Origin of the sequence: Vibrio kanaloae, assembly GCF_024347535.1 — a bacterium.
GTDB classification, from domain to species: domain Bacteria; phylum Pseudomonadota; class Gammaproteobacteria; order Enterobacterales; family Vibrionaceae; genus Vibrio; species Vibrio kanaloae.
This window is the reverse complement of record NZ_AP025497.1, coordinates 458,511-573,853: the sequence shown is the minus strand read 5'-3', so window position 1 is coordinate 573,853 and position 115,343 is coordinate 458,511. Positions and strand designations below refer to the sequence as shown.

100 protein-coding genes, 10 tRNA genes, 1 other RNA gene and 1 pseudogene (2 of these 112 cut by a window edge) are annotated in these 115,343 nt (G+C 44.7%); 32 read left to right on the top strand and 80 right to left on the bottom strand.

Annotated elements, in window-relative coordinates; all coding sequences use genetic code 11:
* The 4 genes from acnB to hrpB form a co-directional block, all read right to left on the bottom strand.
* Nucleotides 1-878: the start of a bifunctional aconitate hydratase 2/2-methylisocitrate dehydratase gene (acnB, locus tag OCV24_RS02840; protein ID WP_146449361.1), read on the bottom strand. The gene continues 1,711 nt to the left of window position 1, outside the view; 878 of the gene's 2,589 nt are visible here — the first part of the coding sequence; the start codon lies at nucleotides 876-878; its stop codon lies beyond the left edge, outside the window.
* Between the two features lie 271 nt (nucleotides 879-1,149).
* Nucleotides 1,150-3,483, bottom strand: coding sequence for a patatin-like phospholipase family protein (locus tag OCV24_RS02835; protein WP_136978856.1), 2,334 nt, complete (start codon nucleotides 3,481-3,483; stop codon nucleotides 1,150-1,152).
* 38 nt (nucleotides 3,484-3,521) lie between these two features.
* Nucleotides 3,522-5,921, bottom strand: a complete 2,400-nt coding sequence (gene mrcB / locus OCV24_RS02830; protein WP_150878366.1) for a penicillin-binding protein 1B — start codon at nucleotides 5,919-5,921, stop codon at nucleotides 3,522-3,524.
* Nucleotides 5,918-8,356 carry an ATP-dependent helicase HrpB gene (hrpB, locus tag OCV24_RS02825; RefSeq protein WP_244291729.1) on the bottom strand — a complete coding sequence of 813 codons (2,439 nt, stop codon included), beginning with the start codon at nucleotides 8,354-8,356 and terminating at the stop codon, nucleotides 5,918-5,920. The genes mrcB and hrpB overlap by 4 nt, the downstream gene beginning before the upstream one ends.
* A 94-nt stretch (nucleotides 8,357-8,450) precedes the next feature.
* Between hrpB and sfsA the strand changes: the two genes are divergently transcribed.
* The 7 genes from sfsA (at nucleotide 8,451) to panC (ending at nucleotide 14,612) form a co-directional block, all read left to right on the top strand.
* Nucleotides 8,451-9,194: a DNA/RNA nuclease SfsA gene (gene sfsA, locus OCV24_RS02820; RefSeq protein ID WP_077680834.1), complete on the top strand. Its 744-nt coding sequence runs from the start codon at nucleotides 8,451-8,453 to the stop codon at nucleotides 9,192-9,194.
* Between the two features lie 135 nt (nucleotides 9,195-9,329).
* A complete protein-coding gene (gene dksA / locus OCV24_RS02815; RefSeq protein WP_004738189.1) occupies nucleotides 9,330-9,776 on the top strand; it encodes an RNA polymerase-binding protein DksA in 447 nt (148 codons plus the stop codon).
* A gap of 223 nt (nucleotides 9,777-9,999) precedes the next feature.
* Nucleotides 10,000-10,875: a tRNA glutamyl-Q(34) synthetase GluQRS gene (gene gluQRS, locus OCV24_RS02810; protein WP_077680835.1), complete on the top strand. Its 876-nt coding sequence runs from the start codon at nucleotides 10,000-10,002 to the stop codon at nucleotides 10,873-10,875.
* Between the two features lie 183 nt (nucleotides 10,876-11,058).
* The gene (gene pcnB / locus OCV24_RS02805) at nucleotides 11,059-12,414 is read left to right on the top strand and encodes a polynucleotide adenylyltransferase PcnB (RefSeq protein WP_017056628.1); all 1,356 of its coding nucleotides are present in this window, start codon (nucleotides 11,059-11,061) and stop codon (nucleotides 12,412-12,414) included.
* The gene (folK, locus tag OCV24_RS02800; protein ID WP_017056627.1) at nucleotides 12,411-12,896 is read left to right on the top strand and encodes a 2-amino-4-hydroxy-6-hydroxymethyldihydropteridine diphosphokinase; all 486 of its coding nucleotides are present in this window, start codon (nucleotides 12,411-12,413) and stop codon (nucleotides 12,894-12,896) included. The genes pcnB and folK overlap by 4 nt, the downstream gene beginning before the upstream one ends.
* A 22-nt stretch (nucleotides 12,897-12,918) precedes the next feature.
* Complete coding sequence (gene panB, locus OCV24_RS02795; RefSeq protein WP_017056626.1) at nucleotides 12,919-13,713, top strand: 3-methyl-2-oxobutanoate hydroxymethyltransferase; 795 nt, start codon at nucleotides 12,919-12,921, stop codon at nucleotides 13,711-13,713.
* Nucleotides 13,714-13,721: 8 nt separating this feature from the next.
* Nucleotides 13,722-14,612, top strand: a complete 891-nt coding sequence (panC, locus tag OCV24_RS02790) for a pantoate--beta-alanine ligase (protein ID WP_017056625.1) — start codon at nucleotides 13,722-13,724, stop codon at nucleotides 14,610-14,612.
* Nucleotides 14,613-14,770: 158 nt separating this feature from the next.
* On the opposite strand, the gene OCV24_RS02785 is transcribed toward panC, so the two are convergent.
* The 3 genes from OCV24_RS02785 to OCV24_RS02775 form a co-directional block, all read right to left on the bottom strand.
* Nucleotides 14,771-15,541, bottom strand: a complete 771-nt coding sequence (locus OCV24_RS02785) for an ABC transporter permease (RefSeq protein WP_017056624.1) — start codon at nucleotides 15,539-15,541, stop codon at nucleotides 14,771-14,773.
* A gap of 1 nt (nucleotide 15,542) precedes the next feature.
* A complete protein-coding gene (locus OCV24_RS02780) occupies nucleotides 15,543-16,460 on the bottom strand; it encodes an ABC transporter ATP-binding protein (protein WP_017056623.1) in 918 nt (305 codons plus the stop codon).
* 305 nt (nucleotides 16,461-16,765) lie between these two features.
* Nucleotides 16,766-18,397 carry a SulP family inorganic anion transporter gene (locus OCV24_RS02775; protein ID WP_017056622.1) on the bottom strand — a complete coding sequence of 544 codons (1,632 nt, stop codon included), beginning with the start codon at nucleotides 18,395-18,397 and terminating at the stop codon, nucleotides 16,766-16,768.
* Nucleotides 18,398-18,683: 286 nt separating this feature from the next.
* Between OCV24_RS02775 and can the strand changes: the two genes are divergently transcribed.
* Complete coding sequence (gene can, locus OCV24_RS02770; protein ID WP_017056621.1) at nucleotides 18,684-19,343, top strand: carbonate dehydratase; 660 nt, start codon at nucleotides 18,684-18,686, stop codon at nucleotides 19,341-19,343.
* A 104-nt stretch (nucleotides 19,344-19,447) separates the two neighbouring features.
* Here the strand turns inward: can and hpt are convergent, their stop codons facing one another.
* Nucleotides 19,448-19,978: a hypoxanthine phosphoribosyltransferase gene (hpt, locus tag OCV24_RS02765; protein WP_017056620.1), complete on the bottom strand. Its 531-nt coding sequence runs from the start codon at nucleotides 19,976-19,978 to the stop codon at nucleotides 19,448-19,450.
* Nucleotides 19,979-20,311: 333 nt separating this feature from the next.
* Here hpt and OCV24_RS02760 point away from each other — a divergent pair, with 333 nt between their 5' ends.
* On the top strand, nucleotides 20,312-20,917 hold the full coding sequence (locus OCV24_RS02760) for a LuxR/HapR/OpaR family quorum-sensing transcriptional regulator (protein WP_032547912.1): 606 nt from the start codon (nucleotides 20,312-20,314) through the stop codon (nucleotides 20,915-20,917).
* A gap of 201 nt (nucleotides 20,918-21,118) precedes the next feature.
* Here OCV24_RS02760 and lpdA read toward each other — a convergent pair whose 3' ends face one another.
* The 5 genes and pseudogenes from lpdA to ampD form a co-directional block, all read right to left on the bottom strand.
* A complete protein-coding gene (gene lpdA / locus OCV24_RS02755) occupies nucleotides 21,119-22,549 on the bottom strand; it encodes a dihydrolipoyl dehydrogenase (RefSeq protein WP_017056618.1) in 1,431 nt (476 codons plus the stop codon).
* Nucleotides 22,550-22,791: 242 nt separating this feature from the next.
* Nucleotides 22,792-24,669: a pyruvate dehydrogenase complex dihydrolipoyllysine-residue acetyltransferase gene (gene aceF / locus OCV24_RS02750; protein ID WP_102507348.1), complete on the bottom strand. Its 1,878-nt coding sequence runs from the start codon at nucleotides 24,667-24,669 to the stop codon at nucleotides 22,792-22,794.
* A 26-nt stretch (nucleotides 24,670-24,695) separates the two neighbouring features.
* A complete protein-coding gene (gene aceE / locus OCV24_RS02745; RefSeq protein WP_017056616.1) occupies nucleotides 24,696-27,374 on the bottom strand; it encodes a pyruvate dehydrogenase (acetyl-transferring), homodimeric type in 2,679 nt (892 codons plus the stop codon).
* Nucleotides 27,375-27,436: 62 nt separating this feature from the next.
* Nucleotides 27,437-28,198 carry a pyruvate dehydrogenase complex transcriptional repressor PdhR gene (gene pdhR, locus OCV24_RS02740; protein ID WP_017056615.1) on the bottom strand — a complete coding sequence of 254 codons (762 nt, stop codon included), beginning with the start codon at nucleotides 28,196-28,198 and terminating at the stop codon, nucleotides 27,437-27,439.
* 481 nt (nucleotides 28,199-28,679) lie between these two features.
* Nucleotides 28,680-29,281 (bottom strand): annotated as a pseudogene (gene ampD / locus OCV24_RS02735) (1,6-anhydro-N-acetylmuramyl-L-alanine amidase AmpD).
* Nucleotides 29,282-29,364: 83 nt separating this feature from the next.
* Here ampD and nadC point away from each other — a divergent pair.
* The 8 genes from nadC to yacG all read left to right on the top strand — a co-directional run bounded on the left by nadC (nucleotide 29,365) and on the right by yacG (nucleotide 36,496).
* A complete protein-coding gene (gene nadC / locus OCV24_RS02730) occupies nucleotides 29,365-30,255 on the top strand; it encodes a carboxylating nicotinate-nucleotide diphosphorylase (RefSeq protein ID WP_136978841.1) in 891 nt (296 codons plus the stop codon).
* 256 nt (nucleotides 30,256-30,511) lie between these two features.
* Entirely contained in the window at nucleotides 30,512-30,967 is a 456-nt protein-coding gene (locus tag OCV24_RS02725) for a pilin (protein WP_137032382.1), read from the top strand.
* Nucleotides 30,967-32,652 carry a type IV-A pilus assembly ATPase PilB gene (gene pilB, locus OCV24_RS02720; protein WP_137032384.1) on the top strand — a complete coding sequence of 562 codons (1,686 nt, stop codon included), beginning with the start codon at nucleotides 30,967-30,969 and terminating at the stop codon, nucleotides 32,650-32,652. Before OCV24_RS02725 ends, pilB begins: the two co-directional genes overlap by 1 nt.
* 15 nt (nucleotides 32,653-32,667) lie before the next feature.
* A complete protein-coding gene (locus OCV24_RS02715) occupies nucleotides 32,668-33,897 on the top strand; it encodes a type II secretion system F family protein (protein WP_150878372.1) in 1,230 nt (409 codons plus the stop codon).
* 67 nt (nucleotides 33,898-33,964) lie between these two features.
* Nucleotides 33,965-34,834: a prepilin peptidase gene (locus tag OCV24_RS02710; RefSeq protein WP_150878374.1), complete on the top strand. Its 870-nt coding sequence runs from the start codon at nucleotides 33,965-33,967 to the stop codon at nucleotides 34,832-34,834.
* 2 nt (nucleotides 34,835-34,836) lie between these two features.
* Nucleotides 34,837-35,451, top strand: coding sequence for a dephospho-CoA kinase (gene coaE / locus OCV24_RS02705; RefSeq protein ID WP_150878377.1), 615 nt, complete (start codon nucleotides 34,837-34,839; stop codon nucleotides 35,449-35,451).
* A gap of 26 nt (nucleotides 35,452-35,477) precedes the next feature.
* A complete protein-coding gene (gene zapD / locus OCV24_RS02700) occupies nucleotides 35,478-36,218 on the top strand; it encodes a cell division protein ZapD (protein WP_029627015.1) in 741 nt (246 codons plus the stop codon).
* A gap of 80 nt (nucleotides 36,219-36,298) precedes the next feature.
* A complete protein-coding gene (yacG, locus tag OCV24_RS02695; protein WP_017056605.1) occupies nucleotides 36,299-36,496 on the top strand; it encodes a DNA gyrase inhibitor YacG in 198 nt (65 codons plus the stop codon).
* A gap of 210 nt (nucleotides 36,497-36,706) precedes the next feature.
* Here the strand turns inward: yacG and rplS are convergent, their stop codons facing one another.
* From rplS to ffh, 5 genes are all read right to left on the bottom strand, one after another.
* Entirely contained in the window at nucleotides 36,707-37,060 is a 354-nt protein-coding gene (gene rplS, locus OCV24_RS02690) for a 50S ribosomal protein L19 (RefSeq protein ID WP_017056604.1), read from the bottom strand.
* A gap of 59 nt (nucleotides 37,061-37,119) precedes the next feature.
* Nucleotides 37,120-37,860: a tRNA (guanosine(37)-N1)-methyltransferase TrmD gene (gene trmD / locus OCV24_RS02685; RefSeq protein ID WP_102507342.1), complete on the bottom strand. Its 741-nt coding sequence runs from the start codon at nucleotides 37,858-37,860 to the stop codon at nucleotides 37,120-37,122.
* A gap of 26 nt (nucleotides 37,861-37,886) precedes the next feature.
* Nucleotides 37,887-38,441 (bottom strand): ribosome maturation factor RimM, encoded by a 555-nt coding sequence (gene rimM, locus OCV24_RS02680; protein ID WP_017056602.1) that lies wholly within the window; start codon nucleotides 38,439-38,441, stop codon nucleotides 37,887-37,889.
* 24 nt (nucleotides 38,442-38,465) lie between these two features.
* Complete coding sequence (gene rpsP / locus OCV24_RS02675; protein WP_004735508.1) at nucleotides 38,466-38,714, bottom strand: 30S ribosomal protein S16; 249 nt, start codon at nucleotides 38,712-38,714, stop codon at nucleotides 38,466-38,468.
* 211 nt (nucleotides 38,715-38,925) lie between these two features.
* Nucleotides 38,926-40,311, bottom strand: coding sequence for a signal recognition particle protein (ffh, locus tag OCV24_RS02670; RefSeq protein ID WP_102507341.1), 1,386 nt, complete (start codon nucleotides 40,309-40,311; stop codon nucleotides 38,926-38,928).
* A gap of 200 nt (nucleotides 40,312-40,511) precedes the next feature.
* On the opposite strand from ffh, the gene OCV24_RS02665 reads away from it, so the two are divergent.
* Nucleotides 40,512-41,306 (top strand): cytochrome C assembly family protein, encoded by a 795-nt coding sequence (locus tag OCV24_RS02665; RefSeq protein ID WP_017056599.1) that lies wholly within the window; start codon nucleotides 40,512-40,514, stop codon nucleotides 41,304-41,306.
* Nucleotides 41,307-41,434: 128 nt separating this feature from the next.
* Nucleotides 41,435-42,706, top strand: a complete 1,272-nt coding sequence (locus OCV24_RS02660; protein WP_017056598.1) for an HlyC/CorC family transporter — start codon at nucleotides 41,435-41,437, stop codon at nucleotides 42,704-42,706.
* Between the two features lie 127 nt (nucleotides 42,707-42,833).
* Here OCV24_RS02660 and luxS read toward each other — a convergent pair whose 3' ends face one another.
* The 24 genes from luxS to pncC all read right to left on the bottom strand — a co-directional run bounded on the left by luxS (nucleotide 42,834) and on the right by pncC (nucleotide 61,879).
* A complete protein-coding gene (gene luxS / locus OCV24_RS02655; RefSeq protein ID WP_017056597.1) occupies nucleotides 42,834-43,352 on the bottom strand; it encodes an S-ribosylhomocysteine lyase in 519 nt (172 codons plus the stop codon).
* Nucleotides 43,353-43,376: 24 nt separating this feature from the next.
* Nucleotides 43,377-44,027, bottom strand: coding sequence for a transglycosylase SLT domain-containing protein (locus tag OCV24_RS02650; RefSeq protein WP_150878379.1), 651 nt, complete (start codon nucleotides 44,025-44,027; stop codon nucleotides 43,377-43,379).
* A 10-nt stretch (nucleotides 44,028-44,037) separates the two neighbouring features.
* Entirely contained in the window at nucleotides 44,038-45,606 is a 1,569-nt protein-coding gene (gene gshA / locus OCV24_RS02645) for a glutamate--cysteine ligase (RefSeq protein ID WP_136997583.1), read from the bottom strand.
* A gap of 99 nt (nucleotides 45,607-45,705) precedes the next feature.
* Nucleotides 45,706-48,564, bottom strand: a complete 2,859-nt coding sequence (locus tag OCV24_RS02640) for a M16 family metallopeptidase (RefSeq protein ID WP_136997585.1) — start codon at nucleotides 48,562-48,564, stop codon at nucleotides 45,706-45,708.
* A gap of 9 nt (nucleotides 48,565-48,573) precedes the next feature.
* Complete coding sequence (locus tag OCV24_RS02635; protein ID WP_017056593.1) at nucleotides 48,574-49,035, bottom strand: YqaA family protein; 462 nt, start codon at nucleotides 49,033-49,035, stop codon at nucleotides 48,574-48,576.
* Between the two features lie 6 nt (nucleotides 49,036-49,041).
* Nucleotides 49,042-49,995 carry an NADP-dependent oxidoreductase gene (locus OCV24_RS02630; RefSeq protein WP_136997587.1) on the bottom strand — a complete coding sequence of 318 codons (954 nt, stop codon included), beginning with the start codon at nucleotides 49,993-49,995 and terminating at the stop codon, nucleotides 49,042-49,044.
* 172 nt (nucleotides 49,996-50,167) lie between these two features.
* The gene (locus tag OCV24_RS02625) at nucleotides 50,168-51,298 is read right to left on the bottom strand and encodes a sodium ion-translocating decarboxylase subunit beta (protein WP_029627012.1); all 1,131 of its coding nucleotides are present in this window, start codon (nucleotides 51,296-51,298) and stop codon (nucleotides 50,168-50,170) included.
* Nucleotides 51,299-51,307: 9 nt separating this feature from the next.
* Entirely contained in the window at nucleotides 51,308-53,092 is a 1,785-nt protein-coding gene (oadA, locus tag OCV24_RS02620) for a sodium-extruding oxaloacetate decarboxylase subunit alpha (protein ID WP_017056590.1), read from the bottom strand.
* A 31-nt stretch (nucleotides 53,093-53,123) separates the two neighbouring features.
* Nucleotides 53,124-53,381: an oxaloacetate decarboxylase subunit gamma gene (locus OCV24_RS02615; protein ID WP_017056589.1), complete on the bottom strand. Its 258-nt coding sequence runs from the start codon at nucleotides 53,379-53,381 to the stop codon at nucleotides 53,124-53,126.
* 374 nt (nucleotides 53,382-53,755) lie between these two features.
* A tRNA-Arg gene (locus OCV24_RS02610) sits at nucleotides 53,756-53,832 on the bottom strand.
* An 81-nt stretch (nucleotides 53,833-53,913) separates the two neighbouring features.
* A tRNA-Arg gene (locus tag OCV24_RS02605) sits at nucleotides 53,914-53,990 on the bottom strand.
* A gap of 57 nt (nucleotides 53,991-54,047) precedes the next feature.
* Nucleotides 54,048-54,124, bottom strand: a tRNA-Arg gene (locus OCV24_RS02600).
* Between the two features lie 58 nt (nucleotides 54,125-54,182).
* Nucleotides 54,183-54,259 (bottom strand) — tRNA-Arg (locus tag OCV24_RS02595).
* Between the two features lie 57 nt (nucleotides 54,260-54,316).
* Nucleotides 54,317-54,393, bottom strand: a tRNA-Arg gene (locus OCV24_RS02590).
* A gap of 80 nt (nucleotides 54,394-54,473) precedes the next feature.
* Nucleotides 54,474-54,550, bottom strand: a tRNA-Arg gene (locus tag OCV24_RS02585).
* 80 nt (nucleotides 54,551-54,630) lie between these two features.
* Nucleotides 54,631-54,707, bottom strand: a tRNA-Arg gene (locus tag OCV24_RS02580).
* Between the two features lie 89 nt (nucleotides 54,708-54,796).
* A tRNA-Ser gene (locus OCV24_RS02575) sits at nucleotides 54,797-54,889 on the bottom strand.
* Between the two features lie 44 nt (nucleotides 54,890-54,933).
* Nucleotides 54,934-55,010 (bottom strand) — tRNA-Arg (locus OCV24_RS02570).
* Between the two features lie 43 nt (nucleotides 55,011-55,053).
* Nucleotides 55,054-55,146 (bottom strand) — tRNA-Ser (locus tag OCV24_RS02565).
* 472 nt (nucleotides 55,147-55,618) lie between these two features.
* On the bottom strand, nucleotides 55,619-55,816 hold the full coding sequence (gene csrA / locus OCV24_RS02560) for a carbon storage regulator CsrA (protein ID WP_009847619.1): 198 nt from the start codon (nucleotides 55,814-55,816) through the stop codon (nucleotides 55,619-55,621).
* Nucleotides 55,817-55,908: 92 nt separating this feature from the next.
* Nucleotides 55,909-57,090, bottom strand: a complete 1,182-nt coding sequence (locus tag OCV24_RS02555; RefSeq protein ID WP_077680854.1) for an aspartate kinase — start codon at nucleotides 57,088-57,090, stop codon at nucleotides 55,909-55,911.
* Nucleotides 57,091-57,305: 215 nt separating this feature from the next.
* On the bottom strand, nucleotides 57,306-59,888 hold the full coding sequence (gene alaS, locus OCV24_RS02550) for an alanine--tRNA ligase (protein WP_102507471.1): 2,583 nt from the start codon (nucleotides 59,886-59,888) through the stop codon (nucleotides 57,306-57,308).
* Nucleotides 59,889-60,204: 316 nt separating this feature from the next.
* Nucleotides 60,205-61,245, bottom strand: a complete 1,041-nt coding sequence (gene recA / locus OCV24_RS02545) for a recombinase RecA (RefSeq protein ID WP_017056586.1) — start codon at nucleotides 61,243-61,245, stop codon at nucleotides 60,205-60,207.
* A 139-nt stretch (nucleotides 61,246-61,384) separates the two neighbouring features.
* Nucleotides 61,385-61,879, bottom strand: a complete 495-nt coding sequence (gene pncC / locus OCV24_RS02540) for a nicotinamide-nucleotide amidase (RefSeq protein WP_060468640.1) — start codon at nucleotides 61,877-61,879, stop codon at nucleotides 61,385-61,387.
* Between the two features lie 124 nt (nucleotides 61,880-62,003).
* Here pncC and mutS point away from each other — a divergent pair, with 124 nt between their 5' ends.
* Nucleotides 62,004-64,565: a DNA mismatch repair protein MutS gene (gene mutS, locus OCV24_RS02535; RefSeq protein ID WP_150878381.1), complete on the top strand. Its 2,562-nt coding sequence runs from the start codon at nucleotides 62,004-62,006 to the stop codon at nucleotides 64,563-64,565.
* A 114-nt stretch (nucleotides 64,566-64,679) separates the two neighbouring features.
* On the opposite strand, the gene rpoS is transcribed toward mutS, so the two are convergent.
* The 13 genes from rpoS to rlmD form a co-directional block, all read right to left on the bottom strand.
* On the bottom strand, nucleotides 64,680-65,660 hold the full coding sequence (rpoS, locus tag OCV24_RS02530; RefSeq protein ID WP_102508255.1) for an RNA polymerase sigma factor RpoS: 981 nt from the start codon (nucleotides 65,658-65,660) through the stop codon (nucleotides 64,680-64,682).
* A 98-nt stretch (nucleotides 65,661-65,758) separates the two neighbouring features.
* The gene (gene nlpD, locus OCV24_RS02525) at nucleotides 65,759-66,673 is read right to left on the bottom strand and encodes a murein hydrolase activator NlpD (protein WP_136997592.1); all 915 of its coding nucleotides are present in this window, start codon (nucleotides 66,671-66,673) and stop codon (nucleotides 65,759-65,761) included.
* Nucleotides 66,674-66,708: 35 nt separating this feature from the next.
* Nucleotides 66,709-67,335 (bottom strand): protein-L-isoaspartate(D-aspartate) O-methyltransferase, encoded by a 627-nt coding sequence (locus OCV24_RS02520; RefSeq protein WP_017056581.1) that lies wholly within the window; start codon nucleotides 67,333-67,335, stop codon nucleotides 66,709-66,711.
* A complete protein-coding gene (gene surE / locus OCV24_RS02515; RefSeq protein ID WP_136979137.1) occupies nucleotides 67,336-68,079 on the bottom strand; it encodes a 5'/3'-nucleotidase SurE in 744 nt (247 codons plus the stop codon).
* A 75-nt stretch (nucleotides 68,080-68,154) separates the two neighbouring features.
* The gene (gene truD, locus OCV24_RS02510) at nucleotides 68,155-69,201 is read right to left on the bottom strand and encodes a tRNA pseudouridine(13) synthase TruD (protein WP_150878383.1); all 1,047 of its coding nucleotides are present in this window, start codon (nucleotides 69,199-69,201) and stop codon (nucleotides 68,155-68,157) included.
* A 22-nt stretch (nucleotides 69,202-69,223) separates the two neighbouring features.
* Nucleotides 69,224-69,703, bottom strand: coding sequence for a 2-C-methyl-D-erythritol 2,4-cyclodiphosphate synthase (gene ispF, locus OCV24_RS02505; RefSeq protein WP_017056578.1), 480 nt, complete (start codon nucleotides 69,701-69,703; stop codon nucleotides 69,224-69,226).
* A 2-nt stretch (nucleotides 69,704-69,705) separates the two neighbouring features.
* Nucleotides 69,706-70,407 (bottom strand): 2-C-methyl-D-erythritol 4-phosphate cytidylyltransferase, encoded by a 702-nt coding sequence (gene ispD / locus OCV24_RS02500; protein WP_150878385.1) that lies wholly within the window; start codon nucleotides 70,405-70,407, stop codon nucleotides 69,706-69,708.
* On the bottom strand, nucleotides 70,407-70,688 hold the full coding sequence (gene ftsB / locus OCV24_RS02495; RefSeq protein WP_017056576.1) for a cell division protein FtsB: 282 nt from the start codon (nucleotides 70,686-70,688) through the stop codon (nucleotides 70,407-70,409). The genes ispD and ftsB overlap by 1 nt, the downstream gene beginning before the upstream one ends.
* A gap of 242 nt (nucleotides 70,689-70,930) precedes the next feature.
* Nucleotides 70,931-72,229 carry a phosphopyruvate hydratase gene (gene eno / locus OCV24_RS02490; RefSeq protein WP_017056575.1) on the bottom strand — a complete coding sequence of 433 codons (1,299 nt, stop codon included), beginning with the start codon at nucleotides 72,227-72,229 and terminating at the stop codon, nucleotides 70,931-70,933.
* 80 nt (nucleotides 72,230-72,309) lie between these two features.
* The gene (locus OCV24_RS02485; RefSeq protein ID WP_017056574.1) at nucleotides 72,310-73,950 is read right to left on the bottom strand and encodes a CTP synthase; all 1,641 of its coding nucleotides are present in this window, start codon (nucleotides 73,948-73,950) and stop codon (nucleotides 72,310-72,312) included.
* A 150-nt stretch (nucleotides 73,951-74,100) separates the two neighbouring features.
* Complete coding sequence (mazG, locus tag OCV24_RS02480; protein ID WP_017056573.1) at nucleotides 74,101-74,898, bottom strand: nucleoside triphosphate pyrophosphohydrolase; 798 nt, start codon at nucleotides 74,896-74,898, stop codon at nucleotides 74,101-74,103.
* Between the two features lie 292 nt (nucleotides 74,899-75,190).
* Entirely contained in the window at nucleotides 75,191-77,413 is a 2,223-nt protein-coding gene (gene relA / locus OCV24_RS02475) for a GTP diphosphokinase (RefSeq protein WP_150878407.1), read from the bottom strand.
* A 136-nt stretch (nucleotides 77,414-77,549) separates the two neighbouring features.
* The gene (gene rlmD, locus OCV24_RS02470; RefSeq protein WP_017056571.1) at nucleotides 77,550-78,869 is read right to left on the bottom strand and encodes a 23S rRNA (uracil(1939)-C(5))-methyltransferase RlmD; all 1,320 of its coding nucleotides are present in this window, start codon (nucleotides 78,867-78,869) and stop codon (nucleotides 77,550-77,552) included.
* A gap of 165 nt (nucleotides 78,870-79,034) precedes the next feature.
* On the opposite strand from rlmD, the gene barA reads away from it, so the two are divergent.
* Nucleotides 79,035-81,848 (top strand): two-component sensor histidine kinase BarA, encoded by a 2,814-nt coding sequence (gene barA / locus OCV24_RS02465; protein WP_146441157.1) that lies wholly within the window; start codon nucleotides 79,035-79,037, stop codon nucleotides 81,846-81,848.
* Nucleotides 81,849-81,989: 141 nt separating this feature from the next.
* On the opposite strand, the gene acpS is transcribed toward barA, so the two are convergent.
* From acpS to rpoE, 11 genes are all read right to left on the bottom strand, one after another.
* The gene (gene acpS / locus OCV24_RS02460; RefSeq protein WP_017056569.1) at nucleotides 81,990-82,370 is read right to left on the bottom strand and encodes a holo-ACP synthase; all 381 of its coding nucleotides are present in this window, start codon (nucleotides 82,368-82,370) and stop codon (nucleotides 81,990-81,992) included.
* 95 nt (nucleotides 82,371-82,465) lie between these two features.
* A complete protein-coding gene (pdxJ, locus tag OCV24_RS02455; RefSeq protein ID WP_102508279.1) occupies nucleotides 82,466-83,203 on the bottom strand; it encodes a pyridoxine 5'-phosphate synthase in 738 nt (245 codons plus the stop codon).
* Nucleotides 83,200-83,928, bottom strand: a complete 729-nt coding sequence (gene recO, locus OCV24_RS02450; protein ID WP_077680882.1) for a DNA repair protein RecO — start codon at nucleotides 83,926-83,928, stop codon at nucleotides 83,200-83,202. Before recO ends, pdxJ begins: the two co-directional genes overlap by 4 nt.
* A 102-nt stretch (nucleotides 83,929-84,030) precedes the next feature.
* A complete protein-coding gene (gene era / locus OCV24_RS02445) occupies nucleotides 84,031-85,002 on the bottom strand; it encodes a GTPase Era (protein WP_017056566.1) in 972 nt (323 codons plus the stop codon).
* Entirely contained in the window at nucleotides 84,995-85,672 is a 678-nt protein-coding gene (rnc, locus tag OCV24_RS02440; RefSeq protein ID WP_017059043.1) for a ribonuclease III, read from the bottom strand. The genes era and rnc overlap by 8 nt, the downstream gene beginning before the upstream one ends.
* 26 nt (nucleotides 85,673-85,698) lie before the next feature.
* Nucleotides 85,699-86,595, bottom strand: a complete 897-nt coding sequence (gene lepB / locus OCV24_RS02435; protein WP_046223285.1) for a signal peptidase I — start codon at nucleotides 86,593-86,595, stop codon at nucleotides 85,699-85,701.
* Between the two features lie 244 nt (nucleotides 86,596-86,839).
* Nucleotides 86,840-88,633, bottom strand: coding sequence for a translation elongation factor 4 (gene lepA, locus OCV24_RS02430; RefSeq protein ID WP_017056563.1), 1,794 nt, complete (start codon nucleotides 88,631-88,633; stop codon nucleotides 86,840-86,842).
* Nucleotides 88,634-88,770: 137 nt separating this feature from the next.
* Complete coding sequence (locus tag OCV24_RS02425; RefSeq protein ID WP_017056562.1) at nucleotides 88,771-89,241, bottom strand: SoxR reducing system RseC family protein; 471 nt, start codon at nucleotides 89,239-89,241, stop codon at nucleotides 88,771-88,773.
* Complete coding sequence (gene rseB / locus OCV24_RS02420) at nucleotides 89,238-90,200, bottom strand: sigma-E factor regulatory protein RseB (protein ID WP_077680884.1); 963 nt, start codon at nucleotides 90,198-90,200, stop codon at nucleotides 89,238-89,240. Before rseB ends, OCV24_RS02425 begins: the two co-directional genes overlap by 4 nt.
* Nucleotides 90,197-90,820, bottom strand: a complete 624-nt coding sequence (locus OCV24_RS02415; protein ID WP_077680885.1) for an RseA family anti-sigma factor — start codon at nucleotides 90,818-90,820, stop codon at nucleotides 90,197-90,199. Before OCV24_RS02415 ends, rseB begins: the two co-directional genes overlap by 4 nt.
* 26 nt (nucleotides 90,821-90,846) lie before the next feature.
* Nucleotides 90,847-91,425, bottom strand: a complete 579-nt coding sequence (rpoE, locus tag OCV24_RS02410) for an RNA polymerase sigma factor RpoE (RefSeq protein ID WP_004739025.1) — start codon at nucleotides 91,423-91,425, stop codon at nucleotides 90,847-90,849.
* Nucleotides 91,426-91,812: 387 nt separating this feature from the next.
* Between rpoE and nadB the strand changes: the two genes are divergently transcribed.
* Entirely contained in the window at nucleotides 91,813-93,429 is a 1,617-nt protein-coding gene (gene nadB / locus OCV24_RS02405) for an L-aspartate oxidase (RefSeq protein ID WP_017056559.1), read from the top strand.
* Nucleotides 93,430-93,476: 47 nt separating this feature from the next.
* Here nadB and OCV24_RS20770 read toward each other — a convergent pair whose 3' ends face one another.
* Complete coding sequence (locus tag OCV24_RS20770) at nucleotides 93,477-93,875, bottom strand: protein YgfX (protein ID WP_315897552.1); 399 nt, start codon at nucleotides 93,873-93,875, stop codon at nucleotides 93,477-93,479.
* Complete coding sequence (locus OCV24_RS02400; protein WP_004735374.1) at nucleotides 93,844-94,104, bottom strand: FAD assembly factor SdhE; 261 nt, start codon at nucleotides 94,102-94,104, stop codon at nucleotides 93,844-93,846. Before OCV24_RS02400 ends, OCV24_RS20770 begins: the two co-directional genes overlap by 32 nt.
* Nucleotides 94,105-94,271: 167 nt before the next feature.
* Between OCV24_RS02400 and ygfZ the strand changes: the two genes are divergently transcribed.
* From ygfZ to OCV24_RS02385, 3 genes are all read left to right on the top strand, one after another.
* Nucleotides 94,272-95,243: a tRNA-modifying protein YgfZ gene (ygfZ, locus tag OCV24_RS02395; protein ID WP_017056558.1), complete on the top strand. Its 972-nt coding sequence runs from the start codon at nucleotides 94,272-94,274 to the stop codon at nucleotides 95,241-95,243.
* A 4-nt stretch (nucleotides 95,244-95,247) separates the two neighbouring features.
* The gene (locus OCV24_RS02390) at nucleotides 95,248-95,709 is read left to right on the top strand and encodes an aminoacyl-tRNA deacylase (protein WP_046223283.1); all 462 of its coding nucleotides are present in this window, start codon (nucleotides 95,248-95,250) and stop codon (nucleotides 95,707-95,709) included.
* Between the two features lie 561 nt (nucleotides 95,710-96,270).
* A complete protein-coding gene (locus OCV24_RS02385) occupies nucleotides 96,271-96,477 on the top strand; it encodes a DUF1107 domain-containing protein (protein ID WP_009847660.1) in 207 nt (68 codons plus the stop codon).
* A 115-nt stretch (nucleotides 96,478-96,592) separates the two neighbouring features.
* On the opposite strand, the gene OCV24_RS02380 is transcribed toward OCV24_RS02385, so the two are convergent.
* From OCV24_RS02380 to OCV24_RS02370, 3 genes are read right to left on the bottom strand one after another with little or no spacing between them, the layout of a single operon-like run.
* On the bottom strand, nucleotides 96,593-97,816 hold the full coding sequence (locus tag OCV24_RS02380) for an FAD-dependent 2-octaprenylphenol hydroxylase (RefSeq protein WP_017056556.1): 1,224 nt from the start codon (nucleotides 97,814-97,816) through the stop codon (nucleotides 96,593-96,595).
* An 11-nt stretch (nucleotides 97,817-97,827) separates the two neighbouring features.
* Nucleotides 97,828-99,006, bottom strand: a complete 1,179-nt coding sequence (gene ubiH / locus OCV24_RS02375; RefSeq protein WP_046223280.1) for a 2-octaprenyl-6-methoxyphenyl hydroxylase — start codon at nucleotides 99,004-99,006, stop codon at nucleotides 97,828-97,830.
* Between the two features lie 23 nt (nucleotides 99,007-99,029).
* The gene (locus OCV24_RS02370; RefSeq protein ID WP_046223279.1) at nucleotides 99,030-99,605 is read right to left on the bottom strand and encodes a YecA/YgfB family protein; all 576 of its coding nucleotides are present in this window, start codon (nucleotides 99,603-99,605) and stop codon (nucleotides 99,030-99,032) included.
* Between the two features lie 308 nt (nucleotides 99,606-99,913).
* Here OCV24_RS02370 and zapA point away from each other — a divergent pair, with 308 nt between their 5' ends.
* From zapA to serA, 5 genes are all read left to right on the top strand, one after another.
* Nucleotides 99,914-100,222 (top strand): cell division protein ZapA, encoded by a 309-nt coding sequence (gene zapA / locus OCV24_RS02365; protein ID WP_004735366.1) that lies wholly within the window; start codon nucleotides 99,914-99,916, stop codon nucleotides 100,220-100,222.
* Nucleotides 100,223-100,233: 11 nt separating this feature from the next.
* Nucleotides 100,234-100,417, top strand: a non-coding RNA gene (gene ssrS / locus OCV24_RS02360) — 6S RNA.
* Nucleotides 100,418-100,423: 6 nt separating this feature from the next.
* Nucleotides 100,424-101,023 carry a 5-formyltetrahydrofolate cyclo-ligase gene (locus OCV24_RS02355; protein WP_102508293.1) on the top strand — a complete coding sequence of 200 codons (600 nt, stop codon included), beginning with the start codon at nucleotides 100,424-100,426 and terminating at the stop codon, nucleotides 101,021-101,023.
* 102 nt (nucleotides 101,024-101,125) lie between these two features.
* Nucleotides 101,126-101,782: a ribose-5-phosphate isomerase RpiA gene (gene rpiA / locus OCV24_RS02350; RefSeq protein ID WP_046223277.1), complete on the top strand. Its 657-nt coding sequence runs from the start codon at nucleotides 101,126-101,128 to the stop codon at nucleotides 101,780-101,782.
* 260 nt (nucleotides 101,783-102,042) lie between these two features.
* Nucleotides 102,043-103,272, top strand: a complete 1,230-nt coding sequence (gene serA, locus OCV24_RS02345; RefSeq protein WP_017056551.1) for a phosphoglycerate dehydrogenase — start codon at nucleotides 102,043-102,045, stop codon at nucleotides 103,270-103,272.
* Between the two features lie 113 nt (nucleotides 103,273-103,385).
* On the opposite strand, the gene OCV24_RS02340 is transcribed toward serA, so the two are convergent.
* Both OCV24_RS02340 and OCV24_RS02335 read right to left on the bottom strand, forming a co-directional pair.
* Nucleotides 103,386-104,099 (bottom strand): oxidative stress defense protein, encoded by a 714-nt coding sequence (locus tag OCV24_RS02340; RefSeq protein ID WP_017056550.1) that lies wholly within the window; start codon nucleotides 104,097-104,099, stop codon nucleotides 103,386-103,388.
* Nucleotides 104,100-104,209: 110 nt separating this feature from the next.
* Complete coding sequence (locus OCV24_RS02335; RefSeq protein WP_150878387.1) at nucleotides 104,210-105,106, bottom strand: LysR family transcriptional regulator ArgP; 897 nt, start codon at nucleotides 105,104-105,106, stop codon at nucleotides 104,210-104,212.
* 142 nt (nucleotides 105,107-105,248) lie between these two features.
* On the opposite strand from OCV24_RS02335, the gene OCV24_RS02330 reads away from it, so the two are divergent.
* A complete protein-coding gene (locus OCV24_RS02330) occupies nucleotides 105,249-105,887 on the top strand; it encodes a LysE/ArgO family amino acid transporter (protein WP_017056548.1) in 639 nt (212 codons plus the stop codon).
* A 59-nt stretch (nucleotides 105,888-105,946) separates the two neighbouring features.
* On the opposite strand, the gene OCV24_RS02325 is transcribed toward OCV24_RS02330, so the two are convergent.
* From OCV24_RS02325 to OCV24_RS02300, 6 genes are all read right to left on the bottom strand, one after another.
* Nucleotides 105,947-106,468: a TetR/AcrR family transcriptional regulator gene (locus OCV24_RS02325; protein ID WP_150878389.1), complete on the bottom strand. Its 522-nt coding sequence runs from the start codon at nucleotides 106,466-106,468 to the stop codon at nucleotides 105,947-105,949.
* 464 nt (nucleotides 106,469-106,932) lie between these two features.
* On the bottom strand, nucleotides 106,933-107,799 hold the full coding sequence (gene mscS, locus OCV24_RS02320) for a small-conductance mechanosensitive channel MscS (protein WP_017056545.1): 867 nt from the start codon (nucleotides 107,797-107,799) through the stop codon (nucleotides 106,933-106,935).
* Nucleotides 107,800-108,176: 377 nt separating this feature from the next.
* Nucleotides 108,177-109,253, bottom strand: coding sequence for a class II fructose-bisphosphate aldolase (gene fbaA / locus OCV24_RS02315; RefSeq protein WP_017056544.1), 1,077 nt, complete (start codon nucleotides 109,251-109,253; stop codon nucleotides 108,177-108,179).
* A 155-nt stretch (nucleotides 109,254-109,408) separates the two neighbouring features.
* Nucleotides 109,409-110,572 (bottom strand): phosphoglycerate kinase, encoded by a 1,164-nt coding sequence (locus OCV24_RS02310; protein ID WP_150878393.1) that lies wholly within the window; start codon nucleotides 110,570-110,572, stop codon nucleotides 109,409-109,411.
* A 165-nt stretch (nucleotides 110,573-110,737) separates the two neighbouring features.
* The gene (gene epd, locus OCV24_RS02305) at nucleotides 110,738-111,787 is read right to left on the bottom strand and encodes an erythrose-4-phosphate dehydrogenase (RefSeq protein ID WP_029222970.1); all 1,050 of its coding nucleotides are present in this window, start codon (nucleotides 111,785-111,787) and stop codon (nucleotides 110,738-110,740) included.
* Nucleotides 111,788-111,918: 131 nt separating this feature from the next.
* On the bottom strand, nucleotides 111,919-113,877 hold the full coding sequence (locus OCV24_RS02300; protein WP_150878395.1) for a ligand-gated channel protein: 1,959 nt from the start codon (nucleotides 113,875-113,877) through the stop codon (nucleotides 111,919-111,921).
* A gap of 140 nt (nucleotides 113,878-114,017) precedes the next feature.
* On the opposite strand from OCV24_RS02300, the gene OCV24_RS02295 reads away from it, so the two are divergent.
* Entirely contained in the window at nucleotides 114,018-114,911 is an 894-nt protein-coding gene (locus tag OCV24_RS02295; RefSeq protein ID WP_150878397.1) for a LysR family transcriptional regulator, read from the top strand.
* A 92-nt stretch (nucleotides 114,912-115,003) separates the two neighbouring features.
* Here OCV24_RS02295 and tkt read toward each other — a convergent pair whose 3' ends face one another.
* Nucleotides 115,004-115,343 carry the 3' end of a transketolase gene (tkt, locus tag OCV24_RS02290; RefSeq protein ID WP_150878399.1) on the bottom strand. Its footprint extends 1,655 nt past the window's final position, so only the last 340 of its 1,995 coding nucleotides appear in the window; the start codon falls outside the window, past its right edge; the stop codon is at nucleotides 115,004-115,006.

Below are 115,343 nucleotides of genomic sequence, written 5' to 3'. Positions count from 1 at the left end.
GGTAGTGCGCCTGAATCTTCCATTGTGTTATAGAAGATTGGAGCAATTTTACCACCTAGACAAACACCACCAGTGCGCTTGTTTGGTACAAATGGGATATCTTCACCCATGAACCAAAGCACTGAGTTTGTCGCAGATTTACGTGAAGAACCGGTACCAACAACATCACCAACGTAAGCCAGTGGAATGCCATCTTTTTGTAGTTCTTCAATTTGAGTAATTGGACCAACGTTACCCTGTTCGTCAGGAGTAATGCCTTCACGCTCCATCTTCAGCATCGCTTTGGCGTGCACTGGGATATCAGGACGTGACCATGCATCTGGCGCTGGAGATAGGTCATCGGTGTTCGTTTCACCAGTGACTTTAAATACTTTAACAGTGATTTTTTCTGCTACTTTATCTTTCGCTGTAAACCATTCAGCATCAGCCCAAGATTGAAGTACTTGTTGTGCAGCTGCATTGCCAGCTTTCGCTTTCTCTTCTACGTCGTAGAACGCATCAAACATCAGTAGAGTATGAGACAATGCTTTAACAGCGATTGGAGCAAGTTCAGCATCATCAAGTAGAGATACTAGAGACTCGATGTTGTAACCGCCTTGCATAGTTCCAAGCAGCTCAGCCGCTTTTTCTTTACTTACTAGTGGAGAAGCGACTTCGCCTTTTGTGATAGCCGTGAGGAAGCCAGCTTTTACATAAGCAGCTTCATCAACGCCTGGTGGAATGCGATTTTCTAGTAGGTCAAGAATGATTTCTTCTTCACCTTGGGGTGGATTCTTCAGAAGTTCAACTAGGCCAGCTACCTGCTCAGCATCTAGTGGTTTTGGAACAACTCCTTCGGCAGCACGCTCTGCGACGTGTTTACGGTAGGCTTCAAGCACGACTTTTTCCTCTCATTGCGGTTCACTTCTTACCTTCATAATTATTAGTAAAATAAAGAAGTGGACATCCTTGGAAACTTGGCTCTCCATTGCCATTTTTGTCATTCAATTTGTATTGATGAGCGGCGTCATAGAGGCCAAACTGTGGGCGGTAGAATAGCAAATTTAACGTTAAATTAAAATCTTATCATTTTGACCAACATAGCAAGTTAAGACGAAAGTCTTACTATTTTTACCTATTTACGCAGTTAAACACATCTCCCACTCATGTTTATTTGTAAGACGTTCCAATAATTAAGTAGACCGAGTCGTAGTTACCTTCAGTTCGTCCATAAGCCAAAATAACGGGCCCTATTGGGGAGTCTACTCCAGCAAAAACTGAACCAGCCGTGAACATTGGCGCTTCATCAATGCTCAGCTCATTGTTAGACCATACTCCACCATGTTCTATCGATGCACCTATATAGAATGGAGACTCAAACAAACCAAAGTCGTTTTCAAACCACTTGTATCGATAAGTTAAGCTGCTGTACGCTAAGTTCTGGCCTATTAGGCTGTTTCTTGGAATACCGGATAAATTCAGGAATCCACCAAGCTCTTTCGGATCAATGGGAAAAACAGAGTTTTTGCTTTCGACCATACCAAAATCCAGCTTTGCGACTAAAGTATGCTTCTCAATACTTTGTGCAGCCATGAAGTTTGCTGAAAACTCATAAACAGTATCACTATTCGATGTTAAATCAGAATCCCCAAGCGAACTGTCATTTTCAAAGTCATCATGAGAGACAAGGTACTCTAAATCGACAAAGTAACCCTTGGTCGGCAAGCTGAAGTTATCCAAAGTATCCAGTCGGTAACCCATAAATCCACCAAGACGCTTGAAGCCACCGCTGCCCAGTGAAGGTAACGAAGATACCTCAATATCCCCATCAGTATAACGAAGACCAAATTTCAGTTCTTGCCACAAGGTAGGTTGATAGCCTAATGCCAGTTCACCGATATATTCACTATACGTCATTGGGAGATAATCTTTCGTTACGTCCAGTGTCGGTTCTTCAATATCGTCAATATCTGCCGGTAGATTTCGGTTCTCTTTGCTATAAACAACCGATGCTGAAGTGAACAATTTTTGACTCGAAAAGAATGGCGAGAAAAGCTCGGCTTCAATTCTCTTATCAGTCCCCATCTCGACATTGGTTCTCAACTCAGCACCATGTTGATTAATATCGGTAAAGTTGGCAGAGATACCGATCGAGTATTGGCTTTCTGTAGAGAAGTCATCTTCAAGAAAGAATCGAAAATTGAGGTAGTTTGGGCCCCAAGACTTTTCATTAACATCCACTTGTAGCTGCTCTTCGCCATCAACAGTCTCAAATTCATAAGTGACCAACTCAAACCTATCTAATGCATAGAGATCTTGTACTTTAGATTCAATTTCACTGGTTTTCAGAACCTCACCAGAATCGAGATTTAAACGGTTTCCAATCAGCTTATCTGAGTAATGGGTGTTGTTATTGATAACCACTTTGTCGACCACAGTTTTGTCACCGTGTTTAAGCTGTCTACGAGCCTTCTGTTTATCATCAATATAGTGTTGGTAGTCCGCATAGGAGAGCGACAACTTGGAAAGCTGATCGGTATACTGCTTAGCTTCCTCGTATCCGGCATGGTAAGCCGTCGGCATTTTATCGAACTCTGTCGTTTCCATTTGTCCAACATCGGGACGCAAGAACACATCGTCCTCCGTTAACGTAGCGGCTTGATCTTGAGTACTACGGCGAACAAGGTAATTAGAGAGTTGATCGGCGGCCGCTAGAAAATTGGTGTAGTCTTCCATACCTTTATAGTTAGTACTAATATCAACGGCGATAACGATGTCAGCGCCCATCGCTCTTGCAACGTCAACAGGCATATTATTGGTCACGCCGCCATCAACGAGCATTCGCCCCTCGACTTCATAAGGCGGAAGCGCTCCGGGCACCGACATACTGGCCATCATGGCATCAACAAGATAACCATGCTCGATGACCACTTCTTCAAGAGCAATAATGTCCGTTGCGACTGAACGATAAGGGATAGCAAGGTGATCAAAAGAGTCTATCGGGGCTAAGTTACCCGTAGTCTCACGTAGAATACGCAGCATATTCTGACCTTGTACCACACCTTTACTCGCTTTGACTTCTCCCCAACCTAATCCTAGGTCGGTGTTTAGCTGATAGCGGTCTTCATATTCTTTATCACGTACTCGGCGATCACTACGGTTAACACGATCTCGGTAACCACGATTCCAATCCACCGTATAAATAAAACTTTCAATCTCGTCGGCACTCATTCCTGTCGCATACAGCCCACCAACGTAAGAGCCCATGCTAGTACCGGTAATATAATCCACCGGAATTCGCATCTCTTCTAAGGCTTTAAGCACCCCAATATGAGCAGCACCTTTTGCTCCCCCACCAGCAAGCACCACAGCAACCGTTGGCCTTTGACCCACTTGTTCAGCCTGCTGAGACTCATCAACCTTCACTGCTGTATATGCAAATAGCTGAAAACTGATCACAGCACTGGCGATGCTCAAGCCACTCACTAACCAACGAGAAATCATTCTTTAAACTATCCTTGTCATTCTTTTCTGTTACGACTTTACCACTGAAAAAGCTTTTTTAGCCACTGTTTTGGTTGACTTTCACAGCCCTTCTTAATATTTCCGTTCTCATCCCACACCGGCAATTTAACAGCGCCATCACAGTCTAACTCTAAGGCACCATCTGACGTTCGGGTAAAACTAGCTGTCGCGACTCCTGTTGGCCACGGCAGTAACAATTGTTCAGGTGTTCTCTGCTTTAAGTAATCAGCATAAACACGTAACGCACCACTAGAACCGGTTAGCTTTGTTGGTTTATTGTCATCACGCCCTAGCCAAATAGTAGTCACTTCACGGCCATCAACCCCAACAAACCAACTGTCTCGGCTATCGTTACTGGTGCCCGTTTTACCGGCCAAACCTGCCCATGCAAACTGACCTTGTAAGAAGCGACCTGTGCCTTCCGACACCCCTCGCTTCATTGCATAAGTCGTTAGCCAAGCCGCTTGCTGATCAACACTTTGCGATACGCGAGGAATCGATTGATATAAAACCTCACCGTCATTATCAACCACTGAACGAAGTGCCGATAACGGCGCGATACGCCCAGAGTTAGTAATGGTTTGGTACATCTGCGCGACTTGGAACGGAGTCAGTGAGAATGAACCCAAAAACATCGACGGCACTGGGCGTATCTCATTTTTATCGACACCCAGCTTTCCAATCGTATCTGAGACACTATCAATGCCTAGCTGCATCCCCAACCGAACCGTGGGCACGTTATAAGATTTCGAAAGTGCCACATACAAAGGCACCTCACCGCGAAACTTACGATCGAAGTTTCTCGGACTCCATACGCTGCCTTTACTGCCTTTCAAACTGAGTGGAGAATCCATCAAAGTCGTCGCAAGCGTGTACTTTTGTGGCTGTTCCAATGCTGTCAGATAAATTGCAGGTTTCACCAGTGAACCAATAGGGCGGCTCGCATTCAGAGCACGGTTGAAGCCATCGTAGCCAGTACGCTTCCCCCCTACCATCGCACGGATCTCACCGGTATTCCTATCGACAGCAATTGCCGCGGCTTCAAGCTGATTACCTCCGGTTTTGGATAACTCAGGCACCTTACGTGCTATGGACTTTTCTAATTGGTCTTGAGAAACCGGGTCCAGAGAGGTAAAAACTCGTATCCCTTTCTTGACTTCAAATCGCTCACCCACATATTTTTTCAGTTCAATGTTGACCTGTTGAAAATACGCTGGCTGACGGCTCGCAATACGAGGATTATCTTGGATATCCAAATCACGGCTTGCAGCTTCTTCATACTGTTTCGGTGTCAGTATGTCTTGTTGCATTAGCAAACGAAGTACCAAATCACGACGAGCTTTAACACGCTCAGGGTAACGAACGGGGTTATAATACGATGGTCCTTTCACCATTCCGACAAGCAACGCTAATTGGTCAATACGAAGCTCTTGAATAGGTTGACCGAAGTACAAGCGCGAAGCCAAACCGAAGCCATGGATGGCTTGACCGCCATTTTGTCCTAAGTAAACCTCGTTCAAGTAAGCCTCTAAGATTCGGTCTTTGCTATAACGATGATCCAAGATCAGAGCAATATAGGCTTCACGAACTTTACGCCACAATGTGCGCTCACTGGACAAGAACAGGTTTTTTGCCAACTGTTGAGTCAGCGTACTGCCCCCTTGTACCGTTCGCCCCGCTTTAACGTTAACCACCATCGCACGAGCTATCGCTAACGGGGACACTCCATCGTGCTGATAGAAGTTTCGGTCTTCGGTTACCAATAGTGCATCAACCATTACTTCAGGGAACTGATTACGTTTTAAGAACAAACGCTGTTCCTCGTTACTCTTCTCAAGCATGCCAAGCATTTTCGGCTCTACACGCAGGTAACCCATGTCACCTTTCCTCTCTAGCGACTGGATTCGAGTTAATTCGTTGCCATTGAAGTGCAGCATCACATGGCGATCAGCTTCTGGCCCATCGACAAACTCAAACGGACGACGAATCATCTCAATCTTGGTTGAAGAGGAAGAGTACTCACCCGGATGACGAGGAGAGTTCACCTTACGGTAATTCAGTACATCCAGTTCATTCTTTACCTGGACTAAATTCACCGCTGTACCTGGAGACAGATCCAACACACGTGCATAAACCACGGTTGGCAAATCAAACAGTTGGCCTTCAAATCGCTGTTTGACTACAGAGTCTAGGTAAATACCAACAAACAACAACAGCGCAGCCAAGGCTAAACCCGCTTTCCAAGTAATCCCCCACAAGATTTTCAACCAACCTCGGTTGCCCGATTTTTTAGCTCTTGGCTTGGTCTTCTTCGCGGCAGCTCTCGGTTTTCGAGGCTTGGCTTTGGTCGCAGGTGACTTCTTTGCTGGCGCTTTTTTAGGTGGTGCCTTTTTGGGCGTTAACATTTTGGTCATCATCGGTTCAACTGTCGTTTGGTTTTAGTGGTTGCTACATGGTTAGCAGGATCATCAGGCCAAGGATGTTTTGGGTAACGGCCTTTCATCTCTTTTTGTACTTCTTTGTACGCGCCAGCCCAAAAGCCAGCTAAATCTTGAGTGATTTGCAATGGTCGCTGCGCAGGAGAAAGTAACTCAAGCACGACTTTTTTACGACCTTGCGCTATCAAGGGTGAGTCTTGTTCACCAAAGACTTCTTGCATTCGCACCGAGATCACAGGCTCCGATTGATATTGGTATCGAATCGCTTTTTTACTGCCTGTAGGCATCACGTAATGCGTCGGTAGCCATTGGTCGATTTCTTGATTCAATGGCCAACCAAGGTACGCCGACAGTGCTTGTTCAATTGACACATTCGACAACCCTTTTGCTGACTTAATGCCATTCAAATACGGCGACAACCAGGTATCTAGATGTGCAATTAGACTAGTCTCACCCATTGCAGGCCAATCATACTCCGGCATCCAAAGCTGGGCACAACGTACGCGTTCAACTAGCTGCTTCGCGGCGGGCGTCCAATGTAAACGATCAAGACCACACCGAGCGATATAATTGAGTAGCGCTTGGCTTGCCTGATTCGCACTCGGCTCAGGTAAGGCTTTGGTGCTGATAATCAGTTTATCCAAAGACACTCGCTGTTCAGCAACCAAGCGGCCACGCTTCTCATCCCAATCCGCATAATCTGAACAGACGAAGAGTTTGGGAAACGCTTCTTCTAACTGCGCAATATCGACAGCGGTTGCCAAGAAAACCTGACTGGCTCGTCCTGTGCTGCGCATCAAATCAATCACCACGATGTAATCATTGTTCGCCAATGGATCATCATCACGAACTTCAGCGCCGTGACCATTCGCAAGAAGGAAAGCACTGCCAGTCGCGCTTCTCGCCTGAGCTATTCGGTCAGGGAATGCAAAACAAAGCACTAATGGTAACAATGATTCATCAAGTTGTGACAAATCTACGTGATGATTGAGTTTACTGGCGAGACTTTTCGCTCGCTGCATCACTACGCTGTTTTTCGAGTGCTTTCTTTGCTCAAGTCGGTGCAACGAATGTTGAATATCGGTGACGTTGCGTTCAGGCTCTTCAAGTAAAGCTGCGGCGACAATCGCGACATTCAGCAAAGTTTGGCTGCCCTGTTGCGCTTTTATCAGCATGCTGGCGATACGAGGCTCAAGACCTAAACGCTGAGCTTGTTTACCTAGCGCCGTAAATTGGCCATTACTGCCTAATAACTCAAGCCTTTGCAGCAGTTGCTTGGCTTGCTCAATTGAAGCGCGTGGCGGAACGTCTAGCCATTGCAACTCGTCTGCACTTGCAGCGCCCCATTGCGTCAGTTCAGCCACCAGCGAAGAGAGATCCGAATGGAGAATTTCAGGCTCCGGTACAGCGGGTTGCTGCATTAACTGCGTTTCGCTGTACAAGCGAACACACAAACCTTCTTCAATTCGCCCAGCACGGCCTGCTCGCTGTTCAGCAGAAGACTGGGAGATTTTCACTTGCTCAAGCTTGGTGATGCCGGTTTTCAAATCAAACTTGGCGACTCGTTCAAGACCAGAATCCACCACTAACCGAATGCCCTCAATGGTCAGAGAGGTTTCCGCTATATTGGTGGCCAACACCACTTTTCGACGCCCTTTATCAGACGGTGCGATCGCTTTCTGTTGTTGAGGAAAGCTGAGTTGACCGTACAAAGGACACACATCGATATCGTTAGAGAGTTTTTCTAGTTGAGACTCCACCTGCTTAATCGCAGACACCCCAGGTAAGAATGCCAACAACGAACCGGATTCCTTCTCCATCAAAGAGCGAATCACGCTAGCCATTTTAGGGGCTAAGTACTCATTGGTATTAAGAGGCTGATAACGGAACTCAACCGGAAAAGTACGACCTTGGGATTCAACGTATTTGGCATTGGGCAATAAAGACTGCAAAGCTTGTTGGTCTAATGTCGCCGACATCACCACCACTTTTAGATCGTCACGCAACGCCTCTTGGATCTCTAAACTAAAAGCGAGAGCAGTATCCGCATGAATGCTGCGCTCGTGGAACTCATCGAAGATCACCATATCGACCCCGCTCAATTCAGGGTCGGTTTGGATCATTCTTGTCATGATCCCTTCGGTAACGATCTCCAAACGAGTTGCACTGCTGGTTTTAGATTCACCACGAACTCTAAAACCTATGCTCTCCCCTACCTTCTCTCCTAGTTGGCTCGCCAAGTAAGTGGCAATATTCCTAGCCGCCAAACGCCTAGGTTCAAGCATGATTATTTTGCCTGGAACAGCATTGGTTTTAACCAGTTGCAAGGGGAAAAATGTTGACTTACCTGCACCGGGAGCGGCCTTTAGAATAAGTTGAGTGTGTGTTTCTACGCCAGCGAGCAGATCTGGCATCACAGCTTCTATGGGCAGTTGTGGCAATGGGAGAACCTTGTGGTGTAATGTTGGCAGCATTGTACATAAAAACCGACCTCTCTAAATAAGTAATATGCACTTCAATCCGCCATTAGAGCCAGCGACTCTTATTAAACGCTATAAACGTTTTCTTACTGACATCAAACTTCCAGACGGCAGCGAGCGTACGATTCATTGTGCTAACACTGGAGCGATGACGGGATGCGCGACACCTGGCAACACGGTGTGGTACTCAACATCAGATAACGCCAAACGAAAGTACCCAAACAGCTGGGAGATCTCAGAAACAGACAAAGGTCACCGTATTTGTGTAAATACTGCGCGGGCAAACCAGCTAGCAGTGGAAGCAATTGAAAATGGGACTATAGTTGAACTCTTAGGCTACAACGCGTTACGAACTGAAGTGAAATATGGCAGTGAGAATAGTCGAATCGACATTCTGCTTGAAGATAACGAAAAGCCGCCTTGCTATATCGAAGTAAAAAGCGTCACTTTGCTCGACGAACAATTAACGTCAACTAAGCAAGAATCATCAACCAAAGGACAAGGTTTTTTCCCTGACGCTGTGACAACCAGAGGCCAAAAACATCTGCGTGAACTCACAGAAATGGTCGAATCTGGAAATAGAGCCGTACTTTTATTCACTGTTTTACATTCAGGTATTGAAAAAGTGTCTGCGGCACACCATATAGACGCCAAATATTCGTTATTACTAAAACAAGCACAAGACGCTGGAGTTGAAGTGCTTTGCTATAAAGCAGAGCTCAGCAGTACTCAAATACAACTAAAACAAGCTGTTGAATTTATCAATAGTTGAACAAAGATGCAGAACTAATCACATTGATTGCAAGTTTGAATAAGAGTATTTGCCACCATTCGTTCTTTCTGCTATAGATACCCGCCTTAAAATTAGCTGCTTTGCAGTTGACTAGGTGTAAATAGGAGATGCTGTATGCCAGAATCTAAGAAAAAAGCGCTAGGCATCCTAGCCATCGCAGGTGTTGAACCGTACCAAGAAAAGCCCGGTGAAGAGTACATGTCACCTGAGCAAACGGAACATTTTACAAAAATTTTAGCAGCTTGGCGCAACCAGCTCAGGGAAGAAGTTGATCGTACTGTGCACCATATGCAGGATGAAGCGGCGAATTTCCCAGACCCAGTTGACCGCGCTTCTCAAGAAGAAGAATTCAGCCTAGAGTTACGTAACCGTGACCGTGAGCGTCGTCTTATCAAGAAAATTGAAAAGACACTAGACAAGATCGAAGAAGATGATTTCGGCTTCTGTGATTCTTGCGGGATCGAGATCGGCATCCGCCGTCTTGAAGCTCGTCCAACCGCTGACCTTTGTATTGACTGTAAAACGCTTGCAGAGATCAAAGAGAAACAGATGCAAGGTTAATTCTTGCGGATGTAAAAAAAGGGAGCTTTGGCTCCCTTTTTTGTTGGCCATATCCGCTCAAACTTTCATAGACTTGATAGCAAATAGCAACTTTAAAGCTGAGTTCTATGCATTAAACTGCTAATTCAGCGTCTTAAAACGCTAGCCAAACGCATTAAAACAACTAATTAAACCACCTTAAGAACCAGCTACTGCGGTACCATCAGAATTAGGTTATTCACTCATGAATTATATCGGGCGCTTTGCACCATCACCGTCAGGTCCTCTTCATTTTGGCTCGCTTGTTGCTGCTCTTGGTAGCTACTTTCAAGCGAAATCTAACCAAGGGCAATGGTTAGTTCGTATGGAAGACCTTGATCCGCCAAGAGAAATGGCCGGCGCTGCAGACCTCATTCTTAAGACGCTTGAGACTTACCACCTATTTTGGGATGGCGAAGTCGTCTATCAAAGTCAGCGCCACAACATGTATCAAGCTCAAATTGATCAATGGGTCGTTGATAAACAAGCCTACTACTGCCAATGCACTCGTAAACAGATAAAAGCCTTAGGCGGTTTCTATAATGGCCACTGCCGACACGCAGGTTTGATTGACTTAGGTGAGCAAGCGGTGCGCTTGTGCATGGACTTCCCTGTTGAGTCGTTTGATGATGTTCGTCACGGGTCGATTCAGATACCTAAGGCATTAGCGGAAGAAGATTTCATTATCAAACGCCGAGATGGATTGTTTGCCTATAACTTAGCGGTTGTCCTTGATGACATTGAGCAAGGGGTAACAGAAGTCGTAAGAGGGGCGGACTTGATAGAACCAACAGGTCGCCAAATAAGCTTGTACCAAACGCTTAAGCAAAAAACAGTGAGTTACTTGCACTTACCATTGGCAACCGATGGTTTGGGGAATAAACTGTCAAAACAGAACCATGCCACCGCGATAGATCTCGACAACCCAAAACCAACGTTACTCAGCGCTATGCGATTCTTAGGTTTTGATATCCCAGCAGCCCTTTTTGAAGCTTCAATGGATGAGATTTTATTGTGGGGCTGCCAGCAATGGCACGTCAGTCAATTACCTGATAGTTTACAAAAAGAGCATCGTGATTAGCTCGAAAGTAATGGTAAATACTAAAAGCGACACATAAAAATGCCATAACCAACAGCAGCGGTTAAGCCGATGATGTTCTCAAATGGCTCGCGCTAAGCTATTATTAGCCGCAATTAAACTCTGCACTACCACTTTGGACTAAGAGAAAAACAAAGTTGGCGATACCTACTTTGTTCTAAACTAATGAATACAAACGACAATACCCCAAGCGAACAACGCGGATTCCACGAGTTAGCTCTGAATGTTTATACTCGCCAAGAGCACAATATTTCACGCAAGCAGATCAGTGACAACGCACTAAAAGTGTTATATCGCCTGAATGGTGCGGGTTTTGACGCGTTTTTAGTCGGTGGTGGTGTACGCGATATCTTATTAGGCTCTCAGCCAAAAGATTTTGACATCGCGACTAACGCAACCCCAGAGCAAATCAAACACCTATTCAGAAACTGTCGCCTTATCGGTCGCCGTTTTCGATTAGCCCATATCATGTTTGGCCGAGACATCATTGAAGTAGCGACTTTCCGTGGCCACCACCAGGAGCCATCGAAAAACGTGTCTGCCCAATCGGAAGAAGGCATGTTGCTACGCGATAACGTGTATGGCAATGTTGATGAAGATGCAGAGCGTCGTGACTTCACTATTAACGCGATGTATTACAACATTGCTGATTACAGCATCCACGATTACGCAGGTGGTGTAGAAGATTTAGAAGACAAGCTGATCCGCCTAATCGGCGATCCAGAAACTCGCTACCGTGAAGACCCTGTACGTATGTTGCGTGCAATGCGTTTCGCCGCTAAGCTAGACTTCGATATTGAAGAAGACACCGCCGATCCTATTGAAGAACTGGCACATCTTCTCAAAGACATACCAGCAGCACGTCTTTACGAAGAATCTCTTAAATTGCTTCAATCAGGTCATGGCTTAGAAACCTACCACCTAATGCGTGAATACAACCTCTTCCAGCAGATGTTCCCAGCTGTGGCAGAGCACTTCACTGCCAATTATGACTCTCATACTGAGCAGATGCTTGATTTGGTTCTCGATTCAACCGACCTTCGCATTGAAGATGGTAAGCGAGTAAACCCAGCATTCATGTTCGCAGCGATGCTTTGGTACCCAATGAACAAGCTGGCAGACAAACTTGTCGCTGAACAAGGTATGGCACACTACGATGCGATCATGGAAGCGAGCAACATCATTCTTGATCAACAAGTAAAATCTATTGCGATTCCTCGTCGCCATACAGCAACCATTCGTGAAGTTTGGCAACTGCAACTACGATTACCTCGCCGTAATGGAAAACGTGCTGTTCGCCTTATGGAGCTTAATAAGTTCCGTGCAGGCTACGATTTCCTAGAAATGCGTGGCGAGATTGAAGGTGGCGAAACCAAAGAGTTAGCGAAATGGTGGGAGCGTTATCAGACTGCTGGACGCAACATGCGCCAAGCGATGGCCAACGATGTAGCTGCGCCCTCAAAATCAGGTCATCGTCGCCGTAAGACTTATCGTAATAAAAAGAGTAAGCAGTCAGAATGATAACCGCTTACATTGCAGTCGGCAGCAACCTTGCCGACCCAGTTAGCCAAGCAAATTTGGCTATCGAAACGCTAAAAAGCCTACCGCGGTCAACGTTTATTGCGAGCTCTCAGCTATATAGTAGCACTCCAATGGGGCCACAAAATCAACCAGACTACATCAACGCGGTAGTGGCAATCCAAACAGAATTAACGCCAGTTGAACTGCTTAATTACACTCAAAAAATCGAGTTAGAGCAAGGGCGCGTCCGTAAAGACGAGCGTTGGGGGCCAAGAACCTTGGATCTCGACATTGTGCTATACGGCAATGAGGTGATCGATTCAGAGCGTTTAACTGTTCCTCATTACGGAATGAAAGAACGAGAGTTTGTTCTCTACCCGCTTGCTGAAATCGCACCAAGTTTACAGCTCCCAGATGGGACTGAGCTGACAGACTTACTCAAGTTAGTTGATAAGAACGGGCTCAATGTTTGGCAACAATAGTCAAGCGCATTAAGGAAAACCAATGAAAAAAGTAACCATTAACGACCTTATCAAATGCAAACGTGAAGGCCGTAAATTCGCGACTTCGACAGCTTATGATGCGAGTTTCGCTCAATTGTTCGAAAGCCAAGAAATGCCAGTCCTGCTTGTCGGTGACTCACTTGGTATGGTACTACAAGGCCATAACGATACTTTACCTGTAACTGTAGAAGACATTGCTTATCATACGCGCTCTGTGCGTTCTGGTAGCCCAAACTGCCTTCTTATGGCTGATATGCCATTCATGAGCTACTCTACCTCTGAGCAGGCTTGTGAGAACGCAGCAAGCTTAATGCGTGCTGGCGCGAACATGGTAAAAATCGAAGGCGGCAGTTGGTTGGTTGATACTGTTAAGATGCTAACAGAACGTGCTGTACCAGTATGTGCGCACTTAGGTTTAACACCTCAATCTGTGAACATCTTTGGTGGTTACAAAGTACAAGGCCGTGACGACGAGCAGGCCGATAAAATGCTTGCTGATGCGCTAGCATTGCAAAACGCAGGCGCACAAATCGTGCTACTTGAATGTGTACCGGCTTCATTGGCAAAACGAATTACAGAAGCTTGTGACGTACCCGTTATTGGTATTGGGGCAGGTAATGTTACCGATGGGCAGATCCTAGTAATGCATGACATGTTCGGTATCTCTGCGAACTACATGCCGAAATTCTCTAAGAACTTCTTAGCCGAAACGGGTGACATGCGAAAAGCAGTCGCACTGTACAAAGAAGAAGTAGAGAGTGCGCGTTTCCCTGATGACGCTCATACAATCGCTTAGGAATAACTATGCAAACTTTTGCTGAAATAACGGCTCTTCGCGAGCAGATTAAACAGTTTAAGCGTGATGGACGCACAATAGCTTTTGTGCCAACAATGGGGAACCTACATGAAGGCCACCTAACGCTGGTAAAGAAAGCGCGTGAATTAGCTGATATTGTTGTGGTTAGCATTTTTGTTAACCCAATGCAGTTTGACCGTGCCGACGATCTAAACAACTACCCTCGAACGTTAGAAGCTGATCTAAGTAAACTAACAGGGGAAGGCGTTGAGCTTGTATTTACCCCGACTCCAGAAGTAATGTACCCAGAGGGCCTAGATAAACAAACATTTATCGAAGTTCCGGGCCTATCACACATGCTTGAGGGCGCTTCTCGCCCTGGGCATTTTCGCGGTGTATCAACCATTGTCACTAAGCTGTTTAATGTCGTTCAACCAGATTTTGCATGCTTCGGCGAGAAAGACTTCCAGCAACTTGCTGTCATTCGTCAAATGACAACTGACCTAGCGTTAGATATTCAAATCGTGGGTGTTGCTACTGTTCGAGAAATGGATGGTTTGGCAATGAGCTCTCGTAATAGTAATTTAACTTTTGATGAGCGCCAACGAGCCCCAGTTCTTGCACGTACTATGCGTTGGATTAGCAGCGCAATTCGTGGTGGCCGAGATGATTACGCATCTGTTATTGAAGATGCGGCAGACCAGCTACGCGCTGCAGATCTTCAGCCAGATGAGATCTTCATTTGTGATGCTAAGACTCTGCAAGCCATCACTTCAGAATCGACTCAAGCTGTGATTCTAATGTCGGCGTTCCTAGGTAAGACTCGTCTTATCGACAACCAAGTTCTCGACTTGGTAACGGAAACCAAAGAAGAAGTGAAAGAAGAAACGGCTGAGTAATCGCTTTCTTCTCTTTACGTAAACCAGCTCCTAACGCAAAGCAACAGCACAAACGAAAGATACAAAAAAGGTCGATGTAATATCGACCTTTTTCTTTGCCTGCGATTCAGGATAATTAATAGAATCTGGATAACTAATAGATCCGGGATAACTAAAAGTTAACTACGTAGGCCAATACCCTTTGTCACTAGGTAGTGTGCAATACCATACAACAGCAAGATAAACACACCTAGTACGCCAAACGACGTCACGATACCCACATCAGATACACCCAAGAAGCCATATCTGAACGCGTTGACCATGTACACGATAGGGTTCAACTTCGATACACCTTGCCAGAATTCAGGTAATAGGCTGATCGAGTAGAACACACCACCAAGATAGGTCAGCGGCGTTAAGATAAAGGTTGGGATAATAGAGATATCATCAAACGTGCGTGCGAATACGGCGTTAATCAAGCCCCCCAGAGCGAACACTACCGACGTTAAAAATACCGTCGCAATGATCACGCCCCAATGGTCAACTTGTAAGTCGACAAAGAACAAGGATACGAACGTTACGATAGTGCCCACTAACAAGCCACGCACCACACCACCCATGACGAAGCCGGCGATAATCACGTAGTTAGGAACAGGTGCGACAAGCAGCTCTTCAATGTTCTTTTGGAACTTTGCACTAAAGAACGAGGATGCCACATTTGAATATGAGTTAGTGATCACCGACATCATGATCAGGCCAGGAACAATGTATTCCATGTAACTAAAACCGTTCATTTCACCAATACGGGCACCGATAAGGTTGCCAAAAATAATGAAATACAGCGTCATGGTAATCGCAGGCGGTACCAATGTTTGCACCCAGATACGCGTAAAACGGTTGATCTCTTTGGTCAGCAAACTGCAAAAAGCTGTCCAATATAGGCTGTACATATTATTTACTCCCCTCACGGACGATACTCACAAATAACTCTTCTAGACGATTTGCTTTGTTACGCATAGAGAGAACTTTAACCTGTTGCTCGCTCAATTGAGCAAAGATGGTATTCAAACCTAGGTTCTTGTCTATTTCGATTTCTAGCGAGCCATTAAACATCACTTGGCTATTCACACCTTCAAGCTTAGGTTCAGTCGCGCCCTCTTCCAGATCCAGAATAAAGGTCTCAGCACTCAATTTACCCAACAGCGCTTTCATGGTTGTGTTCTCAATCAGCTCACCGCGATTGATAATACCAATGTTGCGACACAGCATTTCCGCTTCTTCTAAGTAGTGCGTGGTCAAGATAATGGTAATACCCTGCTTTTCGTTGATCTCTTTCAGGAACTCCCACATTGAACGACGCAGTTCAATATCAACGCCTGCTGTTGGTTCATCAAGGATCAACAAATGAGGTTCATGCATCAATGCACGCGCGATCATCAAACGACGCTTCATACCACCAGACAAGTTACGCGCACGTTCGCCACGCTTTTCCCACAAATCGAGTTGAGATAGGTACTTTTTCGCTCGCTCTTTCGCCAATGCTTTTGGCACGCCGTAATAACCCGCTTGTTGCAGCACGATCTGTTCAACGGTCTCGAACGGGTTAAAGTTAAACTCTTGAGGCACAAGGCCTAAGTTCTGCTTCGCCAACTCTAGATCGGTATCAATGTCGTAGCCGAACACTTTAACCTTGCCTGACGTTTTATTTACCAGTGAAGAGATAACACCAATAGTGGTTGATTTACCCGCACCATTTGGACCAAGTAGTGCGTAAAAGTCGCCTTTTTCTACTTGTAAACTAACGCCCTTCAGAGCCTCGAAGCCCCCAGCATAAGTTTTTCTTAATTGCTCAATTTCTAATGCATACATAGAGATAGACTGCCATTTGCTATAGATAAGATGTTGATGACCGAGCTTGAGGAAGAGAGTAATGCTTAAAACGAGCTAGCAGAAAACTAACCCAAACTTGTTTACTCGGCCATTTTGCAAACAAGTTTATCGTTGAATTACGATGAATACAAATATCGATTATCCGTTTCTTTTGAAAGCTTGATAGTTTTTGTACTCTGTAAAAATAAAAATGCCGCTAAGTCATTCACTTAACGGCACTCATAACGATGAATCGATGCTGAACAACAGCTTAAAACCAATTGAGTAATGAGGTCGATTTAAGCTTAGACCGATTCAAATTGATGCTCATCCCTATCAACATAGCTTGTTGCCGCCGTCAGTGCTTCGTATCTAAATCGATAAGTATTGGATTCAGGTACCAAATCAAGTACGTGAAACTTCTCTAATTGTTGACGGGTATTCTCATTAGGACACAGCAGGTATACTTCGCACTGTGCATCTAAAGCATCTTTAATAGCATTTTCTAGAGCAAGTCCGACCGTTACATCAATCATAGGCACGTCCGTGAGATCTAAGATCATCACTTCATAATCAGAGATGCTTGAATGCTGACGTGAAATAGCCTTTGAAACACTAAAGATCATTGGGCCAGAAAGATAGAAAAACAACACCTTCCCGTTAGCGCTATCTAGCAGTTGACGTTCGCTATCTGTCAGCGGAATGTCCTCTTCATCATCACCATCACTGATGGCCTTAACTTGCCGAGCTTGCTCTCTGCTTAACCTTTCGATGATCAAGATATTCGAGATAAACACACCAAGTCCAACGGCAATAATCAAGTCAACAAAAACGGTTAGCAGCATCACGCCGTACATCACGCCCATACCTGTGTAACTCACCTTATGTGCCCGCTGAATGAAACTCCAATCGAGGATGTTGAAACCCACATACATGGCGATGCCAGCCAATACCGCCATAGGAATCGGCTCGGTTAAGCCACCCGCGACCAATACCACCAACGCCAACACTAAGGCACGAATAACACCAGATAGCGGAGAACGTGCACCGACCTGAATGTTGGTTACGGTTCCCATGGTGGCACCCGCACCAGGCAATGCTCCGAATAGACCAGAAAGCATATTAGCGATGCCTTGCCCTCTAAGTTCCTTGTCGGAGTCGTGCTCTTTACGTGTCAGTGAGTCTCCGATCACCGCGGTAAGAAGCGTATCAATACAACCAAGAGTACCAAGCACCAAGGCATCAATAACCATAGTGGTAAATTGATCAGGACTAATGGTAGGAATAACTAATGAAGGTAAACCCGCCGGTATTTCACCAATACGGCGGATAGAGTCAGTGTCGAAAATGATAACCGATAAAAGAGTTACAACAACTAACGCAACCAGTTGTGCTGGCACATACTTGCGATACTTTGCAGGGAAGCCAAAGAGAATGCCGAGCGTCAACGTACCTAGAAACAACTCGCTGACTTTTAAATTAGCCAACGTATCAGGAAGCACAGAGAGAGTGCCCATCACTCCACCAGATGGAGCGGCGTGCCCTAATAATGGCGAAAGCTGTAAGATAATCAGAATAACGCCGATGCCCGACATAAATCCGGAAATCACGCTATATGGCATCAAAGTAACGTATTTTCCTAGCTTTAGTGTCCCGAGTAATATCTGAAATGCCCCCGCCATCATAACGACTGTGAAGGTCATTGCCATTCCGGTTTCAGGGTACTTGGCCACCATACTCGTCATCACGGCCGTCATGATTACCGTCATTGGTCCGGTTGGCTCTGATATCAAACTACTCGAACCGCCAAACAGCGCCGCAAACAAACCGACCATGATAGCGCCCCACAGACCAGCTTCAGCCCCCGCACCAGAAGCTACACCAAATGCCAACGCTAAAGGTAGTGAGATGATGGCGGTTGTCACACCACCAAACATATCCCCTTTGAGGTTGATATCCGTAAAACGACTTCCAAACAAAATACACCTTCCCGATGATGAAATGACAAACCTTATAACTTTAGCAAATGAATTACTCGCACAGAAAGTGTTAATTTAATCACATTATTCATGCCTTATAACCAAATCAAAGCTTCTAACCTAAGTTAATAAATTTAACGACTAGAACACGTCAGATGAGCACTATTTGACACAGTTTTTACAAGATTGAATTTGTAACATTGTGTATAGTTGTGATTCTTAATTAAGGGATGTAAGACGCAAAATGCCAGAAATTAAACAGCTTTTTGAAAACAATTCTAAATGGTCAGAGTCAATTCGCTCTGAACGCCCTGAATACTTTACTACGCTTGAAGAAGGGCAAAATCCTGGTTTCCTATGGATCGGCTGCTCTGATAGCCGTGTACCGGCCGAGCGTCTCACCGGTTTGTATTCTGGCGAACTGTTTGTTCACCGAAATGTGGCCAACCAAGTGGTTCATACCGACCTGAACTGCTTATCTGTTGTACAGTACGCTGTGGATGTACTCAAAGTTAAACACATTATTATCTGTGGCCACTACGGTTGTGGCGGTGTTAATGCTGCGATAGATAACCCTAAGCTTGGCTTGATCAATAACTGGTTACTTCACATCCGTGACAACTACCTAAAATATCGTAAGCAAATTGAGTCTTTACCTCGTGAACAATGGGGTGACAAACTATGCGAAATTAACGTCGCAGAACAAGTTTATAACCTAGGCAATTCAACCATCCTACAAACGGCATGGGAACGCGGTCAAGACGTTGAAATCCACGGCGTTGTTTATGGTATAGGCAATGGCAAACTGCAAGACCTTGGCGTACGTTGCTCAAGCAATGACACATTAGAGAGTAGCCACTTAGATGCGCTCAATAAGATCTTGTCGACGCCAATTCTTGGCTAAAATCAGCCTTACTCACTTCTATCCTGACTAGTTTTTGATAGATAAAAAAAAGGCTCGCATAATGCGAGCCTTCTTTATTTTCATTCAACAGAGTCGTAATTACTTTACTCTTGAGGAACCACTTTACCGATGTATGGTAAGTGACGGTATTTTTGTGCGTAGTCGATACCCACACCAACAACGAACTCATCAGGAATTTCAAAACCAATCCATTTAGTATCTACAATCACTTCACGGCGAGAAGGCTTATCCAACAGTGTACAAATTTCGATAGATTTAGGACCGCGTAGGCTCAAAATCTCTTTCACTTTAGTCAGTGTGTTACCAGTATCGATAATGTCTTCGACAAGTAGAACGTCTTTACCTTGGATATCATCATCAAGATCTTTCAAAATACGAACATCACGTGAGCTTTCCGTGCCATTGCCGTAGCTAGATGCGGTCATGAAATCAACTTGGTGAGTTAAATCGATAGCACGAGCAAGATCCGCCATAAAGACAAAAGATCCACGTAATAAGCCAACTAAAACGAGATCTTCACTCCCTTTATAGTGCTCCGTGATCTGTTTGCCTAGTTCGTTCACTCGATCCTGAACTTCTTGCTCAGAGATCATGACTTCAACTGTATGCTTCATACTGCTCTCATTTTATTTGGTGATTGCGACAAGTGTAGACAGCTTTGCCATTGGTGCCGCTCAATTTGTGCGTAAGTCTAGCATTGCTCAAATACCCACACCACCTTATGGTTCAAATTTACTGTGAGATTCTCAATGAGATAGGTACGGATACCTTGCCTCATACTCGCTTACTTTCACATTCATACTGATCACGCTTTATGTATCAAGTTTGATGTAACTGTCTATAAACACGCTCAAAGGATTGACCATTTGCATATGCACTATTACACTCATCCTGGCTTAAATAATAATAAAATCATTAATATAAAAATCGTTGGCAAGGAAAATAAAATGGACTCAATATCTAAGAGGCCTAGAACTAGGCTTTCACCCTTAAAAAGAAAACTTCAATTGATGGAAATCGCACTTGAGGTATTCTCTCGCCGCGGCATTGGCCGAGGTGGCCACGCAGATATCGCAGATATTGCTCAGGTGTCTGTAGCAACTGTATTTAACTATTTCCCTACCCGAGAAGATCTGGTCGATGAAGTACTGAATCATGTCGTACGCCAATTCTCTAACTTCCTTTCAGATAATATCGATCTCGATATTCACGCGAAAAAAAATCTACATAATATTGCCACTGAAATGGTTAACTTAGTGGCTCAAGATAGCCATTGGCTGAATGTTTGGTTCGAGTGGAGCGCATCAACTCGTGATGAAGTATGGCCTTTATTTGTCACAACCAACCGCACTAACCAAATGTTATTACAAAATATGTTTAGTAAGGCGATTGAGCGTGGAGATGTGTGTGATGAGCATGATCCTAAGCATCTTGCGAACCTATTTCACGGCATCTGCTACTCGTTATTCATTCAAGCAAAACGTCTCGAAACGCCAGAAGAGCAAGAAAACTTAACAGACAGCTACTTAAACATGTTGTGTATTTATAAGTAGATTCGAGATAAATTGTTAAAGGGTTGACCTAATGGGTCAGCCCTTTTTTTGTGGAGTGTAGTCGATATTCGCATCCCGTAGCGTACTCGTATCTCGAATCTCGAATCTCGAATAAAGTGTTTCTGCTCTTTTCTTCATGCATAAAAAAACCGCTGACGAATCAGCGGCTTTTAAAAACATTCGCGAGTGGCTAAAGAAGAATTACTTCTTCTTTTTCACTGCTTTCTTGTTTGGAAGGTCAGTGATTGAACCTTCGAATACTTCCGCAGCTAGACCAACAGACTCGTGTAGAGTTGGGTGAGCGTGGATAGTAAGAGCGATATCTTCTGCATCACAACCCATTTCGATTGCTAAGCCGATTTCACCAAGAAGTTCACCACCGTTAGTACCAACAACAGCACCACCGATTACGCGATGAGTATCTTTATCGAAGATCATCTTAGTCATACCGTCTGCACAGTCAGAAGCGATTGCACGACCAGAAGCAGCCCAAGGGAAAGTAGCAACTTCGTAGTTCAGGCCTTCCGCTTTCGCTTCTTTCTCAGTCTTACCTACCCAAGCAACTTCTGGCTCAGTGTACGCAATTGATGGGATTACTTTAGGGTCGAAGTAGTGCTTCTTACCAGAGATAACTTCCGCAGCTACGTGACCTTCGTGCACACCTTTGTGAGCAAGCATTGGTTGACCAACAACATCACCGATTGCGTGAATGTGAGAAACGTTAGTACGCATTTGCTTATCAACATTGATGAAACCACGCTCATCAACTTCGATACCCGCTTTTTCAGCGTCGATAAGTGCACCGTTTGGAACACGACCGATAGCAACAAGAACAGCATCGTAACGCTCAGCTTCAGCTGGTGCTTTTTTGCCTTCCATTGAAACGTAGATACCGTCTTCTTTTGCTTCAACCGCGGTCACTTTAGTTTCAAGCATAAGCTTAAACTTGTCTTTGATGCGCTTAGTGAAAACTTTAACGATGTCTTTATCCGCCGCAGGGATAACTTGATCGAACATCTCAACAACTTCAACTTTAGAACCTAGAGAATGGTAAACCGTACCCATCTCAAGACCGATGATACCACCGCCCATGATAAGCAGTTTTTCTGGTACTTCGTTGAGTTCTAGTGCATCCGTAGAATCCCAAATACGTGGGTCTTCATGTGGGATGAACGGAAGTTTGATTGGACGAGAACCCGCAGCGATGATTGCGTTGTCGAAGTTAACCGTTGTTGCTTCGCCTTCGCCTTCAACAAGAATGCTATTAGGACCTGTGAACTTACCGAAACCGTTAACAACAGTCACGTTACGCATCTTAGCCATACCGCCAAGACCGCCAGTAAGTTGGTCAACGACTTTATCTTTCCAGATACGGATTTTGTTGATGTCCGTTTGTGGCTCGCCGAATACAACGCCGTGCTCTGCCATCGCTTTTGCTTCTTCGATTACTTTAGAAACATGAAGAAGTGCTTTTGATGGAATACAACCAACGTTTAGACATACACCACCAAGAGTGCTGTAACGTTCAACTAGTACTGTTTCTAGACCTAAATCCGCACAACGGAATGCCGCTGAGTAGCCAGCAGGACCTGAACCAAGTACAACAACTTGGGCTTTAATTTCTTTGCTCATTGTGACCTCTTGTAGTCATTATCCCTAACAGGCTGAGTAGATGTTCTTAAAATTATTGGGCTTTCAAACAGGAAACATTTTACAGAGATGTTAACAGTGTGAAAGTAGCTTTAAGTTAGCCTGTGAGCTAGACAACAATTCCCCGTCAGATTATGAGAAATGCAGGAAACTGTTCTCTAAAAATAGTCTTTATATAAAGAATTAAGGTGACTCGAAAGTCACCTTAATAATTACTTTCTCAATTACAGTACTAGACGACGAATGTCAGATAGCGCGCTGTTTAGGAAAGTAATGAAGCGTGCACCTTCTGCACCATCGATCACACGGTGGTCGTATGATAGAGACAGTGGAAGCTGTAGACGTGGTTGGAACTCTTTACCATTCCAAACAGGCTTAATCTCAGACTTAGATACACCTAGGATACCTACTTCTGGAGCATTTACGATTGGTGTAAATGCAGTACCGCCAATACCACCAAGGCTAGAGATTGTGAAACAACCGCCTTGCATGTCTGCCGCTGTTAACTTGCCAGAACGTGCTTTCTTAGAAACAACCATTAGTTCTTCAGATAGCTCGTAAATGCCTTTCTTGTTCACGTCTTTGAAAACAGGAACAACTAGGCCGTTTGGTGTATCAACTGCGATACCCACGTTTACGTACTTCTTAAGAATGATGCTTTCGCCATCTTCAGAAAGAGAAGAGTTAAACGCTGGGAATGCTTCTAGCGCTTTAGCAACAGCTTTCATGATGAACACAAGTGGTGTGATCTTCATGCCAGTGTCTTTCTTCGCTTCGATTGCGTTCTGTTCTTTACGGAATGCTTCTAGCTCAGTGATGTCTGCGTTGTCCCACTGTGTAACGTGAGGGATCATTACCCAGTTACGGTGTAGGTTTGCGCCAGAGATCTTCTTGATCTTAGAAAGCTTCTGAACTTCAGTTTCGCCGAACTTGCTAAAATCAACTTTTGGCCATGGTAGTAGACCAAGAGCAGAACCGTCGCCGCCTTTGCCAGATGCCGCTGCACCAGACTCTAGACGCTTAAGTGCATCTTTAACGTAAGACTGAACGTCTTCTTTAAGTACACGGCTCTTACGACCAGTACCTTTAACTTTTGCTAGGTTTACACCGAACTCACGAGCTAGACGACGAACAACTGGAGATGCGTGAGCATACTCGCCGTTCTCTTGGAAGTCATCTGATGCTGCTGGAGCCGCTGCAGGTGCTTCTGCTTTAGGAGCAGGTGCCGCCGCAGGAGCTGGAGCTGCTGCTTGTGCAGGTGCAGCAACAGGAGCTGCGCCTTCAACGACGAAAGTCATGATTAGAGAGCCAGTTGACACTTTGTCGCCCGCTGCAATCTTGATCTCTTTTACTGTACCAGCGAATGGTGCTGGTACTTCCATTGAAGCTTTGTCGCCTTCAACAGTAATTAAAGATTGCTCTTCTTCTACTGTATCGCCAACCGCTACCATGATTTCAGTAACTTCTACTTCGTCACCACCGATATCTGGAACGTTTACTTCTTTCTCAGCAGATGCTGCTGGAGCCGCTGCAACTGGTGCTGCTTCTGCTACAGGAGCTGCTGCGCCTGAGCCAGCAACTTCAAATACCATAACTAGAGAACCCGTAGAAACTGAATCACCAGAAGCGATCTTGATTTCTTTAACGATACCAGCGAATGGTGCAGGAACTTCCATTGAAGCCTTGTCGCCTTCAACAGTAAGAAGAGATTGCTCTTCTTCTACTGCATCACCGATAGCAACCATGATTTCAGTTACTTCAACTTCATCACCGCCGATATCAGGAACGTGAACTTCTTTAAGCTCTGCCGCTGCAGGCGCAGCTACTGGAGCTGCCTCTGCAGCTGGAGCAGGTGCAGCTTCAGCTGCACCCTCGGCTTCGAAAATCATGATAAGAGAACCAGTAGAAACTGAATCGCCTTCCGCTACTTTGATCTCTTTAACGATACCCGCTTGAGACGCTGGAACTTCCATTGAAGCTTTGTCGCCTTCAACAGTGATCAGTGACTGCTCTTCTTCAACCTTGTCGCCAACGTTTACAAGAATCTCAGTTACTTCAACCTCGTCAGCACCAATATCTGGTACATTAATTTCGATTGTCATTGTTTTTTCCTACCTTAATGCCAGTCTTATGCGTATTGCGGGTTAGTTTTTTCAGTGTCGATATCGAACTTAGCAATTGCTTCAACAACGACAGATTTCTCAATATCACCACGTTTAGCCAGTTCAGTTAGAGCTGCGACTACGATATAGCCAGCGTTAACTTCGAAGTGACGACGTAGGTTTGCACGGCTGTCAGAACGGCCGAAACCATCTGTACCAAGTACTTTGTAAGACTCAGTTGGCATGTACGCACGTACTTGCTCAGCGTAGTTCTTCATGTAGTCAGTCACTGCGATTGCAGGTTCTTTACCAAGAACTGTTGTGATGTACGGTACTTTCTCTTCAGCTTCTGGGTGAAGCATGTTGTCACGCTCTACCGATTGGCCGTCACGAGTAAGTTCGTTGAACGACGTTACAGAGAATACGTCAGATGCTACGCCGTACTCTTCACTTAGAATTGCACCTGCTTTACGCGCTTCGTTCATGATAGTACCAGAGCTCATTAGTTGAACTTTACCCTTAGTCGCTTTATCACCTTGAGGAACGTGAGATTCAAGCTTGTAGATACCCTTGCGGATGCCTTCTTCAGCGCCTTCTGGCATTGCAGGCATTGCATAGTTCTCGTTCATTACTGTTAGGTAGTAGTAAACGTTCTCTTGCTGAGGACCGTACATGCGACGGATACCGTCTTGCATGATTACTGCTAGCTCGTAAGCAAACGTTGGGTCGTAAGAGATACAGTTCGGGATCGTGTTCGCTTGGATGTGCGAGTGACCATCTTCGTGCTGTAGACCTTCACCGTTCAGTGTTGTACGACCAGCAGTCGCACCTAGTAGGAAGCCACGAGCTTGTTGGTCACCTGCTAGCCATGCCATGTCACCAATACGTTGGAAACCGAACATTGAGTAGTAGATGTAGAACGGGATCATCGGCAGATCGTTTGTGCTGTATGACGTTGCAGCCGCAAGCCATGACGCCATAGAACCTAGCTCGTTGATACCTTCTTGAAGAACTTGACCTGATGTCGCTTCTTTGTAGTAAGAAACGATGCCTTTATCTTCAGGTGTGTATTCTTGACCTTGTGGGTTGTAAATACCAACCTGACGGAATAGACCTTCCATACCGAATGTACGAGCTTCATCACAGATGATAGGAACAATGTTCTTACCAATATTCTTATCTTTAAGCAGGATGTTTAGCGTACGTACATAAGCCATAGTGGTAGAGATATCACGCTTCTGCTCACCAAGTAGAGGTGCGAATGCGTCTAGCTCCGGAACCTTGAACTCTTGCGTAAATTTAGGCAGACGTGCTGGCGTGTAACCTTGTAGAGCTTTACGACGAGCGTGTAGGTATTCGTACTCAGCAGAACCTTCTTCCAGTTTCAGGTAAGGAAGTTCAGCTACTTTCTCATCAGAAAGAAGCTCTTGTAGGCCTAAACGATCACGTAGGTATTGAACGTGAGTCATGTCCATCTTCTTAACACCGTGAGCGATGTTTTTACCTTCTGCAGCTTCGCCCATGCCGTAACCTTTAACTGTCTTAGCTAGGATTACAGTTGGCTTACCATTTGTCTCTTTTGCATTGTTGAATGCAGAGAACAGTTTAGAAGAATCGTGGCCACCACGTTTCAGTTCGAAGATCTCGTCATCGGTCATGTCTGCAACAAGTGCAGCAGTTTCAGGGTACTTACCAAAGAAGTGCTCACGTACGTATGCACCATCTTTAGACTTGAACGTTTGGTAGTCACCATCGATAGTTTCGTTCATTAGTTGAAGAAGCTTACCAGTCGTGTCTTTAGCAAGTAGAGAGTCCCAGTTGCTACCCCAGATAACTTTAACAACGTTCCAACCTGCGCCTTTGAATAGGCCTTCAAGTTCTTGAATGATGCTACCGTTACCCATTACAGGGCCATCTAGGCGCTGTAGGTTACAGTTGATTAGGAAACATAGATTGTCTAACTTCTCACGCGAAGCGAAAGAGATAGCACCACGTGATTCTGGCTCATCCATCTCACCGTCACCTAGGAACGCGTATACACGTTGCGCTGAAGTATCTTTCAGGCCACGACCTTCAAGGTACTTAAGGAAGCGCGCTTGGTAGATAGCAGAAATCGGACCTAGGCCCATAGATACTGTCGGGAACTGCCAGAATTCAGGCATCAGTTTAGGGTGCGGGTAAGAAGGGATACCTTTACCATCCACTTCTTGACGGAAGTTATCTAATTGCTCTTCAGTTAGACGGCCTTCAACGAATGCACGAGAGTAAATACCAGGAGAGATGTGACCTTGGTAGTAAACTAAATCGCCACCGTCAGTCTCGTTTGGAGCACGGAAGAAGTGGTTAAAACAAACTTCATAGAACGCTGCTGCTGACTGGTAAGAAGCCATGTGACCACCAAGGTCTAGGTCTTTCTTAGAAGCACGCAATACGATCATGATTGCGTTCCAACGAATAATCGAACGAATACGACGCTCAAGAGTTACGTCACCAGGGTAAGCTGGCTCTTGTGCTGCTGGAATTGTGTTGATGTAGTTTGTGTTGATGCCTGTAGCCATATCAACACCATCTAAACGCGCTTTATCTAGAACTTGTTCTAGTAAAAACTGTGCACGTTCTACACCTTCTTCACGTACTACTGACTCAAGAGCTTCTAACCAATCTTGAGTTTCCAGAGCATCAACGTCATGCTTCATGTCAGACATGGCGATCTATCCTTTTTGTTAGTTGGATTCTACTAAACACGTAAACAGCCGAAGTATTACGACTATTTACCCTGTTGAATTCGACGTAGAGAACGTTCGCGACGCGATTCTTCCTTCGTCAAATCAAGCAATGTTTCTTCGATGTAAGCTAAATGAGAATGTGACATTTCACGCGCCTGTTCTGGCTGTCCTGAAACGATCGCATCTACAATGTTAGCTCGATGTATACTCACTTTCTCCACAACGTCTTTACGACGATGCAACAGCTTTAAATTTTCTAAGACGTTTTGTTCGAGTAACGGAGCCAAGCTACGAACAATGTGCAATAACACTACATTGTGCGCTGCCTCTGTTAAAGCAACAAGAAAAGCCATCACCGCTGCAGATTCGGCTTCAATATCACCCTTATCTTGCGCACCATGAATTTTTTCTTGGCATGCTTGAATTCGAGTAAAGTCTTCTTCGGTGCCACGCAATGCCGCGAAGTAAGCCGAAATCCCTTCCATCGCATGACGCGATTCCAACAAGTCTAGTTGGGTTTCAGAATGGGAGGACAACAAATTAAGCAAAGGATCTGAAAAGCTTTTCCAGATACTTTCGCTAACAAACGTACCTCCACCTTGACGGCGAGTAAGCAAGCGTTTTGCCTCTAAACGTTGTATCGCTTCTCGGACTGAAGGACGAGACACATCGAACTGTTTCGCTAGTTCGCGCTCAGGCGGCAGTTGCTGCCCTGGAGCCAGTGTTCCTTCCACAATCAACCTTTCTAACTCTTGCTCGATAACATCGGAGAGTTTTGGCTGACGAATCCTTTGATAAGCCATAGTTTATTGTTCTTCTTTTTCTTCGCTGACAATTGGTAATACCAATTTTAAGTTGAGCAGAAATTAACATAATTAAAACGCCACTGTCCAGCCTAAAGTTGACCTGTATCATAGAATACAGCATGAATTAACCACGATTTAACAAATGAAATTTAAAACAGCAACCAAATTGGTCTTACCATTTACAGGAGTAATACTTTTGGGGAGCTTTCGTGCTAGAAAGTTTCAGGATAAAAATGAATTGTTTCAGGAATACTAGCCTAAACTGGTTAAAAATCGAACCAAGAGCACAATTGAGAGTAAAATACTGTTCATAAATATTAATATCTGAGTGTTTGATAGGCCCGTCACACTCTCAATTTATTGATCCCCTCTCCTCAACCACTTCCTTTACATAACAACAACAAAAATTCACAAGTGATTATACTAAATGTTGACGACTTAAGGCTCGGTACACACTGAACCCTATTAAGGTTTAGGCTTAAATCTTGAGCTTTCCTTTAAACTTCTGCCAATCGAAAACCAAGCCTGGATCAGTTTTTCGAAGGGGCGCAATATATTGGTGTCCAGTAATTCGCTGGTTAGTAATCGCTGGAAAATTCGACATTAGAATCTTGGTCAATTGTGCCAAAGATTGATATTGCAGCTCGGTGTACGAAACAAAGTCACTGCCCTCCAATTCAATACCAATAGAGTAATCGTTACACTTTTCACGCCCGGAAAAGCTAGACTGGCCAGCATGCCAAGCTCGATCAAGAAACGAAACAAACTGCACCACTTCACCGTCACGACGAATTAAACAGTGAGCAGAAACGCCCATCTGGTGAATCACCTTGAAAAACGGATGGGCATTGGGGTTCAGGTTCCCAGTAAAAAATTGCTCAATATAGGGCCCACCAAACTGACCCGGCGGTAAACTGATGTTGTGAACCACCAGCAGAGAGATGTCCTCACAATCCGGTCTTGAATCAAAATACGGGGATGGTACATGTCGAGCGTTGTCATACCATCCGTTGGAACTGATCATCATCTTGGTCTCACTTTAATTTTCCGCTAGCACAATAAGATTGTGACCTTGCCCATAGAGCAGTCGCGCTAGCCTCTTTAATTTGAAGTTAAGCAAGAGTATCATTCCATTCCCACTCCCTTTCAAGATTAGATTTGCGATGAAAAACACACATAACAGCCACCAACGCCTCGACTACTTAAAAGAGCAACTGCCTCTAGAGATCACACGTGCCGTCGCGGATGCCATCAAAGAAGATCTAGGCGGAACGTTGGATCCAGCGGCTGATATTACGGCAAGTCTAATCCCTGCAGACGCAATCAATAGCGCAACCATCATTACCCGAGAGCACGGCGTATTCTGTGGTAAAGCTTGGGCTGATGAAGTGTTTAAGCAATTGGGCGGTGAAGTCACTATAGAGTGGAACGTAGAAGACGGTGACAAGGTTGAGCCAAATCAAACGCTTTGTTCGTTAACAGGCCCAGCACGCGCACTATTAACGGGTGAGCGAAACGCAATGAACTTCATTCAAACACTATCAGGTTGTGCAACAGCGACGGCAATCTACGCCGATAAAATCAAACACACAGAATGCCGCCTGTTAGATACACGTAAAACCATCCCGGGCCTACGCAGCGCACTAAAATATGCGGTCGCTTGTGGCGGCGGTTTTAATCACCGTATTGGCGTTTTCGATGCTTATTTAATCAAAGAAAACCACATCATCGCATGCGGTGGTATTGAGAAAGCTATTTCTACTGCAAAAGAGCTGAACCCAGGCAAGCCAGTAGAAGTTGAAACAGAGAGCCTAGCAGAGCTAGAACAAGCGATCACCGCAGGCGCAGATATCGTTATGCTAGACAACTTCACCACCGACATGATGCGCGAAGCCGTTAAAATTAACGCTGGCCGAGCGGCACTTGAAAACTCAGGTAACGTCACTCTAGATACAATAGCTGAGTTCGCTGAAACAGGGGTTGATTATATCTCTGTAGGGGCGCTAACCAAGCACCTAAAAGCAATGGATTTGTCGATGAGATTCATAGGTTAATCTACTTAACTATCAATATGTTAACTATCAAGGCATGGCTATAGGCGATGCCTTTTTTATTGCTTGTCTTATCAATATATCAAGTAGTTAGTTTAAGCTGATCGCATAATTTTGCGCTCAATATGCAACTTAACACTATAAAACACCAAACCACTCGCGACCACACCTGCACACCATTCCACTTCTCCATTTCGACTTATATTCTCTCCATCAACCAGTGCTTGCACTGAAACAAACCAAATAATGGAAGAGAAAAATGAACAACAAAAGAACAAATCAGAAAGGTTTTACCTTAATTGAATTGATGATCGTAGTGGCGATTATTGGTGTGTTGTCTGCTTTTGCTATCCCAGCTTATTCAGACTATACACAACGAACACGAGTCGCAGGCGCCGCTGCTGGTGTTTCAGGAATTAAAACAGCTGTTGCATTATGTGCACAAGATCTAGGGCAATTAGCTGGTTGTAATAACGGTGATAATGATATTCCCGCAGCAATTGCTGCAACGGATAATGGTGCGACCATTGCATACGTTGATGCATTAGGCGTAGCTGATGGTATTATTACTTTGACAACAACAGCAGTTGATGCTGCAGGGACTGCCCTAACTTTAACTTTAACGCCATCTGTAGGTAATGGTGTTGTTCAATGGGCACTTACCGGAACAGGTTGTACAGATGCAGGTCGAAGCATAGATTGCTCAGGTAACTAATGCTAACCAACCTCCCAACAGTTCTTCGTCAGGCTAATTTTCTTAGCCTGACTCAAGAACAAGCCGTTGCGGAATATGTACAAGCTTCAGGTGTTTCTACGCCTGAAGCTTTACTCGTTCTTGATTTATTCAGCGGCGATTCCTTAGCAAGCAATATCAAAACCATTTTCGGTTTACCGTTAGTACAACTCGCCAATACCAACTACGAAACCTTGTGTGAACAGCTAGGGCTTCGTGAGCTGATCACCAAGTATTGTGCTATTCCGATTGCCGTTTCTAGTTCTACGCTCACGCTCGCCTCTGCCGACCCGACCGACTTACACGCTGAAGACGATTTCCGATTTGCGACAGGGTTGCAAATTGAACTCGTCGTCGCTAATTATTCAGAATTAGAAGGCGCGATACGCAAACTATATGGCCGCTCGATTTTCGGACAAGACTCCAAGCGAAAAGAGATCACTCAAGATGAACTCGCCAACCTAGTTGAAGTCTCTGACGATGAAATCACGTCAATTGAAGATCTCAGCCAAGATGATTCCCCTGTGAGCCGTTTTATTAATCAAATATTGGTTGATGCGGTACGTAAAGGCGCCTCCGACATCCACTTCGAACCTTATGAAGAAAATTACCGAGTTCGCCTGCGTTGCGATGGCATCCTTGTCGAAATTCAACAGCCTGCTTCTCATTTAAGTCGTCGGTTATCGGCCCGCTTAAAAATTCTCGCTAAGTTGGATATTGCCGAGCGTCGATTGCCTCAAGACGGTCGCATCAAGTTGCGGTTAAATGATGAGCTCGCGATTGATATGCGTGTATCGACGCTACCGACCTTATGGGGCGAAAAGATCGTACTGCGTCTGCTAGACAGTAGCGCTGCCAATTTAGATATCGATAAACTCGGCTACAGCGAAGAACAAAAAGCCCTCTACCTTAATGCACTGAAACGACCGCAAGGGATGATTTTAATGACCGGGCCAACCGGCAGTGGCAAAACAGTCTCTCTTTACACCGGCCTTCGAGTTCTTAACACCACAGAACGCAACATCTCTACCGCAGAAGATCCGGTCGAAATTAACTTACGTGGTATCAACCAAGTACAAGTCACGCCAAAGATCGGTTTTGGGTTTGCTGAAGCACTACGATCCTTTTTACGACAAGACCCAGACATCGTGATGGTCGGAGAGATCCGTGACTTAGAAACGGCAGAGATAGCGATCAAAGCCTCGCAAACAGGCCACTTAGTCCTTTCAACACTGCATACAAACTCTGCCGCAGAAACCGTCACTCGACTCGCTCACATGGGGATAGAGCCCTTTAACCTTGCTTCATCATTAAGCCTAATTATTGCTCAGCGACTCGCAAGGCGCTTGTGCAACCATTGCAAAACGCTGGATGATTCACCGGACATATTTCTGCGTCACTCTATTCCCAACAGCCAAACCATTTACAAAGCCAACCCACAAGGGTGCAATGAGTGTACTCAAGGGTATTCTGGCCGAGTCGGTATCTACGAAGTGATGCCGTTTACCGACCAACTCAAAAACAGCCTTATCAACAAGCCTAACGCGCTAACAATTGAAAGCCTTGCTCGTCGGGAAGGCATGCGAACCCTACAAGAATCAGGGCTTGATAAGCTGCTTGAAGGTATCACCAGCTATCAAGAACTACAGCGTGTTCTGTACATATAGTCCAATGGAGAACAAATGAGTATTCAGCCCAAACAGTCACAATTAAAAAGCTACCATTGGAGAGGTATAAATAGCTCAGGTAAGAAAGTGTCTGGCCAAACTTTAGCGTTAACCGAATTGGAAGTACGAGAGAAACTCAATGAACAGCATATCCAGATAAAAAAAATCAAAAAGAAAAGCATCTCGGCCATTACACGCTTAACGCATCGCGTCAAAGCAAAAGACATCACAATTTTGACTCGCCAACTTGCCACTATGCTAACCACCGGAGTGCCAATCGTGCAGGCGATTAAATTGGTATCAGATAACCACCGCAAAGCTGAAATGAAATCTATTCTGTCGCATATCTGTAAAGGCATCGAAGCCGGCACTCCTATTTCAAGAGCGATGCGTACGGCCAGTAGCCACTTTGATGAGCTCTATACCGACTTAGTCGCAACTGGCGAACTTTCAGGTAACCTTGCGCAAGTCTTTGATCGCTTGGCGACATATCGTGAAAAGAGTGAACAACTCCGCTCAAAAGTCATCAAAGCACTCATTTACCCTGCTATGGTGGTGTTAGTTGCCTTATCGGTTTCTTACCTAATGCTAACCGTGGTTATTCCAGAATTTGAATCCATGTTTGCAGGTTTTGGCGCTGATCTCCCTTGGTTTACCCAGCAAGTTTTGCAGTTATCACATTGGATGCAAGCTTATAGTCTTTACGCTTTGATTGCCGTTAGTGTTGTAATGATTAGTTTTAAATTACTGCGAAAGCGCTCCTACTCACTCAGATTAACCACCAGCCGACTCAGTTTAAAATTTCCCATACTCGGTACGGTTCTATCTAAAGCTTCTATCGCCAAATTCAGTCGAACTCTTTCTACTAGTTTCAGTTCAGGTATCCCGATCTTGACTAGCCTTAAAACCACAGCAAAAACCGCGGGTAACCTTCATTATGAGGTTGCGATTGGAGAAGTTCACCGTGAAACAGCGGCAGGTATGCCAATGTATATCGCGATGCGTAATACAGACGTGTTCCCTGAAATGGTGCTACAGATGGTGATGATTGGTGAGGAATCGGGAAATTTAGACGACATGCTCAACAAGGTTGCGACTATTTATGAATTTGAAGTCGACAATACCGTCGATAACTTAGGTAAGATTTTGGAACCGCTGATCATTGTCTTTCTGGGCACCGTTGTAGGAGGGCTTGTTGTCGCAATGTACTTACCAATCTTTAATCTAATGAGTGTGTTAGGATAGTAAAAGCGACTTAACACCCATGAGTAGCAAACTTCGACTCATATAGATCACGTGGTAACAAGACACTATGGAAGTACTTCAATACTATCCTTGGCTATTCCCTGTATTAGCTTTCATTTTTAGCCTTCTTATCGGCAGCTTTCTCAACGTTGTAATTCATCGATTACCGATTATGATGGAACGTGAGTGGCAACAAGAGTGCTCCGAATATTTTTCTCAATATAAAATTCCAGCACCTGAAGGGGAATTTAATCTTAGCACTCCACGTTCGACTTGCCCGAAATGCGACACCCAATTAAGAGTCATCGACAATATCCCCGTTTTGAGCTGGTTGTTCTTAAAGGGCAAGTGCCACAGTTGTTCGAATCCAATCAGTGCTCGCTACCCTTTGGTAGAATTGCTTACTGCAACACTTTGTACCGTGGTGGCGAGTCACTTTGGTTTTAGTTTCTACGCTATTGCGCTGATCTTTTTCACCTTCGCATTGATTACAGCGACCTTTATTGATCTCGACACCATGCTGCTGCCTGATCAAATCACCTTACCTTTGGTTTGGTCTGGTATTGCATTAGCTCTGTTTAATATCAGCCCTGTCTCGCTTCAAGACTCAGTAGTTGGTGCGATGGCTGGTTACTTAGCCTTATGGTCTGTCTATTGGCTTTTCAAACTACTCACGGGTAAAGAAGGAATGGGCTATGGTGACTTTAAATTATTAGCAGCACTTGGGGCATGGCTTGGGTGGCAGCACCTACCAATGATCATTCTTTTATCATCACTCGTCGGCCTTATTTTTGGATTGATTCAACTGAGGTTAAAACAACAAGGGATAGATAAAGCTTTCCCATTTGGACCTTATCTCGCCATTGCTGGTTGGGTAAGCTTGATGTGGGGTAACGACATCATGGATTGGTATTTCACGTCTGTATTAGGAATTTGATCATGGCAACCATTATCGGATTAAGTGGTGGTATCGCCAGTGGTAAAACCACGGTAGCTAACCTTTTCAATAAACACTTTAATATTGATATTGTCGATGCTGATATAGTGGCTCGTGAAGTCGTTGCACCAGGCAGCAAAGGCCTACAACAGATTACTGACCATTTTGGTGGAGCGATTTTACTTGAAGATGGGACGCTAAACCGAAGTAAACTACGTGAGCAGATCTTCTCTGATGCAAAAGAAAAGCAATGGCTCAATGATCTTCTTCATCCGATGATCCGCAACAAAATTGACAGTGACCTGTCTAAAGTCACCTCTCCTTATGCTTTATTAGTAGCTCCTCTATTGGTTGAAAACCAAATGCAAGGTATGGCCGACCGCGTATTGATCGTTGATGTGCCTTCCGAAGTGCAAATAGAGCGTACGATGAATCGTGATAATGTTTCTAGGGAACAAGTTGTATCAATTTTAAAATCACAGGCTTCAAGAGAACAACGTTTAGCCATTGCCGATGATGTGATTGAGAACCATACTAAAAACCAAGAACTTTTGCCTCAAATCACAGATTTACATCAAAAGTATCTGGCAATCAGTACAGTAGATGGGTCAGAATAGAACTATGTTGAATGAAGGCTTGCTTGATGATCACCCACAAATTTGAACATCCTCTAAATGAGAAAACACGAATTTACTTAAGAGTTGAATCACTCTTGAGACAACTACACTTGTCTTCTACATTTTCCGATGCTCAACAGTATCAACTCTTTTTCCGTTCTATCTTTGACCTGATTGAAATTTTCGAACAGATTCAGCTTAAGAGCGAACTAGCAAAAGATATTGAGAAGCAGCGTTTGACCTATAAAAGCTGGTTAAACGTTGAAGGTGTCGATCAAGAGATGCTAACGTCATTACTCAAAGACATTGGCAACATCTATCGTGAACTGATGCAAGCAGAGCGTTTTGGGCAATCCCTAAAAGAAGACCGCTTCCTGAGTGCTATTCGCCAACGTTTTAACCTACCAGGTGGCTCATGCTGCTTTGATTTACCCGCACTGCATTACTGGCTACACCTTCCTCTCGACAAAAGAATGAGAGATGCCAAAATGTGGATGGATAGCCTACAACCTTTGTACGAAGCGCTAACGCTATGGTTAAAGCTAACCAGAGAAACTGGCCACTTTAAAGAGCAAATTGCTCGTGCTGGCTTCTTCCAGAGCGATGCTGATGAAGCAAATATCCTGCGTCTTTCGATTCCGATGCAATACGGCGCTTACCCGATGATCTCGGGTCATAAAAACCGTTTTGCCGTTAAATTCATGAGCTTTGAAACAGGGCAAGCCTGTACTCAAGATATCGAATTTGAATTGGCTATTTGCACCTAATTAATTTCCTTTTATCGTTTGGCTTGAGTGCTCACTCGAGCCTAAACTCACTATTATTCCCCCTCAAATTAAGAATCACTATGTCGAAGAAAATCACCATCGTTAAATGCCCTCAATGTAATACTGACGTTGAATGGGGTGAACAAAGCCCACATCGCCCGTTTTGCAGTAAGCAATGTCAGATGATTGATTTTGGTGAATGGGCAGATGAAGAGAACAGCATCGCTGGCGCACCAGACATGTCGGATAGCGATGGTTGGTCGGAAGATCCACACTAAGCCACTAAGCCACTAAGCCACTAAGCCTAGCGAGTAAATTTTGAAGGGTTGGCGTTTAACGTCAATCCTTTTTTATTGCCGGTGATTCCTTGTTTCCTCAAGAGCGAGGAACGAGCGAATTGAGACTCTCTTGCCTGCTCGGCTCTAAATTACAGACACAAAAAAGCGGAGCCAAATGGCTCCGCTTTTATCGATAGAATGCAAAAAGAATTACTTTTTAGTAAGCTTCTCTTTAATACGAGCTGACTTACCAGAACGCTCACGTAGGTAGTACAACTTGGCACGACGTACTGCACCACGGCGTTTAACTTCGATGCTATCAACGATTGGAGAGTGAGTTTGGAACGCACGTTCTACGCCTTCACCGTTCGAGATCTTACGAACTGTAAATGCAGAGTGTAGACCACGGTTACGAATAGCAATTACAACGCCTTCGAAAGCCTGTAGACGCTCACGGTCACCTTCTTTTACCTTAACCTGAACTACAACAGTGTCACCTGGTGCGAATTTAGGAAGGTCTGATTTTAGTTGCTCTTCTTCAAGAGCCTTGATGATGTTGCTCATTTGTATAAATTCCTAGAATAAACTGATACTAAATTTAATAGGTTACTGCTTGCTTTTCGTTAAGAGCGTTGCTCTTTAATGAATTCAGCCAGTAATTGTTCCTGTTCGTCAGTCAGAGCTAGGTTTTCCAGGAGTTCTGGTCTTCTTAGCCAAGTTCGGCCCAACGATTGTTTCAATCGCCAGCGACGAATGTCCTTATGGTTTCCAGACTTGAGTACCGATGGCACATCTTTATCATCTAGCACCTCAGGGCGCGTATAATGGGGACAATCTAGCAAACCATTTGCAAAAGAATCTTCTTCTGCTGAAGCGAAATCTCCAAGTACACCCGGAATAAACCGAGAGACTGAATCAATCAGCGTCATGGCTGGCAATTCGCCACCCGTCATCACAAAATCACCAATCGACCATTCTTCGTCGACTTCTGATTGAATGATGCGCTCATCTACCCCTTCGTAGCGACCACAAATAAGAAGTAAGTTCTCGTTTGTTGCCAACTCTTCAACACCTTTTTGGTCGAGTTTACGACCTTGAGGTGAAAGATAGATAACCTTCGTCTTTCCCGGTGATGCTTGCTTGGCAGTTTGGATAGCATCGCGCAAAGGCTGAACCATCATTAACATGCCAGGACCACCACCGTAAGGTCTGTCATCAACAGTGCGATGTTTATCATGAGTGAAATCACGAGGATTCCATGTCTCAATAGATAAAAGACCTTTTTTAACCGCTTGACCTGTTACTCCAAAATCAGTAACAGAACGGAACATTTCAGGAAACAGGCTTATTACGCCAACCCACATGTGTTCTCTCGCTCTGTAATTTGGAATTAGAATCCAGGATCCCAGTCAACTTCGATCCGTCGAGCTTCGCGATCAACTTTCTTGACCACTTGCTCTTCAAGGTACGGTACTAACCGTTCCTTTTGACCAAAAGCATCTTTAAGATTTGCTTTGATTACGAGAACATCGTTCGAGCCAGTCTCTAATAGGTCTGTGACCTTACCAAGGTCGTAACCTTTAGTAGTAAAAACTTGCATACCAAACAATTCACGCCAGTAGAATTCATCTTCTGACAATTCAGGTAACGAAGCAGGGTCAATAGCAATTTCAAAGTTAGTCATCAGTTGCGCGTCTTCACGAACATCTAATCCCGCTAGCTTACATACATAACCTTGGCCATGACGTTTCCAGCTCTCAACTTTGTACTCAACCCACTTACCCTTTTGGTTTAAATACCAAGGGGTGTAATCAAATATGCTTTCAGCATTGTCTGTGTAGGAGAACACTTTAAGCCAGCCACGAATACCATAGGTAGACCCAAGTTTACCCATGACAATTCTATTGTTTTGCTCGCTCATAGTTTCTTTATCCTTCATCGACATAAGCTATTTCTCTTTAAAAAAGAATTAAGCCGCTTTTTGAGCGTCTTTAACTAGCTTAGCTACACGATCAGATAGAGATGCGCCTTGACCAACCCAGTGGTTAACACGATCTAGGTCTAGACGTAGACCTTCTTCTTGACCTTGAGCAGTAGGGTTAAAGAAACCTACTTTCTCGATGAAACGGCCAGTTACAGAGTTACGGCTATCCGCAACTACGATTTGATAAAATGGGCGCTTCTTTGCACCGTGACGTGCCAAACGAATGGTTACCATGTCGTCCTCTTTGCTTTCTTAATAAAATAATTAACCCCAAGTCTAAGTAATAGCTTGGGGTCTCGTGCCAAATTAAAGCCCCGGAATTTTACTCTTATTCCGGTGCAATGCAAGGGCTTTAGCTGTTTTTTCACCAACATAGCCACCATACACTTTCCGTGACACAGCTAACACTATGAAAAGTAACGTAGCTAAAGGTTACATTTATAGATTATCGGCCGAATGGGTTAAAGCCACCGCCCATACCACCACCGCCGCCCATCATACCTTGCATGTTGCGCATCATGCCTTTCATGCCACCTTTCTGCATCTTCTTCATCATCTTCTGCATTTGGGTGAATTGCTTAAGCATACGGTTTACATCTTGTACCTGTGTACCTGAACCAGCAGCAATACGCTTTTTGCGTGAGCCTTTGATTAGGTCAGGACGTTGACGCTCTTTCATTGTCATAGAGTTGATGATCGCTTCCATCTGCTTGAACATCTTGTCATCAACTTTATCTTTAACGTTGTCCGGTAGTTGGGACATGCCTGGAAGCTTATCCATCATGCCCATCATACCACCCATATTGTGCATCTGACCAAGCTGCTCACGGAAGTCTTCAAGGTCAAAGCCTTTCTTCTCTTTGAACTTCTTAGCCAGTTTCTCTGCTTTCTCGGTATCAACGTTTTTCTGTAGATCTTCAATAAGAGACAGTACGTCACCCATACCAAGAATACGAGAAGCTACACGATCTGGGTGGAATGGTTCTAGTGCATCAGTCTTTTCACCAACCCCTAAGAATTTAATCGGTTTACCAGTGATATGACGTACAGACAGTGCAGCACCACCACGCGCATCACCATCCACTTTCGTTAAGACAACACCGGTTAGTGGCAGCGCATCACCAAAAGCTTTTGCAGTGTTCGCAGCATCTTGACCTGTCATCGCATCAACAACGAACAGCGTCTCTACTGGATTAATTGCAGTATGAAGCTCTTTGATCTCGCCCATCATCTCTTCATCGATAGCCAAACGACCAGCGGTATCGACTAATAGCACGTCGTAGAACTTCTTCTTAGCGTGATCGATTGCAGCGTTGGCTATATCAAGAGGTTTTTGATCAGATGAAGACGGGAAGAAGTCTACACCAACATCGCTTGCTAACGTTTCAAGCTGTTTGATCGCCGCTGGACGGTAAACGTCGGCAGACACGACCAAGACTTTTTTCTTGTCGCGCTCGGTTAGAAGCTTAGATAGCTTACCTACCGATGTGGTTTTACCTGCACCTTGTAGACCTGCCATTAAGATAACGGCTGGCGGTTGCGCTGCTAGGTTCAGAGCCTCGTTAGACTCACCCATTACCGCTTCAAGTTCAGCTTGAACGATCTTAATGAATTCTTGCCCAGGTGTGAGAGATTTAGAAACCTCAACACCTACCGCACCTTCTTTTACGCGCTTAACAAAATCGCGGACAACAGGCAGCGCAACGTCGGCTTCAAGTAGTGCCATACGAACTTCACGCAGCGTCTCTTTAATATTGTCTTCGGTCAGGCGACCTTTACCGCTGATATTTTTCAGCGTTTTGGATAGACGATCCGTTAAATTATCAAACATAGTTTTCTCTTCGCTCAATCCTGCGACTATTACTGTGAGTATACATTAGCGTGGATTAGAGTCATACCCGTTGTAGAGCGTTAATCATCCGCGCTTGTGATGTGAGACATTGTTCACTTGGAATTGAGTGAGGTTCACCATAGCCCCAAAGAGCGATGCGAGGTATAATTCGTCTATTAGTAATCATTTAAATGGATACCATGGACAGTCTTATTGCGATCGCAGCAGCCTTTCTTTATACAATGGCGATTTCCACGATCATTCCAGGTCTCGTGCACCAAACAGGAATCCGTGTAAAAACGGTGTTTATCAGCGCCTTACTTGCGTTAGCTTTCCATGCTTGGTTGCTTGGCGATTTAATCTTTAATGCCAGTGGTCAAAACCTCAGTATCTTGAACGTTGCTTCATTAATTAGTTTAATCATCTCACTGGTGATGAGTGGTGCTATGCTCAAAACCCGACTGTGGTTTATCTTGCCAGTCGTTTATAGCTTCGCTGCGCTTAATTTGATGGCCGCAACTTTCCTTCCAAGCACATTCATCAAACATTTAGAGCATGATCCAAAACTGCTCGTACACATCTCTTTGGCTCTATTCTCATACGCAACGTTAACTATCGGTGCGCTATACGCCCTGCAACTTGCGTGGCTAGATCACAAACTTAAAAAGAAAAAAGCCTTAGTGATAAACCCTAACCTACCTCCATTAATGATGGTGGAACGACAGCTTTTCAAGATCATTCTTATCGGGAATGGCTTATTAACAGGTACATTGTTGACTGGGCTTATCTTCGTACAAGATATGTTTGCTCAAGGAAAGGCACACAAAGCCGTATTGTCGTTTATTGCTTGGGTTATCTACTCCATCCTTCTATGGGGCCACTATCAAAAAGGCTGGCGCGGACAAAAAGTCACATGGTTCGCATTAGCTGGCGCAGGCATGCTCACTTTAGCCTACTTTGGTAGTCGCTTCGTTCAAGAAATCATCCTAAGTTAATCCCCAAAATTAAAGGCAAGGTACCGCATCCCTTGCCTTTAAAATATTGAGTACGATATATTCAATTGACATCTCGACCATGTTCGGTCATAAATTAATCAAGATACACAAATAGGAAAAGAATAGTTTTGGACGACATATCAACGGGTATCTTATTTGCGCTACTCGCGTGTCTCATTGTAATTTCTGGTTACTTCTCTGGTTCAGAAACGGGCATGATGTCCCTGAACCGCTACCGTTTAAAGCACTTGGCCAATACGGGTCATAAAGGTGCCAAACGCGTAGAAAAACTTCTGAGCCGTCCAGATAGATTGATTGGCCTCATTCTCATCGGCAACAATCTCGTCAACATTCTAGCATCAGCGATTGCTACTATCCTTGGTATGCGTATCTACGGAGATATCGGTGTGGCTATCGCGACTGGTACTCTAACTCTGGTGATCCTTGTATTTTCCGAGGTAACACCAAAAACCATTGCCTCTCTATTTCCTGAACGCGTCTCCTACGCCAGCAGCATTTTATTGATGATACTAATGAAGGTAATGTCACCACTGGTGATCTTGGTTAACTTCATTACTAATGGCTTTATTCGTATATTAGGGGTCACAACCAGTCACGATGCGACCGATCACTTAAGCTCAGAAGAGCTCAGAACTGTGGTAAATGAGGCAGGAGGCCTGATACCTCAACGTCACCAAGATATGTTGGTCTCTATCTTAGATTTAGAGCACGTCACCGTGAATGACCTTATGGTGCCTCGAAATGAAATCACCGGCATCGACATCAATGACGATTGGAAGTCTATCGTCCGCCAACTCACTCACTCTCCTCATGGTCGTGTGGTTCTATACCGTGATCAGATAGATGAAGTGGTTGGTATGCTGAGGCTACGAGAAGCTTACCGTTTGATGCTTGAAAAAAACGAGTTCAATAAAGAAACACTTTTGCGCGCGGCAGACGAAATCTACTTTATTCCAGAATCCACGCCACTCAACATTCAACTGCTTAAATTCCAGCGCAATAAACAACGTATTGGTTTAATTGTCGATGAGTATGGCGATATCAACGGCTTGGTTACGCTAGAAGATATTCTTGAAGAGATCGTGGGTGAGTTTACGACTTCAATGACACCAAGCCTATCTGAAGAGATCACGCCACAAAGTGATGGCAGTTTTTTAATTGAAGGCAGTGCCAATATCCGAGACATTAATAAAGGCCTGCAATGGGCACTACCAACCAATGGCCCTAGAACACTTAATGGGTTGATATTGGAACATCTTGAGGACATCCCTGAGAGTCATCTTAGCGTTCAGGTTGCCAGTCACCCCATGGAAATACTTGAACTAAAAGAAAACCGTATCAAACTAGTACGCGTATTCCCGCAAGTCGTTAACGGGTAATAATAGGTGTAAGTGAGTCATAACTTAAACCACTATATTACGAAAACTAAAATTACGAAAACCAAAAAGGCCCGGTTCAATGAAGCGGGCCTTTTGATATCAAGATTCAATGTGAACTAAGAAGTGGTTAGTCAATTTTAAGCTCTTGAAGCATCGACTCTGGCAATGCCAGTTCATCATTCTTGTTTACAGAAATACCTGCAGCGATGATCGCGTTAGCGATCTCTTTCGCTTCATCCAAAGAGTGCATTGCCGCGGTACCACATTGGTATTCGTTCAGTTCAGGGATCTTATTTTGATTCTCAACTTTCAGTACGTCTTGCATTGCAGCCAACCATCCGTCTGCCACTTGTTGCTCTGTAGGCGTACCAATCAGGCTCATGTAGAAACCGGTACGACACCCCATCGGTGAGATATCGATAATCTCTACATCTGAACCGTTCAGTTGATTACGCATGAATCCAGCGTATAGGTGCTCTAGCGTATGGATACCTTTCTCAGATAGGATATCTTTGTTTGGCGCGGTAAAACGCAAGTCAAACACAGTGATGGTATCCCCTTTTGGGGTTTGCATTGTTTTCGCGACACGAACGGCTGGTGCGTTCATGCGTGTATGATCAACAGTGAAACTATCTAATAAAGGCATTGCTCTTCTCCATGACGGTTGGCTTTAGAAAAACCAACTTCGATTGTCTTCCAGTTCTTTGCGGCACTGTTTCAGTTGCCATCCATAATCTTTTGCTTGCTGTTCGACTTTGCGAGCCACCTTAATCAAAGATGGTTTGCTTTTGTATGATTGACGCTTATAACCACCACGCCCTTCATGATAGGCCAGATATTGGTTATACGGATCCCACAACGAGATACCAAGCTGACGACGAGTCTCGCTGGTATACCAACCAATGAACATCAATGAATCATCGAAATTGGTTCTTGACCCACCGTTATTGGTCGCTTTTTGAAAGTATTCCCAAGCAGGATCTTGCGCTTGCGCATACCCGTAGGCGCTGCTTACCCGCCCCCAAGGGATAAAGCCAAGAAGGTAATCTTTGGGTGGGCGTGCATCATGACGAAAGCTACTCTCTTGTTTCACAAAAGCCATCGCTACGTTAATCGGCGTGCCCCACTCTTCTTGCATATCCAATGCACCTTCATACCATGAAGAGTGCTCTCTGAAAATACTGCACAGGTTATCTTGCTGCTTAGGTGGCGGTGTTGCACATCCAACCAATAAACTAGAGACAACACCAACAGTCACCACCGGTGACCATTTACCACTTACATGAATAGGTTGACCTAATAAGGCTTGCTTCCTTTCCACCAAAGTCTCGCTATGCTTTTAAATACGAAAAGTAATCCGCTAAGAAGCTATCAAAATCTTGAGTGCTGGCTTCTTCACTTTGCTGTTGATCAATCATTGAACGTCGAACTTCGGCTTCCATCAACTCAGCTGAATACACTTTATATTGATGTGCTGCATGTTGTTGAGCGTAAGCATTTCCTAACGCGCAGCCTACTTTACCTAAGCCACCCAGTTTTTTAGTCTCTTCTAGCAATTGGCCAGAAATAGTCAGTTCAGGGTTATCAATCCAAGATCCCAGCGTATCACAAGTTTCTTGGTATGCACGACCACCTTGCTCAGCGTCCATCATCTCGGCAATAGAACGTAGGTCTTTGAAGACTCGCTTCGCCCAATCTTGCAGAGACAATCGCTCGCCATGACAACCAATTTGAAGCTCTAGGCCAACTTGACGACCTTCTAAGATCACCTTGTTCCAGTTATCACGCCAGCATTCCAACTCACAGTTATCCATCTCCGCAGAATCCGTTAACACGCTCCACGTTAAGAATAGATCGAGGAAGCGGACCTGCTGCTCATTAATACCAATTGAACTGAACGGGTTTACGTCTAAAGAACGAACTTCAATATATTCGACACCGCCACGCGCGAGTGCTTCTGATGGCTTCTCACCACTTTTCGCGACACGCTTAGGACGAATTGGCGCATAAAGCTCATTCTCGATTTGAAGAACGTTACTATTCAACTGACGGTATTCACCATCAACTTTAGTACCAATTTCGGCAAACTCTTCCGATGGTGTCCGAATCGCTTGGTTCAATCCGTCTAAGTACTGTTCTAGGCTATTAAAGCCAATTTTCAGCACACTTTGTGCACTGTTAGTATAGCCAAGATCGCTCAGACGTAGTGCTGTTGCATTTGGTAAATACAGCGTTTCGCCTATCTTTTCAAAAGGTAGCTTTGTCTCTCTTCCTTTGATGAAAGAAGGACATAGTGCAGGCGAAGCGCCGAAGAAATATGGGATTAACCAACCAAAACGGTAGTAATTACGAATCAAACCAAAGTAAGCATCGGACTTAGATTTACAACGCGCTTCTTCTGTTTGCTCTCCAAACAAGCTATCCCAAAAACTATCTGGGAAAGAGAAGTTGAAGTGAACACCGGAAATAATCTGCATCAGACTACCGTAACGACGCTTTAAGCCTTCGCGATATAGCGTCTTCATCTTGCCGTTATTAGAGGTGCCGTATTGAGCGAGCTGAATATAATCTTCACTGCCTACGTAGCAAGGCATAGAAAGCGGCCACATCTTTTCGCCATCTAACTTGGTTTGTGTGAAATGGTGGATATCAGACAATTGATTCAAAAGCGTCGGAACGTCGTTAGAAACAGGTGTAATAAACTCCAGTAACGACTCGGAAAAATCGGTCGTTACCCATCCGTTCATCAACGCAGATCCCAAAGCTTTTGGGTGCGGCCCAGTAGCAAGGTGCCCATCCTCCGTGTAGCGTAACGTTTCCCTTTCAACACCACGACCAAATTGAGAAAAGGTCTTAGGGTTGGTTGCAACTTGCTTTAGTCGCGCAGCAAAATCAGTCAAAATTCAGTTCACTTATCTTATATCGTTCTGATTAGAACTATCATAAATTAGGTTGGAGGAGAAAAATAGAGTCTTTTCCCTCCCCCTTTAATGTGTACTCTAACGAATGATTTCAAGCTCTTCTATTGGAATATCTAACTTTTCTAGTTGAGGACGAAGCGAAGTCGCGTCGCCAACCACTATTATTTGATAATCATTCGGGTCAAACCATTTCTTCGATAGTTCGTTTAAGGTCTCTTTTGAAACCGTTTCAACTATCTGATTACGCTGTTGTAGGTAATTTTCATCAAGGCTCAATGCGACAATATTACTCAATAACCCAGCCTTTTGACTTGGCGTTTCATATTTAAGTGCATCTTGTTGACCGACAGCAAGGCGCATAAATTTCACCTCTTCGTCAGTTAATCCACTTTGACTAAATTCATCCAGTTCATTAGTGAACTCCTGAATCGATGGAACTGTCGCATTGGCTCTTACCTGCGCGCTAAAAACTACCGCACCAGTTTCACGAGTACTCGCGAAATAACCGCTTGCACCGTAAGTGTAAGCTTTGTCTTCACGTAGGTTCTGGTTGATACGGCTATTGAAGTTACCAGCTAAGTTAAAGTTAGCCAGTTGGCTCAAGTACAATTCACCCGTCGCATCAAACGGCAGGCCCTTACGAACCAAGCGAACAATGCTTTGCGGCGCACCCGGTTTATCAACTAAGTACAGGTGCTGACCAGAAAGCTCTTTGACGATCTGTGGACGCGTTAATGGTGCCGCATCGCCTTGCCACTGCTCAAAGAATTGTAGCTGTTTCCCTACCTCTTTCTTCGAGATGTCTCCCACAACAACAATATTGGCACCTTCTGGTGTGTAATGTTGCGCATAGAATTTTTTCACATCGTCTAAGGTCAATTTCGATAGAGATTCCTTAGTACCATCACTTGCGCGAGCAAAAACAGTGTCACCAAACAGCACTTCACGGGTTGCTTGAGAAGCCATCCAGCTTGGCTGCTGATGCTGATACACAACGCCTTCTAGCATCTGCTTCTTAACACGTTCGAAGTCTTGTTCATCAAACTTAGGCTCAAACAGAATCTCTTGTACGATCGCTAAGGTTTGAGGCAGGTTTTTCTCTAGCGTCGAGATTGAAATGTCCGTGGTGTAACTGCCCGCACTGATACTAACGCTGCTGCCAAGCTTATCTAATGTTGCCTGTAGTTCTTCAACGGTTCGTTTGGTTGAGCCTTCCTCCATCATAGAAGCCGTTAGGTTTGCTAGGCCTTCTTGCCCTTTGCGAACATAACGCTCGCCAGCTGGAAGTTGAATCTGTAGCTGTACTGTCGGTGTTTCACTGGTCACAGTACCAATCAAGTCCGTGCCATTTGCAAAGTGCATGCGGTACAACTCAGGCATCGTCGCTTTAACACCAAAGGTTACTTCTGGCATTACGCTGCGATCAAAGGTATTTGGTGCTTTTCTGAAATCGAGCTGATCTTCAGTGACTTTGGCATATTCAGGTAACGTGCGAGTTGGAGTGGTGAATGTAGCTTCGCGAACCGCTAGCTCAAGTCGCTTCTTAGGTACAACACTGAGTGTCACCTTGTGTTTACCCTCGATAAAGTCTTGATAAGCTTTACTTACACTATCGGGAGTCACCGCGCGGATTTGATCCAGTTGTGATTCAATACGATCAGGCTGGCCATAGAAGGTTTGATTAGACGCGAGTTGTGAAACCTTACCTTTCACACTTTGCAATGCAAAAACCGCATCCGCTTCTGCCATACCGGTGATCTGGTCCAAACGATCTTGTTCAACGCCCTCTTTCGAGAATTGCTCTAGGGTATCCATCAATTCTTTATTAAGAACCGTCAAATCGCCTTTTTCACCTGAGTTGCCCATCGCATATACATACGTGGTACAAGCTAATTCAGCACAATCATGAAAAGATCCTGCGCTGACTGCTTTCTGTGTTTTAACCAAGTTTTGATACAGGTAACTGTTGGTGCCAGAACCTAACACGTTAGACAGTGCATTCAGGGAAGCTTGTGTCTCTTCACCGCGATACGTTGTTGGCCAACCGACCAGTACCATCGGCTGACGAATATTATCTTCTAAGGTGATGTACTTATCTTCTGTTAGCACGGCAGGTTGTTTCTCTGCAGCCCTAACTTCTGGGCCTTGAGGGATAGGGCCAAAGTACTTGTTAACCCACTCTAGCGTGTCATCAACGTCGATATCACCACCAATCGTTAACACAGCATTATTTGGGCCATACCAACGTAGGAAGAACGCCTTAAGGTCATTCACATCAACACGATCGAGATCTTCCACATAACCAATTGGCTGCCATGAATACGGGTGACCTTCAGGGTAAAGCGCCTCACCCATGCGCTCCCACATCAAGCCATAAGGACGGTTTTCATAACTTTGAGCACGTTCGTTTTTAACCGTGCCTCTTTGAACTTCAAATTTCTTCTGAGAAACCGCATCCAATAAGAAACCCATTCGGTCTGATTCTAACCACAACATTTTCTCAAGTTGGTTAGATGGAACGGTTTCAAAGTAGTTGGTACGGTCACGATTAGTGGTACCGTTTAACGAACCACCCGCTTCGGTAATGATCTTAAAGTGTTGCTGGTCACCGACGTTCTCAGAGCCTTGAAACATCATGTGTTCAAAGAAGTGAGCAAAGCCCGACTTACCAATCTGCTCACGAGCAGAACCCACATGATAGGTTACATCCACATGCACAAGAGGATCAGAATCATCCGGAGAAAGAATAACGGTTAAGCCATTATCCAATTGATACTTGGTGTAAGGAATCACCACTTTGTCTTTAGAAGGCTTAACTTCTTCGACTAGAGTGACGCCTTCTGGCAATGAAGAAAAGAAAGATGTTGAGCTAGGTACATTGTAAGAACAGCCGGCAATGGCGATAAGAGAAAATGTACCAAGTAAAACCTTTTTCATAGGTTCTCCTTAGAAAAAACCGAAGTAGATAGCAGTAAGTAGACTGTAGCGAGCGGCTTTGCCAATCGCTATCAAAATAACGCTAGGGATAAATTTCATTCTTAGCCAACCCGCGGCCAGACACAAAGGGTCACCAATAACGGGTAACCAACTGAATAACAGCGTCCAGTAACCATAACGGCTCAGCCACGCCATAGCCTTATGACCATGTTTTTCAGATTGAGTTCGATTAGGCAACCACAAACCAACCCAATAATTAGTAAGACCGCCAAAAGTATTGCCGAGTGTCGCCACTAGAATAATCGATGAGACAGAGAACTGCTCTAAACTCAATGCCGCAACAAGACTGGCTTCTGAACCGCCGGGCAGTAACGTGGCACTTAAGAAGCCACTGATGAAGAGTACCCAAAGCGCCGAGTCAGAGAACCACAGCGCTATGTTTTCAAAAAGAGAATTAAAGAACTCTAGCACTGCATATCAACCTTCTTGCATTTTAAGTAGTACCTTGCCTCTTGTATGTCCGGTTTCAACCTGAAGATGAGCCGATTGCGCTTCGTCTAACGAGTAGATACCTTGAATCTCTGTTTTAAGCAATCCGACACTGACCATGTAAAGCATGGTGTCCATTTGCTCAGGGTTTGGCTCCACCAACATGCCTGATGCAGTAAAACCTAATAATTTCGCTTTCTCGCAGATCAACTCTGCCGATAGAGTAGGAACAGTGACCACTCTCGCACCATCTTTCAGGCACTTCAATGCGTCAAGCGCTGTATCGCCACCGACCAAATCAATCAGTACATCAACATCAGAAACTCGCTCTGAAGCTGGGGCAAATTTATAGTTGATGGCATGAGCGCCTAGCGTTGCAAGATAGTCGAGGTTAGCTTCGCTGCAGGTCGTGTAAACCTCAGCTTTTGCTGCCACTGCAATTTGAACAGCAAAGTGACCAACGCCGCCCGCGCCCGCTAAGATAAGCACGCGATCGCCTTCCTTCACTTCGACTTTATTGAGCGCTTGGGCTGCTGTTTGGCTCGCAAGTGGTAATGCTGCTGCCGCTTCTAGGGTAACAGAGTCAGGAACCATGCTTAATGCCGCTTCTGGGACACATACATATTGGCTGTAGCCGCCACCTTGCAGTGGGAAACCAATAAAGCCTGCCACGTTATCGCCAACAGTAAAACGTTTAGCCTGATCGCCTAGCGTGATAATTTGTCCTGAAATATCGTAACCAGGCACCCAAGGAAGGTTATCTTTGTTTTGTGCAGCAGCCCAACCAAGACCTGCTCGGGTTTTGACATCAATCGGATTAATGCCCGAAAAGGAAACTTTAACCACCACTTCTCCAGCCTTAGGCTCAGGAATCGCACCGGTTTGAATACTAAGGTTTTCGACGCCGCCGAATTGAGTTATCGCAATCTGTTTATTTTCCATTTCCACATTTCCTTGATTGATAAAAGCTCTAGTGAGCATGCACCCTCATTAACAAAAAGAAAGGGATGCGAAAGCATCCCTTTGACTATAAACCATTTAATAAGGCTAAGTTAACCGCTCATTCGTAAATTGACGACCAATTAACGTAACGATACATGACTCAGCAAAACCACTAGCCCACGAGAGCTAATAGAATACCCGCCGCAACCGCACTACCAAGCACACCTGCTACGTTCGGACCCATTGCATGCATCAACAAGAAGTTCTGAGGGTTTGCCTCAAGTCCAACCTTGTTGACAACACGAGCCGCCATCGGAACCGCAGATACACCAGCTGCGCCAATTAATGGGTTGATGTCTTCTTTCGAGAAGCGATTTAGAACCTTCGCCATCAATACACCACCCGCCGTACCGATACTGAACGCCACCGCACCTAAACCTAGAATACCTAGCGTCTCTAAGTTCAAGAACGTATCCGCTTGAAGCTTAGAACCAACACCGAGACCAAGGAAAATAGTCACAACGTTAATCAGTTCGTTTTGAGCTGTTTTTGAAAGGCGATCCACCACACCCGCTTCACGCATTAAGTTACCTAGGCAAAACATACCTACGAGAGGTGTTGCTGAAGGTAGGAACAAAATCGTCATCAGTAGTACAGCAAGTGGGAAAAGAATCTTCTCGACTTTACTAACGTGACGAAGTTGAGCCATCTTAATCTTGCGCTCTTCAGGAGACGTTAACGCTTTCATGATTGGTGGCTGAATGATAGGAACCAAAGCCATGTAGCTATAAGCCGCTACTGCAATGGCACCTAGTAGGTCAGGAGATAACTTACTCGCCAAGAAGATCGCGGTTGGGCCATCGGCACCACCAATGATCGCAATTGACGAAGCATCTGCCATTGAGAATTCCATTCCTGGAACATAGTTCAGCAAGATCGCGCCAAATAGCGTTGCAAAGATACCAAACTGAGCCGCAGCCCCTAGCCACAACGTTTTAGGGTTCGCAATCAACGCACCGAAGTCCGTCATCGCACCAACACCCATAAAGATCAGCAGTGGGAAAATACCGGTCTCAATACCAATGTAGTAAACGTAGTAAAGCAAACCGCCGGGCTCAGTAAACCCAGCATTTGGAATGTTTGCTAATACAGCACCAAAGCCAATCGGTAGTAGAAGTAACGGTTCAAATCCTTTACGAATTGCCAAAAACAACAGTAAGCAACCAATCAGCATCATACAGATTTGGCCAAACTCAAAGTTAGCAATCCCTGTTTCCGACCATAAGGTCATCAATCCTTCCATGCTACTCCCTTATGCTAAACTTAGTAGTGGAGCGCCTACAGTAACTGCATCGCCTTCTTTAACATTCAACTCTTGAACGATACCACCACGAGCAGCACGAACTTCCGTTTCCATCTTCATTGCTTCTAGGATAAGCAGAACATCACCTTCAGCAACCTCAGCCCCCGCCTGAACGATGACCTTAAAAATGTTCCCCGCAAGTGGAGCAGGAACCGCTTCAGCGTCAGAAGCTACTACTGGTGCAGCCTGAGCCGCTTGAGTATGTTTTGCTGATGGCGCCACTGATGTAAGTTCACCTTGTGGGCCAACTTCAACATCATAAACTTGACCATCCACCTTCACGCTGTAGCTTTCAATGCCACCAGAAGCTTGTACAGGAGCAGCTACAACTGGAGCCTCTGTTTCTAGCATTGGTGCAGGTTCAAATGCTTCAGGGTTACGACGATTCTTAAGGAACTTAAGACCAACTTGTGGAAACAATGCGTAAGTAAGCACATCATCAACCGTATCTTCAGCGAGTGAAATGCCCTCTGATTTCGCTTTCTCTAACAGATCCGTCGTTAACGTATCCATTTCAGACTTAAGTAAGTCAGCAGGACGACAAGTAATCGGCTCTGCGCCATCCAATACTTTCGTTTGCAGTTCTACATCAACCTCAGCAGGAGCTTGACCGTATTCACCTTTCAGTAGACCAGCAGTTTCTTTCGTGATGCTCTTATAGCGTTCACCTGTTAAGACGTTAATAACCGCTTGAGTACCGACAATCTGAGACGTTGGTGTTACCAAAGGAATGTACCCAAGCTCTTTACGTACGCGAGGGATCTCTTCGAGCACTTCGTCCATACGGTCGGCTGCGCCCTGTTCTTTAAGCTGGCCTTCCATGTTGGTTAACATGCCGCCAGGAACCTGAGCAATCAAGATACGTGAATCAACACCTTTTAGCTGACCTTCCCATTTCGCGTATTTTTTACGTACATCACGGAAGTAAGCCGCGATGGGTTCGATCTGATCAAGCTTAAGATTGGTATCACGCTCTGTACCTTCTAACATCGCAACAACCGTTTCGGTTGGCGTGTGACCGTAAGTACAGCTCATTGAAGAGATAGCCGTGTCTAGAATATCGATACCCGCCTCAACGGCTTTAACCGCTGTTGCAGTCGATAGACCGGTTGTCGCGTGGCTATGCAACGCTAGAGGAACGTCACACGATGCTTTGATACGTGTAATCAGCTCTTCCGCTTCATAGGGCTTCAATAAACCTGACATATCTTTGATACATAGTGAGTGACAACCTAGGTCTTCTAGACGCTTAGCCAAATCAACCCAAGTATCTGAGTTGTGAACCGGACTGGTTGTATAAGACAACGTACCTTGAGCGTGGCCACCAACGTCGATCGTTGCTTTCACTGCTTTTTCAAAGTTACGTACGTCATTCATCGCATCAAAGATACGGAATACGTCCATGCCGTTTTTATGGGCACGTTCAACAAATTTTTCTACTACATCATCCGCGTAGTGACGGTAGCCCAATAGGTTTTGACCACGCAGTAGCATCTGCATTGGTGTGTTTGGCATCGCTTTTTTCAGCTCACGCAAACGCTCCCATGGATCCTCGCCAAGAAAACGGATACACGAATCAAACGTCGCGCCGCCCCAAGTCTCAAGTGACCAGTAACCGACTTTATCCAGCTCTGCCGCAATTGGCAGCATATCTTCGATACGCATACGAGTAGCAAATAGTGACTGGTGCGCGTCACGAAGTACCACATCTGTGATAGCTAGTGGTTTAGACATGCTCATAAACTCCTTTTTAATCCTTTAAATGCTACTTAGCAGTAGACGCACGGTATTGATGAACCGCGGCCGAAATTGCTGCCACAACTTGTGGACTAACAGCTGAAGGGTTTGATTGTGATTTTTGATTTTTTTTAGGTGCTGCGATCGGCTCTGGTACTTCTTCTGGTACCAGTTTTGACATCAACCGAACGAGGTAAACTAGAATAGTTAGGAAAATAAAGACAACGGACATCCCCGTTATCATTAGAGTCGCCGCATCTCCTAGCAGGCTTCCAATATTAGTCATGTTGCTTCCTTTCTTCGTCATCCTGACATATGACAGGATTTCAGCGAATAGTGATCCCGACCCATGGATTATCTCGATTGGTAAAAGTTTGTCAATTTTGTTTAAGGTTCTGTTACGGATAACGCACACATAGGGTTAATTATTCGCCGTTCAGATCACATAAATCTGTCAAATACGTCATTTTTAGGTATTTAAACTGTGACTTAAAAGAGGCTTTGTTAAGAATTGATATGGGAAAGGTAGAATAATAAAGAAGCACTATATAATTACTTTAAATACAACAAGTTAAACCCTGAGTAAATTTAACATTATCGCAACAAAATTACAGCAGATATAAAAAAAGCCTCGTATAAACGAGGCTTTTTTTAATAATGTGGCGCGCTCTGGAGGATTCGAACCTCCGACCGCCTGGTTCGTAGCCAGGTACTCTATCCAGCTGAGCTAAGAGCGCACGGTTTTAATATCAATTCATTGTTACTAACAACAGATCAATATAAGGATTTCATTCTTATAAGAAAGAAGCCCTAAATAGTGGCGCGTCCTGGAGGATTCGAACCTCCGACCGCCTGGTTCGTAGCCAGGTACTCTATCCAGCTGAGCTAAGGACGCACGGTTTTCGATATCAGTATTTCCAATATCAGGAGTTCACAAGGAAACCCTAAAAAGTGGCGCGTCCTGGAGGATTCGAACCTCCGACCGCCTGGTTCGTAGCCAGGTACTCTATCCAGCTGAGCTAAGGACGCGCAGTTTTCGATATCGGTATTCCCAATATCAGGGGTTCATAAAAGAAACCCTAAATAGTGGCGCGCTCTGGAGGATTCGAACCTCCGACCGCCTGGTTCGTAGCCAGGTACTCTATCCAGCTGAGCTAAGAGCGCACGGTTTTCGATATCAGTATTCCCAATATCAGGAGTTCACAAGGAAACCCTAAATAGTGGCGCGTCCTGGAGGATTCGAACCTCCGACCGCCTGGTTCGTAGCCAGGTACTCTATCCAGCTGAGCTAAGGACGCACTGTTTTTGATATTAATTCTCGATGAACGATTTATCAATATCAGGATTCACATTCATATAAGAACTAAACCCTAAATATTGGCGCGCTCTGGAGGATTCGAACCTCCGACCGCCTGGTTCGTAGCCAGGTACTCTATCCAGCTGAGCTAAGAGCGCACGGTTTTAGTATCAATTCACCGTAATCAGTAATTCAATACAAGGATTTTCATTCTCGTAAGAAAGAAGCCCTTAATTAGTGGCGCGTCCTGGAGGATTCGAACCTCCGACCGCCTGGTTCGTAGCCAGGTACTCTATCCAGCTGAGCTAAGGACGCACAGTGTTCATTCACTTAGAATGAAGTTGTGAAACATATCACATTCTTCTTGCTACGAAGAAAAAAAAAGGCCATTGGCCTGTAATGAATGGCGGTGAGGGAGGGATTCGAACCCTCGATGCGGCTACAAACCACATACTCCCTTAGCAGGGGAGCGCCTTCGGCCACTCGGCCACCTCACCTAATTCATTATTCTCAAAACACTTACAAAGAAGAGTAAAGAGAATGGCGCGCTCTGGAGGATTCGAACCTCCGACCGCCTGGTTCGTAGCCAGGTACTCTATCCAGCTGAGCTAAGAGCGCACATTTATATTGCCTAACTTGCTAATTTTAGACTCGCAAGAAATGGCGGTGAGGGAGGGATTCGAACCCTCGATGCGGCTACAAACCACATACTCCCTTAGCAGGGGAGCGCCTTCGGCCTCTCGGCCACCTCACCGTCTTGCGGAGGCACATATTACGTTTTACCGAAAATATGTCAAACACTTTATTGAAAAAAATTGGACAAAAACACTCAACCGTTTGCTATTTAATCAAAGCGCTTGCAAATTAAACTTACAAGCTCTAGAAACTACTTTTTCCCTTAAAAATTAAGGCGAAAGATTAACAATAATAAACAGCCGAAAACAATTATCTAATTTATCCAGCAGCAAGTGCTACTGCTGTTTTCACCATACTATGGGATGCGATATTACGCCATAGGAGAAGTTAACAAATCTTGAGCTTTGGCAAACAAAACCCGATAAAGGACCATACTCAGTCATGTCTGTATTTCACAGTTTTATGACATGTTCGCTTCGCAGCATCAAAAAATCTGTTATTAAACCCATTTTCATTCACACAATATTTCTCGCTCCCCAAGATCAAAAAAGGCTAGCGACAATGCTAGCCTCTTCTCTACGCAAAAAATATCAGTAGTTGCCAGGTGCAACGTTACCATTACCTTTTTCAGCTTGAATGCGCATGTAGATCTCTTCACGATGAACAGATACTTCTTTAGGTGCGTTAACACCAATACGTACTTGGTTACCTTTCACGCCCAATACAGTAACTGTTACTTCATCACCAATCATCAGTGTTTCGCCAACGCGGCGAGTCAAAATTAGCATTCTTTGCTCCTTGAGTAATCTCTAAATTTATCTAGCTACGTGAGCATTATCCAACAAAAGTTATATTTTCGTAAGCTATCGATTGGTTTTATTTAACCAAAATGCACTTCTTTTTTAAGATAACCCTGTGTTTCACGCGTAACGATGTATGCATTGTGTAATATGTTAGCAGCCATATCGACTTGCGTTGGTGATATCACCAAAGTTAAAGACTGCTGCTGCAATAAGTGATGCTGTACATCAATTTCGCCTTCAGACAACAATCCATGTGAACTGACCACAATTTCTCGTGTTCGGCTTCCTACCACAGTTAACAAACTAACCTGTTCACTATTACGGATTTGTGCAGCAAAAACTAGTTTTAATTTAGCACTTATGTCTTGTTTAATAATGAGTGCTGCTCGTTCTGTTTCCTCGATCACACTACAGACTTCGATCCCTAACAATTGACAATGAGAGATAAAAGACGGTAAATCTTCATTCAAACACTCAATCCGCTCCATATCTCTTTCAATCGCTATTCCAGTAATATCATTCAAACACTGGTTGCCCGTGATCAATGTACCTTCGCCTTTTTCAAAACTTGAAAGCACTCGCAATGGCACATTGTGTTGCCAGGCATACTGAACGCACGGCAGATGCAATACCTTAGCACCTCGGCGAGCCATCTCTTCCATAGAAGGAAAATCTAATGTATCTAACTTTTGAGATTGCTTTACGACTCTAGGGTCACAAGAGTAAACACCATCTACATCAGTATAAACCTGACATTCTTTCGCCTGAAGTGCACCAGCGAGCGCTACCGCAGTGGTATCTGAACCGCCACGGCCTAATGTCGTGATATCACCTTTGGTATTGACGCCTTGAAAGCCTGCCACTATCACAATCTGGTTATCATCGAGCAGCGCTTGAATAGGAGCTGTATCAATATGCTCAATCGTCGCATTATTATGATTGGAATCGGTGTGTATCTTTGCTTGATAGCCAGTCATCGATGTCGCTTCATAACCTAACTTGTGCAACGTCATTGCCAATAAGGCCATGGAAACTTGTTCTCCAGCCGTTAACAGCACATCCAGTTCTCTAGCGTTGGGGACGCTATCAATTTGTGTGGCTAAGTTAACCAATCGATTTGTTTCACCTGACATAGCAGAAACGACAACCACGATCTGGTTACCTTCATTTTTCGCTTCAATGATTTTATCTGCTACATGATGGATGCGCTCTATTGAACCCACCGACGTTCCACCAAATTTCTGTACGATAAGAGGCATTTTCACCCGTCCTCACCTTCCCAAGACCGACATCTATATATGACAAAAAAACACATGCTTCGCGTCATAGCGAAGCAATAAAAAATTAACCAAGGAGTCTAACTTACCATTAGACTTCTTGGTTTATCTCAATCCAGCCTTTTACACACTTCCAATAGGCAAAATAAAAGATGCCCAATCATCTGATTGGGCATCTTTGTATCAATTACTTAAGTTTAAAGACGTTCTTCTAACCAAGTACGTACAGATTTAAGCGCTTCAGGTAGTGATTCAACATCAGTACCGCCCGCTTGAGCCATATCTGGACGACCGCCGCCTTTACCGCCAACTTGCTCAGCAACCATCTTAACTAGGTCACCCGCTTTTACTTTGCCGATTAGGTCTTTGGTTACACCAGCAATCAAGCCAACTTTACCGTCTGCTACGTTCGCGATCAGGATGATGCCGCTACCTACTTGGTTTTTAGCGTTATCAACCATAGTACGTAAGTTCTTGTTGTCTGCGCCTTCAATGGCAGCAACCAAAACTTTAGTACCAGAGATCTCTTCTACTTTGCCCATGATGTTTGCGCTTTCTGCAGCAGCCATCTTTTCTTTAAGCAGTTGGATTTCTTTCTCTAGAGATTTCGCTTTCTTAGCTGATTCAGCAAGTTTCTCTTCGTAAGCGTTAGCCTGAGCTTCTACTGCATCTAGAGCAGCTTCACCCGTTACCGCTTCAATACGACGAATACCCGCAGCAATACCACCTTCAGAAGTGATCTTGAATAGGCCGATATCGCCCGTATTGCTTGCGTGGATACCACCACAAAGTTCAGTAGAGAAATCGCCCATAGATAAAACGCGAACTTCATCATCGTACTTCTCGCCAAACAGTGCCATTGCACCTTTTTCTTTCGCTGATTCGATGTCCATGATGTTGGTTTCAATCACGTGGTTCTTACGAACTTGTGCGTTAACCAAGCGCTCTACTTCTTTAATCTGTGCCGGTGTTACCGCTTCAAGGTTAGAGAAATCAAAACGCAGGTTGTCTGGCTTAACTAAAGAACCTTTCTGAGCAACGTGCTCACCTAGCACTTCGCGCAGTGCAGAGTGAAGTAAGTGAGTTGCAGAGTGGTTTAGTGAGATAGCAGCACGACGCTCAGCGTCAACCGTTGCTTCTACTTTATCGCCCTTAGCCAATACACCTTCAACTAGCTCACCGTGGTGCGCAAATGCGTTACCGAGTTTCTGAGTGTCTTGTACTTCGAATAGACCCGATACTGTTTTCAGCGTACCCGCATCACCACATTGGCCGCCAGATTCAGCGTAGAATGGCGTCTCTTCAAGGATAATAATTGCTTTGTCACCGGCTGATAGTGAAGATACTTCTTCGCCGTCAACGAATAGCGCAGAAATTTCACCTGAACCTTCAGTACCTGTGTAACCAAAGAACTCAGTATTGGTGTCTACTTTGATAGTCGCGTTGTAATCAGTACCGAACTGGCCTGCTTCACGTGCACGCTGACGCTGTACTTCCATCGCTTTCTCAAAGCCTTCTTCATCGATAGTAAAGTCGCGTTCACGAGCTACATCGTTAGTAAGGTCAGCTGGGAAGCCGTATGTGTCGTAAAGTTTGAAAACGGTTTCGCCGTCAAGCTCTTTGCCTTCAAGTGCATCTAGTGCGTCATTAAGAATAACCATGCCGCGCTCTAGAGTACGACCAAAGTTCTCTTCTTCAATGCGAAGTACTTTTTCAACAAGCTCTTGCTGTTTCTTAAGTTCATCTGCCGCAGAGCCCATCACTTCAGCTAGTACACCCACTAGTTTGTGGAAGAACACGCCTTGTGCGCCAAGCTTATTACCGTGACGAACTGCACGACGAATAATACGACGTAGAACGTAGCCACGACCTTCGTTTGAAGGCATAACGCCGTCAGCGATTAGGAATGAACAAGAACGGATGTGGTCCGCAATAACGCGTAGCGATTGGTTAGATAGATCGTCATGACCCACAACTTCCGCTGTCGCTTTGATTAGCTTTTGGAATACATCAATTTCGTAGTTAGAGTGAACGCCCTGCATGATTGCAGAAATACGCTCAATCCCCATACCTGTATCTACAGCAGGCTTAGGTAACGGTTCCATTGTACCGTCAGCGTGACGGTTGAACTGCATGAATACGTTGTTCCAGATCTCAATGAAACGGTCACCATCTTCTTCAGGTGTGCCAGGACGACCGCCCCAGATGTGCTCACCGTGATCGTAGAAGATTTCAGTACATGGGCCACAAGGACCTGTGTCCCCCATCGTCCAGAAGTTATCGGACTCGAACTGTTTACCGCCTTCTTTGTCGCCAATGCGAACGATACGGTCAGCAGGAACACCTACTTTTTTGTTCCAGATATCGAATGCTTCATCATCTGTCTCGTATACCGTTACCAGTAGACGCTCTTTTGGCAGTTGAAGAGTTTCTGTCAGGAATTCCCAAGCAAACGCAATCGCTTCTTCTTTGAAATAATCACCAAAGCTGAAGTTACCTAGCATTTCAAAGAATGTGTGGTGACGAGCCGTGAAACCTACGTTTTCAAGGTCATTATGCTTACCACCCGCACGTACACAACGCTGAGCCGTAGTTGCTCGAGTGTAGGCACGCTTTTCGGCGCCTAAGAAGCAATCTTTGAATTGGTTCATACCTGCGTTAGTGAATAGCAGGGTTGGATCGTTATGTGGAACTAACGATGAACTGTCTACGATTTGGTGTTCTTTGCTCTCAAAGAACTTAAGGAACGCGTTGCGAACCTCATCAGTGCTCATGTACATGCAGCTCTTCCTGAAAATAGTCGAGTTAGAATTTTGCCGTATTGTAGATCATGGTTAAGGCTTCGACTAGTTTTCTTGTAGAAAAGACACCCTTGGGCAAGATTTTATTGAGAATCAGGTAAAATGGAGAATATTCCACTAGCTGAGCAAAGAAAAAACAGAACTACACTTTCGACCTAACCACTAAGGTAAGCCAAGTAAACACAGACTAGGACGGAAGAGCTTCAATAAAAAAAGCCCCACATAAAATATGCGAGGCTTTAAGCTCTTCCAAAGCGGGTGTTTATTTCAAACATCCACTCTATAAAACGTTAGCTTATAGCTCTTCGTTTTCTTCTTCTTTCTCTACGTCTTTCTCTTCAAGAACAGCAGGAGTCAGTAGTAACTCACGAAGTTTAGTATCGATCTCTAGAGCAACTTCTGGGTTTTCACGTAGGTATTTACCAGCGTTAGCTTTACCTTGGCCGATCTTATCGCCTTTGTAGCTGTACCAAGCGCCCGCTTTTTCTACTAGCTTATTCTTAACACCTAAATCGATAAGCTCACCTTCGCGGTTGAAGCCTTTACCGTAAAGGATTTGAGTCTCAGCTTGTTTGAATGGTGCAGCAATCTTGTTCTTAACGACCTTGATACGAGTTTCGTTACCAACAACTTCATCACCATCTTTAATCGCACCAGTACGGCGAATATCAAGACGAACAGATGCGTAAAACTTAAGTGCGTTACCACCTGTTGTTGTTTCTGGGTTACCGAACATCACACCAATTTTCATACGAATTTGGTTAATGAAGATAGCCATACAGTTAGACTGCTTAAGGTTGCCCGTCAGCTTACGCATTGCTTGAGAAAGCATACGAGCCTGAAGACCCATGTGGCTGTCACCCATTTCGCCTTCAATTTCTGCTTTTGGTGTTAGTGCTGCTACTGAGTCAATAACAAGAACGTCGATTGCACCTGAACGAGCCAGTGCATCACAGATTTCAAGCGCTTGCTCACCCGTATCTGGTTGAGAAACAAGAAGTGCATCGATATCAACACCAAGCTTTTGAGCGTAGATAGGGTCTAGTGCGTGCTCCGCATCAACGAATGCACACGTTTTGCCTACTTTCTGTGCTGCAGCAATAAGCTCAAGCGTTAGCGTTGTTTTACCTGATGATTCTGGACCGTAAACTTCTACGATACGTCCCATCGGTAGGCCACCAGCACCTAGTGCGATATCTAGAGATAGAGAACCTGTAGAAATAGTTTCTACGTCCATTGTGCGGTTATCACCAAGACGCATGATCGAACCTTTACCAAATTGCTTTTCAATCTGACCAAGGGCTGCGGCTAACGCTTTTTGTTTATTCTCGTCCATTTCTATCTCCACATAATCGGTTGTCTCAACAAGCGATCTAGAATCTATTTCTAACCCACATAGGGGTGACTAATTGGCTTTTATTATACTGTTGATTCATACAGTGTCTATACCTGTATGAAAATAATTTGTACAAATGTTACTTACCTTCCATTGATAGGTAATCATAAATAACTTGCAGGGCATGGTGCGTGGCTTGTTGGCGTACTTGTGATCTATCACCTGTAAATACATTCGTTTCTACTTTATCCCAGCCATTTAGCGATTTCCAAGCAAAACAGACGGTACCAACGGGCTTTTCTTCCGTGCCGCCGCCAGGGCCAGCAATACCGCTGATCGACACAGAAATAGTGCCATTTGAATGTTGTAGCGCCCCCTTGGCCATTTCTATCACCACGGGTTCACTCACCGCACCAAACTCAACCAAGGTTTCAAGCTGAACACCAATCATCTCTTGCTTAGCTTCATTACTGTAAGTCACAAAGGCGCGGTCAAACCATGCTGAGCTGCCCGCCACATCGGTGACTGCCGTTGCTACACCACCGCCGGTACAAGATTCAGCGGTCACTAGCACTTGCTTATGCTTTGCCAGTAATGGTCCGAGTTTTTCACTAAGAGCTTGAGTCATCTGCATTATTAGCTTCCCTTTAATTACCGTCATATCATTTGGATTTGCATCTTTTCGCATCAGCCGCTTTTCGCACGAAACGCTTTCACGTATCCTAAGCCGCAATAGAAATAAACGAAAGAAGTTAACTGTGAAAGCCGATCAAAAACACACTCCCATGATGCAGCAGTACCTAAAACTCAAAGCAGAAAATCCAGAAATTCTGTTGTTCTACCGCATGGGCGATTTCTACGAGCTTTTCTACGATGACGCTAAAAAAGCCTCTCAACTCCTCGATATTTCACTGACTAAGCGTGGTTCATCAAATGGTGAACCAATTCCGATGGCGGGAGTTCCATACCATGCTGTTGAAGGATACCTTGCAAAGTTAGTGCAACTTGGTGAGTCCGTAGCAATTTGTGAACAGATTGGTAATCCAGCACTTTCAAAAGGCCCTGTAGAGCGTGCAGTCGTGCGTATTGTGACGCCGGGTACCGTAACCGACGAAGCCTTACTTTCTGAACGCATCGATAACCTGATTGCAGCCATTTATCACCACAACGGTAAATTTGGCTATGCGACGCTTGATATTACCTCTGGCCGATTCCAACTATGCGAGCCTGAAACGGAAGAAGCGATGGCGGCTGAGCTACAGAGAACCTCACCACGTGAGCTACTATTCCCTGAGGATTTCGAACCTGTCGATTTAATGGCAAGCCGTAACGGCAATCGCCGCCGTCCAGTATGGGAATTTGAATTAGATACCGCGAAGCAGCAGCTGAACCAACAATTTGGTACTCGCGACCTTGTGGGTTTTGGCGTTGAAGGTGCGAAACTTGGCTTGTGTGCAGCCGGCTGTCTTATTCAGTATGTAAAAGATACTCAACGTACAGCGCTTCCACATATCCGTTCACTGACCATGGACAAGCAAGATCACTCGGTGATCCTTGATGCTGCGACTCGCCGCAATCTAGAGATCACGCAAAATCTTGGCGGTGGCACAGATAACACCCTGGCTGAAGTCCTAGATCACACTGCGACCGCAATGGGTAGCCGCATGCTTAAGCGTTGGTTACATCAACCAATGCGCAATATCTCGGCACTTGATCAACGCTTAGATGCGATTGGTGAAATGAAAGATTTAGCTCTCTTTGCAGAGCTCCAGCCGACCTTAAAACAGATCGGTGATATCGAGCGTATCCTTGCTCGTCTTGCACTTCGTTCTGCTCGCCCACGTGATATGGCTCGACTTCGTCAAGCAATGGAATACTTACCAGAGCTTGCTGAAACACTGACTCAGCTTAAGCACCCATACCTGACTCAACTTGCTCAGTATGCGTCTCCTGTGGATGAGGTGTCGGAGCTGCTAGAGCGTGCAATCAAAGAGAACCCGCCCGTAGTTATCCGAGATGGCGGTGTGATTGCAGAAGGCTACAACGCAGAACTCGATGAATGGCGCGACCTTGCTGCGGGTGCAACCGAATTTCTGGATAAACTTGAGCAAGAAGAGCGTGAACGTCACGGCATCGACACTCTAAAAGTTGGTTACAACAACGTACACGGTTTCTTCATTCAAGTGAGTCGCGGACAGAGCCACCTTGTGCCGCCACATTATGTTCGTCGCCAAACGCTTAAGAATGCTGAACGTTACATTATTCCTGAGCTGAAAGAGCACGAAGACAAAGTGCTTAACTCTAAATCGAAGGCACTGGCTATCGAGAAGCAGTTGTGGGAAGAGTTGTTTGATTTACTACTGCCATACCTAGAACGACTACAAAACATCGCTTCTTCAGTATCTCAACTTGATGTACTACAAAACTTAGCTGAGCGAGCAGATACACTTGATTACTGTCGTCCAACTATGACAGAAGCGGCCGGTATACAGATACAAGCGGGTCGTCACCCAGTAGTAGAGCAAGTGATGGACGAACCTTTCATCGCCAACCCTATCGACCTTAACGACCAGCGTAAAATGCTGATCATCACAGGTCCAAACATGGGTGGTAAGTCGACCTACATGCGCCAAACGGCTCTCATAGCATTGATGGCCCACATAGGTTGCTACGTTCCAGCCGAAAGCGCGACGATTGGCTCTATCGACCGTATCTTTACTCGTATTGGCGCATCGGATGATTTGGCTTCTGGCCGTTCAACCTTCATGGTTGAGATGACAGAAACCGCTAACATTCTGCATAACGCGACACCAAATAGCCTTGTATTAATGGATGAGATCGGCCGTGGTACCAGTACTTATGATGGTTTGTCGCTGGCTTGGGCAAGTGCAGAATGGCTAGCAAATCAAATTAATTCGATGACGTTGTTTGCCACGCATTATTTTGAGCTAACCGAGTTACCGAACCAACTTCCAACATTGGCAAACGTACACTTAGATGCAGTTGAACATGGCGACAACATTGCCTTTATGCATGCAGTACAAGAAGGTGCAGCGAGTAAATCTTATGGCTTAGCGGTTGCCGGCTTAGCGGGTGTTCCTAAAGTGGTGATCAAAAATGCTCGTGCTAAACTAACGCAACTAGAAGCGCTCAGTATCGGGGCTCCGATGTCGAGATCAAGCGACGTTGATATCGCAAACCAACTGAGTTTGATCCCTGAACCGAGTGAAGTGGAACAAGCACTAGCGAATGTCGATCCTGATGATCTAACACCTCGACAAGCATTAGAAGAGCTCTACCGCTTGAAGAAGCTACTTTAGTTTAAATAGCCAGCGCTGTAGTTTTTAGTTGAAGTAAAAGCTAAATCAGAAGCCAAAACTAAAAAACGCTGACATTAGTCAGCGTTTTTTTATTTCGATATCGTGGAATATCGTTTAGTCGTTTTCAACGTTGAACAGGTTTTCCATGTTCAGACCTTGTTTGATCAGAATCTCACGTAAACGGCGCAAACCTTCAACTTGAATTTGACGAACACGCTCACGAGTCAGGCTGATTTCACGACCAACTTCTTCTAGTGTTGACGGTTCATAACCAAGCAATCCAAATCGACGTGCAAGCACCTCTTTCTGCTTCGGATTCAGCTCATCAAGCCAGAATATCAACGAATTCTTGATATCGCTATCTTGAGTTGAAACCTCAGGATCTGAATTGTTGATGTCTGGAATAATATCCAACAGTGCTTTCTCACCGTCACCACCAATTGGCGTATCTACAGAGCTCACTCTTTCGTTTAGACGAAGCATCTTGCTCACATCACCAACGGGTTTATCTAGCTTAGAAGCGATCTCTTCTGCCGTTGGTTCATGGTCAAGCTTTTGTGATAGCTCTCTTGCAGTACGTAGGTAGATGTTCAGCTCTTTCACAACATGGATTGGTAAACGGATAGTCCGAGTCTGATTCATCAACGCACGTTCAATAGTTTGACGAATCCACCATGTCGCGTAAGTCGAAAAACGGAAACCACGTTCTGGGTCAAACTTCTCTACGGCGCGAATCAAACCTAAGTTGCCTTCTTCAATTAGATCGAGAAGTGCTAAACCGCGATTGCTATAACGACGTGAAATCTTTACCACTAAACGCAGGTTACTTTCTATCATGCGTTTACGTGCAGCTTCATCACCGCGTAGAGCTCGACGTGCATAAAGCACTTCTTCTTCTGCGGTTAATAGTGGTGAGAAACCGATCTCGCCTAGATAAAGTTGAGTGGCATCTAGGCTTTTAGACGTAACTTCAACTTCTTCTTTCGCTTCGGTTTTCTTAGTGACTGTTCGCTTTGCTTTTCCAAGTGTTTCCGGTTCCGTGGTTACTTGGACAAGATCGAACTCTTCTTTGGTTACTGCATTGCTTATACTCATAACGCCTCCCCCTGGCGAAATTAGCATGACATTACAACTTCATATGTCGCTAAATGACTATGTCACTTCATACAATGTCCTATTAAGAGACCTTGTATTTAAGGCAGATATCGTTTTGGATTAACTGATTTGCCTTGGTAACGAATCTCAAAGTGCAGCCTAACACTGCTGGCTCCAGAGCTTCCCATTGTTGCAATCTTCTGCCCTGGTTTCACACTTTGCCCTTCAGATACTAATAACCGGTCATTATGCGCGTATGCACTTAAGTAATTATCATTGTGCTTCACAATCACTAGATTGCCGTAGCCTCGCAATGCATTACCCGAATAAACAACCGTTCCCCCTGCAGTAGATACTATTGGCTGACCTCGCTGTCCTGCTATGTCTATGCCTTTATTTCCTTGTTCGCCTACAGAGAAGTTCTTAATCACTCTCCCTTTTGTTGGCCATAACCATTTGGATACTTTATCACTTGTTGGTTTGGTTGTCGGTGTAACATTTTGTTTACCTTTAGAACCAACATACTCTTTTGATTTGGATTGTTCAACCTTCTTTGGTGAATCTTTTTTAACCACTTTGGTGGTAGTTTGAGCAGGGGAAGATTTAGAGTTTTTACTCGGTTTAGGTATAATTTTAGGGTTACTTGCCGCAGATGACGTGGTTGATGCCGCGACAGGCGCAGCAACAGCTGCTGCCGCCACCGTTGATTTACCATACGCTGGCGCACTGTAGCTCGGGCGCCATAACTTAAGCTTCTGTCCTGGGTGGATAGTATAAGGGGCAGAAAGCTTGTTATAACTCACAAGATCATTAACGTCTTTATTAGTGACATAAGCGATGAAATAAAGAGTATCGCCTTTTTTCACTTCATAATAACTGCCGCGATAACTACCACGGTCGATCGATGAGTAATTCTTGTTAAGGCTTGAAACGGGCGCAGGCGAATTCGCTGCACACCCAACAAGTGCACAGCCAAGCAGTAAAGTACTTCCTTTTAACAACTTCGAACCCATCGACTCTCTATCCACCTACACCAGTAGTATTTTGATTAAGCTAACTCACCAGGAACGAGAGGTACAAATCTCACGACCTCGATAACACTCGATAAAAACTCGTCACCATGGCGAACAATCTTCAACAATTGCTGTTCATCATCACCGACAGGAATCAGTAAACGACCACCATCTTTAAGTTGTTGCAAAAGCACTTGAGGAATCGACTCAGCAGCAGCGGTGACAATGATCGCATCAAAAGGGGCTTTTGAAGACCACCCATGCCAGCCATCACCGTGTTTGGTTGATATATTGTAGAAATCGAGTTGCTTCAACCTACGCTTAGCATTCCACTGTAGCGACTTTATTCTTTCAACCGAATAAACATGATCAACAAGCTGAGCTAATACTGCGGTTTGGTAACCAGAACCGGTTCCGATCTCCAAAACGCGACTGTCTTGTTGTAACTCAAGTAACTCTGTCATTTTAGCAACGATGTATGGCTGAGAGATTGTTTGTCCCTGTCCAATAGGCAGCGCATTGTTATCATAAGCTTGATGATACATTGCCTGTGATAAAAAGCTCTCTCTCGGCAGTTGGTAAATAGCATCGAGAACCTTATGATCCTGAATACCATTTTCAATCAAAAAAGTAACTAAGCGCTCGGCTTGTGGGTTGCTCACTTACTTCTCTCCTAACCATGTTGTCATCGCACCTAACGACTCGTGCGCCGTCAGATCAACTTGTAACGGTGTTACCGATACAAAGCCATGTTCAATAGCGTAAAAATCGGTACCTTCGCCTGCATCTTGCTCTTTGCCCGGAGGACCAAGCCAATAAATATCATGACCGCGGGGGTCTTTTTGCTTAATCATATCTTCAGCATGGTGACGAGCGCCAAGGCGTGTTACTTGAGTTCCAGACAACTGTTCTACAGACAGGTCAGGAACGTTGACGTTTAACAGGCGGTTAGTGGGTATTGGGTTTACTAAATGTTGCTCGACGATACGACGAGCAATCTCTGCCGCTGTTTTAAAATGTTTTTTACCTACCAGTGAAAACGCTACCGATTGAACGCCCAAGAAATGCCCTTCCATTGCAGCTGCAACTGTGCCTGAATAAAGCACATCGTCACCAAGGTTAGCACCGTGATTAATGCCCGTTAAAACCAGATTGGGCATATCGTTCTTTAACAGTTCATTTAACGCAAAATGCACACAGTCGGTCGGTGTTCCTTGTACTGAATAGGTATTTTCAGCAATTTCTTGAACACGCAGAGGTTGTTCTAAAGTTAATGAATTTGAAGCACCCGAGCGATTACGATCAGGTGCAACAATGATAATTTCAGCAAGATCACGTAATTCATTTGCCAACTCATGAATACCTTGAGCATGCACACCATCATCGTTGCTGAGTAAAATCTTCATCTTGTATCCTTTCTTTTGTTCCAATGCCAAGTGACTAAATTCCAATATCAAGTGACTTAGCTCCAAGCAGAATCGTTATTGCTCGTAGCTTCTTTCTACGTGTACTTCTTCAACCAATTCACGAACAATCGCTGTTGCGAAACAACCCGCATCAAGAGAGAACTTAAGCGTGACATTATCTTCGTTCACTTCCCAAGTTAAATCCGTTGGTTTCAGTGACGCTTCGCGGCGATCATGGCGCATGCGGTTACCGCGAATCAGCGCCATTAGGTCAGGTTCAGAATCAAGATGTTTTTGCTCTAACGCTTGAGACTCATCAGTCGTTGGCAAAGCATTATCGCCAGCCAAAGCAACAGTAACCCATGCAGCGCCATTCGCGATGTCTTGGTTTACTGCTTCGATATTGTCCGCAGTTACCGTTAGTTGAGCGCCGTCTTTCATGACAATATCGCCAAGCAATGCCGATGCAAACGCATCTTGCTCAATACGGTCTGACAGGATCAGGTTGTAAATCCACGAGCGAGCCGCAGAAAGGTACAAGCTGCGCTTATTCTGGTTACGAGTACGAACGTTATCACGGCCCCAACGACGAGCTTCAGATAAGTTGTTACCTTCATTACCAAAACGCTGAGCACCGAAGTAATTTGGCACGCCAACTTGAGCGACTTTTTCCAAACGTTTTACGACATCATCACAGTCTGTTACTTCAGACAAAGTCAGCTCGAACTGGTTGCCAACTAAATCACCCGGGCGTAACTTTTTGTTGTGTCGTGCTGTCGCCAAGATCTCAATGCTTGGGTACTGTACTAAGAACGCTGAAAAGTCAGGCTCACCTTTAGGTAGGTGGACACTCAACCACTGCTCGGTAACCGCGTGACGATCTTTCAAACCCGCCCAACTCACATCTTTCGATTTAACACCGCACGCTTTAGCCAGTTCGTTTGCTACGAAGCTCGTGTTCTCACCCGTTTTACGAATGCGAACCATTAGGTGCTCGCCTTCACCAGTAAACTCAAAACCCAAGTCTTCATTAACGACAAAGTGTTCGGCTTTTGCTTTTAGTTTTGCTTTCGCAGTTGGTTTACCGTTTAGATAAGCCAATGAAGATAAAATATCTGACATGCTGTTCTTTTCGTGTTGGTGCTTACGCACTTTTAGTAATTAGGACCACCGCTTCACATGCGATGCCCTCTTTGCGACCTGTAAAACCTAAACGCTCAGTGGTCGTCGCTTTTACATTCACATTGCCAATGCTGGTTTCTAGGTCTTGAGCAATAGCTTTACACATAGAGTCTATATGAGGCGCCATCTTTGGAGCTTGCGCCATAATAGTAATATCCGCATTACCAATCATGTAACCTTGTTCTTTTACTCGACGGTAAACATCTTTCAGTAGTTCACGACTATCCGCACCTTTCCATTCATCATCGGTATCAGGGAAATGACGACCAATATCACCCGCAGCAATCGCACCTAGTAAAGCGTCACACAACGCATGAAGGGCAACATCACCGTCTGAATGTGCAATAAGACCTTGCTCGTAAGGGATGCTTACCCCACCAATAATTACCGGGCCTTCACCACCAAACTTATGTACATCGAAGCCATGGCCAATACGAATCATCATTATTCCTTATTCTGACTTAAATAGAACTCAGCAAGCGCTAAATCTTCAGGCTGAGTAATCTTAAAATTATCTGAACGCCCTGCCACTAAAGCGGGCGATAAACCTTTCCATTCAAAGGCTGAGGCTTCATCAGTAATCGAAGCGCCTTGTTGCAACGCGTCACTTAATGCCTTCCACAGAGGCTTTGCTCTGAACATTTGCGGCGTAAGTGCATGCCATAAATCCGCTCGCTCAACGGTATGCTCGATCTGCCCTTGGGCACCTCGCTTCATTGTGTCACGAACTGGAGCCGCTAAAATAGCACCCACATCATGGTTCATAGCGCCGGAAATTAGCATGTCGATATCACTTAGCTGAACACAAGGCCTTGCCGCATCGTGAACCATTACCCAATCACCCAGTTGCTGCTTAGCGATATAGTTTAGCGCAGAGAGTACAGAGTCCGCTCGCTCGCTTCCGCCAGATACCCGGATCACTTGTGGGTTCTGGTTGAGAGCTAGCTCAGGGTAGTATGGGTCATCATCACTGATCGCAACGACAATTTGAGCGACTTGTGGGTGAGATAATAATTTCTCAACGGTGTGCTCTAAAATTGTTTTGCCGTGAATCTTGAGATATTGCTTAGGGCGGTCTGCCTTCATTCGGCTACCGACGCCCGCCGCAGGTACAACGGCAATCACGCTTTGAAGTTGAGTCGACATTAATGGGATTCCTCGCCAATGATGCGATAAAACGTTTCGCCTTCTTTGACCATTCCAAGTTCATGACGTGCGCGTTCTTCGATAGCATCTAAGCCTTGTCGGAGGTCGTCGATTTCTGCAAACATCTCAGCATTTCTAATATGCAGCTTTTCATTCACTTGCTGCTGAACTTGAATTTCGTTGTTCACACCGTAGTAATCAGAGATACCATTTTTACCAAACCACAGTGTGTGTTGTAGCCAGCCGAACACTATGAGCAAAACTAAAGCAAAAATTCGCATAACACCTTTCGCCGGTTGAAAAAGAAGGAACTAGAATAAGGCACATATATACCATAATGCGCTTATTGGTGCGAGATATGTGGTGTCAGGGAATCAATAAGTCGGGGAATTATTGTAATTCGAAACCTATGTGAGAATCCCAATTCCTTTCTCCGTCAGTCTCAAGAATGACGAATTTTAGGCAAAAAAATGCCCCGCATAAGCGAGGCATTTAAAAGCATTAGTGCATAATTCGCTAGGAATTATTGACCTTTAACTTCTTTAAGGCCGTTGAAAGGAGCTTTAGAGCCTAGAGCTTCTTCGATACGGATTAGTTGGTTGTACTTAGCAACACGGTCAGAACGGCTCATAGAACCAGTTTTGATTTGACCTGCAGCTGTACCTACCGCTAGATCTGCGATAGTTGCATCTTCAGTTTCGCCAGAACGGTGAGAGATTACTGCAGTGTAGCCAGCGTCTTTAGCCATCTTAATTGCAGCTAGAGTCTCTGTTAGAGAACCGATTTGGTTGAACTTGATAAGGATAGAGTTAGCTACGCCTTTCTCGATACCTTCAGCAAGAATCTTAGTGTTTGTAACGAACAGATCGTCACCAACGATTTGAAGCTTGTCGCCTAGAAGTTCAGTTTGGTGCTTGAAGCCATCCCAATCTGACTCGTCAAGACCGTCTTCGATAGAAACGATTGGGAAGTTGTTAGCTAGTTCAGCTAGGTAGTGGTTGAACTCTTCAGAAGTGAAAGTTTTACCTTCGCCCTTCATGTTGTAGATGCCAGCTTCTTTGTCGAAGAACTCAGATGCAGCACAGTCCATAGCAAGAGTAACGTCTTTACCTAGTTCGTAACCAGCAGCTGCAACAGCTTCTGCGATAACTTCTAGAGCTTCAGCGTTAGACTTAAGGTTAGGAGCGAAACCACCTTCATCACCAACTGCAGTGCTGTAGCCTTTAGACTTAAGAACTTTAGCTAGGTTGTGGAATACTTCAGCGCCGATACGTAGACCTTCTTTAAGAGTTTTAGCGCCAACTGGTTGGATCATGAACTCTTGGATGTCAACGTTGTTATCTGCGTGCTCACCACCGTTGATGATGTTCATCATAGGTAGAGGCATAGAGAACTGACCAGCTGTACCGTTTAGCTCGGCGATGTGCTCATATAGAGGCATGCCTTTCGCAGCAGCAGCAGCTTTTGCGTTAGCTAGAGATACAGCTAGGATAGCGTTCGCGCCGAACTTAGACTTGTTATCAGTACCGTCTAGGTCAAGCATGATTTGGTCAACGTCAGCTTGAGCTTTAGCGTCTTTACCAACTAGAGCTTCAGCGATTGGGCCGTTTACAGCTTCAATAGCTTTAAGAACACCTTTACCTAGGAAACGTGATTTGTCGCCGTCACGTAGCTCAAGAGCTTCTCGAGAACCAGTAGATGCGCCAGATGGAGCAGCAGCCATACCTACGAAACCGCCTTCTAGGTGTACTTCAGCTTCTACAGTTGGGTTACCACGTGAATCGATGATTTCACGACCTAGAACTTTAACGATCTTAGACATTGAATGTTTCCTTCTCGTTGAATATATAAATGTCAAATTTAAAGGTAGCAGCACAACCTACGCAGCTACCTGTATTCCTTTTATTTCTCTAATTCGCCACGCTGGAACTCACCAGCCGCTTTCACGAAACCTGCAAACAATGGGTGACCATCGCGAGGTGTTGAAGTGAACTCTGGGTGGAATTGAGCAGCAACAAACCATGGGTGGTTCGGGTTTTCAATTACTTCAACCAGCTTCTTGTCCGCAGATAGACCCGATACTTTCAGGCCCGCTTTTTCGATTTGTGGACGAAGATTGTTGTTCACTTCGTAACGGTGGCGGTGACGTTCATGGATCGTCGCGCTACCGTATAATTCGTAAGCTTTCGTCCCTTTCGCTAGGTGACAAAGCTGTGAACCAAGACGCATCGTGCCGCCTAGGTCAGATGATTCTGTACGCTCTTCAACTTTACCTTCACCATCAGTCCATTCAGTGATAAGACCAACTACTGGGTACTTAGTTTCAGAACAGAACTCAGAAGAGTGTGCCCCTTCCATTTTCGCAACGTTACGAGCGTATTCAATAAGCGCGACTTGCATACCTAGACAGATACCTAGGTACGGTACTTTGTTTTCACGAGCGTATTGAGCAGCAAGAATTTTACCTTCAACGCCACGATCACCGAAGCCACCAGGCACTAGGATTGCATCCAGGCCTTCTAAAAGCTCTACGCCACGAGACTCAAGGTCTTGTGAATCTACGTATTTAATATTAACGCTTAGGCGATTTTTCAAGCCCGCGTGTTTTAGCGCTTCATTAACTGATTTGTAGGCATCCGGTAGTTCAATGTATTTACCAACCAGACCAATCGTCACTTCACCCGTTGGGTTAGCTTCTTCGTAAATAACTTGTTCCCATTCAGACAAGTCAGCTTCTGGAGCCGTGATGCCGAAACGCTTACATACAAGTTCATCAGTGCCTTGAGCTTTAATAAGCTGAGGGATCTTGTAGATAGAGTCAACATCACGCATAGAAATAACCGCATTTTCTTGCACATTACAGAACAAGGCAATTTTCTTACGCTCGTTCGAAGGAATGTTACGGTCTGAACGACAAACTAGGATGTCTGGCTGAATGCCAATAGACAGTAGCTCTTTTACAGAGTGTTGCGTTGGCTTAGTTTTCACTTCGCCCGCTGCTGCTAGGTATGGCACTAGAGTAAGGTGCATGAACATTGCGCGTTCACGGCCTAGTTCAACTGCTAGCTGACGAATCGCTTCCATGAATGGTAGAGATTCGATATCACCAACCGTACCACCAACTTCAACGATCGCAACATCGTGGCCAGATGCACCTGAAATAACACGCTCTTTGATAGAGTTAGTGATGTGCGGGATAACCTGAATAGTTGCACCTAGGTAATCACCGCGACGCTCTTTAGCGAGTACGTCTGAGTAAACACGACCTGCAGTGAAGTTGTTACGCTTAGTCATCTTGGTGCGAATGAATCGCTCATAGTGACCAAGGTCAAGGTCAGTTTCAGCGCCATCTTCCGTAACGAACACTTCACCGTGTTGAGTTGGGCTCATAGTGCCTGGATCAACGTTGATGTAAGGGTCAAGCTTCATCATAGTCACTTTAAGACCACGAGCTTCTAAAATAGCAGCAAGAGACGCTGCTGCAATACCTTTACCTAGAGAGGATACAACCCCGCCAGTAACAAAAATGTAATTTGTCGTCATGTTTAACCTGAAATTGGTTGAATGAGGGAAATGGATTACTTCTGGACGGGATGAAAATATACCAGAAGCCCCTTATCGCCACAACGTGAAATCTATCACACTGCAATTTTTTATTTTTTGCTTCAAATCAATTCATGATAAAAGCTTTGATTATCTTTTCTCTTCTACTTTGACCTCATCCCACATAGAATCAAGCTGTTGTAGAGAAAAGTCGGTTAAATTTTTATCTTGCTGACGAACTTTTTGTTCCACCCCTTTAAAGCGACGAGAAAACTTTAGATTAGCTTTGTTCAGCGCCGTTTCTGGGTTTTTACCTAAATGTCGCACCAAGTTAACCGTCGCAAACAACAGATCTCCCAACTCTTCTTCAATCAAATCTTCGTTCGGTGTTACTTTCAGCGCCTCTTCCAACACTTCGTCAACTTCCTCTAAAACCTTATCTGCCACCGGGCCAATAGCGTCCCAATCAAAGCCAAATTTCGCAACCTGCTTTTGAATCTTTGTAGCACGCGAAAGTGCAGGTAGCGAGTTTGGTATTGAGTCTAGAATACTTTCTTGAGTTTTGCCTGCTTGTGCTTTTTCTTTGGCCTTTTCAGCTTCCCAGTTGGCATTAATTTCTTCATCACTGGCAAACTCGGTATCAGAGAACACATGCGGATGGCGACGTGTTAGCTTCTCATTGATACCATCAACCACATCAGAGAACTCAAACAACCCCTGTTCTTTAGCTAACTGGCTGTAGAAAATCACCTGGAACAGCAAGTCACCCAACTCTTCTTGTAGGTTCGGCCAGTCTTTGTTGTGAATCGCGTCCACCACCTCGTAGGTTTCTTCGATAGTATGCGGCACAATTGTTTCAAAATTTTGTTTTAAATCCCAAGGACAGCCACCCTCAGGATCGCGCAGCTTAGTCATAATCTGTTCAAGGTGTTCAATCGGGTGATCCATCGTTTTCTTCCTATTACTGTCTTTGATGTTTAAACTTATAGCTTCACTGAAACTAAAAGGTTCTCAAACTAAAAAAATACTAGAACTAAAAAAGGTGAGCAGCCAAAACCACTCACCTTTCTGTTTTTCTTGTTAAACAACGCGTCATTCAATGCATTGTTCGGTTTTTACTAAGTACTTGGTTCTTCTAACAAGGCAACAAACTTACGAGACTTCTGAGCATAGCTTGCCTATGTGATGAAGCGAGTATAGTGCAGTTAACACAGTTAGAAGGCCAAGTACGACGTAAAAACTAGCCTAGGCGTTTAACCGACATGACATCTTTGATTTGTTCTACTCGGCTCGTCACTCGACTCAGAATTTCAATATTGGTCACTTCCAAATCAAAATCCATTACCGACAACTGACGTTTATAGTCGATACGGCTCTTCATTGTGGTCACACTGATCTTTTCATTCGAGAACAGTGAGGTGATGTCTTTCAACAAACCATTACGCTCTAACGCTTCGACGCGTAGCGTTAGGATGTATGAGCCGACAAATCCATGCCCCCAAACAGTATCGATAATACGTTCTGGAGCATGTAGGTTAAGTTCACTTAGTTGTTCACAGTCACTACGGTGAACAGAGATACCACGACCTTGAGTGATGTAACCTTTAATCATATCGCCTGGAATAGGCTGACAACAGCGAGCGAGGTGTGTCATTAGGTTATCAACACCTTCAACCACTACCGCGTCTTTATTTGGACGACTCTGTTGTGCAGGCTTATTTTCCGACTCAAGCAGCTTCTCTAGCGCTTTTTTATCTTCTTCTTCCGCCGTTGGTTTATTGACCAGTGCATTGATGTGGTTAACCACTTGGTTAATACGTAAGTCTCCACTGCCGATACCGGCATAAAGCTCATCAGGCGTGTTGACGTTAAAGCGTCTTAGCGCATATTGGTCGGCATCTTTTAGGGTTGCCCCCACTTTCGCGAGTTCAACTTCAAGGATATCTCGACCTGCTTCTAAGTTTTTCTCGCGGCTTTGTGCTCTGAACCATGCGTTGATTTTCGCACGAGCACGACCTGAGTGAACGAAACCTGTGGTTGGATTCAGCCAATCACGCGATGGATTCGGTTCTTTCTGCGTGATGATCTCTACTTGGTCGCCCATCGATAGTTTATGGGTAAACGGTACGATACGTCCTGCTACTTTGGCACCAATACAGCGGTGCCCTACCATCGAATGGATGTGGTAAGCAAAATCGAGAGGCGTAGCACCCATAGGCAAATCGACCACGTCACCGCGAGGTGTAAAGGCGTAGACACGGTCATCGAACACTTGGCTCCGAACTTCATCGAGCATCTCACCAGAATCCGACATCTCTTCTTGCCAATCGATAAGTTTACGCAACCAAGTGATTTTCTCGTCGTAACCACTGCGTCCACTTGAAGCACCTTCTTTGTACTTCCAGTGCGCAGCTACACCCAACTCAGAGTCTTCGTGCATTTGCTTGGTACGGATCTGAATTTCAATGGTCTTGCCTTCAGGGCCAAGAACTACGGTGTGGATCGACTGGTAACCATTTGGCTTAGGGTTCGCCACGTAGTCATCAAATTCACTGGGTAGATGTTTATATTTGGTGTGAACCACACCTAGGCCGGCATAACAGTCTTGAAGTTGATCGGCGATAATTCGTACAGCACGCACATCAAAAAGCTCATCGAAGGCCAACCCTTTTTTCTGCATTTTTCGCCAGATACTGTAGATGTGTTTTGGTCGGCCACTGACTTCAGCATTGATGCTTGAACGCTTCATTTCTGCCGTTAAGTCGTCAACGAAGTCTGTGATATATTGTTCACGTACGATGCGACGCTCAGACAGCTGTTTAGCAATCTGCTTGTAGGTGTCTGGCTGTTGGTAGCGGAATGCGTAATCTTCGATTTCCCACTTAAGCTGACCAATACCTAAACGGTTAGCGAGCGGAGCGTAGATGTTAGAACACTCTTTTGCCGCTGCACGACGCACAGCATCAGGCGCTTTTTTTACCTCGATAAGGTTACAGATTCGTTCAGCGAGTTTGATGACTACGCAGCGGAAGTCGTCGACCATCGCCAGTAGCATACGGCGAACGTTATCAACTTGACCCGAGGCAGCGCTGCCTTCAAGGGTCACGTTTAACTGGCCTAAGGCCGCCATTTCTTCAACGCCATCGATCAACTTTACGATTTCTTTGCCGTAGTTTTCTTCAAACGCTTCGCGCTCAAAAACACCACTTGAGACGACGGGGAAAAGTTGTGCTGCCACTAAAGTGGCACGATCCATAGACAAGGTGACCAAAATTTCGATCATCTCGCGCCCACGCCAAAGCAAGAGCGAAGCTTGTTCATGATCTTTTAAAAGCTCTTCACAGTGAAGATAAACTTTGATCAGTTTATTCGAGGTCTTTGCATCTTGATTCAATGACGCAATCCAACTTTCTAGCTCAAACTGTTCGCTTGGGTTTAAATGTGCGCTTCGTACCGCAACCATCATGTCTTCCTAGTTATTATGTTTTATACCCAATTCAATATGACTAACTGGTTCCAAGTTAGTTCGACTCATATTGATATCAACGCAGTCTTAACTGCGCCTTTGTGATTCATTTTTAAGCCTTGTTTAAGGGCTTCTAAGCCTTGATAAAAAGAGCCATCGATTCTAGATGACTGGTGTGGGGGAACATGTCCAACATACCAATCTTAGCTAATTGATAGCCTTGTTTTTCTAAGCTCTCAGAATCTCTAGCTAGAGTAGCAGGATTACACGAAACATAAACCACACGCTTCGCGCCTAACGCTGAAATTTGATCAACGATCCCACTCGCTCCCGCACGTGCTGGGTCAAGTAATACTTTATCGAATTTCTCTTTTGCCCAAGGCTGTAAGGATAAGTCTTCTTCAAGGTTGGCTTGGTAAAATTCCGTATTGCTTAACTGGTTTAATGCTGCATTAGACGTGGCCTGTTGTACCATTTCAGTAACACCTTCCACACCGACCACAAACGCCGACTGTTGTGCGATAGGTAAGCTGAAGTTACCTAAACCACAAAACAGATCAAGCACCCGTTCATCCGCTTGAGGTTCTAGCCACTCGATCGCTTGAGCCACCATCTGTTGATTGACCTTTTGATTCACTTGAATGAAGTGATTTGGCTCAAACGGTAAAGTCACACCGGTTTCATTATAAGCTGGCGTATCACCCACCAAACGAATCAACTTATCAGCTTCTGGCATAGAATACAGCGTAGCGCCTTCTGCCTGAGCCAACTCAATCAAAGATTGCTCATCTTTTTCAACCAAAGGCTTAAGGTGACGTAGCACCATGACAGGGCCAGTATCGCCCAGTACCAATTCTACGTGTCCTAAAGAGGTAAGGTTGTTGAAAGTGTTCAGTAAATTTTTCAGTTTTGGTAGCAATACATTAAGGCGAGGTTCAAGCACGGCACAGTCGGTGATGTTTTCAATCTGCTTACTTTGCTTCTTACGGAAACCGAACTGAAGCTGCTGTGTCTTTTTATCAACAAATAGGCTGATACGCGCGCGACGACGATAACCCGTTTCATTACCCACAATAGGTTGGGCAACTTCGGTTTCAACGGTTTGATATTGGCTCATCAGATGTGAAAGAGACTGTGCTTTGTGCTCAACCTGAGAGGCGTAACCAAAATGCTGAAGATGACAGCCACCACACTGATTAAAGTGCTTACAAAACGGCTTTAGGCGCTGCTCGCTTGGCTTTAATAATTTGATGAGTTTCGCGCGTGCAAATTTACTCTTACTCTCAGTCAGTTGAATGACCACCTGCTCACCGGGCAATGCCCCATCAATGAAAACAGGTTTGTTTTTCTGATAAGCGATGCCAGCGCCATTGTGATCCATTCGTTCAACCAAAACCGATTGATGCTTGGTCTCGAATTGAGTTTTCTTTTTTGGTTGGAAAAAACGTGCCATTGCTTATGCCTAATGTATCTTTTAATTAGTAATTGGTATCCAGGGCTCACTATTCTGCCTTGGAATCATTGTCGAACGTCACGGCTTTGATTAAGCTTACCGTTCACTTAACCGCCATTGTGTGCGTTATTTTCCCATATCCAGACCTCGATGTAATTAAAGAACATGACCAGATATGGCTTAAGAGCCCGTGTAATTACCTTAACTCTAGCTCCAACATTGATTATTGGGTTGCTATTGAGTGCATTTTTCTCATTTAACCGCTATCAAGACCTTGAGGGTCAAGTAGTGAACACTGGTACTAGCATCATTGAACCACTGGCTATTGCGAGTGAATCAGGCATGCAGCTCGAAAGCCGAGAGTCTGTTCGACAGCTGATTAGCTATGCGCATCGAAAAAATTCTAAGCTGGTGCGCAGTATCGCGGTGTTTGATGAACGTCACGAGCTGTTTGTAACCTCAAACTTCCACCCTGACTTTGAAAGCCTGACCTACCCCAAAGATAAACCGATTCCGCATTTAAGCTCATCGAACCTGCTCGATAACACGCTGATTCTTCGGACGCCGATTATTGCTGAAGGTCAGTATATAAACTCAGCCAATGGCCAATCTCAAGCCAATCAAGCGATCGGTTATATCGCGATAGAGTTAGACCTTTCGTCACTTCGATTACAACAATATCAAGAGGTGTTTTCTGCATTCTTAGTGTTGGTTCTCGGGCTTGGGCTTTCAGGTGTGTTTGCCTTCCGCTTAATGCACGACGTGACCCAGCCGATCACACACATGAAAAACATGGTCGACCGAATACGTCGTGGTCATCTCGATGTACGTATCGAAGGCAAAATGCATGGTGAGCTAGACTCGCTGAAAAACGGTATCAACGCGATGGCAGTATCGCTGTCGGAATATCACGTTGAAATGCAACACAGTATTGACCAAGCGACCTCCGATCTACGTGAAACACTTGAACAGTTAGAGATTCAAAACGTTGAATTAGACATTGCGAAAAAGCGTGCTCAAGAAGCGGCTCGTGTTAAGTCTGAATTCTTGGCGAATATGTCTCACGAATTAAGAACGCCGCTCAACGGTGTGATTGGCTTTACTCGCCAAATGCTCAAAACCCATCTATCGAACAGCCAAACTGACTACTTGCAAACTATTGAACGCTCGGCGAACAACCTACTCAGTATTATTAACGATATCTTGGATTTCTCGAAACTTGAAGCTGGCAAGCTAGCCTTAGAGAACATCCCATTTGAGTTCCAATCCAGCCTCGAAGAAGTTGTGAACCTTCAAGCAACTAATGCTCATGAAAAAGGCTTAGAACTGACCCTCAAGATCGACCCTAAAGTACCGCCAGGCGTTGTTGGTGATCCACTACGTATCCAGCAGATCTTGACTAACCTAGTGGGTAACTCCATCAAATTTACTGAGCATGGCAACATTGATATCAGCGTTGAACTTCGCTCACAAAGCGAAGACAATATCGAGCTTCAATTCATGGTTCGCGATACTGGTATTGGTATATCTGAACGTCAACAAGCTCAGCTTTTCCAAGCCTTTAGTCAAGCAGATGCAAGTATTTCTCGTCGTTATGGTGGTACAGGTTTAGGTCTGGTTATCACCCAAAAATTGGTGAGCCAAATGGGTGGTGAAATCAGTCTAACCAGTCGCCTTCACCAGGGTTCAACCTTCTGGTTTACGTTGAGGCTTTCTACCACTGATATGCCGATGACGGAGCTGATTGAAACTCAGTGCCTGCAAAACAAACAACTACTGTTGATCGAACCAAACATGCAAGCAGCGTCAATTACCCAACAGATCTTAACCCAAGAAGGGCTTGTGGTCACTTATCGCTCGGTGATGCCTGACGAGTCAACCTCGTATGACTACGTTCTGCTAAACCTTGCATCAAACCAAGAATACCAATTTGATACCGTAAGTGGTTGGGCTATTGGCGCTAAAAAAATAGCTCAGAACGTAATTATTGGTACACCAAGTACCGAATTAGCGTTAGGTGAACAATTGATGAAAGAGGTGGATGTTCAGTGCATCACCAAGCCTCTTTCTCGTAAGAAACTGCTGCAAACCCTAGTATCGAACCAAGCTCCAACCTTGATTGCGCCGGCGATTGAAACGCACTCGGAAGAGAAGCTTCCATTCACCGTATTGGCTGTCGATGACAACCCTGCAAACCTTAAATTGATTACCGCACTACTGAAAGAACGCGTAGAAACCGTCATCAGTTGCACTAGCGGTCAGCAGGCAATCGACAAAGCGACAGAAACACCATTTGATATCATCTTCATGGACATTCAAATGCCACAAATGGATGGTGTGACCGCTTGTCAGAATATCAAAAAACTAGCGAATAATGCGAATACTCCGATCATTGCAGTGACCGCTCATGCCATGATTGGCGAACGTGACCGGTTGCTTGAAGCGGGCATGGATGACTACCTAACGAAACCTATTGAAGAACATATATTACAACAGGTTCTGATTCATTGGAGCCCAACCTCTGAGGTTGAGCATATCGAAAAAATAGACCCAGACCACCCAGCAGTTTCAGTAGAAATCGATCATAGCCAAATATCAGAAAGTGAAATAAGTGTGCACAAAAACATCATCATAGATTGGCAAGCTGCAATGAAACAAGCAGCCAATAAAGAAGACCTTGCACGAGATATGTTGCAAATGCTAGTGGACTTTATTCCTGAGGTTTATGAGGCAACAGAGAAAGCGATAGAAGATAGTGATTACCCTGTTGAAGAACTAATACACATTATCCACAAGATGCATGGCAGCAGCTCATATAGTGGTGTACCAAGGCTTAAATCGGTATGTGCAACGATAGAGAAAGAGCTGCGTTCTGGCATTTCCATTGAAGATATTGAACCGGAGCTTTTTGAACTTCAGGATGAGTTAGATAAGGTTCAAGCAACCGCGGTTCATTATTTAAAACCATCTAGCATCTGATATCTAGTTAGCGATTTAGCGTTTAACGTTTAACGTTTAACGACTAAGAATACAAACCAATAAAAAAGCAGAGCTCATGGACTCTGCTTTTTTATGTTTGCTGATTAATTAGGCACTAGATTTAGATTAGCGGCAACAGGTTTAGGATTCGAGTAATACCGTTGCCACAGCATAGTGGCGCTCATCCGAGATAGTGAGGTGGATCGACCTGGTTCCACTCGTATCGGCGATTTCACGAGCTTTCTTATGTAGGATCAATACTGGCTTACCATGTTCATCATTTGAAATCTCGAAGTCATGAAAGGTCACACCAAGGGCAATCCCCGTACCTAACGCTTTAGATGCCGCTTCTTTTGCGGCAAAACGCTTTGCAAGGTAGCGCCCTTTTTGCTTAATTTTCTGAAATACTTCAAATTCAGAACTCGTCAAAATACGCTGAGCAAAAGCGTCCCCACTTCGTGATAGTGCCTTCTCTATGCGTTCAATTTCTGCGATATCGGTACCTAATCCAACAACAGCCATTATTAACCTTTACTACTCAACTCGTTACTACTCAACATGCTACGACTCAATTTGTCGCTTATGGTTACCGCTTACCTAAGTTACCGCTTACCTAACTACTTGTTATTACGTGCTGTTTCCATAACAGATTTCATATCTGCAACGGCTCTGTTCAAGCCATCAAAGACAGCACGTCCCATGATCGAGTGGCCAATATTCAGCTCATAAATCTCAGGAAGCGCCGCAATAGGTGCTACGTTGTGGTAAGTCAGGCCATGACCCGCATTGACAGTGATACCAAGATCGTCAGCATAGCTTGCGCCAGCTGCAATCTTTTTCAGTTCATCTTGCTGATCTTCTTCTGTTTTCGCATCAGCGTAATGACCAGTATGAAGCTCAATGAACGGCGCACCACATACTTTAGCTGCATCGATTTGCTGACGATCCGCATCAATAAATAGCGACACCTTAATACCTGCAGCTGACAGTTTTTCCGTCGCCGCTTTGATCTTTTCAAGTTGGCCGACAACGTCTAAGCCACCTTCAGTGGTCAGCTCTTCACGTTTCTCAGGAACCAAGCAAACGAACTCAGGATTAGTATCGAGTGCAATTTGAACCATTTCGTCCGTCACAGCCATCTCTAAATTCATTCGCGTTTGAATAGTTTCAGCCAGAATACGCACATCACGATCAACGATATGGCGACGATCTTCACGTAAATGGATGGTAATGCCATCAGCGCCTGCACGTTCAGCAATCTCAGCTGCATGTACTGGATCTGGGTATTTAGTCCCACGTGCATTACGTAGTGTTGCAATATGATCGATATTAACGCCTAAAAGGATTGAGCTCATTTTCCAATACTCCGTGCTCTAGAGAGGGCTATTGTTGGCATAAATAGCTCTCTGCTTTTTAATGGTTTGCCGCCAAGATACGGCTTTAAGGCTATGCGTGTAAAGCGTTTTGCTGCTTTTAACTGTTCTTTAGTGATAAACCTACGCTCGCTGATTGCGATAAGTTCATCGCCCATAAATGTCAGATTATCTCGACGCACTGAAGCAATAAAACCTTTCTGTTCTCGGTATCGATAAGTCATGTTTGGCGCGACCAGTTCACCGCTACCAGCGCAATGCAAAAAGTCGACGCCATATCCCATCGCGGATAGTAGAGCCAACTCAAAACGACGCAATGCTGGCTCCGGATTTTCATTATGGGCCAGTTCTGTTAAAGCATGAAGATAGTCATGAAAAAGTGCAGGCATTGGTACTTCGGCCATCAACACTCGACCAATCAGCTCATTCACGTACATCGCTGAATACAAGTTTATCCCCGTAAGAGGAAGCCCTAAACTAATTGGCTCAGCTTGACGTAAGGTTTTCATTGAACTGTTGCCAGACCACTTTAGCAATAGCGGCGTAAAAGGTTGTAATGCACCTTTCAAATTGGAACGCTTGCTTCGAGCGCCTTTAGACATCAAGGTCACCCGACCGAACTCTTCGCTGAAGACGTCCAAAATCAGACTCGACTCACTGTATGGTCGACGGTGCAACACAAAGCATCGATGTAAACCTTCGCTCAATCACTTACCCTTCTTACAGATACAAAAAGAGAGAGTTCGCACTCTCTCTAGAAATTATATTAAGTTCAACTTTCGTGATATCAGAAAGTGACGTTCAATATATTATAGATCGTCGATGTAACCTAATGAACGAAGTGCACGCTCATCATCAGCCCAACCCGATTTAACCTTGACCCAAGTTTCTAAGTAAACCTTACGGCCAAATAGATCTTCCATATCAATACGCGCTTCACGACCAATCGTTTTGATCTTCTCGCCCGCTTTACCAATCACCATTTTCTTTTGACCCGTTCGTTCAACAAGAATCAGGGCGTTGATGTGGAAGCCATCGTTGTCTGGGTTGTAATCGAAGCGCTCTATTTCAACCGTTACTGAATAAGGTAGCTCTTCGCCTGTGAATCTCATCAGCTTTTCACGGATAATCTCAGACGCCATAAAGCGCTGCGAGCGATCCGTCACGTACTCTTCAGGGAAGTGATGGGTCGCTTTTGGTAAATGCTCACGTACATGCTTACGCAGTACATCAATGTTTTTACCTTGCTTCGCCGAGATTGGCACAACATCAACGAATTCCATCTTTTTAGAGACTTCCATCATATGCTGCATGACGTTAGTACGATCCTGAACGTTATCAACTTTGTTAATGCAAAGTACAACTGGGAAGTCAGTCTTCTTCAGTTTGTTCAGAACCATTTCATCGTCGTCAGTCCAGTGTGTTCCATCCACAAGGAAGAAGACTAGGTTCACATCACTCAAAGAACTGTTCGCCGCACGGTTCATCAAACGGTTGATTGCACGCTTTTCTTCAATATGAAGTCCAGGAGTATCAACAAAGATCGCTTGGTAATCACCCTCAGTTTCAACGCCCATAATACGGTGACGTGTCGTCTGTGGTTTACGTGATGTAATAGAAATCTTCTGCCCCAGAATATGGTTCAGAAGCGTCGATTTACCTACGTTTGGGCGACCGACAATAGCGATGAAGCCACAGTGCTGGTTTTCCGGTAGGCCCGTTTTTTTGCTATCAGATGAAAAAAATGCATCGATATCGAAATCTTGGTTGTTATCAGACATTGCTTAGTTGCTCTAATGCTGTTTCAGCAGCCGCTTGCTCTGCCTTGCGGCGGCTAGTGCCTTTACCGATAACAGGTTTATCCACACCTGCCACTTCACACTCAACCGTAAACTCTTGGTTGTGTGCTTCACCTTTAATATTAGTCACTGTGTAGACAGGTAGAGGATTTCTTCGACCTTGTAAAAACTCTTGAAGGCGAGTTTTTGGATCTTTTTGAGATACTCCAGGCTGAATAGCATCTAGGCGAGATTGGTACCAGCTTAAAATAATGCCGCGAACCGTCTCGGTATCACTATCTAAATAGACAGCGCCGATGATCGCTTCAACCGCATCCGCTAGAATAGAATCACGACGGAAACCGCCACTCTTCAACTCACCTGGACCTAATTTTAAGTAATCTCCTAGTTCGAATTCACGACCTAGTTCAGCCAATGTATGACCACGCACTAGTGTTGCACGCATACGGCTCATGTCACCTTCGTTTACCTTAGGAAAACGGTGGTAAAGATCATCAGCGATAACAAAACTTAAAATTGAATCGCCCAGAAACTCAAGACGTTCGTTATGTTTACCTGCGGCGCTGCGGTGAGTCAGCGCCAAGTGGATAAGATCGGCATCATTAAACTGATAGCCAATCTTTCTCTCTAGTTTATCAATTGGAGAATTCATGCTCTCTCGATGTGTTAATTGATCGATTAATGAATCCCACCGATGCGATTAAAACGCACACCAGTAGGAATCCATGTTGGAAGTACACTGTCTGAACCATGTTCAAATTCGAAGCTGATCCAAATAGCAACGGCTTTACCAACAAGGTTTGCTTCAGGGACAAAGCCCCAGTAACGGCTATCGGCACTGTTGTCACGGTTATCACCCATCACAAAGTACTGCCCCTCTGGAACAACCCACTCGTTAACACCATTGCGAGGCTGATATGCTTGCACACGATCACGGCGTAATGGGTTAACTAAAATTTGGTGCTCTACGTCTCCAAGCTGTTCATTCAGCTGAATTAGAGGCACACCATCTTGAACAAATTGGCTTTCTTCAACGTGACTTAGTTTCACTGGATCACAGCTACTTGTACCCTTCGCTTGAATGCAGATCTCTTTACGACTGCTGTAACGAATGGTGTCACCCGGCATACCAACAACACGCTTGATGTAGTCGATACTAGGCTGAGGTGGGTACTTAAATACGATTGAATCACCACGTTCTGGTTTGCCCGTTTCAACCAGTTGAGTACGCCATACCGGGTCTTTTAGACCGTACGCGTACTTCTCTACCAAGATAAAGTCACCCACCAAAAGAGTTGGCATCATCGAGCCAGACGGGATCTGAAACGGTTCATAAATAAATGAACGCAGAATCAAAACAAATGCAATGACCGGGAAAATGGAAACACTGTTCTCAACCCACCAAGGCTGAGCCGTAACTTTTGCGCTCGTTTCAGCGTCTAGGCCTGTCGATTGTGCTTCAACGGCAGCCAGTTTCTGCTGGCGCTTCTTTGCCCACAACCACTTTTCCAACGCCCATACAATGCCAGTCACTAGAGTTACGATCACTAAGATAAGTGAAAATGTATTAGCCATTGATATCCCTTAAATTTCATTTCTTTAAAAATAACGAAAGTGAAAGAGTATAACCCTTTCACTCTACTTAATATTTCTAATTTGTATCAATCATGCTGACTAAATGCTAGGAAGATTACGCAGGAAACATCGCTTAGTTCTAGGCGTAAAGTGCAGTGACTAGTGGACCTAATTGCAATCTTTGCAACAAAGAAATAAACGATTTAACCAGTAATGTTCAGCAGATAGTTAGTGCGATTGATACCTAGTCTTTTCCAACGTGAAGGATGGCAAGGAAAGCTTCTTGAGGCAGTTCAACGTTACCGATCTGCTTCATACGCTTCTTACCTTCTTTTTGTTTCTTAAGAAGTTTCTTCTTACGACTGATATCACCACCGTAACATTTTGCGATTACGTTCTTACGCAGTTGTTTCACTGTAGAACGAGCAATGATGTGGTTACCAATCGCAGCTTGAATCGCAATATCGAACATCTGACGAGGGATGAACTCTTTCATCTTCTCTACCAGTAGACGACCACGAGACTGAGCAATGTCTTTGTGCGTAATGATCGCTAGTGCATCAACCGTTTCACCATTCAACAATACATCTACACGTACCATGTTTGATGGCTCGTAGCGTTGGAAGTTGTAATCCAATGATGCGTAACCGCGAGACGTTGACTTCAGACGGTCGAAGAAGTCTAGAACCACTTCTGCCATAGGAAGATCGTACGTCACAGCAACTTGGTTGCCGTGGTAAACCATATCTACTTGTACGCCACGCTTCTCAACACACAGTGTGATTACGTTACCTAGGTAGTCCGAAGGTACCAAAATATTACAGCGTGCAATTGGTTCACGAATTTCTTCGAGGTCATTAACCGCTGGCAGTTTAGCCGGGCTATCAACGTACAGAACGGTTTTATCTGTTTTTACAACTTCATACACAACTGTTGGAGCAGTCGTGATTAGATCTAGGTCGTATTCACGTTCTAGACGCTCTTGGATGATCTCCATGTGAAGCATTCCTAAGAAGCCACAACGGAAACCAAAGCCAAGTGCTGCTGAACTTTCTGGTTCGTAGAACAGTGATGCATCATTCAGGCTTAGTTTGCCTAGTGCGTCACGGAAGTTTTCGTAGTCATCAGATGAAACAGGGAACAGGCCTGCGTATACCTGAGGCTTCACTTTTTGGAAACCAGGTAGACGTTCAGTACAGCCACCTTTAGCAAGCGTCAAGGTATCACCAACAGGCGCACCTAGAATGTCTTTAATGCCACAAACAACCCAACCTACCTCGCCAGTATTCAGCTCAGTGGTGTCGATTCGCTTAGGTGTGAAGATACCTAGACGGTCAACTCCCCAAACTTGGTCTGTCGACATGACTTTAATCTTGTCGTTCTTCTTCAGCTTACCGTTTTTGATACGTACCAAAGAAACTACGCCAAGGTAGTTATCGAACCAAGAGTCAATAATAAGGGCTTGTAGAGGCGCATCTGGATCACCTTCCGGTGGTGGAATAGCCGTTACGATGTTTTCTAGAACATCGTCAACACCTACCCCTGTTTTCGCAGAACAGCGAGTCGCTTCCATCGCATCGATGCCAACGATCTCTTCGATTTCTTCAGCAACACGTTCTGGTTCAGCTGCGGGTAGGTCAATCTTGTTCAAGATTGGCACCACTTCCAGCTCCATTTCGATTGCTGTGTAACAGTTTGCTAGAGTTTGTGCTTCAACACCTTGGCCAGCATCTACTACAAGTAGCGCGCCTTCACAAGCCGCTAGAGAGCGAGATACTTCATAAGAAAAGTCTACGTGTCCAGGGGTGTCGATAAAGTTAAGTTGGTAAGTTTCTCCATCTTTAGCTTTATAATCTAAAGTCACACTCTGCGCTTTAATTGTAATACCACGTTCGCGTTCTATATCCATAGAATCGAGGACTTGAGCTGCCATCTCACGTTCACTTAATCCTCCACAAACTTGGATTAAGCGGTCAGAAAGGGTCGACTTACCGTGGTCGATGTGGGCGATAATCGAAAAATTACGAATGTGCTTCATAGGCTTGGTATGACTAAACTCTTTGTATAGGGATAATAAGAAAGCCGCTATGCTTCCAACCTAATATTAGCATTGGTGGCGGCATTTCAATCAAGTTGGCAGATTCTACCCAATTTAAGGGCAAGACGCATCATAAATTAGACGAGAGACTCACCTAGAATTCGAATCAAGACGACTTCTTGCTTGGATTTGTCTTCCATTGGTTTGGCTAACCGCTTCGCCAAGGCAATACCAGCAGTGGTAAATAGTGCAGCACAGAGTATAACAACCCCTTCGCCCCCTTGGAGCAAGGGTTGTAACAAGAGCTGTCCAAGGCCAGCACCAATTATCAACATGAAAAGTGGGACGAGGTAAACAATAGCCGCCGACTGAAGCAGACTTTTTTCTGGGAAGCCTATCTCTACAATTTGTCCGGCTTTAACAAGGCTTTTGGTTTTAAACTGCCAAAACAAAGCTTTATTGCCAACGGCCTTGGTGACGATACCGGTTCCGCAGCTTTTTTGAGAAGAGCAACTACTGCAACTGGTTTGCTGTTCGCAGCTCAGTTGAACAAAATATTGCTTACCTTTTTGCTCGACTGAGCTAACGGTCGCCAACGCGGTCATCATTGCACTGGTACCGAGTTATTGAACGTGACTGATTGAGCGATACGCTTAGCCGTTGCAGGCGGAATATCGCCGACTACAGATACTTCCCTGTTGCCCATCACTAAACTATGTAAGGTTCTGCGCCCTTGACGTACCAATTGCCCTTTCAATGAGTGCTCATCTTTGTCGGCGATATACACCGAAAAACTAAACAACCCATCACTGAAAAGTTGACTCTCAACCATTTTTTCGGTCACCGCCATTTGATAACGGCTAAGCTCTTTTGACTTAAATCCTTCAGGAATCCAAGAAGCTTGCCAGTTAGTTTCACTCACTAAGCCTTCTGGTAATGACAAAACCTTCGGCAGTTTAACTTGATTCAAGCCACCCATTGCTTCTGCGATCTTATCATTCACCACGTAAGAGATAGTTCGGTACTGTTCTAGCACTTCGCCATCACGATCCAAAAGATCGGCACGCAAAGGAAGATGAGTTTTCTCGTCGACCCAAACTACGTAAGAATAACGAAGGCCATCTTTCGGCACCACGCGTAATACTTGTGTTGTGCTCCCCGCTTCACGAGATCGCCCAACTTTTACGAAGTCGTAGTACCGGTTAAGAGAATCGATATCTCTATTAATCATCGGAATGACAGGGGCAACCATACTGCCAGACAAAATAGTAAATGGCTCAGTCCCCGGCTCGACGTAGCTAACTTCATTGCCACGTCGAATGACTTCACGCACAGGGCCACTGAGATAAACAAGGTGTGCGAGCTGTTGATCGTCGTTAACTGCATGACGATAAAGCAGAGGCTCAATACTGCTCTTCTTTATCAATATATAAGAGAGTTCGTAATTTAGATGCTGACTGGCCTCATTCATTTGATGCAATAACGCCTTTGCAGAGAGTTCTTCTGCAAAGGCTGTTGGAGACATCAAGCTGAACAGTGTCAGTGCACTGACCAGGATTTTCTTCATTCAATATCCGATTCTAAATGTGCATCTTCCATTGATGATGCGTCACCGTTTAATCTTAACTGCAGTTCATAATCTTCCAGCAATGCATGAACGCGTTTACGTTGTTCTTGTAAATTAGCCTCAGATACAGGCTTAGAAACAGAGTCTCGCGTTAGGCTTACTGGTTCTGCAGAGCCCGCAAATGGAATCGTCTGTAATACAGGTAACTGCTCTGGTGCTGCTGGATCGCTACCACCATACTGCTGAACACCTAATACAACCGCTAATGAAACACACGCTGCCACGGCAACTTGTCCAAACTGTTGTAGCCATGCAGGAAGCTGACGTTTCGCTTGCTGAGGCTTTGGTTGCTCTTCGATTGGAGCAACCGTAGGTTCAACATTCACTTGGTGCAGGTTTGGCATTGCACTATGCGCAGGCTCGGCTTCAAGCGCCGCTGCCACACTGTCAGCAATGTTCCAATCTTTCGTTTCTGGCGCATCCCCACGCATCACGTCACCAATTAAATGGTAACTCTGCCAGGTATTCATGCTTTCTTGATCAGATTCAAGATCTACTATGAGAGCTTTATCGATCGTTTCACCATCCATGAGTGCCGAAAGCTTTTCTTTATCAGCCATTATTTTCACCATAATTATTACAAGTTCTAGCGTTGCAAAAGAGGTTTAATTTTCTTTTCCACCGCTTCACGAGCTCGGAAAATACGCGAACGTACGGTTCCTACAGGGCAATCCATTACTTCTGCAATCTCTTCGTAGCTCAAACCTTCGAGCTCACGCAGCGTCATTGCAGTTTTTAAGTCTTCTGGTAGCGCTTCAATCGCACCAAAAACAACTTGTTTCAACTCTTTTGACAGCGTTAAGTTCTCAGGGTTCGATATTTCTTTTAACGCGCTGCCTGTTTCGTAATATTCTGCATCTTCTGCATCTACATCCGTTGCTGGTGGCCTGCGGCCCTGGGCAACGATATGATTTTTAGCGGTGTTCACGGCAATTCGATACAGCCATGTATAGAAGGCACTCTCGCCACGAAAGTTAGGTATCGCGCGGTAGGCTTTAATAAAAGCTTCTTGTGCTACATCAGGTACATCACCGGAATTATTCACGTATCGAGAGATAAGATTACAGACTTTATTTTGATACTTAACCACTAATAAGTTAAACGCCTGCTTATCTCCACTCTGAACTCGCTCAATCAACACTTGATCGGTTAGCTGCTCGTTCATTCGAGCGGGTACTCCTATTGTTATAACCCTTACCTTCACAGATATGGGTACTAATTATGCGAAATGTAGTATTGACACCACCGTCTACAAGAGCACTATTGTGACTAAGCCAAATACTGAAAGTTCCAACTTTCTTAAAATTATTTGCCATTATTGTTTCACAATGTGATGTAATGAAAATAGCTATCCCTATCAATTTGGGAAAACTTGAGCAAAAGCAATGGTATTGAGCAATTAAATATTTCTAGATAGCTGTCTATATCTTGATTTTGCATAGCGTTTTAGGATGACTCAGAAGATTATAACAGTCTTACTGCAACTCCTAAAACAAGACAAAGTCAATTGAGTGTAGACAATTCGACTATAGCCCGGGATTTAATAAGTTTTATGAACGCAAACCGTGAACATCAGTGTGATGTATTAGTGGTAGGAAGTGGTGCGGCAGGCTTGTCATTAGCTTTACGCGTAGCAGAACATGCAAAAGTAATTGTATTAAGCAAAGGACCACGCAGCGAAGGATCGACGTATTACGCACAAGGTGGTATCGCCGCGGTGTTCGATGAGTCGGACAGTATTGAGTCTCATGTAGAGGATACTCAAATTGCTGGGGCCGGGTTATGCGAAGAAGATACCGTTCAATTCATTGCTGAAAATGCGAAAGAGTGTGTGCAATGGCTGATTGATGGTGGTGTTCCATTTGATAAAGATGAGAACAGCACGGAAGGTCAGCCAAAATATCACCTAACTCGTGAGGGTGGACATAGCCACCGCAGAATTCTACACGCTGCTGATGCCACCGGCATGGCGATGCAAACTTCGCTACAAGATAACGTCAACAACCACCCAAACATCGAAATCTTCGAGCGCCACAATGCGCTAGATTTGATCACTGAAGATAAGGTTGGTGGTTCGAAAGACAAGGTTATCGGTGCCTACATTTGGAACCGTAACCAAGAACACGTCGAAACCGTGCGCGCTAAATTTGTTGTGCTAGCAACAGGCGGCGCTTCAAAGGTTTACCAATATACCTCCAACCCAGATGTCTCTTCAGGTGATGGTATTGCTATCGCTTGGCGTGCGGGTTGCCGAGTAGCCAACCTTGAGTTCAACCAGTTCCACCCAACGTGCTTATTCCACCCAGAAGCGCGCAACTTCCTACTAACGGAAGCACTGCGTGGTGAAGGTGCCTACCTTCGTCGTCCAGATGGCTCCCGCTTCATGAAAGATTTCGATGAGCGCGGTGAATTGGCTCCGCGTGATGTAGTTGCTCGTGCAATTGACTTTGAAATGAAGCGCCTAGGTGCTGATTGCATGTATGTCGATATCAGTCACAAACCTGAAGAGTTCATCACCACGCACTTCCCAATGATCCACACGCGTTTGATGGATTTGGGTATCGACATGACCAAAGAGCCGATCCCTATCGTACCAGCTGCTCACTATACTTGTGGTGGTGTGATGGTAAATAAGCAAGGTCAAACCGACTTAACTAACCTATATGCGATTGGTGAAGTGAGCTACACCGGCCTACACGGTGCGAACCGTATGGCTTCTAACTCACTGCTTGAATGTGTGGTTTACGCATGGGCGGCAGCCAAAGACATCGTTGAAAACATCGACCAGTCTCAGCTTTGTGCTGAACTACCAGCATGGGATGAAAGCCAAGTCACCAATAGTGATGAAGAGGTTATCATTCAGCACAACTGGCACGAACTACGCCTATTCATGTGGGATTACATGGGGATTGTTCGAACCGATAAACGACTAGAACGTGCACTACGCCGTATCCAGATGTTGCAACAAGAAACTCATGAGTACTACAGCTACTTCAGGGTTTCGAATAACTTGTTAGAACTGCGTAACTTGCTACAGGTTGCAGAGTTAATGGTTCGTTGTGCAATGCAACGTAAAGAGAGCCGTGGCTTACACTACACGTTAGATTACCCTGAGCTTGCAAAAGACAGTGGCCCAACAATTCTTACACCAGAGAAAACCCAATCGTAAATATGAGTAACAGATAAATAAAAAGGAGCAAGTGCTCCTTTTTTCATCTAGCGCTCTCGTTGTAAGAGTGCCAGAAAATGACGATACTCACGCTCACGACAGCTGTCTCGCCATAGTAAGACAGAGTGTCCACACTCGAATTGCAGTTTGACAAAGAACTGTGCCCAGGCTTTGTCAACGGACTTTAATTTATAACGTTGGTCATTCAGCTTTATCTCACCATCGTCTTTATAATCAAAATGCCCATAAGCGGAATTCAATATCACATTATTTGTTCGAAACAAGTTGATCATTAAAGGCAAGCAATAGAGGCTAATAACGAGCGGAATGGAAGAAAGAACAATGAAAAACAAAAGGCACCCAAAAATAGTGCCTTTTGCGAATGATGCTGAATATGAAGGGTTAAGCTGAAGCTTAACGAACCTTGCTGAGGTTATGTGCGACAATTTTATCAACCATTGATGCGTGACCTAAGTTCTCACTGCGTCCATGTCCCATTACCCAAGTAAACAGATCTGGATCATCACACTCTAGTAGAGAAACAAACTCGCGCTGCTCCTGCTCTTGCAATGAATCAAAACACTCTTCAAAAAATGGCATGATGACAACATCAAGTTCTAACATGCCCCGACGGCAACCCCATTTAATTCGTGCTTTCTGCTCTGCAGTGTACATTGGCTATCCTCACCTATAATTTTGCTTTCTCAGAGTGTAACAAGTCAGGCGCCCTGCAACTACTATGTGAGTCACAGTCCCTATCTAAGCTCACAAAAAAACCTAGGCTGACAAAGAAACAGAACCGGATTAACATAGAGGAAAACAAAATTCTTAGGAAAGATAATATGGATTGGAAAAATACATTTCAGCCGCTCGCTCATACACAAAATGATTCGCTTCCAGAACTAATGATGACACACGTGTCTGACTGGAGTGCCATTACCATGGTAGGCGATGACAAAAAATCATACTTGCAAGGTCAAATTACATGTGATGTCGTCACTCTTCCTAGTGATGAATCCACATTAGGCGCGCACTGCGATGCAAAAGGAAAGGTATGGAGCATCTTTCGTTTATTCCACCACAATGGTGGCTACGCACTCATGCAACCTAAATCTGCTATTGAGATCGAATTAGTTGAAATCAAGAAGTATGCCGTATTCTCTAAGGTCGATATCGAACAAACGTCTGACGTTGTTATCGGTGTGATGGGGGCGTCTGCGAATCAATACATTGATTCTATTTCAGAAAGCCAAGGCAATGTGCGTGCTATCTCTGGCGGCACAGCCGTCTTAGTATCAGACAACCGTTGGGCTCTGCTTGTTACAGAAGAAGCCGCTGAAGCCTTGGTATCAAGCAGCACTGCGGAAAAAGTATCAGAGGCGTTATGGCAGTATCATGAGATTCTTGATGCTCAGCCTAATCTATCGAAAGCAGAGCAAAACGAACACATCCCGCAAGCATTGAACCTACATGCTCTTGGCGGCATTAGCTTTTCAAAGGGTTGTTACACAGGTCAAGAAACCGTAGCTCGCGCCAAGTATCGTGGCATGAACAAACGTGAGATGCGTATTGTTTCAGGCACAACAGCGGACGTGTTGTCTCTAGAAAGTCCTATTGAACTAGAGCGTAGCGTTGGTGAGAACTGGCGTAGTGCTGGCCGACTCTTAAACGTATATCAATTTTCTGATAACCAAGCGATTGGTTTGATGGTGTTACCAAACAACCTTGATGACGATGTTCAGCTTCGATTGACTGCACAACCTGATCAAACGTGGAACATCCTACCATTGCCTTATAGCCTCGACGAAGAGTAATCACGTGGAAACACCGATTACACAATGGCTGGATCAACAGCAGGTGAACTATCGCCTGCTGATGCAAAGCAAACCAACCACCAGCATCGAAGAAACAGCACAAGAACGAGGTATCGACACCTCTCAAATGGTGAAGTGCATCCTGCTGAAAGATATGGGTAACCAGTATGCGTTGGCTTGTACTACTGGTAATCGCTCTGTCGACCCCAAGAAAGTACGTTCGCTACTGAATTACCGCCGAATGACCTGCGTATCACTCAATGATGTTGAGGCCATCACCGGCTTTAAAGTTGGATGTGTTGGCCCTCTAGTCCTAAAAAGACATATGCCGATCATTTTTGATCCTTCCATTCAGAACAACTCAACCGTGACTATTAGCTCAGGTGATCGAATGGCTGGTGTAGCAATGGAACTCAATGATCTTATGGCCCTATGCGTACCGATCGTTGCAGACATCAGTCGATGATCCTCTCGTTCGCGTCATAGATCGCAAACTTCATCCTATTATTTCATTGAGTACATTTTTAGTGTGAGCTTCATCATAAGAAGAACACGCCATAAATAAATAGTTAATCAAAATAAAAGCATAAGTAGTCAAAAGATAAGATTTACGTTATTGTAATTTTGCTGACTAGCCTTTAGGTAATCAGTATAAGTGAATCCACTGAGTAATATCAGTATCCACTTTTGTGTAATGCATCTGTGACTATTCGCCCGTTTTAGACGGGCTTTTTTTTGTCCAAAATTTACAATTTGATTACACAAACAAAAAAATCCCGCCTATTCTTATATTTGTAACATTGTCACTGCTTAATACCGGACAGGAAAGTTTACGGCAGTTCACTACTCAGCATTATTTTGGGGAGGAGCTCACGTAAAAAAAGATATTTACTGAAGAAAGTGCTTCGAACAGCACAAATATCTAATTAACGTCAAACCGACTGCGTATTACTCCATTCTTATCACAATTATGATCTCGGAGTTTTTCTATAATATGCAGGCTAAGTAAATATAAGGATAATTAAGAATGAGACTGTTTAAGCGCTATACACCGAGTATGATTGCTAAACATGTAAGTCGACTTTTCAAAGGACGAATCTACATTTACGGCGTCGGGAAATTTGAGTTTGATAACGGCAAGCTAGTCCTGCCAGATCGAGCAGAGAAACGCCACTTTCAAACGGTGAAAGAAATAAATAGTGAAATCATGAAGCTGCGCTGTGCTTACGCCTAATCTGATTATCTAAAGAATTCAAAACAAAAAGGGTTGGCATGTGCCAACCCTTTTTTCGTACTCATGACGCTGAGAGTTACTCTCTGGCGTTAGTTCAGGTGAGAGCATTGAACGACTACCGATGAGTCACTGGACGCTTCGCTAACTCAGGAAGATTTCCTGATAGACCAAGTGCCCGCTTCATTATTTCATCTTTCGCACCAGGTAGTTGGCCGGCCAGTTTCATACCAATGCCACGAATCAGCTTCTTCGCTGGATTGTCGCCTTCAAACAGATCTTTAAAGCCCTGCATGGAAGCAATCATCTTCGCCGCTTCTGCTTTTCTCCAGCGCTCATAACTGCGTAGGTTGCGCTTGGCACCAATGTCCTCGCCAGCGGCCCACAGCTTTAACAACTCTTGCGCTAAACTTGCAGCATCTAATAGGCCAAGGTTAACGCCCTGCCCTGCTAATGGATGAATAGTATGAGCAGCATCACCAACCAAAGCCACACGCTCTACCGCAAAGTCACGTGCATAACGCATCCGCAGTGGGAAGGCAAAACGGTCACCAACCACTTCGCATAATCCAAGCTTCGAATCGAACTCTGCCGTTAGTTGTTTATTGAATTCAGCATCCGACATGGACACAAGATTCTCGGCACGATTAGGTTCGGTAGACCAAACAATCGAGCTCATGTTGCCCGGCTGCATTGGTAAGAATGCCAGTGGGCCTTGGGGTGTGAATATTTGACGAGCAACACTGTGGTGCGGCTCTGTTGTTTTAATGTTGGCGACAATCGCACTGTGACCGTAATCCCAATGCGTCAGCGGAATATCTTGTTGTTTACGAACCCAAGAGTTTGCGCCGTCCGCTCCAACAACTAACTTAGCTGTCAGCGCTTGACCATTGTCTAATGTTAACCAAGCTTCACTTTCACCGATCGCCATCGTTTTGCATGTCGCTGGCATGTAGAGGCTTACGTTGTCCTGCTTCTTAACCTGATCAAGCAACGCTAATTGAATCACTCGATTTTCAACAATATGGCCTAGGTTAGGCTGTGCCAAGCGTGTTGAGTCAAACTCGATACGAGCGAAGCTGTCTTGCTCCCACACTTCCATCGCTTGATAAGGTGCGGCGCGTCTTTGTTCAATGCCTTGCCAAGCACCTAAATTACGCAGAATCGATTCGCTCGAACGACTCAGAGCCGATACTCGAACATCCGGCAATTCGTTCAGGCCTTCGCTAGGTGCTTTGCCCTCAATCACGGCAATTCTTAGATCACTGTCTTTCAACGCAGCCGCGAGCGCTAGGCCAACCATGCCACCACCAACAATCGCGATATCAACACTTTGCATCATTATTTATTACCTTATCTTTCTACTAGGCCAAGCGTATGACGCAAAAGTGGACCTTTAAGTGGTGGAAGGTTATCCATGACAGCTAACCCCAGATTACGCCCGATACGAGCGGTTAAAAATTCGTTTGAGAACAGATGAACGAGACTTGATGTCAGCGTGATCGTTGCGTCTCTGTCTTGTTCTCTACGCTTTCTAAAGTTAACAAGACCTGTGTAACGGCCTACATCATCCAACTGACAACACAACTCTTCAGCCAAGGAAGCCACATCTCGGATACCTAGATTAAAGCCTTGACCGGCAATGGGGTGAAGCGTTTGCGCTGCATTACCAACAATGGCGAATCGATGTGACACGTTCTGCTGTCGATGGCGAAGAAGCAATGGGTAGCTAGCACGCTTACCAACCTTCTCTAATCGACCCAGTCGCCAACCAAAGTCACACTGAAGCTGCTCAAGGAATTCGTTGTCGTTAAAAGTCATGACTTTATCGGCTTGGTCCGGCGGCATACACCAAACCAGAGACAAACGATTATCGCTCATCGGCAGTAGAGCAACTGGCCCATGATGAGTAAAACGCTCAAATGCGCGGCCTTGATGGGGTTCGCTAGCCACGATATTGGCAATCACAGCGACTTGTTCAAAGTCATGCTCACTCAATGGGATATTAAGTTGCTGACAACAGGTTGAAATTGCACCGTCGGCCGCAACTAATAACTTAGCCGTAATGGTTTGTCCACTATTGAGGTCGACAGTCGTCAGTGATTCACTGCGCTCGATTTTCGCAACCGAATCAGGACACAACATCGTAATTGCCGCTTCTGATTCCAGCTTCTGCTGATAAACTCGACCAACATCCGCTAACTCGACCACATAGCCAAGTGCATCTACAGCCAGTTCTTCACTGTAGATATCCGTCATTCCGGCATGGCCTCTATCCGATACATGGATATCTTTAATCGGAGAAGCCACGGAAGCGATAGATTGCCACAAGCGCAATGAATCGAGAATCTGTACCGTGCCATAAGACAAAGCAATCGAACGAGAATCAAACCCTGGGTGAGCTTGATGATCAACCTGATAAGGTTCAACAACCGCAATCGATAGCGAACCTTGGCTTAGGTGATTCAGAGCAAGGGCTAAAGTTGTCCCCGCCATTGCGCCACCCGCAATTACAACATCATACTGAGCCATCATAACCTCAAATCGACAAACGATTAGTGAATGGTTGGCGCCGCATCTTCAGATGGGCGTGCACCAAATTCAGCATGAATCGTTAGTGCACACGCTTTTACGTGCTCAATAACGTGCTCTAGAAGCTGCGCTTGCTCTTCCAGATCATCTTCCTCGTCAATGCCTAGCTTCGCCATCTCTTCAAGATCCGCCAACGCTTCTTTAGCGCCATCAGACGCTTTGTTTAATTGAGCGCCAACAAGACCCAAGCCTGAAATAAAATGATTAATCCAATCAGATACGCCGTCAGCCAGATCAAAAATACTCGCGCTTGCGTCCTCATCCGGCAATAACATAGACAGCTCCATGCCTGAGCCTGTAATTTCGCTGGTTGTTACTTTCAGTGTTGCTTCCGCTAAAGTTAACGCGCGATCTGGCCAGCCCATACCTTCGTTGGTGTAATCGAAGATCAATGGTTGCCAGCTTTTATCTGCAAGGTTTAAGCCTCCGCTTAACATACCCGTTAATAAACCATGCATCTCAGCAGGGGTAACGGCTAGACTTGCCGATTGAAGTTCAGTCGCAACCGTTAGGTAGTCAGGTAAAGTAGTTTCGCTCATCAGATAGCTCGCTCAGTTATTCTTTATATCGATAGTATAATCGTACCACTTCACCCCAATTCTGGTAAGCGTCGATCCCTAGCAATTGAAGAGTGACTGACTAGCAATTGTTCAATTTGCTGAATTACTGTGTGCTCAAGCTCTCATTTACAAACAGTCACTCTGAAAAGCTTGAATCTTAATAGCGGTTTACCTATAGTTTCTCCCTCAGAGGAGATTGCTTCCTCATCGGTACTTGCACTTTTTCTTTCTCAAAAAATGGCAAAGAGCAACAGCCTTAAAATAGCGCGTTAAAGAGTTCATCCATCATGAGTAATCAAGCGGTAGACGTTGAAATATTAGGAAAACTGACTCGTGTGAATTGTCCACCAGGGCAAGAAGAGTCATTGATTGCAGCGGCGGCCGATCTCGATAATCGATTGAAAGAGATGGCTGAACGTACTAAGGTAACCAATGAAGTAAAGCTGCTGACTATCGCAGCTCTGAACATTTGCTACGAATTACAAACCAAGAAGTTTGAAGCAAATGATGAACAAAACGCACTGACCGAGCGCATGGAACAGCTCACGACATCACTTTCGGATGTTCTCAGTAAAGTTAAGCACGGACAGCAATAGCGTACACAAAATTTACCCTGGAGTGTTTGTCAGAGGATTCACGTCCCCGAGCCGATAAGCAATCCCTAAGGGTTAGTACTTGAATGCTATTGAGCATGCTCGGCCCGACCGAGAAGCCTACGGTAATCATTGCTGACCCGCCTTGAACTCGCTGGTTCAAGGGCCATCTATTCTCAACGGCACTTTGGGGTATCCCTTCTTATGAAGACGCTCACACGCAGCGAATTTCGCAAACAGATCCGTATCAAACGCAATGCCTTATCTGGCGAACAACAAACTCAATCCGGTTTAGACCTCGTTAAGCAGTGCATGCAGCTTGATGATATTCAGTCTGCTCAGCATATTGCTCTTTATATTTCGATTGATGGCGAACTCGATACTCAGCCTTTAGTCGAATGGTTATGGGCGCAAGGTAAGCAAACTTATTTACCAGTATTGCACCCTTTCTCTGCCGGACATCTGCTGTTCCTGCACTACTCGCCAACCACACCCACGGTTTTGAATAAATACGGCATTGTCGAACCTCAGCTCAATCAATTGCTCGTTAAGCCGTGCCAACAACTCGACCTTATTCTTACACCACTGGTGGGCTTTGACTCTCAAGGGCATCGCTTAGGCATGGGCGGCGGATATTATGATCGTACTTTGGCTCAATGGTTTGAAACTGGCGAAGGTGCAACGCCAATTGGTTTGGCTCATGATTGCCAGCATGTTGATTCCCTACCGATTGAAGAATGGGACATTCCTTTACCTAAAATAGTGACTCCGAGTAAAACTTGGCAATGGGAAAACAACTATTAAAGCGCTATAATCGCGCCGCAAACGTTAACCTCAAGATATAAACGTTAACTTCAATACGCGAACGATTAATTCAAAGCGCAAGACCTTATTCAGGAGAATGGCATGACTCAAGATGAAATGAAAAAAGCGGCTGGCTGGGCAGCACTTCAATATGTTGAAGAAGGCAGCATTGTCGGTGTAGGTACTGGCTCAACAGTAAATCACTTCATCGACGCACTTGGCACAATGAAAGACAAAATCAAAGGTGCGGTTTCAAGCTCTGTAGCCTCTACTGAAAAACTAGAAGCGCTAGAAATCAAAGTATTTGAGTGTAATGACGTATTCAAACTAGACGTTTACGTTGATGGTGCAGATGAAATTAACGCTTCACGCGACATGATCAAAGGCGGCGGTGCTGCTTTGACTCGTGAAAAAATCGTAGCGGCTATCTCAGACAAGTTTATTTGTATCGTAGATGGCACGAAAGCGGTTGATGTTTTGGGCAAATTCCCTCTTCCTGTTGAAGTTATTCCAATGGCACGCTCATACGTAGCTCGCGAGCTAGTGAAACTTGGTGGTGACCCAGTTTACCGCGACGGTTGCACAACAGATAACGGTAACATGATCCTAGACGTGTACGGCATGGCGATCGAAAACCCAAAACAATTAGAAGATAATATCAATGCTATCGCTGGTGTAGTTACAGTTGGTCTGTTTGCTCACCGCGGCGCAGATGTGGTGATCACTGGCACGCCTGAAGGTGCAAAAATAGAAGAATAAATACCAAGAGATTGAGTTTTTCTGTTACTTCATTACATACGGTGCCCAAGGGCGCCGTTTTTTTGCTTTGTACCCGTAAAATTATGTCTTATTCCGTAATTTTCTTACCCAAAACATTTTTTTTTTGTTACTTTATTGTTCAGAAGACGCACAAGGAAAACGTTTGTCTCCTGACAAAATGGTGAATTAGTTCCCCTCTCAGCCATTTTGTTGCACGTGCGCCGCATTTGCCCCACCTTTCCACTTTAAGGACGAGAACAATGGCCAAAGTTTCACTGGAAAAAGACAAAATAAAAATTCTACTTCTAGAAGGTCTTCACCCTTCTTCTGTAGAAGTACTGCAAGCCGCTGGTTATACCAATATTGAGTATCATAAAGGCTCATTACCAGAAGATGAGCTTCTTGAGGCTGTTAAAGATGTTCACTTCATTGGTATTCGTTCTCGCACAAACATCTCTCAAGAAGTTATTGATGCGGCTGAAAAGCTTGTTGCTGTCGGCTGCTTCTGTATCGGTACAAACCAAGTAAACCTTCAAGCTGCGGCGAAGCGCGGTATTCCTGTATTCAATGCGCCATTCTCAAATACACGAAGTGTTGCTGAATTGGTTCTTGGTCAGATTTTATTACTATTACGTGGTATCCCAGAAAAGAACGCTCTCGCTCACCGTGGCATTTGGAAGAAGAGTGCAGATAACTCTTACGAAGCTCGTGGTAAGCGTTTAGGTATTATTGGCTACGGTCACATTGGTACTCAACTGGGTATTATTGCGGAAAATCTTGGGATGCGAGTTTACTTCTATGACATCGAGAACAAACTGTCTTTGGGTAACGCAACGCAAGTTCATACCATGACTGAATTGCTAAACAAGTGCGACGTGATCTCTTTGCACATACCTGAAACCAAAGAAACTAAGAACATGATGGGGAAAGAAGAGTTCGAGCGAATGAAGCCTGGCTCTATCTTTATTAATGCGGCACGTGGCACTGTGGTTGATATCCCTGCTCTGTGTGGTGCTCTAGATTCTGGTCACCTTGCTGGTGCAGCGATCGACGTTTTCCCAACAGAACCAAAAACCAATGCAGACCCATTTGAGTCTCCATTAATGCAGTTCGACAATGTCATCTTGACTCCTCACGTAGGTGGTTCAACACAAGAAGCACAAGAGAATATTGGTGTAGAAGTAGCAGGTAAGCTAGCGAAATACTCTGATAACGGCTCAACGCTATCAAGTGTTAACTTCCCAGAAGTATCACTGCCATTGCATACTGGAACGTCTCGCTTGCTCCATATCCACGAAAACCGTCCTGGCATTCTAACTCAGATCAACACCATCTTCGCAGAAGAAGGCATCAACATCGCAGGTCAGTACTTACAGACGGCGGCAGATATGGGTTATGTGGTTATTGATGTAGAAGCAAATCGTTCAGAAGAAGCACTGGCTAAACTGAAAGAGATCGAAGGCACAATCCGCGCTCGTCTACTTCACTAATCATCAAACTCGATAATTAGTAAAAAGGCTCTCATAATGAGAGCCTTTTTAGTATTTGGCCTATCGTAGGTAATTAGATCATAGTGATCTAATACCTCTCAGATGTGTGTTCCCTATTCTTCTAGTTGATAGATCACATTAACACGATCGCGGATAGTGATCGTTGAATCTTCATAAGAGTTCGACTCTGTTCTCGCATCCATCGCCATTGAGCGCATTAGCACGGGCTGAGAAGATTGTGCGTTGTAATCTACACGCCATACATCACCTAACTCACGTTCAAAACCACTCGCTAGCGACTTAGCTTTCAACCTTGCATCTTTAATTGCTTCTAAGCGCGCTTGTTCTTGGTACTTAGCTTCGTCACGAACCTGAAGCTGAATATTATCGATCTGATTAATACCCTGCCCAATAGCAATATCCATGTACTCATTTAAGTTAGCTAAATCGTTCACTTGAACCGTCACGTTACGTGAAGCTCTATAGCCAACTAGCTCAGGCTTGCCATCTTTAGGGTAATGGTACTGAGGAGACAGATAGAGATTAGAGCTGTGTACACTCTCTTCCTTGACGCCTGCGTGATGCAGCTTGTTGAGGAAACCCGTTACAACTTTATCAACGGTTTTTTTTGCCTGTTCAGCCGTCATCGTCGATTCTACGACTCTAACAGAAAATGTTGCCATATTAGGTGTCGCAACTACTTCACCATAGCCCGTCGTTGAAATATGCGGAAAAGAGGGAGAGTTTGCCAATGATGGAAAACTCACAGCACTCAACGCTGCAGTAAGAGTAAGAGACGTTACTAACATCTTTGGTGCAAACTTCATTAGGTAGACCTGTGCTAAGCAAATGTACTTTCATCATAGAGCAATTTGTCGTTTAGCCAATCCTAACATCTCATTTCTAACAGAACATTGACGATGAAAAAATCGACAGATTACTGAGACAAGTGGTTGTGAGCATAACTTAATATCGCTTGAGATATCTCTTTGAGCACCCCACTTTCTAACTGCCAGTGGTGCCAGTAGATGCGATAAGACAGCAGAAAACCAGGCGTGATATCAATCAATGCCCCAGACTCTAACTCATCAATGATCTGCAATCGAGGGATCAAACAGTAGGCAACACCTGATAAAGCCAAACGCACAAACGCTTCTGAGCTACCTACTGTATGATTGATCACACTGTCTCTTGGTACGTTAAAATGGTCATGCAGAAACTTCTTATGCAGGTCATCGTATTGGTCATAAGAGACCGCTGGTGCCTTGCTTAATGTAGCGTAGTTTACGCCCTCAGAAAAATAGCGCTGATGGAAGTCAGGGCTCGCCACACATACATAATCCATTCTGCCAAGATAATCAGCACTGCAGCCTGGAATCGCTTGAGACTCCAAACTGATCGCGCCGGCAACCTCACCGCTTTTTATCTTATCAATGGTTCTCGCCTCACCATGAATCGCGAGGTTCAGTTCCACTTGGCGAGACCTCATCACATCCGATAATGCTGGTAACAGCCATGTCGCCAAACTATCTGCGTTGGTTGCTATCGATATAGACAGAGGATGATGACCATCTTCATTCATTAATTCAGGGACAAATTCGTGCTCTAACAAACGAACCCGGCGATACAAACCCAATAACTTTTTACCCGCAGGGGTTGGCCTTGGCGGGTTTTCTCTCACCAAAGCAGGTTGAGCTAGCCACTTTTCCAGTTGTTTGATACGTTGAGACACCGCAGACTGGGAGATATATAACTGCTCCGCAGCCCTTTCGAAGCTCCGTTGTTTCACCACAGCATCCAGTGCTTCTATCCACTTATAATCCAATCCACGCATCAATTTGCTTCCTTTTTGAGCTAACTCAACATAACATTAGCAACTCTAATAATAGATTAAAATCATTAATTATACTTATTTAAAAAGTCAGAGTATCTTCGCCATATAGCACGTAAATATCGTTAAATCAGTGGAGGTTAAAATGAGTTTTTGGGTTTTATTACAAGGTTTTGGTCTAGGGGCAAGCATGATTATCCCTATTGGCGCTCAAAATGCGTACGTCTTAAATCAAGGGATAAAGCGCAACCATCATTTAACCACTGCGACAATTTGTAGCCTGCTCGACACTCTGTTTATCTCATTGGGTATTTTTGGTGGCGGTGCGATTTTGTCGCAAAACGAGTTGCTACTCACCTCAGTAACGTTAGGCGGTATCGCTTTTCTAACCGTGTATGGTTTGTTGTCGCTACGCAGTGCCTTTAAAGCGCCCTCAAACGAGGAGTCAAAAGGGGAGATACTGGCTCGTGGTAAGCGCACCGTTATTTTGGGTGCATTGGCGGTTACCGTATTAAACCCACACCTCTATTTGGATACCGTAGTGATTCTTGGTTCGATTGGCGGGCAGTTTGAAGGTAACGACAGAATTGCTTTTGCTATGGGGACTATCTTGGCTTCGTTCGTTTGGTTTTACTCTTTGTCATTGGGCGCAGCAAAGCTAGGTCCAACGCTATCTAAACCGAATGTTAAGAAAGGTATCGATATCGCAGTCGCAACCATAATGTTTGCCATTGCACTTGTGCTCGTTAATGGGCTGATTGAACAGTACTGGTTAACCGCTTAAAGAACCGAGATTACCGACCAAGCCAGACATGCCGTAAGTGACCCAATAATATAATGAAGCTACTCTAGAATGACTCGAATTTTATTGTTCAGTTCACTCAGCGCAGCTTCAAGGCTTGGTTCAGACTGGCTCAAGTGCTTTATCAAGGTCATGAAATAGCTATCAATAATCAATGGCATTTTTTCAGAAATAGATACACCGACATTAACCGTCTGAAAGAGTGCCTGATCAAAGGTGCGGTAATAGTCTAGATCCCAAATGACCTCTTTGAGTAACGCTCGACTTAACTCAACATTATCAAAATAATAGCGGTAGTAGCGTTCAATCAGCGAGATCCCAACATCCACAGTACACTTATCTTGCTCAGTGGCTAACACTTCCTGACCAATCTTTTCCAACTGCGATAGCATCCCTTCTCGCAGAATCGTCAACTTGGTTTCAAAATGACTAAACACCGTGCCATCAGCCACACTCGCGTGACGAGCGATCTGACGAGTTGTGGTGTTGTCATAACCATTCTCCCTAAACAACTCCCAAGCAGACGCTAAGATCTTCTGTTTCGTTATCTCTCTCTTACTCACGAAAATACACCCTTCTCAAATCAAGCTTGATCATACTCTTAGTGCTTTAATTTGACAAATTGAGCGCGCTCAATTATAAAAATGAGCATGCTCAATATAATTTTGGAGATACGGACATGATGAATATTTTAAACCGACTGGGACAAGTACTGATTTTTCTGCCCACGATCTTTTGCTTCTCTTACCTACTTCGACCACTACTGATGATAATTCTGATTCCCAACGGTTTATGTTTATTGGCGATTTTGGGAGGGCAAGAAGTAAGGAAGCCCTTATATGCGATGTTGAAAACATCATTGTGGCCGATGTCTAATCAAAAAAGAAAGCTGAGCATTAAGGCAGTAAACGATAAGAACGATTAACGAGTAGAAGGGTTAATATTGAGAACCCACAAAAAAGGCGGATAACCTAAGTTATCCGCCTTTCCTTATAAAAGCTTATAGCTATAAAAAACTAACTAGAAATTAAGCTTCTACTTTATTCATGTGTACATCCATTTGCGGGAATGGAATTTCGATACCTTCTTTATCCAAGCCTTCTTTGATTTCTTGCATCAGGTCGAAGTAAACATCCCAATACTCTGCAGTTTTAACCCATGGACGAACTACAAAGTTTACTGAAGAATCAGCTAGCGTATGGACACCAACTTTCACACCTGGCGTTTTTAATATACGTTCATCAGATTCACAGATCTTAGTCAGTAGTGCTTTTGTCTTCTGAAGATCAGCATTGTAAGAAACACCAATCATCAAATCAATACGACGAGTATTATGACGAGAGTAGTTTGTAATTGGGCTACCGATAACGCTACCATTTGGCACCACTACCATTTTGTTATCTGGCGTTGTTAGAACCGTTTGGAAGATCTGAATTGAATCAACCGAACCTGCTACACCACCAATTTCCACATAGTCACCAGACTTAAATGGACGGAACGCAACGATAAGTACACCAGCAGCAAAATTAGATAGTGAGCCTTGCAGCGCAAGACCTACAGCTAAACCTGCCGCACCAATTACAGCGACTACAGATGCAGTTTGAACACCTAAGCGACCAAGAGCAGCAATTAAGACAATAACAAACAACAAGTAACGAACTAAACCGTGGATAAACTCAACAACGGCTCGGTCCATCTTCTTCTTCTCAAGAACCTTGGACACGCTGTTCGCTACGGCTTTAACAACAAGGTTACCAATAAATAAAATTATCAGTGCTGAAATAATATTTACGCCATATTGGATAAATAGATCTGAATTATTTGTTAACCACTTCTCTGCGTGAGACAAGCTGTCCACAAGTGGGGTTTCAATTGATGTCGAACTATCAGCCATAATGTGCATCCTCTATATAATATGCTATGGGCTAAACTGCCTTAAGCCAAACTTACTAGACAACAAAGCAAACAGTTTAACTCCTGTTAAGTTATTGTGTTAAAAGTAAATAAAAGCCAAGTCCTTTTTATAAACTGAACCAAGTCCAGTTTTTCGGCACGATATCCTATCTTTGACAGATTGCAAAGTCATATTTATGCAAGCTTTTGAAAAATAAAACTTACCGATAAACACAAATACCGATAACTAAAAGACTACGAAATTTATGCACGGTAGGCTAGGGTTTTCACATATTTAATACAAGTTTTCATCAGGCATAAAAAAACCCGCTCATTAAGCGGGTTTCTTAAAACTCAAAGAGTACTTAATTCAAAGAATTATAGTACGTCTACAGCATTAAGGTCAGCAAATGCTTTCTCTAGACGAGCAACCATTGAAGCTTGACCTGCACGTAACCATACGCGTGGATCGTAGTACTTCTTGTTTGGAGCTGATTCGCCAGTTGGGTTACCGATTTGACCTTGTAGGAAATCGAAGTTGTCAGCAGAGTACTGACGGATACCGTCCCAAGTCGCCCACTGTGTATCAGTATCGATGTTCATTTTGATAACACCGTAACCGATAGACTCTTGGATTTCTGCTTCAGAAGAGCCAGAACCACCGTGGAATACGAAGTTTAGAGCGTTAGGTGCAATACCGAACTTCTCTGAACAGTATGCTTGAGAATCACGTAGGATAGTAGGAGTCAGTACAACGTTACCAGCTTGGTAAACACCGTGTACGTTGCCGAAAGAAGCAGCGATAGTGAAACGAGGGCTAACTTCCATTAGTTTCTCATAAGCGTACGCTACGTCTTCTGGAGAAGTGTAAAGTTCAGATGCGTCCATATCAGAGTTATCTACGCCGTCTTCTTCACCACCAGTACAACCAAGTTCGATCTCGATTGTCATGTTCATTTTAGCCATGCGCTCTAGGTACTTAGCACATGTTTCGATGTTCTCTTCTAGAGACTCTTCAGAAAGGTCTAGCATGTGAGAAGAGAATAGAGGCTTACCAGTTTGTGCGAAGAACTCTTCACCAGCGTCTAGTAGACCGTCGATCCATGGAAGAAGTTTTTTAGCAGCGTGGTCAGTGTGCAGGATAACTGGAACACCGTAAGCTTCAGCTACAGCGTGTACGTATTTTGCACCAGCTACAGCGCCAAGAACTTGTGCGCCTTGACCTTCAAGTTTAACGCCTTTACCTGCGAAGAATGCAGCGCCGCCGTTAGAGAACTGAACAACTACTGGTGATTTAACTTTAGCAGCTGCTTCTAGTACTGCGTTTACAGAGTCAGTACCAACAACGTTTACAGCAGGAAGAGCAAATTTGTTTTCTTTTGCTACTTCAAATACTTTCTGTACGTCATCGCCAGAAATCACACCAGGTTTTACAAAATCGAAGATCTTAGACATGGAAATAGTCCTATTTATTCTATCGTTTTAAGATTAAAAAACTTAAGTTCAAAAACTTGCAATCGTTTGCTCACAACTTATGCCATTCTAGCAAAAAAGTGTGATATGCAGCAAACGTTAAAAGGCGAGGTTCACATCTCGCCTTTCTAAATCAATTATGCTTTAGCACGCTCTTCAAGCATTGCTACTGCAGGAAGTACTTTACCTTCAACGAATTCAAGGAAAGCGCCACCGCCAGTAGAGATGTAAGAAACGTCAGCTTTGATACCGAACTTGTCGATAGCTGCTAGCGTGTCACCACCACCTGCTACAGAGAAACCTGCAGATTCAGCGATTGCTTTAGAGATACCAGCAGTACCCGCTTCGAAGTTCTTGAATTCGAATACGCCTACAGGGCCGTTCCAAAGGATAGTTTTCGCGTTACCGATGATTTCAGCTAGTGCTGCAGTTGAATCTGGGCCAAGGTCGAAGATCATGTCGTCGTCTTGAACTTCAGAAACGTGCTTGATTTCAGCTTCTGCGTTTTCGTCGAATGCTTTCGCACATGCAACGTCAGTCGCTACTGGGATAGCACACTCTTTCATTAGCTTCTGAGCCGTTTCAACTAGGTCGGCTTCGTATAGAGACTTACCTACGTTGTGGCCTTCAGCAGCGATGAATGTGTTCGCGATACCACCACCAACAACAAGTTGGTCAGCGATTTTAGATAGCGACTCAAGAACGGTTAGTTTAGTAGAAACTTTAGAACCACCAACGATAGCCACTAGCGGACGCTCTGGGTTGTCCATTGCTTTACCAAGCGCTTCAAGCTCAGCAGCTAGAAGAGGACCAGCACATGCTACAGGAGCGTAAGTACCTACACCGTGAGTAGAAGCTTGTGCACGGTGAGCTGTACCGAATGCATCCATTACAAAGATGTCACATAGTGCAGCGTATTGCTTAGAAAGTGCTTCTTCGTTTTTCTTCTCGCCTTTGTTAAAGCGAACGTTTTCAAGAACAACGAGTTCACCAGCGTTTAGCTCTAGGCCGTTAACGTAATCTTTCGCTAGCTTAACATCGCAGTCTAGTGCGTCGTTTAGGTAGTTAACTACAGGTGCTAGAGAGAACTCTTCGTTGTATTCGCCTTCAGTAGGACGACCAAGGTGAGAAGTAACCATAACTTTTGCGCCAGCGTCTAGGCAAAGTTTGATAGTTGGTAGAGATGCAAGGATGCGTGCATCTGAAGTTACTTTACCGTCTTTTACTGGTACGTTTAGGTCAGCACGAATAAATACGCGTTTACCTGCAAGTTCCAGGTCAGTCATCTTGATCACAGACATGTTTTGTCCTCTCAAATTTAAATAAATATAAAGTTTTGGAAACTCAGCAACCCTGCTAAGCCTATAAATTATTCAACTGGTAATTTTTAACTACTCATAATATGTGGATACTTTGTATTTATTTCAAGCTAAAAAATAAATAATCCACACATTTGCTTCTAGGTCTTACTTCTTGCCTTCAGAAGCTTGCATTGCAAGAACCGTATCCAGCATTCGGTTCGCAAAGCCCCATTCATTGTCACACCAAACCAGCATTTTCACTAAGGTGCCATTGCTCACTCGTGTTTGCGAACCATCAACGATTGCGCTATGGGGATCGTGATTAAAGTCAATGGAAACGAGCGGCGCTTCAGTATAGTCAACTATATTGTGTAATGTACACTGGGATGCATTAACAATGGTTTGATTTACGTCATTAACTTTCACATTTGTATTAATTGTGACACTTAAATCCATCGCGGTTACGTTTACCGTCGGCACACGCACAGATATCGCTTCGAACTTGTTAGAAAATTTCGGGAAGATTCTTTCAATACCTTTATGCAGTTTGGTATCGACAGGAATGATGGATTGGCTCGCCGCTCGAGTACGGCGAAGATCGCTGTGGTACGCATCGATCACTTGTTGATCATTCATTGAAGAGTGAATAGTCGTGATGGTACCGGACTCGATGCCAAAGGCGTCATCAAGAACCTTAATGATAGGGACAATACAGTTAGTGGTGCATGAACCATTGGAAACGATTCGATGGTCAGCTTCGATAGTATCGTGATTTACACCATAGATAATGGTGTTATCGAGGTCGTTAGCACCTGGATGTGAAAACAAGACTTTCTTCGCGCCAGCAGCGATGTGCGCAAGGCCGTCATCTCGGCAACCGTAAACACCAGTACAATCGAGAACAATATCGACTTCAAGATCACGCCAAGGCAACAGTTCAATATCAGCCAGATGTAAGATACGAATGGTATCAAACTCGCCTTTATCTTCAGCACCAATGCCATGATGAACATAGATGTGCTCTTGATCGTTAGAGATTTTCTTGCCGAAGCGGCCATGACTGGTGTCGTACTGCAATAGGTGAGCCATAGCGTCAGGCTGAGCAAGCTCATTGACAGCTACTACTTTGATTTGTTGGCTTTTGCCACTTTCATAGACAGCGCGCAATACATTACGCCCTATTCGTCCAAATCCATTTATCGCGACTTTTAGCATAGTTCCGTACATCTAACCAAAATTTCGTGTCACAGATACTACCTGATCAGGTTGAAAAGCGCACCTGTTGAATCATAGTAAAGTAGGATTAAAAAAGGCCGAGACAATGCTCAGCCTTACTACAACAATCATTAAAATGCGACGTCTAAACCTAACCAGTAGCGACGACCATCTTCGACATATCCGTATTCTTCGTAACTGATTTCCTCGTCCAGCAAGTTATAGATCGCACCTTTGATACGAGTGTTATCGGTTAACTGGTATGTCACACCGGCGTCCACAAAGGTATAAGCGGGCTCTATGATACTGTTTCTTGATGGACCCGTAACCGGATCCATTTCTTTACCTCGGTAAGTAACTTTAGCCCAACTCTCTAGGTCTACTGTTGTTTGCCAAGCCACATCAACGTTAAATAGATGCTTTGGTAACTGCTGTAACGGCATGCCTTTGTATTCACCTGTTTTTTGTTCGGAATCGGTAAATGTGTAGCTCGAGCTGATATAAATAGTTTCTGTTAACGGCGATGCTAAAGTCGCTTCAATACCTTGTGTGACGGCTTCATCCACGTTGATACGGTACGTAGGATCTGCTCCCCATTGGTTTGGTCCATCAGTACAGATGGTATCTGGACAAACAACACGTGTGATTTTGTCTTTGAACTCATTATGGAATGCAGTCAAAGAGACATCTAAACCAGCGTCACCTTGATACAAGACGCTGATTTCTTTGTTTAGCGACGTTTCAGGATCAAGATCTGGGTTACCGTAAATATTACCTCCACCGCTGACTTGTGCCCAACCAGGAGTAATTTCACGTAATTGCGGAGAACGGAAACCGGTTGCCACACCACCTTTCACAGTCCAAGACGGGTCAACACGCCATACACCATAAACACGCGGGCTAAAGTGCGCGCCATAGTTTTCGTCATGATCTAGACGACCACCAAACGTAACGCTAAACGGATCGGCGACTCTCCATTCATCTTCAATGAAAACTGCCCACTGCGTATTCGATGTTTCGGTCTTCGATGACGCTTTGTTGGAAGTAAAATCCTCAAGCTCCGCATGAGTGGCGTCCACACCGGTCGTCAGCGTATGGTTTCCAATACCAGTCACTAAACTCGACTTGAACGTGGTATTGGTGATCATCATCTCACGAGATTTGTTTTCGCTCTCTTCACGTTGCAAGTAAGTATCTGATAGGCCAACCGAGTCCCAATCGCCGTTGTGACTCAGTGTGACGTAATTACGACTATATTCGTTGAGCGAATCCTCACAACCTCTTCGGCAACCCGTAGTGGGTACGGAGAGTCCAACGTTCCCACGACGACTTTGTGCCGATGTGCCCCCTTCTAGTTGCACAGAATGGCGGTCATTAACCTGGTAGGTCAGTTTTGACGAGATACTTTGCATATCTTTATCTTCATAACCGTATTCAATATCATCTTCTTCTCTTGCGGTATACTGACCGTATACTTGGAGAGATAGGTTTTCGGCTAGCGGCCCATTGACGAAGAAATTCGCACTCTGTTCTCCGCCCGAGCGACTGTTGTCTTGCAAAACCGTGCCTAGTTGAACGTTACCCGTCCACTCCATCGCGTCTTTTCGTGTGATCACGTTAATCACACCACCAATCGCATCAGAGCCATAAAGCGTCGACATTGGGCCACGAATGACCTCAATTCTCTCAATCGCTTGAAGAGGGGGTAGCCAACCTTGTTCAATACCAGGGCCGTCACTATTTGGGCGAGTTTCACGCGTGCTTTGGCGCTTACCATCGACGAGTATCAAGGTGTATTTAGAACCCATACCACGAATACTGATGTCGGTAGTGTCGCCACCACCAGTCACGACAACACCAGGTACACTTTTTAGTGCATCAGTAACATCACGATAATAACGCGAGTCCAACTCCTCACGCGAAATCACACTGATACTTGCAGGTGCGTCCGCTTGAGATTGTTCATAACTTGATGCAGTTACAACCACTGTTTCCATTCTAGAAACCGCATCATTGGCAAAAACATGAGGGATACTGACAAAGGCAAAAATACCAGTTGCAGTAATAACTGGCAGTCTAAGAGTAGACATCTACATCTCCATAATTGATAATGATTATTATTTTCAAACGCAAATTATTCATAAATAGAGTGAGATGCATAGTGATAGTTATGGAACGGTTCCTCCCATTTATGGAACCCATACATAACTCAGTAAGGAATAAATGAAATATGCACGACTTAGCATCAATTCGAGCCTTTGATGCGCTCAATCAGCATAAGAGCTTGACCGCCGCTGCCAAGGCCCTTAACCAACCTAAATCAACGCTGAGTCGTCGCTTGGCACAATTAGAAGAAGATTTCGGTCAAGCTCTAACAGCAAGACAAGGCAACCGATTAGTTCTAACAAGAGCAGGAGAAATTTTTGCCCACTACAGTCGCCAGATTCTTGAGCTAAGTGAAGAGAGTTATGATGCGCTCCAAGGTTTAACGAACCAAGTCTCAGGGCCGCTGCATATTGTTTGTCACACAGCATTAGTTAGAAGTTGGCTAGGCGGTGTACTCAACGGCTTTCTCGCCGGTAACCCTGACGTCAGGGTCCAACTCACCAGCGACTTTTCTGAAGCGCATCATGACCCAGATTTGTTCATCTGGCTCGGTGAGCGTAAGGATCTCGGTTGGCGCAAAGAGGTATTAGGCTCATTTCGTTACACGCCCTTTGCCTCTCCAGCTTATCTAGAACAACATGGTTCGCTCCGACACCCCAAAGAACTTGAAGCGCACCCTTGGATAGACTTTGGCTCGATACAAGAAAACGGATTGATGCTCACGCACCCTCAACACGGTGAGTTCTTCTTAGATCCATTTATTAGTCGCTTATACAGCGACAACATCGCCATGCAGATCGACAGCATCGCGAATGGTCATGGTATTGGGTTGCTGCCAACTTGGACAGCAAGCGGTTATGAGCAACATCACCCGGGGCGAATCACGCCTTGCTTAGAAGGTTGGCTTTCGGAGCCCATATCCATTAACTGCTATACGCCAGCAGGAAGACCACCACTGCGCTTATCCGTACTTTTAGAGCGCATTTACCAAAGCATTCCACAAAGTTGGAAAACCTGACACAATTAAAAAAGGCCATCGCAATGATGGCCTTTCTAAATTTAGCATCTAACAGTCGTCCTTTACGTTCGACTGTTGAGGCAGTCTAGCAGTTACGCTAGCAGTTCTTTCGCTGTGTTTACTACGTTTTCAATAGTGAAACCGAACATCTTGAATAGCTCACCTGCTGGTGCAGACTCGCCGAACGTTGTCATACCGATGATCTTGCCACCGAAACCAACGTACTTGTACCAGAAGTCAGCGATGCCAGCTTCTACAGCGATACGTGCAGTTACGTCAGATGGAAGTACAGACTCACGGTACTGCGCGTCTTGCTTGTCGAACGCGTCAGTAGCAGGCATAGAAACTACACGTACTTTCTTACCTTCAGCCGTTAGTTCAGCAGCAGCGTTAACCGCTAGCTCAACTTCAGAACCTGTTGCGATTAGGATA

Excerpts from the sequence above, each read along its gene's own strand:
- OCV24_RS02835 (WP_136978856.1), bottom strand. The coding sequence starts at position 3,483 with ATGATTTCTCGTTGGTTAGTGAGTGGCTTGAGCATCGCCAGTGCTGTG.
- mrcB (WP_150878366.1), bottom strand. The coding sequence starts at position 5,921 with ATGATGACCAAAATGTTAACGCCCAAAAAGGCACCACCTAAAAAAGCG.
- hrpB (WP_244291729.1), bottom strand. The coding sequence starts at position 8,356 with ATGCCAGATCTGCTCGCTGGCGTAGAAACACACACTCAACTTATTCTA.
- sfsA (WP_077680834.1), top strand. The coding sequence starts at position 8,451 with ATGCACTTCAATCCGCCATTAGAGCCAGCGACTCTTATTAAACGCTAT.
- dksA (WP_004738189.1), top strand. The coding sequence starts at position 9,330 with ATGCCAGAATCTAAGAAAAAAGCGCTAGGCATCCTAGCCATCGCAGGT.
- gluQRS (WP_077680835.1), top strand. The coding sequence starts at position 10,000 with ATGAATTATATCGGGCGCTTTGCACCATCACCGTCAGGTCCTCTTCAT.
- pcnB (WP_017056628.1), top strand. The coding sequence starts at position 11,059 with ATGAATACAAACGACAATACCCCAAGCGAACAACGCGGATTCCACGAG.
- folK (WP_017056627.1), top strand. The coding sequence starts at position 12,411 with ATGATAACCGCTTACATTGCAGTCGGCAGCAACCTTGCCGACCCAGTT.
- panB (WP_017056626.1), top strand. The coding sequence starts at position 12,919 with ATGAAAAAAGTAACCATTAACGACCTTATCAAATGCAAACGTGAAGGC.
- panC (WP_017056625.1), top strand. The coding sequence starts at position 13,722 with ATGCAAACTTTTGCTGAAATAACGGCTCTTCGCGAGCAGATTAAACAG.
- OCV24_RS02785 (WP_017056624.1), bottom strand. The coding sequence starts at position 15,541 with ATGTACAGCCTATATTGGACAGCTTTTTGCAGTTTGCTGACCAAAGAG.
- OCV24_RS02780 (WP_017056623.1), bottom strand. The coding sequence starts at position 16,460 with ATGTATGCATTAGAAATTGAGCAATTAAGAAAAACTTATGCTGGGGGC.
- OCV24_RS02775 (WP_017056622.1), bottom strand. The coding sequence starts at position 18,397 with ATGTTTGGTGGTGTGACAACCGCCATCATCTCACTACCTTTAGCGTTG.
- can (WP_017056621.1), top strand. The coding sequence starts at position 18,684 with ATGCCAGAAATTAAACAGCTTTTTGAAAACAATTCTAAATGGTCAGAG.
- hpt (WP_017056620.1), bottom strand. The coding sequence starts at position 19,978 with ATGAAGCATACAGTTGAAGTCATGATCTCTGAGCAAGAAGTTCAGGAT.
- OCV24_RS02760 (WP_032547912.1), top strand. The coding sequence starts at position 20,312 with ATGGACTCAATATCTAAGAGGCCTAGAACTAGGCTTTCACCCTTAAAA.
- lpdA (WP_017056618.1), bottom strand. The coding sequence starts at position 22,549 with ATGAGCAAAGAAATTAAAGCCCAAGTTGTTGTACTTGGTTCAGGTCCT.
- aceF (WP_102507348.1), bottom strand. The coding sequence starts at position 24,669 with ATGACAATCGAAATTAATGTACCAGATATTGGTGCTGACGAGGTTGAA.
- aceE (WP_017056616.1), bottom strand. The coding sequence starts at position 27,374 with ATGTCTGACATGAAGCATGACGTTGATGCTCTGGAAACTCAAGATTGG.
- pdhR (WP_017056615.1), bottom strand. The coding sequence starts at position 28,198 with ATGGCTTATCAAAGGATTCGTCAGCCAAAACTCTCCGATGTTATCGAG.
- nadC (WP_136978841.1), top strand. The coding sequence starts at position 29,365 with ATGAAAAACACACATAACAGCCACCAACGCCTCGACTACTTAAAAGAG.
- OCV24_RS02725 (WP_137032382.1), top strand. The coding sequence starts at position 30,512 with ATGAACAACAAAAGAACAAATCAGAAAGGTTTTACCTTAATTGAATTG.
- pilB (WP_137032384.1), top strand. The coding sequence starts at position 30,967 with ATGCTAACCAACCTCCCAACAGTTCTTCGTCAGGCTAATTTTCTTAGC.
- OCV24_RS02715 (WP_150878372.1), top strand. The coding sequence starts at position 32,668 with ATGAGTATTCAGCCCAAACAGTCACAATTAAAAAGCTACCATTGGAGA.
- OCV24_RS02710 (WP_150878374.1), top strand. The coding sequence starts at position 33,965 with ATGGAAGTACTTCAATACTATCCTTGGCTATTCCCTGTATTAGCTTTC.
- coaE (WP_150878377.1), top strand. The coding sequence starts at position 34,837 with ATGGCAACCATTATCGGATTAAGTGGTGGTATCGCCAGTGGTAAAACC.
- zapD (WP_029627015.1), top strand. The coding sequence starts at position 35,478 with ATGATCACCCACAAATTTGAACATCCTCTAAATGAGAAAACACGAATT.
- yacG (WP_017056605.1), top strand. The coding sequence starts at position 36,299 with ATGTCGAAGAAAATCACCATCGTTAAATGCCCTCAATGTAATACTGAC.
- rplS (WP_017056604.1), bottom strand. The coding sequence starts at position 37,060 with ATGAGCAACATCATCAAGGCTCTTGAAGAAGAGCAACTAAAATCAGAC.
- trmD (WP_102507342.1), bottom strand. The coding sequence starts at position 37,860 with ATGTGGGTTGGCGTAATAAGCCTGTTTCCTGAAATGTTCCGTTCTGTT.
- rimM (WP_017056602.1), bottom strand. The coding sequence starts at position 38,441 with ATGTCGATGAAGGATAAAGAAACTATGAGCGAGCAAAACAATAGAATT.
- rpsP (WP_004735508.1), bottom strand. The coding sequence starts at position 38,714 with ATGGTAACCATTCGTTTGGCACGTCACGGTGCAAAGAAGCGCCCATTT.
- ffh (WP_102507341.1), bottom strand. The coding sequence starts at position 40,311 with ATGTTTGATAATTTAACGGATCGTCTATCCAAAACGCTGAAAAATATC.
- OCV24_RS02665 (WP_017056599.1), top strand. The coding sequence starts at position 40,512 with ATGGACAGTCTTATTGCGATCGCAGCAGCCTTTCTTTATACAATGGCG.
- luxS (WP_017056597.1), bottom strand. The coding sequence starts at position 43,352 with ATGCCTTTATTAGATAGTTTCACTGTTGATCATACACGCATGAACGCA.
- OCV24_RS02640 (WP_136997585.1), bottom strand. The coding sequence starts at position 48,564 with ATGAAAAAGGTTTTACTTGGTACATTTTCTCTTATCGCCATTGCCGGC.
- OCV24_RS02630 (WP_136997587.1), bottom strand. The coding sequence starts at position 49,995 with ATGGAAAATAAACAGATTGCGATAACTCAATTCGGCGGCGTCGAAAAC.
- OCV24_RS02625 (WP_029627012.1), bottom strand. The coding sequence starts at position 51,298 with ATGGAAGGATTGATGACCTTATGGTCGGAAACAGGGATTGCTAACTTT.
- oadA (WP_017056590.1), bottom strand. The coding sequence starts at position 53,092 with ATGTCTAAACCACTAGCTATCACAGATGTGGTACTTCGTGACGCGCAC.
- OCV24_RS02615 (WP_017056589.1), bottom strand. The coding sequence starts at position 53,381 with ATGACTAATATTGGAAGCCTGCTAGGAGATGCGGCGACTCTAATGATA.
- csrA (WP_009847619.1), bottom strand. The coding sequence starts at position 55,816 with ATGCTAATTTTGACTCGCCGCGTTGGCGAAACACTGATGATTGGTGAT.
- OCV24_RS02555 (WP_077680854.1), bottom strand. The coding sequence starts at position 57,090 with ATGCCTCTTATCGTACAGAAATTTGGTGGAACGTCGGTGGGTTCAATA.
- alaS (WP_102507471.1), bottom strand. The coding sequence starts at position 59,888 with ATGTACATGAGCACTGATGAGGTTCGCAACGCGTTCCTTAAGTTCTTT.
- recA (WP_017056586.1), bottom strand. The coding sequence starts at position 61,245 with ATGGACGAGAATAAACAAAAAGCGTTAGCCGCAGCCCTTGGTCAGATT.
- pncC (WP_060468640.1), bottom strand. The coding sequence starts at position 61,879 with ATGCAGATGACTCAAGCTCTTAGTGAAAAACTCGGACCATTACTGGCA.
- rpoS (WP_102508255.1), bottom strand. The coding sequence starts at position 65,660 with ATGAGTATAAGCAATGCAGTAACCAAAGAAGAGTTCGATCTTGTCCAA.
- nlpD (WP_136997592.1), bottom strand. The coding sequence starts at position 66,673 with ATGGGTTCGAAGTTGTTAAAAGGAAGTACTTTACTGCTTGGCTGTGCA.
- surE (WP_136979137.1), bottom strand. The coding sequence starts at position 68,079 with ATGAAGATTTTACTCAGCAACGATGATGGTGTGCATGCTCAAGGTATT.
- truD (WP_150878383.1), bottom strand. The coding sequence starts at position 69,201 with ATGTCAGATATTTTATCTTCATTGGCTTATCTAAACGGTAAACCAACT.
- ispF (WP_017056578.1), bottom strand. The coding sequence starts at position 69,703 with ATGATTCGTATTGGCCATGGCTTCGATGTACATAAGTTTGGTGGTGAA.
- ispD (WP_150878385.1), bottom strand. The coding sequence starts at position 70,407 with ATGTCGACTCAACTTCAAAGCGTGATTGCCGTTGTACCTGCGGCGGGC.
- ftsB (WP_017056576.1), bottom strand. The coding sequence starts at position 70,688 with ATGCGAATTTTTGCTTTAGTTTTGCTCATAGTGTTCGGCTGGCTACAA.
- eno (WP_017056575.1), bottom strand. The coding sequence starts at position 72,229 with ATGTCTAAGATCGTTAAAGTTCTAGGTCGTGAAATCATCGATTCACGT.
- OCV24_RS02485 (WP_017056574.1), bottom strand. The coding sequence starts at position 73,950 with ATGACGACAAATTACATTTTTGTTACTGGCGGGGTTGTATCCTCTCTA.
- mazG (WP_017056573.1), bottom strand. The coding sequence starts at position 74,898 with ATGGATCACCCGATTGAACACCTTGAACAGATTATGACTAAGCTGCGC.
- relA (WP_150878407.1), bottom strand. The coding sequence starts at position 77,413 with ATGGTTGCGGTACGAAGCGCACATTTAAACCCAAGCGAACAGTTTGAG.
- rlmD (WP_017056571.1), bottom strand. The coding sequence starts at position 78,869 with ATGGCACGTTTTTTCCAACCAAAAAAGAAAACTCAATTCGAGACCAAG.
- barA (WP_146441157.1), top strand. The coding sequence starts at position 79,035 with ATGACCAGATATGGCTTAAGAGCCCGTGTAATTACCTTAACTCTAGCT.
- acpS (WP_017056569.1), bottom strand. The coding sequence starts at position 82,370 with ATGGCTGTTGTTGGATTAGGTACCGATATCGCAGAAATTGAACGCATA.
- pdxJ (WP_102508279.1), bottom strand. The coding sequence starts at position 83,203 with ATGAGCTCAATCCTTTTAGGCGTTAATATCGATCATATTGCAACACTA.
- era (WP_017056566.1), bottom strand. The coding sequence starts at position 85,002 with ATGTCTGATAACAACCAAGATTTCGATATCGATGCATTTTTTTCATCT.
- rnc (WP_017059043.1), bottom strand. The coding sequence starts at position 85,672 with ATGAATTCTCCAATTGATAAACTAGAGAGAAAGATTGGCTATCAGTTT.
- lepB (WP_046223285.1), bottom strand. The coding sequence starts at position 86,595 with ATGGCTAATACATTTTCACTTATCTTAGTGATCGTAACTCTAGTGACT.
- lepA (WP_017056563.1), bottom strand. The coding sequence starts at position 88,633 with ATGAAGCACATTCGTAATTTTTCGATTATCGCCCACATCGACCACGGT.
- OCV24_RS02425 (WP_017056562.1), bottom strand. The coding sequence starts at position 89,241 with ATGATGACCGCGTTGGCGACCGTTAGCTCAGTCGAGCAAAAAGGTAAG.
- rseB (WP_077680884.1), bottom strand. The coding sequence starts at position 90,200 with ATGAAGAAAATCCTGGTCAGTGCACTGACACTGTTCAGCTTGATGTCT.
- OCV24_RS02415 (WP_077680885.1), bottom strand. The coding sequence starts at position 90,820 with ATGGCTGATAAAGAAAAGCTTTCGGCACTCATGGATGGTGAAACGATC.
- rpoE (WP_004739025.1), bottom strand. The coding sequence starts at position 91,425 with ATGAACGAGCAGCTAACCGATCAAGTGTTGATTGAGCGAGTTCAGAGT.
- nadB (WP_017056559.1), top strand. The coding sequence starts at position 91,813 with ATGAACGCAAACCGTGAACATCAGTGTGATGTATTAGTGGTAGGAAGT.
- OCV24_RS02400 (WP_004735374.1), bottom strand. The coding sequence starts at position 94,104 with ATGTACACTGCAGAGCAGAAAGCACGAATTAAATGGGGTTGCCGTCGG.
- ygfZ (WP_017056558.1), top strand. The coding sequence starts at position 94,272 with ATGGATTGGAAAAATACATTTCAGCCGCTCGCTCATACACAAAATGAT.
- OCV24_RS02385 (WP_009847660.1), top strand. The coding sequence starts at position 96,271 with ATGAGACTGTTTAAGCGCTATACACCGAGTATGATTGCTAAACATGTA.
- OCV24_RS02380 (WP_017056556.1), bottom strand. The coding sequence starts at position 97,816 with ATGATGCAAAGTGTTGATATCGCGATTGTTGGTGGTGGCATGGTTGGC.
- ubiH (WP_046223280.1), bottom strand. The coding sequence starts at position 99,006 with ATGGCTCAGTATGATGTTGTAATTGCGGGTGGCGCAATGGCGGGGACA.
- OCV24_RS02370 (WP_046223279.1), bottom strand. The coding sequence starts at position 99,605 with ATGAGCGAAACTACTTTACCTGACTACCTAACGGTTGCGACTGAACTT.
- zapA (WP_004735366.1), top strand. The coding sequence starts at position 99,914 with ATGAGTAATCAAGCGGTAGACGTTGAAATATTAGGAAAACTGACTCGT.
- OCV24_RS02355 (WP_102508293.1), top strand. The coding sequence starts at position 100,424 with ATGAAGACGCTCACACGCAGCGAATTTCGCAAACAGATCCGTATCAAA.
- rpiA (WP_046223277.1), top strand. The coding sequence starts at position 101,126 with ATGACTCAAGATGAAATGAAAAAAGCGGCTGGCTGGGCAGCACTTCAA.
- serA (WP_017056551.1), top strand. The coding sequence starts at position 102,043 with ATGGCCAAAGTTTCACTGGAAAAAGACAAAATAAAAATTCTACTTCTA.
- OCV24_RS02340 (WP_017056550.1), bottom strand. The coding sequence starts at position 104,099 with ATGAAGTTTGCACCAAAGATGTTAGTAACGTCTCTTACTCTTACTGCA.
- OCV24_RS02335 (WP_150878387.1), bottom strand. The coding sequence starts at position 105,106 with ATGCGTGGATTGGATTATAAGTGGATAGAAGCACTGGATGCTGTGGTG.
- OCV24_RS02330 (WP_017056548.1), top strand. The coding sequence starts at position 105,249 with ATGAGTTTTTGGGTTTTATTACAAGGTTTTGGTCTAGGGGCAAGCATG.
- mscS (WP_017056545.1), bottom strand. The coding sequence starts at position 107,799 with ATGGCTGATAGTTCGACATCAATTGAAACCCCACTTGTGGACAGCTTG.
- fbaA (WP_017056544.1), bottom strand. The coding sequence starts at position 109,253 with ATGTCTAAGATCTTCGATTTTGTAAAACCTGGTGTGATTTCTGGCGAT.
- OCV24_RS02310 (WP_150878393.1), bottom strand. The coding sequence starts at position 110,572 with ATGTCTGTGATCAAGATGACTGACCTGGAACTTGCAGGTAAACGCGTA.
- epd (WP_029222970.1), bottom strand. The coding sequence starts at position 111,787 with ATGCTAAAAGTCGCGATAAATGGATTTGGACGAATAGGGCGTAATGTA.
- OCV24_RS02300 (WP_150878395.1), bottom strand. The coding sequence starts at position 113,877 with ATGTCTACTCTTAGACTGCCAGTTATTACTGCAACTGGTATTTTTGCC.
- OCV24_RS02295 (WP_150878397.1), top strand. The coding sequence starts at position 114,018 with ATGCACGACTTAGCATCAATTCGAGCCTTTGATGCGCTCAATCAGCAT.